The organism is Kitasatospora sp. NPDC058046, assembly GCF_042885595.1.
Taxonomy (GTDB): domain Bacteria; phylum Actinomycetota; class Actinomycetes; order Streptomycetales; family Streptomycetaceae; genus Kitasatospora.
The window spans coordinates 1-112,744 of the sequence record NZ_JBHVRS010000016.1; the positions used below are offsets into that span (position 1 = coordinate 1).

General features: G+C 74.3%; 101 protein-coding genes (1 of these 101 cut by a window edge). 65 read left to right on the forward strand and 36 right to left on the reverse strand.

The annotated features are described in order from the left end of the window. Positions 1-850 (reverse strand): AAA family ATPase (locus tag ACFVU7_RS28160; protein WP_388047824.1); only part of this gene is annotated, 850 nt, incomplete at its 3' end. Next, positions 847-2,016, reverse strand: a complete 1,170-nt coding sequence (locus tag ACFVU7_RS28165; protein ID WP_388047826.1) for an exonuclease SbcCD subunit D — start codon at positions 2,014-2,016, stop codon at positions 847-849. The genes ACFVU7_RS28160 and ACFVU7_RS28165, both read right to left, overlap by 4 nt. Positions 2,017-2,294: 278 nt before the next feature. Between ACFVU7_RS28165 and ACFVU7_RS28170 the strand changes: the two genes are divergently transcribed. From ACFVU7_RS28170 to ACFVU7_RS28180, 3 genes are all read left to right on the forward strand, one after another. After that, positions 2,295-3,470, forward strand: a complete 1,176-nt coding sequence (locus ACFVU7_RS28170) for a hypothetical protein (protein ID WP_388047828.1) — start codon at positions 2,295-2,297, stop codon at positions 3,468-3,470. A 302-nt stretch (positions 3,471-3,772) separates the two neighbouring features. Then, a complete protein-coding gene (locus ACFVU7_RS28175; protein WP_388047830.1) occupies positions 3,773-4,429 on the forward strand; it encodes an NUDIX domain-containing protein in 657 nt (218 codons plus the stop codon). Between the two features lie 553 nt (positions 4,430-4,982). Beyond that, positions 4,983-5,780: an SGNH/GDSL hydrolase family protein gene (locus ACFVU7_RS28180; protein WP_074004280.1), complete on the forward strand. Its 798-nt coding sequence runs from the start codon at positions 4,983-4,985 to the stop codon at positions 5,778-5,780. Positions 5,781-5,968: 188 nt separating this feature from the next. Here ACFVU7_RS28180 and ACFVU7_RS28185 read toward each other — a convergent pair whose 3' ends face one another. After that, on the reverse strand, positions 5,969-6,934 hold the full coding sequence (locus ACFVU7_RS28185) for a nitroreductase/quinone reductase family protein (protein WP_388047832.1): 966 nt from the start codon (positions 6,932-6,934) through the stop codon (positions 5,969-5,971). A gap of 399 nt (positions 6,935-7,333) precedes the next feature. Here ACFVU7_RS28185 and ACFVU7_RS28190 point away from each other — a divergent pair, with 399 nt between their 5' ends. After that, positions 7,334-7,726: a hypothetical protein gene (locus ACFVU7_RS28190; protein WP_388047834.1), complete on the forward strand. Its 393-nt coding sequence runs from the start codon at positions 7,334-7,336 to the stop codon at positions 7,724-7,726. 109 nt (positions 7,727-7,835) lie between these two features. Here the strand turns inward: ACFVU7_RS28190 and ACFVU7_RS28195 are convergent, their stop codons facing one another. Together ACFVU7_RS28195 and ACFVU7_RS28200 are read right to left on the reverse strand one after the other, a co-directional pair. Further along, positions 7,836-9,011: a polysaccharide deacetylase family protein gene (locus tag ACFVU7_RS28195; RefSeq protein WP_388047985.1), complete on the reverse strand. Its 1,176-nt coding sequence runs from the start codon at positions 9,009-9,011 to the stop codon at positions 7,836-7,838. A 211-nt stretch (positions 9,012-9,222) separates the two neighbouring features. Continuing rightward, positions 9,223-11,049 (reverse strand): AMP-dependent synthetase/ligase, encoded by a 1,827-nt coding sequence (locus ACFVU7_RS28200; protein WP_388047835.1) that lies wholly within the window; start codon positions 11,047-11,049, stop codon positions 9,223-9,225. 549 nt (positions 11,050-11,598) lie between these two features. Between ACFVU7_RS28200 and ACFVU7_RS28205 the strand changes: the two genes are divergently transcribed. The 6 genes from ACFVU7_RS28205 (at position 11,599) to ACFVU7_RS28230 (ending at position 18,338) form a co-directional block, all read left to right on the forward strand. Further along, complete coding sequence (locus tag ACFVU7_RS28205; protein WP_388047837.1) at positions 11,599-14,634, forward strand: nitrate- and nitrite sensing domain-containing protein; 3,036 nt, start codon at positions 11,599-11,601, stop codon at positions 14,632-14,634. Continuing rightward, the gene (locus ACFVU7_RS28210) at positions 14,631-15,050 is read left to right on the forward strand and encodes a roadblock/LC7 domain-containing protein (RefSeq protein WP_049652175.1); all 420 of its coding nucleotides are present in this window, start codon (positions 14,631-14,633) and stop codon (positions 15,048-15,050) included. Before ACFVU7_RS28205 ends, ACFVU7_RS28210 begins: the two co-directional genes overlap by 4 nt. Positions 15,051-15,058: 8 nt before the next feature. After that, positions 15,059-15,670: a DUF742 domain-containing protein gene (locus ACFVU7_RS28215; protein WP_388047839.1), complete on the forward strand. Its 612-nt coding sequence runs from the start codon at positions 15,059-15,061 to the stop codon at positions 15,668-15,670. After that, positions 15,651-16,325 (forward strand): ATP/GTP-binding protein, encoded by a 675-nt coding sequence (locus ACFVU7_RS28220; RefSeq protein WP_079272453.1) that lies wholly within the window; start codon positions 15,651-15,653, stop codon positions 16,323-16,325. Before ACFVU7_RS28215 ends, ACFVU7_RS28220 begins: the two co-directional genes overlap by 20 nt. A 387-nt stretch (positions 16,326-16,712) precedes the next feature. Then, the gene (locus tag ACFVU7_RS28225) at positions 16,713-16,898 is read left to right on the forward strand and encodes a hypothetical protein (RefSeq protein ID WP_049652176.1); all 186 of its coding nucleotides are present in this window, start codon (positions 16,713-16,715) and stop codon (positions 16,896-16,898) included. A gap of 504 nt (positions 16,899-17,402) precedes the next feature. Continuing rightward, positions 17,403-18,338 carry a winged helix-turn-helix domain-containing protein gene (locus ACFVU7_RS28230; protein ID WP_369808300.1) on the forward strand — a complete coding sequence of 312 codons (936 nt, stop codon included), beginning with the start codon at positions 17,403-17,405 and terminating at the stop codon, positions 18,336-18,338. Positions 18,339-18,543: 205 nt separating this feature from the next. Here the strand turns inward: ACFVU7_RS28230 and ACFVU7_RS28235 are convergent, their stop codons facing one another. Continuing rightward, positions 18,544-19,326, reverse strand: a complete 783-nt coding sequence (locus tag ACFVU7_RS28235; protein ID WP_049652177.1) for an IclR family transcriptional regulator — start codon at positions 19,324-19,326, stop codon at positions 18,544-18,546. A gap of 431 nt (positions 19,327-19,757) precedes the next feature. Between ACFVU7_RS28235 and ACFVU7_RS28240 the strand changes: the two genes are divergently transcribed. From ACFVU7_RS28240 to ACFVU7_RS28265, 6 genes are all read left to right on the forward strand, one after another. Further along, the gene (locus ACFVU7_RS28240) at positions 19,758-20,861 is read left to right on the forward strand and encodes an ABC transporter substrate-binding protein (protein WP_388047840.1); all 1,104 of its coding nucleotides are present in this window, start codon (positions 19,758-19,760) and stop codon (positions 20,859-20,861) included. Between the two features lie 59 nt (positions 20,862-20,920). Next, entirely contained in the window at positions 20,921-21,961 is a 1,041-nt protein-coding gene (locus ACFVU7_RS28245) for an NrtA/SsuA/CpmA family ABC transporter substrate-binding protein (protein WP_388047841.1), read from the forward strand. Continuing rightward, positions 21,958-22,824: an ABC transporter permease gene (locus tag ACFVU7_RS28250; RefSeq protein ID WP_388047842.1), complete on the forward strand. Its 867-nt coding sequence runs from the start codon at positions 21,958-21,960 to the stop codon at positions 22,822-22,824. The genes ACFVU7_RS28245 and ACFVU7_RS28250 overlap by 4 nt, the downstream gene beginning before the upstream one ends. Beyond that, entirely contained in the window at positions 22,821-23,597 is a 777-nt protein-coding gene (locus ACFVU7_RS28255) for an ABC transporter ATP-binding protein (protein WP_388047844.1), read from the forward strand. The genes ACFVU7_RS28250 and ACFVU7_RS28255 overlap by 4 nt, the downstream gene beginning before the upstream one ends. An 86-nt stretch (positions 23,598-23,683) precedes the next feature. After that, entirely contained in the window at positions 23,684-24,589 is a 906-nt protein-coding gene (locus tag ACFVU7_RS28260; protein WP_388047846.1) for an ABC transporter substrate-binding protein, read from the forward strand. Positions 24,590-24,592: 3 nt separating this feature from the next. Further along, positions 24,593-25,681 (forward strand): LLM class flavin-dependent oxidoreductase, encoded by a 1,089-nt coding sequence (locus tag ACFVU7_RS28265; RefSeq protein WP_049652181.1) that lies wholly within the window; start codon positions 24,593-24,595, stop codon positions 25,679-25,681. A gap of 131 nt (positions 25,682-25,812) precedes the next feature. Here ACFVU7_RS28265 and ACFVU7_RS28270 read toward each other — a convergent pair whose 3' ends face one another. After that, entirely contained in the window at positions 25,813-26,805 is a 993-nt protein-coding gene (locus ACFVU7_RS28270; RefSeq protein WP_388047848.1) for an aldo/keto reductase, read from the reverse strand. Between the two features lie 443 nt (positions 26,806-27,248). On the opposite strand from ACFVU7_RS28270, the gene ACFVU7_RS28275 reads away from it, so the two are divergent. The 6 genes from ACFVU7_RS28275 (at position 27,249) to ACFVU7_RS28300 (ending at position 31,927) form a co-directional block, all read left to right on the forward strand. Next, positions 27,249-28,268 (forward strand): LLM class flavin-dependent oxidoreductase, encoded by a 1,020-nt coding sequence (locus tag ACFVU7_RS28275; RefSeq protein WP_388047849.1) that lies wholly within the window; start codon positions 27,249-27,251, stop codon positions 28,266-28,268. A 269-nt stretch (positions 28,269-28,537) separates the two neighbouring features. Further along, positions 28,538-29,104: a TetR/AcrR family transcriptional regulator gene (locus ACFVU7_RS28280; protein WP_388047851.1), complete on the forward strand. Its 567-nt coding sequence runs from the start codon at positions 28,538-28,540 to the stop codon at positions 29,102-29,104. A gap of 150 nt (positions 29,105-29,254) precedes the next feature. After that, positions 29,255-29,848, forward strand: coding sequence for a DUF4865 family protein (locus tag ACFVU7_RS28285; protein ID WP_388047853.1), 594 nt, complete (start codon positions 29,255-29,257; stop codon positions 29,846-29,848). A gap of 17 nt (positions 29,849-29,865) precedes the next feature. Next, positions 29,866-30,381, forward strand: a complete 516-nt coding sequence (locus ACFVU7_RS28290; protein WP_388047855.1) for a carboxymuconolactone decarboxylase family protein — start codon at positions 29,866-29,868, stop codon at positions 30,379-30,381. Continuing rightward, positions 30,378-31,322, forward strand: coding sequence for a phosphotriesterase (locus tag ACFVU7_RS28295; protein ID WP_388047857.1), 945 nt, complete (start codon positions 30,378-30,380; stop codon positions 31,320-31,322). The genes ACFVU7_RS28290 and ACFVU7_RS28295 overlap by 4 nt, the downstream gene beginning before the upstream one ends. Positions 31,323-31,435: 113 nt before the next feature. Then, positions 31,436-31,927, forward strand: a complete 492-nt coding sequence (locus ACFVU7_RS28300; RefSeq protein WP_388047859.1) for a GNAT family N-acetyltransferase — start codon at positions 31,436-31,438, stop codon at positions 31,925-31,927. 138 nt (positions 31,928-32,065) lie between these two features. On the opposite strand, the gene ACFVU7_RS28305 is transcribed toward ACFVU7_RS28300, so the two are convergent. Beyond that, positions 32,066-32,830 (reverse strand): SDR family NAD(P)-dependent oxidoreductase, encoded by a 765-nt coding sequence (locus ACFVU7_RS28305; protein ID WP_049658184.1) that lies wholly within the window; start codon positions 32,828-32,830, stop codon positions 32,066-32,068. Between the two features lie 137 nt (positions 32,831-32,967). Between ACFVU7_RS28305 and ACFVU7_RS28310 the strand changes: the two genes are divergently transcribed. Together ACFVU7_RS28310 and ACFVU7_RS28315 are read left to right on the forward strand one after the other, a co-directional pair. Beyond that, entirely contained in the window at positions 32,968-33,588 is a 621-nt protein-coding gene (locus tag ACFVU7_RS28310; RefSeq protein ID WP_388047861.1) for a TetR family transcriptional regulator, read from the forward strand. Positions 33,589-33,849: 261 nt separating this feature from the next. Then, a complete protein-coding gene (locus ACFVU7_RS28315) occupies positions 33,850-34,992 on the forward strand; it encodes an esterase family protein (protein ID WP_049658183.1) in 1,143 nt (380 codons plus the stop codon). A gap of 117 nt (positions 34,993-35,109) precedes the next feature. On the opposite strand, the gene ACFVU7_RS28320 is transcribed toward ACFVU7_RS28315, so the two are convergent. After that, positions 35,110-35,439 carry a MoaF N-terminal domain-containing protein gene (locus ACFVU7_RS28320; protein WP_049658181.1) on the reverse strand — a complete coding sequence of 110 codons (330 nt, stop codon included), beginning with the start codon at positions 35,437-35,439 and terminating at the stop codon, positions 35,110-35,112. Between the two features lie 210 nt (positions 35,440-35,649). Here ACFVU7_RS28320 and ACFVU7_RS28325 point away from each other — a divergent pair, with 210 nt between their 5' ends. Further along, positions 35,650-36,948, forward strand: a complete 1,299-nt coding sequence (locus ACFVU7_RS28325; protein WP_388047863.1) for an esterase/lipase family protein — start codon at positions 35,650-35,652, stop codon at positions 36,946-36,948. A gap of 138 nt (positions 36,949-37,086) precedes the next feature. Here the strand turns inward: ACFVU7_RS28325 and ACFVU7_RS28330 are convergent, their stop codons facing one another. After that, entirely contained in the window at positions 37,087-37,692 is a 606-nt protein-coding gene (locus ACFVU7_RS28330; RefSeq protein ID WP_388047865.1) for a hypothetical protein, read from the reverse strand. 339 nt (positions 37,693-38,031) lie between these two features. After that, positions 38,032-38,829: an IclR family transcriptional regulator gene (locus tag ACFVU7_RS28335; RefSeq protein WP_049653741.1), complete on the reverse strand. Its 798-nt coding sequence runs from the start codon at positions 38,827-38,829 to the stop codon at positions 38,032-38,034. 202 nt (positions 38,830-39,031) lie between these two features. On the opposite strand from ACFVU7_RS28335, the gene aceB reads away from it, so the two are divergent. After that, a complete protein-coding gene (gene aceB / locus ACFVU7_RS28340; RefSeq protein ID WP_388047866.1) occupies positions 39,032-40,684 on the forward strand; it encodes a malate synthase A in 1,653 nt (550 codons plus the stop codon). A 133-nt stretch (positions 40,685-40,817) separates the two neighbouring features. Continuing rightward, the gene (locus ACFVU7_RS28345) at positions 40,818-41,219 is read left to right on the forward strand and encodes a gamma-glutamylcyclotransferase (RefSeq protein ID WP_074004300.1); all 402 of its coding nucleotides are present in this window, start codon (positions 40,818-40,820) and stop codon (positions 41,217-41,219) included. Between the two features lie 280 nt (positions 41,220-41,499). Here ACFVU7_RS28345 and ACFVU7_RS28350 read toward each other — a convergent pair whose 3' ends face one another. The 7 genes from ACFVU7_RS28350 to ACFVU7_RS28380 all read right to left on the reverse strand — a co-directional run bounded on the left by ACFVU7_RS28350 (position 41,500) and on the right by ACFVU7_RS28380 (position 47,604). Further along, positions 41,500-42,885, reverse strand: a complete 1,386-nt coding sequence (locus tag ACFVU7_RS28350; protein WP_117492640.1) for an 8-oxoguanine deaminase — start codon at positions 42,883-42,885, stop codon at positions 41,500-41,502. 66 nt (positions 42,886-42,951) lie between these two features. After that, complete coding sequence (locus ACFVU7_RS28355) at positions 42,952-44,493, reverse strand: nucleobase:cation symporter-2 family protein (protein WP_380779479.1); 1,542 nt, start codon at positions 44,491-44,493, stop codon at positions 42,952-42,954. Between the two features lie 333 nt (positions 44,494-44,826). Further along, positions 44,827-45,747, reverse strand: a complete 921-nt coding sequence (pucL, locus tag ACFVU7_RS28360) for a factor-independent urate hydroxylase (protein ID WP_388047867.1) — start codon at positions 45,745-45,747, stop codon at positions 44,827-44,829. A 32-nt stretch (positions 45,748-45,779) separates the two neighbouring features. Continuing rightward, positions 45,780-46,115 (reverse strand): hydroxyisourate hydrolase, encoded by a 336-nt coding sequence (uraH, locus tag ACFVU7_RS28365; protein WP_049653752.1) that lies wholly within the window; start codon positions 46,113-46,115, stop codon positions 45,780-45,782. Between the two features lie 105 nt (positions 46,116-46,220). Next, positions 46,221-46,724: a 2-oxo-4-hydroxy-4-carboxy-5-ureidoimidazoline decarboxylase gene (gene uraD / locus ACFVU7_RS28370; RefSeq protein ID WP_388047869.1), complete on the reverse strand. Its 504-nt coding sequence runs from the start codon at positions 46,722-46,724 to the stop codon at positions 46,221-46,223. A gap of 248 nt (positions 46,725-46,972) precedes the next feature. Further along, positions 46,973-47,353: a helix-turn-helix domain-containing protein gene (locus ACFVU7_RS28375; RefSeq protein WP_049653753.1), complete on the reverse strand. Its 381-nt coding sequence runs from the start codon at positions 47,351-47,353 to the stop codon at positions 46,973-46,975. After that, entirely contained in the window at positions 47,350-47,604 is a 255-nt protein-coding gene (locus tag ACFVU7_RS28380; RefSeq protein WP_388047871.1) for a thiamine-binding protein, read from the reverse strand. Before ACFVU7_RS28380 ends, ACFVU7_RS28375 begins: the two co-directional genes overlap by 4 nt. A 272-nt stretch (positions 47,605-47,876) precedes the next feature. Between ACFVU7_RS28380 and ACFVU7_RS28385 the strand changes: the two genes are divergently transcribed. The 13 genes from ACFVU7_RS28385 to ACFVU7_RS28445 all read left to right on the forward strand — a co-directional run bounded on the left by ACFVU7_RS28385 (position 47,877) and on the right by ACFVU7_RS28445 (position 62,665). Next, positions 47,877-48,722 (forward strand): TIM barrel protein, encoded by an 846-nt coding sequence (locus tag ACFVU7_RS28385; RefSeq protein WP_117492631.1) that lies wholly within the window; start codon positions 47,877-47,879, stop codon positions 48,720-48,722. 107 nt (positions 48,723-48,829) lie between these two features. Continuing rightward, a complete protein-coding gene (locus ACFVU7_RS28390) occupies positions 48,830-49,717 on the forward strand; it encodes a 2-hydroxy-3-oxopropionate reductase (RefSeq protein WP_388047873.1) in 888 nt (295 codons plus the stop codon). Between the two features lie 450 nt (positions 49,718-50,167). Then, entirely contained in the window at positions 50,168-51,310 is a 1,143-nt protein-coding gene (locus tag ACFVU7_RS28395; protein WP_388047875.1) for a glycerate kinase, read from the forward strand. A gap of 148 nt (positions 51,311-51,458) precedes the next feature. Further along, entirely contained in the window at positions 51,459-52,865 is a 1,407-nt protein-coding gene (gene allB / locus ACFVU7_RS28400) for an allantoinase AllB (RefSeq protein WP_388047877.1), read from the forward strand. A 10-nt stretch (positions 52,866-52,875) separates the two neighbouring features. Beyond that, positions 52,876-54,072, forward strand: a complete 1,197-nt coding sequence (alc, locus tag ACFVU7_RS28405) for an allantoicase (protein WP_388047879.1) — start codon at positions 52,876-52,878, stop codon at positions 54,070-54,072. Between the two features lie 116 nt (positions 54,073-54,188). Further along, positions 54,189-55,649: a catalase gene (locus ACFVU7_RS28410; protein ID WP_380738575.1), complete on the forward strand. Its 1,461-nt coding sequence runs from the start codon at positions 54,189-54,191 to the stop codon at positions 55,647-55,649. A 242-nt stretch (positions 55,650-55,891) separates the two neighbouring features. After that, on the forward strand, positions 55,892-56,671 hold the full coding sequence (locus ACFVU7_RS28415; RefSeq protein ID WP_074004310.1) for an IclR family transcriptional regulator: 780 nt from the start codon (positions 55,892-55,894) through the stop codon (positions 56,669-56,671). A 254-nt stretch (positions 56,672-56,925) separates the two neighbouring features. After that, positions 56,926-57,843 (forward strand): metal-dependent hydrolase, encoded by a 918-nt coding sequence (locus ACFVU7_RS28420; protein ID WP_049657802.1) that lies wholly within the window; start codon positions 56,926-56,928, stop codon positions 57,841-57,843. 47 nt (positions 57,844-57,890) lie between these two features. Next, a complete protein-coding gene (locus tag ACFVU7_RS28425) occupies positions 57,891-58,979 on the forward strand; it encodes a PDR/VanB family oxidoreductase (RefSeq protein WP_117492621.1) in 1,089 nt (362 codons plus the stop codon). Between the two features lie 13 nt (positions 58,980-58,992). Next, positions 58,993-59,904, forward strand: coding sequence for a M24 family metallopeptidase (locus tag ACFVU7_RS28430; protein WP_388047881.1), 912 nt, complete (start codon positions 58,993-58,995; stop codon positions 59,902-59,904). Then, a complete protein-coding gene (locus ACFVU7_RS28435; protein ID WP_388047883.1) occupies positions 59,901-61,655 on the forward strand; it encodes an SDR family oxidoreductase in 1,755 nt (584 codons plus the stop codon). Before ACFVU7_RS28430 ends, ACFVU7_RS28435 begins: the two co-directional genes overlap by 4 nt. Before the next feature lie 97 nt (positions 61,656-61,752). Next, the gene (locus tag ACFVU7_RS28440; protein ID WP_049654040.1) at positions 61,753-61,950 is read left to right on the forward strand and encodes a type II toxin-antitoxin system VapB family antitoxin; all 198 of its coding nucleotides are present in this window, start codon (positions 61,753-61,755) and stop codon (positions 61,948-61,950) included. 94 nt (positions 61,951-62,044) lie between these two features. Next, entirely contained in the window at positions 62,045-62,665 is a 621-nt protein-coding gene (locus ACFVU7_RS28445; RefSeq protein ID WP_117492615.1) for a LysE family translocator, read from the forward strand. A 19-nt stretch (positions 62,666-62,684) separates the two neighbouring features. Here ACFVU7_RS28445 and ACFVU7_RS28450 read toward each other — a convergent pair whose 3' ends face one another. The 6 genes from ACFVU7_RS28450 to ACFVU7_RS28475 form a co-directional block, all read right to left on the reverse strand. Beyond that, a complete protein-coding gene (locus ACFVU7_RS28450; protein WP_049654035.1) occupies positions 62,685-62,978 on the reverse strand; it encodes a hypothetical protein in 294 nt (97 codons plus the stop codon). A gap of 100 nt (positions 62,979-63,078) precedes the next feature. Beyond that, on the reverse strand, positions 63,079-64,302 hold the full coding sequence (locus tag ACFVU7_RS28455; RefSeq protein ID WP_388047885.1) for an XdhC family protein: 1,224 nt from the start codon (positions 64,300-64,302) through the stop codon (positions 63,079-63,081). A gap of 134 nt (positions 64,303-64,436) precedes the next feature. After that, on the reverse strand, positions 64,437-65,936 hold the full coding sequence (locus tag ACFVU7_RS28460; protein ID WP_388047887.1) for an NCS2 family permease: 1,500 nt from the start codon (positions 65,934-65,936) through the stop codon (positions 64,437-64,439). Between the two features lie 291 nt (positions 65,937-66,227). Continuing rightward, on the reverse strand, positions 66,228-68,594 hold the full coding sequence (pucD, locus tag ACFVU7_RS28465; protein ID WP_198959433.1) for a xanthine dehydrogenase subunit D: 2,367 nt from the start codon (positions 68,592-68,594) through the stop codon (positions 66,228-66,230). Continuing rightward, entirely contained in the window at positions 68,591-69,079 is a 489-nt protein-coding gene (locus tag ACFVU7_RS28470) for a (2Fe-2S)-binding protein (protein WP_049654030.1), read from the reverse strand. The genes pucD and ACFVU7_RS28470 overlap by 4 nt, the downstream gene beginning before the upstream one ends. Further along, complete coding sequence (locus tag ACFVU7_RS28475) at positions 69,076-69,963, reverse strand: FAD binding domain-containing protein (protein ID WP_388047889.1); 888 nt, start codon at positions 69,961-69,963, stop codon at positions 69,076-69,078. The genes ACFVU7_RS28470 and ACFVU7_RS28475 overlap by 4 nt, the downstream gene beginning before the upstream one ends. 299 nt (positions 69,964-70,262) lie before the next feature. Here ACFVU7_RS28475 and ACFVU7_RS28480 point away from each other — a divergent pair, with 299 nt between their 5' ends. Further along, positions 70,263-71,873 (forward strand): PucR family transcriptional regulator ligand-binding domain-containing protein, encoded by a 1,611-nt coding sequence (locus ACFVU7_RS28480; RefSeq protein WP_074004317.1) that lies wholly within the window; start codon positions 70,263-70,265, stop codon positions 71,871-71,873. Positions 71,874-71,957: 84 nt separating this feature from the next. Here ACFVU7_RS28480 and ACFVU7_RS28485 read toward each other — a convergent pair whose 3' ends face one another. Further along, positions 71,958-73,040 carry an esterase family protein gene (locus tag ACFVU7_RS28485; RefSeq protein ID WP_241853029.1) on the reverse strand — a complete coding sequence of 361 codons (1,083 nt, stop codon included), beginning with the start codon at positions 73,038-73,040 and terminating at the stop codon, positions 71,958-71,960. Between the two features lie 362 nt (positions 73,041-73,402). Between ACFVU7_RS28485 and ACFVU7_RS28490 the strand changes: the two genes are divergently transcribed. The 7 genes from ACFVU7_RS28490 (at position 73,403) to ACFVU7_RS28520 (ending at position 81,203) form a co-directional block, all read left to right on the forward strand. After that, on the forward strand, positions 73,403-74,422 hold the full coding sequence (locus ACFVU7_RS28490) for a sugar ABC transporter substrate-binding protein (RefSeq protein ID WP_049654482.1): 1,020 nt from the start codon (positions 73,403-73,405) through the stop codon (positions 74,420-74,422). Next, complete coding sequence (locus tag ACFVU7_RS28495) at positions 74,419-75,465, forward strand: ABC transporter permease (RefSeq protein WP_049654484.1); 1,047 nt, start codon at positions 74,419-74,421, stop codon at positions 75,463-75,465. The genes ACFVU7_RS28490 and ACFVU7_RS28495 overlap by 4 nt, the downstream gene beginning before the upstream one ends. 38 nt (positions 75,466-75,503) lie before the next feature. Beyond that, the gene (locus ACFVU7_RS28500) at positions 75,504-76,406 is read left to right on the forward strand and encodes an ATP-binding cassette domain-containing protein (RefSeq protein ID WP_234348494.1); all 903 of its coding nucleotides are present in this window, start codon (positions 75,504-75,506) and stop codon (positions 76,404-76,406) included. Beyond that, complete coding sequence (locus ACFVU7_RS28505) at positions 76,403-77,509, forward strand: ROK family glucokinase (RefSeq protein WP_049654486.1); 1,107 nt, start codon at positions 76,403-76,405, stop codon at positions 77,507-77,509. The genes ACFVU7_RS28500 and ACFVU7_RS28505 overlap by 4 nt, the downstream gene beginning before the upstream one ends. Before the next feature lie 139 nt (positions 77,510-77,648). Next, on the forward strand, positions 77,649-79,439 hold the full coding sequence (gene ggt / locus ACFVU7_RS28510; RefSeq protein ID WP_388047891.1) for a gamma-glutamyltransferase: 1,791 nt from the start codon (positions 77,649-77,651) through the stop codon (positions 79,437-79,439). An 87-nt stretch (positions 79,440-79,526) separates the two neighbouring features. Further along, a complete protein-coding gene (locus ACFVU7_RS28515) occupies positions 79,527-80,369 on the forward strand; it encodes an exodeoxyribonuclease III (RefSeq protein ID WP_049654497.1) in 843 nt (280 codons plus the stop codon). A gap of 210 nt (positions 80,370-80,579) precedes the next feature. Further along, the gene (locus tag ACFVU7_RS28520) at positions 80,580-81,203 is read left to right on the forward strand and encodes a hypothetical protein (RefSeq protein WP_049654489.1); all 624 of its coding nucleotides are present in this window, start codon (positions 80,580-80,582) and stop codon (positions 81,201-81,203) included. A 108-nt stretch (positions 81,204-81,311) separates the two neighbouring features. On the opposite strand, the gene ACFVU7_RS28525 is transcribed toward ACFVU7_RS28520, so the two are convergent. Further along, positions 81,312-82,031 (reverse strand): lysoplasmalogenase, encoded by a 720-nt coding sequence (locus tag ACFVU7_RS28525; protein ID WP_049654491.1) that lies wholly within the window; start codon positions 82,029-82,031, stop codon positions 81,312-81,314. A gap of 225 nt (positions 82,032-82,256) precedes the next feature. On the opposite strand from ACFVU7_RS28525, the gene ACFVU7_RS28530 reads away from it, so the two are divergent. Beyond that, entirely contained in the window at positions 82,257-84,017 is a 1,761-nt protein-coding gene (locus ACFVU7_RS28530) for a DUF2398 family protein (RefSeq protein ID WP_387969358.1), read from the forward strand. A gap of 115 nt (positions 84,018-84,132) precedes the next feature. Here ACFVU7_RS28530 and ACFVU7_RS28535 read toward each other — a convergent pair whose 3' ends face one another. The 3 genes from ACFVU7_RS28535 to ACFVU7_RS28545 form a co-directional block, all read right to left on the reverse strand. Next, on the reverse strand, positions 84,133-84,312 hold the full coding sequence (locus ACFVU7_RS28535; RefSeq protein WP_049659792.1) for a hypothetical protein: 180 nt from the start codon (positions 84,310-84,312) through the stop codon (positions 84,133-84,135). A gap of 120 nt (positions 84,313-84,432) precedes the next feature. Then, a complete protein-coding gene (locus tag ACFVU7_RS28540; protein ID WP_049659793.1) occupies positions 84,433-86,064 on the reverse strand; it encodes a BCCT family transporter in 1,632 nt (543 codons plus the stop codon). A gap of 134 nt (positions 86,065-86,198) precedes the next feature. Next, a complete protein-coding gene (locus ACFVU7_RS28545) occupies positions 86,199-86,630 on the reverse strand; it encodes a MerR family transcriptional regulator (RefSeq protein WP_063780401.1) in 432 nt (143 codons plus the stop codon). A 719-nt stretch (positions 86,631-87,349) separates the two neighbouring features. Here ACFVU7_RS28545 and ACFVU7_RS28550 point away from each other — a divergent pair. After that, positions 87,350-88,756 carry a sulfite oxidase gene (locus tag ACFVU7_RS28550; RefSeq protein ID WP_388047893.1) on the forward strand — a complete coding sequence of 469 codons (1,407 nt, stop codon included), beginning with the start codon at positions 87,350-87,352 and terminating at the stop codon, positions 88,754-88,756. 62 nt (positions 88,757-88,818) lie between these two features. Here ACFVU7_RS28550 and ACFVU7_RS28555 read toward each other — a convergent pair whose 3' ends face one another. Together ACFVU7_RS28555 and ACFVU7_RS28560 are read right to left on the reverse strand one after the other, a co-directional pair. Next, positions 88,819-89,469 carry a TetR/AcrR family transcriptional regulator gene (locus ACFVU7_RS28555; RefSeq protein WP_063780393.1) on the reverse strand — a complete coding sequence of 217 codons (651 nt, stop codon included), beginning with the start codon at positions 89,467-89,469 and terminating at the stop codon, positions 88,819-88,821. Positions 89,470-89,581: 112 nt separating this feature from the next. Beyond that, on the reverse strand, positions 89,582-90,490 hold the full coding sequence (locus ACFVU7_RS28560) for an acyl-CoA thioesterase (protein WP_388047895.1): 909 nt from the start codon (positions 90,488-90,490) through the stop codon (positions 89,582-89,584). Positions 90,491-90,719: 229 nt separating this feature from the next. Between ACFVU7_RS28560 and ACFVU7_RS28565 the strand changes: the two genes are divergently transcribed. Both ACFVU7_RS28565 and ACFVU7_RS28570 read left to right on the forward strand, forming a co-directional pair. Next, positions 90,720-92,105, forward strand: a complete 1,386-nt coding sequence (locus tag ACFVU7_RS28565; RefSeq protein ID WP_388047897.1) for an SWIM zinc finger family protein — start codon at positions 90,720-90,722, stop codon at positions 92,103-92,105. Next, entirely contained in the window at positions 92,102-94,822 is a 2,721-nt protein-coding gene (locus tag ACFVU7_RS28570; protein WP_388047899.1) for a DUF6493 family protein, read from the forward strand. The genes ACFVU7_RS28565 and ACFVU7_RS28570 overlap by 4 nt, the downstream gene beginning before the upstream one ends. A gap of 84 nt (positions 94,823-94,906) precedes the next feature. Here the strand turns inward: ACFVU7_RS28570 and ACFVU7_RS28575 are convergent, their stop codons facing one another. The 3 genes from ACFVU7_RS28575 to ACFVU7_RS28585 all read right to left on the reverse strand — a co-directional run bounded on the left by ACFVU7_RS28575 (position 94,907) and on the right by ACFVU7_RS28585 (position 97,511). Further along, entirely contained in the window at positions 94,907-96,115 is a 1,209-nt protein-coding gene (locus tag ACFVU7_RS28575; RefSeq protein ID WP_388047987.1) for an MBL fold metallo-hydrolase, read from the reverse strand. A gap of 352 nt (positions 96,116-96,467) precedes the next feature. After that, positions 96,468-96,920, reverse strand: a complete 453-nt coding sequence (locus ACFVU7_RS28580) for a MaoC family dehydratase (protein ID WP_074004323.1) — start codon at positions 96,918-96,920, stop codon at positions 96,468-96,470. A 75-nt stretch (positions 96,921-96,995) separates the two neighbouring features. After that, entirely contained in the window at positions 96,996-97,511 is a 516-nt protein-coding gene (locus tag ACFVU7_RS28585) for a pyridoxamine 5'-phosphate oxidase family protein (protein WP_388047901.1), read from the reverse strand. A gap of 117 nt (positions 97,512-97,628) precedes the next feature. Between ACFVU7_RS28585 and ACFVU7_RS28590 the strand changes: the two genes are divergently transcribed. The 13 genes from ACFVU7_RS28590 (at position 97,629) to ACFVU7_RS28650 (ending at position 111,965) form a co-directional block, all read left to right on the forward strand. Further along, positions 97,629-98,519, forward strand: a complete 891-nt coding sequence (locus ACFVU7_RS28590) for a hypothetical protein (protein WP_049658838.1) — start codon at positions 97,629-97,631, stop codon at positions 98,517-98,519. A gap of 137 nt (positions 98,520-98,656) precedes the next feature. Further along, on the forward strand, positions 98,657-99,280 hold the full coding sequence (locus ACFVU7_RS28595; RefSeq protein ID WP_147409328.1) for a hypothetical protein: 624 nt from the start codon (positions 98,657-98,659) through the stop codon (positions 99,278-99,280). After that, positions 99,274-100,221: a hypothetical protein gene (locus tag ACFVU7_RS28600; protein WP_049658834.1), complete on the forward strand. Its 948-nt coding sequence runs from the start codon at positions 99,274-99,276 to the stop codon at positions 100,219-100,221. The genes ACFVU7_RS28595 and ACFVU7_RS28600 overlap by 7 nt, the downstream gene beginning before the upstream one ends. A 100-nt stretch (positions 100,222-100,321) precedes the next feature. Then, positions 100,322-101,173: an SAF domain-containing protein gene (locus tag ACFVU7_RS28605; protein ID WP_388047903.1), complete on the forward strand. Its 852-nt coding sequence runs from the start codon at positions 100,322-100,324 to the stop codon at positions 101,171-101,173. After that, positions 101,173-102,597, forward strand: a complete 1,425-nt coding sequence (locus ACFVU7_RS28610) for a hypothetical protein (RefSeq protein ID WP_388047905.1) — start codon at positions 101,173-101,175, stop codon at positions 102,595-102,597. Before ACFVU7_RS28605 ends, ACFVU7_RS28610 begins: the two co-directional genes overlap by 1 nt. Then, positions 102,587-104,227: an ATPase, T2SS/T4P/T4SS family gene (locus ACFVU7_RS28615; RefSeq protein ID WP_388047906.1), complete on the forward strand. Its 1,641-nt coding sequence runs from the start codon at positions 102,587-102,589 to the stop codon at positions 104,225-104,227. The genes ACFVU7_RS28610 and ACFVU7_RS28615 overlap by 11 nt, the downstream gene beginning before the upstream one ends. Then, on the forward strand, positions 104,227-105,192 hold the full coding sequence (locus tag ACFVU7_RS28620) for a type II secretion system F family protein (RefSeq protein WP_375873470.1): 966 nt from the start codon (positions 104,227-104,229) through the stop codon (positions 105,190-105,192). The genes ACFVU7_RS28615 and ACFVU7_RS28620 overlap by 1 nt, the downstream gene beginning before the upstream one ends. Beyond that, positions 105,189-106,067 (forward strand): type II secretion system F family protein, encoded by an 879-nt coding sequence (locus tag ACFVU7_RS28625; protein ID WP_049658133.1) that lies wholly within the window; start codon positions 105,189-105,191, stop codon positions 106,065-106,067. Before ACFVU7_RS28620 ends, ACFVU7_RS28625 begins: the two co-directional genes overlap by 4 nt. Positions 106,068-106,126: 59 nt before the next feature. Next, a complete protein-coding gene (locus ACFVU7_RS28630) occupies positions 106,127-106,426 on the forward strand; it encodes a hypothetical protein (protein WP_049658132.1) in 300 nt (99 codons plus the stop codon). A gap of 38 nt (positions 106,427-106,464) precedes the next feature. Next, positions 106,465-106,839, forward strand: a complete 375-nt coding sequence (locus ACFVU7_RS28635) for a TadE/TadG family type IV pilus assembly protein (protein ID WP_234348625.1) — start codon at positions 106,465-106,467, stop codon at positions 106,837-106,839. 104 nt (positions 106,840-106,943) lie between these two features. Beyond that, on the forward strand, positions 106,944-107,321 hold the full coding sequence (locus ACFVU7_RS28640; RefSeq protein WP_143204636.1) for a pilus assembly protein: 378 nt from the start codon (positions 106,944-106,946) through the stop codon (positions 107,319-107,321). Between the two features lie 160 nt (positions 107,322-107,481). Next, on the forward strand, positions 107,482-107,931 hold the full coding sequence (locus ACFVU7_RS28645; protein WP_380664591.1) for a hypothetical protein: 450 nt from the start codon (positions 107,482-107,484) through the stop codon (positions 107,929-107,931). Then, the gene (locus tag ACFVU7_RS28650; protein ID WP_388047909.1) at positions 107,931-111,965 is read left to right on the forward strand and encodes a LysM peptidoglycan-binding domain-containing protein; all 4,035 of its coding nucleotides are present in this window, start codon (positions 107,931-107,933) and stop codon (positions 111,963-111,965) included. The genes ACFVU7_RS28645 and ACFVU7_RS28650 overlap by 1 nt, the downstream gene beginning before the upstream one ends. 63 nt (positions 111,966-112,028) lie before the next feature. Here ACFVU7_RS28650 and ACFVU7_RS28655 read toward each other — a convergent pair whose 3' ends face one another. Together ACFVU7_RS28655 and ACFVU7_RS28660 are read right to left on the reverse strand one after the other, a co-directional pair. After that, positions 112,029-112,331 (reverse strand): hypothetical protein, encoded by a 303-nt coding sequence (locus ACFVU7_RS28655; RefSeq protein ID WP_388047910.1) that lies wholly within the window; start codon positions 112,329-112,331, stop codon positions 112,029-112,031. Between the two features lie 15 nt (positions 112,332-112,346). After that, on the reverse strand, positions 112,347-112,744 hold the 3' portion of the coding sequence (locus ACFVU7_RS28660; RefSeq protein ID WP_388047912.1) for an HAD domain-containing protein. It continues 151 nt past the right edge of the window; 398 of the gene's 549 nt are visible here — the last part of the coding sequence; its start codon lies beyond the right edge, outside the window — the gene reads right to left on this strand; its stop codon occupies positions 112,347-112,349.

Sequence of the window (112,744 nt, forward strand, 5' to 3'; positions counted from 1 at the left end):
CCTGGGCGGCGCGCTGGGCCGCCCCGGCGCCCGCGAGGGCGGCCTCGGCGACGGCGAGCTGCTCGGCCGCGCCGCTGCGCAGGACCGCCGCCCAGCCCAGCACCCCGGCGGCCAGGCCGGCGGCGTCGTCCTCGGCCGGCACCCAGCCCGCGGCGGGCTCGGCGTCCGGACCGGCCGCCTGCTCGGCCTTGCTGGCGAGGTCCCGCAGCCGCCGCCGGCCGGCCTGGACGGCGGCCTCCTGGCCGCGCCGCTGCTCGGCCAGCCAGGCCTCCACGTACTGGAACCGCTCGGTGTCGAACAGCCGCCGCAGCAGCTTGCCGCGCTCCTCCGAGTCGGCCTTGAGGAAGCGGGCGAAGTCGCCCTGCGGCAGCAGCACCACCTGGCAGAACTGCTCCCGGTTCATGCCGACCAGCCGGTGGATCTCCTCCCCGGCCTCCTGGTGCGACTTGCTGAGCCCCCGCCAGCCGGGCGTGCCGTCGCCCGTGTCGGCGACCCACTCGCGCAGCAGGGTCTGCGCCCGCTCCACGGTGGTGCCGGTGCCGACCTTCTTCGGCCGGCGCTGCTCCGGCAGCCGGGTGACCTGGAGCCGTCGCCCGCCGAGGGTCAGCTCCAGCTCCACCGAGGTCAGCCGCTTCGGGTCGGCGTGGTCGCTGCGCAGCCGGTTGGCCCGGCGCGCGCCCGGCGTCTCGCCGTACAGGGCGAAGCAGACCGCGTCCAGCACGCTGGTCTTGCCCGCGCCCGTGGCGCCGCGCAGCAGGAACAGCCCGCCGGCGGCGAGCGCGTCGAAGTCCACCGTCTCGCTGCCCGCGAACGGGCCGAAGGCGGTGACGGTGAGCTTGTGCAGCCTCATCGGGGCAGGTCCGCCTTCCGGTCGGTGGTCTCCCGGACGTGCTCGAAGCCCTCGCGCAGCCAGCCGAGCTCGTCCGGCTCCGGCTCGGCACCGGGGCGGACGTGCCGCAGGAAGCCCTCCGCGATCTCCAGGTCCCCGCGGCCGCTGACCCGCGCCGCGTACGACTGCGAGGGCTCGGCCTCGCTCCGCTCGGGGTCGAACAGCAGCTGGAGGGTGTGCGGGAAGCGGCGGCGCAACCGCTCCATCGGCTCGCTCGGCCGGGCCGCGTCGGTGAGCGTGGCCTGCACCCAGGACTGCTCGTGCTCGGCGTACCCCTCCTCGGTGAGCAGCGCGTCGAGGGTGCCGCGCAGCGTCGCCAGCCGGCGCGGCTCGGGGCAGGGGACGCGTTCGGCCGTCACCGAGCCGTCGGCGGCCAGGTCGACCAGCCACATGGTCTTGCGCTGCTTCACCTCGGAGAAGGAGTAGGCGAGCGGGGAGCCGCTGTAGCGCAGGTGCGGTGCGAGCGTCTGGCAGCCGTGCAGGTGGCCGAGCGCCGCGTAGTGCACCCCGTCGAAGACCGACGCGGGTACGGAGGCGACGCCGCCGACCGCGATGTCCCGCTCGCTGTCGCTCGGCGCGCCGCCGGTGACGAAGGCGTGCGCCAGCACCACCGCCCGGGTGCCGGACGGGCGCGCCGCGAGATCCGCCCGGACCTGGTCCATCGCGGCGCCGAGCACCGCCGCGTGCCCGCCCTTCGCCAGCCCGAACCGCTCGCGGACCAGCGTCGGCTCCAGGTAGGGGAGCCCGTACACCGCCACCGGGCCGTGCTCGTCCGCCAGCAGGACGGGCTCGGCGCACTCGCCCGGGTCGGTCCGCAGGTGGACGCCGGCCCGCCCGATCAGCCCCGCCCCGACGCCGAGGCGGCGGGCCGAGTCGTGGTTGCCGCTGATGAAGACCGTCGGCACCCCGAGGTCCGCCAGCCGGTGCAGCACGTCGTCGAACAGCGCGACCGCTTCCAGCCCAGGCAGCGCCCGGTCGTACACGTCCCCCGCGACCAGCACGGCGTCCACGCCCTCGGACCGGACCACTTCCACCAGGTGGTCCAGGAAGGCGCGCTGGGCGTCGTGCAGGCTCTCCCGGTGGAACGAGCGCCCGAGATGCCAGTCGGAGGTATGCAGCAGTCGCATGGTCCCCGACCCTAACGCGCAGCACTGACAATCCCGCCCGGCCCGGTGGAAACCACACACCCCGGGGGTCCCGGGGGTCCCGGGGGTCCCGGGGGTCCCGGGAGTCCCGGGGGGACGGCGGGCCGCGGGTGCCGTGCGGTGCCGGTGAGGGTGGCGCTGAGCTTGTTCGATTACTTGGGGTGAATTGTCAGTGGCTCTGTGTATGTTCCTCGGCGTCGGCCACCCCCGGTCGGGGCGGCCGACGAGGTCCGGAGTCGGGCGAGCGAGAAGGAGGAGTCATGACTGTCGTGCGGGAGTCGGTGTGCGAGGCGCTGGGCGCTGCGGCGGGGCGTCCGTCGCGGGGGCGGCGGCGGGTGCTGGTGATGGCCGGGCGGAGGCCGGGCGGCGGTGTCGGCGGGGTGTCGGCCGCCGGGCCCGGCGGGGCGGCGCCGCCCGGGGGCGGCCGGCCGCCGGGGGCCCGTGCGGGAGGGGACGGTGCGCGGGCGGTCGGGCTCGGCGGGCGGGTCCGGGGCGCGCCGCCGCCCCAGCCGGTGGCGGTGGCCCTGGCCGTCGACGCCGGGGACTTCGCCGGGCTGGCGCGGTACGGGCTGTTCGGCGGGCTCGGGCACCAGGCCTACCTGCGGCGGGCGGAGGAGCAGCTCACGGCCCTGCACCGGCAGGGGCTGGAGGTGCACCTGCGGGTCCTGGAGGCGGGCGACTTCGAGGACTACTGCGAGGCGCTCGGCCTCGATCCCCGGATGCCCGCCGCCCGGGTCGCCTACGCGGGCGATCCCGAGCTGGCGGGGGAGCCGTTCGTCTACGCGGGGGAGCGGCTGGCCGAGCTGCTCCCGGTGCTGCTGGACGACCACCGGGCGCGGGTGCGGATGTCCGTGGCCTGCGCGGCCCTGCTGGACGCCGTCGGCGAGGACCCGGACGGGCAGTTCCGGATGGCGGCCGTGATGCGGTACGTGACGTCCGTCTACCTGGCGCTCGCCGAGGGCGCGGGGGAGGGGTGCCACCTGCTGACGCTGCGCTGCCACGGCCCGGAGGACGGCGAGGAGCTCACCTCGGCGGTGGACGTCTGCGTGGAGGAGGGGCGGCTGTACCCGGCCGGGCGGGACGCCGAGGCGTTCTGCGTCACGCTCGCGGCGGGCGTCGCCCTGGGCGGGGAGGGGGCGTTGCTGCTGCACGGCGATCCGTCGGCGGGTGTCCGGGCCGCCGGTCAGGCCGACGGCCGGTCCGCCCCGGCCAGGGGCCCGGCCTCCCCGGCCGACGACGCCGGGCTCCGGCCGCCGGTGCTCGGCTGGGCGTTGACCAGCGGGCGGCTGCGGCCGATGACGGCGCACGAGGTGTTCGACGAGCTGGCCGACGACGCCGCGCGTGGGATGCCGTTCCCGCCCGGGGTGGACCCTCGGCCCGGGTTCCCGCTGCCCGGCTTCCGGGGCGCCGGGGAAGGGGGTGGGCCGCTGGGGTGATCGGGGGGCTCGTCGCCTCCGCGTCCACCGCGTTCACCGCCTCCGCGTCCACCATGCGGCGCTGGGGACTGTTCATCGACCGCCTGTTCGGGGAAGATTCGGAGAAGATCAACAGCAGGAGCGTGCGGTGCCCCACGCCGCCGCTCCGGCCGCTCCGTACCGCGCCCTGCAGGTCCTCCCCGCGCACCGCCGGTCCGGCGAAGCCCGACAGCGAGAGGGGGACGGATGAGCGAGCGGAGCGAGCTCGGTGCCAGGGGGTGCGCAGGGGCGAGCACCCCCGCCGAGCGCCGCGGGGCGAGAGCATGAGCCCGATCGAGTACAGCGCGGAGATCGCCGAACTGCTCGGGAAGGTGCGGCGGCGTCCCACCGCGGGCTGGCCGTGGCGGCCGGGCGAGCAGGTGCCGGAGGGGCTGCCGGTCAAGCAGTCCTGGGGGTGGCTGTTCGCACCGGACGGGCGGGTGCTGACGCTGGTGAACCCCAGGGACGGGATCTGCTCGCTGCCCGGTGGGTCGCTGGAGCCGGAGGACGGCGGTGATCCGGCGGCCGCCCTGGCCCGGGAGGCCGCCGAGGAGGCGCAGGCCGTGATCGGCCGGCCGTACTACCTCGGCTACCTCTACGACCGGGTCGGTTCGGCGAACGGCGGGCACGAGTGTGCGCGGGTCCGGATGGCGGCGGCGCTGCGGGCGGTCGGCCCGAGCGTGGCCGACCCGGCCTCGGGCCGGCACTACCGGCGACTGCTGGTCGCGCCGGGCCTCGCCGTCGAGCTGCTCGGCTGGGGCGCGCCCGGGCTGCGCCAGGCTCGGGCGGCGGTCGCCACCGCCGCGCGTTGGCTCGGCGTGCCCGCGGCTGCGAACGAGGCGATCGAGGAGCTGCCGGTCGAGGGCTGCACGGTCTCCCCGGGCGCCGTCTCCCCGGGTGCCGTGCACCTCGGTGGTGGCCGCCCCGGCGTGCACGGCTGACCACGCGCGTCGCCGTACTCCTGCGCGACCTCCCGGCGGGGTGCTCTGATGCGCCGCCCTGGCGTGGTGTCCCGCCGTGCTGCCTTGACGCGCTGCCACATCGCGCGGCACGTGCGGCAGGCGCGGCCATGGCGGACGTCAACCGTCAGCCGCACGCGTCCGATCAGCCGCACGGGTCCGATCAGGCTCACCGGTGAATTTCACCGGTTCCGCCGATGCCCTGTTCCGCCCACCTTCTGACGTGCCTTGAGGTGTTCCGTCAGCCCCCCCTGTGCCCCTCGGCACCCGCTTCGAATCTGACTCGGCGGTAACCGGGCGGAAGCCCCCCGCTTACCGTGCACAGAACTTCCGCAAGTTGCCGGTCTACGCGCGCTGCGCTACGCGCGTCACCGCGTACCCCCGCTGACCTGGGCGAAATCCCGGATTGTCGGCGGCAATTCATCTCCGGGCTGTCGGACGGCCCGTCAATATCCTTGGCATGACCGCTTCCGGGTTTGGCTACCGCCTGGTATCACTTCTGTGACCCTCGCCACGCCACCCCACTGGAGATGCGATGATCCGCCCTGCCCGTGCCCTGTCCATCGCCGCCGTAGCGGCAGGCCTCACCATGACGACGCTCTTCGCCGCGTCGTCCGCGAACGCCGCCGGTGTCAACTACGTGGCCCTCGGGGACTCGTACTCCTCCGGCGTCGGTGCCGGCAGCTACCTGAGCGACAGCGGCAGCTGCAAGCGCAGCACGAACGCGTACGCGTACCTCTGGAAGAACGCGCACGCGCCGTCCTCCTTCAAGTTCGTGGCCTGTTCGGGCGCCAAGACCGGTGACATCCTCAACAGCCAGATCTCCGCCCTGGACGCCAGCACCACGCTGGTCAGCATCTCGGTCGGCGGCAACGACGCCGGTTTCGCCGACACCATGCAGACCTGTGTCCTCGGTTCGGAGTCCGACTGCGTCAACGCCGTCAACACCGCCAAGAACTACGCCACCACCACCCTGCCCGGCCAGCTGGACAAGGTGTACTCGGCGATCAAGTCGAAGTCCCCCAACGCCCACGTCGTGGTGATGGGCTACCCGCACATCTACAAGATCGGCGGCAGCTGCATCTTCGGCATCGGCGACACGGCGCGCGCCGCCATCAACAGTGCCGCCGACACCCTGGACGGCGTCCTCGCCAAGCGGGCCGCCAACGCCGGCTTCGCCTTCGGCGACGTCCGCAACGTCTTCACCGAGCACGAGATCTGCGGCTCGCTGACCACCTGGCTGAACAGCGCCACCCTGCCGGTCGACGAGAGCTACCACCCGAAGGCGGCCGGCCAGTCCGGCGGCTACCTGCCGGTGTTCTCGGCCTCCTGAGGACGGTAGGCCGTAAGGGCCGTAGGAGCCGGATCGGCCCGCAGTGGTCGTCGTGGCGGACCGCCGTAGCGAACCGCTTTGGCGGACCGTCGTCACGGACGGGCTCCGACGGGCACTGTCCCGTCATGGGGCATGCCGGTGCCGCCGTCCCCTCCCATGCTTCGAGAGGGGGCGGCGGCACCGCCGTTTCAGCGGCCGTTCGGCGCCGATCCGTTCGGCGCGGATCCGTTCGGCGCGGGCCTGCCCGGGGCCGGTCCGGTCGGCGGGAAGGGGATGCCGGCGAGGACCGGCAGGAGTTCCGCCTCCTCGAAGTCGAGGTGCGCCTCCAGTTCGGCGGACATCCGGTCCAGCTCCGTACGGAGCCGCTCCGGTTCGGTGACCGCGATCCCGGCCAGCAGGGCCACCAACTCCTCCTTGATCCGCCCGATGGCCCGGTGCTGCTCGTCGAGCCGCGCCAGGACGTCGGCCAGCTCCGGGTGGCTGCGCGCGAGGGCGGGGAACACGGCGGTGTCCTCGCCGGTGTGGTGGTGCGTCAGCCCGTCGCAGAAGGCCAGGCAGTGCTGGCGCAGCTGCAGCCCGAGCGGGGCCGGTCGGCCCGGGAGGTGGGCGTGCGCTGCCTCCCGTACGTGGCGCAGCTGTGCGCGCAGCCAGGTGTGCGCCTCCAGCAGCTTGTCGGCGAGGCTGCGCACCACCGGGGCGGGGCTGACGGAGGGCGGCTCGGGTCGTTCCAGGGCGATGACCGGCAACTCCCGGTCGGTGTGCGCCCGGTAGTCGCCGTAGCCCGGAGCCTTCCGGACGACGGCGGCGAACAGCCGTTCCCGGCGGTCGCCTTCGGTGGGCACGGCGACGGTGTCGAAGGCCTCGACGCCGAATCCTGCACTGTCGAAGGCTTCGGTGCCGATCTCGACCCGGACCACCGGGTGGGCGAGGAGGTTGCGGTACCACTGGGGGTGTTCCGGCGCCCCGGCGGCCGAGGCGACGACCAGGAGCAACCCCTCCGCCCGGACGTACCCGAGCGGCACGGTGTGCGGCCGCCCGGAGCGTGCCCCGGTGGTGGTCAGCAACAGCAGGTCGCCGCCCTCGAACGGGCCGCCGACCCGCCCGCCGTTGGCGCGGAACTCCTCGATGACGTTCTGGTTGAAGGACATGGGCATGCGTGTGTGGTGGATCTCCAGAGAGGAAAGGGGAAGTCGCGGTCACCTGCTGTGCCGAGTGCCGAGTGCCCAGTGCCGAGGGCCGGGCGCCGAGTTCCGGAGCCGGTGATAACGGCTGGTCGCGCGTCCGGCGACGTCCGCGGACATCCGTCGGCGTCCGTCGACGTCCGTCACGGGGCACGGTTCGCGCACGCGGGCAGCGCGGTGACCGCCCGGCGTCAGATCAGGGAAGCGGAGAGAGTGCTCATCGCGCATCGTCCCTTCGGAAAGGTGCTCGCTCGGCTGTCGGCCGGCCCACTACTCTGTGGCCGACGCCGCGCTGCACGCCCCCATTAGAGCCAGGCCGCGGACACGCTGTCAACGAGGACGATCGCCGCCTGAGAGGAACCGGAAGCTGCCATGGAACGTGTGGTGGACCTCGACGACGCCGCCGCGCGGATCGCCGCCCGGGCCCCGGGGTGGCGTGCGGCCCGGCTGACGGTGGGTCCGCTCACCTGGCGTGATCGGCTCGCCCCGTGGCCGCAGCCGCTGGAGACGGACCGTGCCCGGGTCGTCGATCCGGACTCGGTCGGCCTGCGGCTGGCCGACCCGCTGACCGGTGCGGAACTGGAGGCGGTGCTCTTCCGCGGGGGCTGGGCGGACGTGTCCTACCTGGCCGCCGGCTGGGAGGAGAAGCTGGTCACGGCGGGGGAGCACGAGTCGGGCGGTGCGATCCCGGCCCAGGACATCACCTCCGCGGCCGACTTCGAAGCGCGCCTGACCGGATGGACGGGAGACGTCTTCGGCGGCTGAGCGCCGGAGCGGCTGAGCGCCGGAGCGCGGGAGCGCCCGAGCGAACGGCGACGCGCCGCCGCCCCCCTCGGAGGCGGCGACGCGTCCGTCAGGCCCGGACGGGTGCCCGTCAGCGGAGGTAGTCGACCAGGCCGGCCGGCTTGAGCCCGGCGGCGTCGGCGGCGGCGAGGGCGCGCTGGAGGTCGGAGGCGAGGGTGTCGGTCCAGTGCATCAGGACGACGTCGCCCGGCTGCAGCAGGCCCGGGTGCCAGATGTTGGCGGCGCCCCAGCTGAAGTCCGCGTCGGCGGTGAGCACGGTGCGGATGCCGCAGTTGGCGGCGGCCTGCAGGGTGTCGGCGTTCCAGGTGAAGTACGGCGGGCGGAAGAACGTCGGCGTGGTGCCGAAGACGCGGGTCATGGAGTCACGGGCGTCGCAGATCTCGACCTGCTGCCGTTCCAGCGGGAGCGTGCTGAGGTCGGTGTGGGAGACGCTGTGGTCCTGGACCGAGGAGCCGGGTACGGCGGTGACCCGCCGGAAGAAGTCCGGGTCGGTGGCGGCCGGCATCGGCAGCGGGAAGGCGGTGATCGGCAGCCGGTGGTCGGCGATGAACCGTTCCGCCTCGGGGGTGCGCTGCCAGCCGTCGTCCACGGTGAAGAAGACGACCTTGTCGTTGGTGGGGACGGAGCCGGCGGCGACGGCCGGGGCGGGTGCGGGGCCGTCCACCCGGACGTCGTCCACGGAGAACGGGCCCTGCTGGTACCAGCCGTGGACGTACAGCCGGATGCTGCGCGCGTTCGGGCCGGTGGTGAACCGGGTGCTCAGCCGCTGCCAGCCGCCGCCGGTGGTCTCCGTCCAGGCGGGTGCGACGTCCTTGCCGGTGCCGGTGGCGCCCAGGTAGACGAAGTTGCCGCGCACCCAGGCGGAGGCCGTGTAGGTGGTGTTGGGCTGGACCGCGACGGTCTGCGCGCACTCCCCGGTGGAGTCGGCGTTCGCGGGGGTGACGGTCAGCGCGGAGGCGCCGGTGTGCGGGGCGTTGGCGGTGACGGCCGCTTCGGCCGGTCCGCCGGTGCAGCTCCAGCCGGGGATGCTGCCCCAGTCGGCGAGGTCGGGGGAGGGCAGTTCGAAGCCGGGGTTGGTGGCGAGGTTGACGGTCGGGGCGGCCTGGGCGCTCGGACCGCCGGCCGGGGCGGCGTCGGCCGAGGCCGCCGGTGCGGCGAGGCCGGTGAGCAGGGCGACCGAGGCGGCCAGCGCGGACAGGCGTGTGGACAGGCGTGTGGACGGGCGCGCGGACAGGCGTGTGGACATCGACACGTGAGGACTCCAGCATGTGGGGGTACGCCCGTGGGGAGGGCGTGAGCGGAATCGGACCGTGGAACTCTGGATCGTCGCAACAATGGACTAGACCAATAAGGCCGTCAAGGGAACGGCGAATGAACCAATTCGCCGCTGCGCGGTCATCGTGCCTGTGGCACAAGGGACAAGACGGTACGTCAAGGACCAGACGGACAGCCCCGGTTCAGGGCAGGTACAACTCCTCGATGTCCGTCGCGTAGTGCTCGGCGATCGCCGCCCGCCGCAGCTTGAGCGAGGGCGTCAGCAGCCCCTGCTCCTGGCTGAACTCCCGTGGCAGCAGTCGGAACGCGCGGATCGACTCGGCCCGCGAGACGGCCGTGTTCGCGGCCGCCACCGCACGCTGGACCTCCACGTGCAGCTCCTCGTCCGCGAGCACCGTCCACGGGTCCGCCTGCTCCCGCCCGTGGGTCTTCAGCCAGTGCGCCAGGGCGGCCGGGTCGAGCGTGATCAGTGCGGCCACGTACGGGCGGTCGTCGCCCACCACCAGGCACTGGGAGACCAGCGGGTGCGCCTCGACCCGTTCCTCCAGGGCCGCCGGGGCCAGGTTCTTGCCGCTGCTGGTGACGATCAGGTCCTTCTTGCGGCCGGTGATGCTGAGGTAGCCGTCCTCGTCCAGCCGGCCCAGGTCACCGGTCGCGAACCACCCGTCGACCAGGGACTCGGCGGTGCACCGCGGATGGTTGAGGTAGCCGCCGAAGACCGAGCCGCCGCGCACCCACACCTCGCCGTCGTCGGCGATCGCCACCGAGGCGCCCGGCACCGGCTGTCCGACCGTGCCGAGCTTCTGCCGGCCGGCCGGGTTGGCGGTGATCGCGGCGGTGGTCTCGGTCAGCCCGTAGCCCTCGTACAGCTGGAGGCCGGCGCCGGTGAAGAACAGGCCCAGCTCGCGCCGGAGCGTGGAGCCGCCACACATCACGCTGCGCACCCGGCCGCCGAGCACCGCCCGCAGCCTCGGGTAGACGGTCCGCTCGTACGCGAGGTGGCGCAGCCGCAGGGCCGCGCCCGGTCCGGGGCCGCGGCCGAAGGCCTTCTGCTCCCGGGCGGCGGCCCAGTCGACGGCCACCTGCCGGGCCTGCTCGAAGAGTTCGCCGCGCCCGGCGTCCTCGGCGGCCCGCCGGGCCTGCTGGAAGATCTTCTCGAAGACGTACGGGACGGCGTGCAGGAAGGTCGGGCGGAAGGTCTCCAGCGCGGGCAGCAGCGCGTCGGTGGAGACCTCGGGGATGTGCCCGATCCGGAAGCCGCCGCGGATCGCCGCGATCTGCACGGCCCGCCCGTAGACGTGCGCGAGCGGCAGGAACAGCAGGGTGGCGGGGCGGCCGCCGCCGGTGTCGCGCAGGACGTCCCCCCAGCCGGCGAGCAGGGCGTCCGCCTCGGCGGCCAGGTTGGCGTGGGTGATCAGGCAGCCCTTGGGGCGGCCGGTGGTGCCCGAGGTGTAGACGACGGTGGCGATGTTCCCGGCGGCGACGCCGAGGCGCTGGCGGTGCACCAGGGAGTCGGGCACGCCGAGGCCGTCCTCGGTGATCGCGGCGACGCAGTCGCGGTCCAGCTGCCAGATGCCGGTGAGGTCGGGCAGCGCGTCGCAGACCGCGCCGACGGTCATCGCGGCGTCCTCGTCCTCGACCAGACAGGCCACCGCCTGGGTCTCGGCGAGGATCCAGCGCACCTGCTCGGGGGAGGCGGTGGGGTAGACCGGCACGGTGATCGCGCCGATCGACCAGAGTGCGTAGTCGAACAGCGTCCACTCGTAGCGGGTGCGGGACATCAGGGCGACCCGGTCGCCGTAGCGCACGCCGTGGGTGAGCAGACCCTTGGCCAGGGCGAGCACCTGGTCCCGGAACTCCCGGGCGGTGACGTCCTGCCACTGCCCGTCCTCGGTCCGCCAGGACAGCTGGACCAGGTCGGGGGTGCGCCCGGCGGTGTCGTAGAGGGAGTCGGCGAGTCCTCCGGAGGCCTCGGGCACGGCCGGGGCGGGGGTGGTGAACTCGCGCACAGTCCTCCCCAGTTCGGTGCCGGTAGTACGGGGTGGGCCGAAACTATCGGATCACCCTGTCACTGCCCAGGGTTGTGGCGGTGACACGACGAGATCGGCACCGGCCTCCTCCGGTGGTGTCGTCCCCGGGGAGGTGCGGAGGAGGAACCGCTGAGGGTGCGGGGGCCTCGTGTCAATCCCGCATTTCCGGGCACGGGCGGACATTCCGGACGTGAAGCGGGGGAGGGGGAGGCCGGTTTCTGACGTGTGCGGGACGAGACCGGTCGGTGGACCGGTTCGCCCCTCGAACGAGTGGTGAGGGCGTAGTAGAGTCTCGCAGACCTGTGGCCGGAAACCCCTCCTCCGACCTTGCCCTCGGCACCCTCCATGCCGTCCCGCGCCACCCCCCGTACCAGCCCCGTACCACCACCGACCCGGCTCCGCCTCGGCCCCGATCCGGCCCTGAACCGGCGCCTCGACACCATCCCTCCACCGTTCCCGCCGCTCCCGCCGTTCCTATCGTTCCCACCGCTCCCCGTCCGCGCCTGGCACTTCCCGACCGAGGACTCCATGCGTCTGCGCAGCAGCTCGATCCGCGCGAAGATCATCGCGCTGCTCCTGGTGCCCATCGTCGCGCTCGCCGCGCTGTGGGCCTACGCGACGATCGCCACCACCGGGGACGTCTGGAACCAGCTCGGGATCAGCCGTACGTACAAGGAGTTCGCGGGCCCGGTCGACCAGTACACCGGGGACCTGCAGAACGAGCGCCGCGCCGCCGTCCAGCGCCTGGCCGACCCGCGCTCGCCGGCCGCCAGGGACGGCTACGAGCGGGCCAAGGCCGCCACCGACCGCAGCCTGGACGTGCTGCGGCAGAAGAAGGACACTTCCGCGGGCAAGCTCTCCGCCCCGCAGCGCGGCCGCTTCGTGCAGATCGTCGCCGCCGCCGACCAGCTCGGACCGCTCCGCGCCCAGGTCGGCCGCTCCGCGCTGAACTGGGAGTTCGCGCTGGGCCAGTACAGCGACCTGGTCAAGCCGGTGTTCGGCTTCCGGTCCGCCTACGTCGCCCGGCAGAGCGGCCAACTCCCGCGTCAGGGCACCATCCTGATCGAGCTGGTGCGCGCCCGCGAGTACCTGTCGCAGGAGGACGCGGCGATGGAGGGCCTGCGCACCGGCGTCGCCAAGCCCACCGCCGAGCAGTACCAGGTCGCGCTGGACGCCCTGCACAACCAGCAGGCGCTGTTCACCGTCTACGTCGCCGAGCTCGACCCCGCCGACCAGTCCGACTACGTCGCGCTGCGCGGCGGCGAGGCCTGGGGCGCGCTGGCCCGCGCCGAGGCGGACTTCGTCGGCGCCGGCGGCCCCGAGCGGGTGGTCCAGGCGCTCAACAGCGACTCCTGGCGGGTGACCGCCGACCGGGCGCTCGGCGACCTCGCCTCGATCAACAGCCGGATCTCCGCCGGGCTGGACGAGCGCGCGCGGTCCGCCTCGATGGGACTGCTGTGGCGCGGCGGCATCGCCGGTGCCATCGGCCTGGTCGCCGTGGTGCTGTCGATCATGATCTCGTTCCGGATCGGCCGCGGCCTCGCCCGCCAGCTGATCGGCCTGCGCAACGCGGCCCACGAGCTGGCCGGCACCCGGCTGCCGTCCGTCATGCTGCGGCTGCGCCGCGGCGAGCCGGTGGACGTGGCTACGGAGGCCCCCGAGCTGCACTTCGGGGACGCCGAGATCGGCCAGGTCGGCCAGGCCTTCAACGCGGTGCAACGCGCCGCCGTCGAGGCCGCCGTCGAACAGGCCGAACTGCGGCGCGGGGTCTCGGCGGTGTTCGTCAACCTGGCCCGGCGCAGCCAGGTGCTACTGCACCGCCAGCTCACCCTGCTCGACACCATGGAGCGCCGCACCGAGGACCCGGCGGAGCTGGAGGACCTCTTCAAGGTCGACCACCTCACCACCCGCATGCGCCGGCACGCCGAGGGCCTGATCATCCTGGCCGGCGGCTCGCCCGGGCGCGCCTGGCGCAAGCCGGTCCGGATGGTGGACGTGGTCCGGGCGGCGGTCGGCGAGGTCGAGGACTACGCCCGGGTGATCGTCCGGCCGTTCCCCGGCACCGGCCTGCTCGGCAGCGCCGTCGCGGACGTCACCCACCTGGTCGCCGAACTCGTCGAGAACGCCGCCGTGTTCTCCCCGCCGAGCACCCAGGTCACCGTCCAGGGCGAGGTGGTGGCGCACGGCTTCGCGCTGGAGATCGACGACCGCGGCCTCGGGCTGAGCGAGCAGCTGCTCGCCGAGATCAACGAACGCCTCGCCGTGGAGCAGGAGTTCGACCTCGCCGACACCGACCGGCTGGGCCTGTTCGTGGTCAGCCGGCTGGCCCGCCGGCACGGCATCCGGGTGCACCTGCGGCCGTCCCCGTACGGCGGGACGACGGCGGTGGTGCTGATCCCGCGCGAGCTGCTCGCGGAGGCGCCGGACGGGCGGCCGGAGCCGGGCACGGCCGGGCAGCGGCCCGTGGCGGGCGGCCGGCGCGGGCCGCGGGACCTGGTCGCGGTGCCCGGGTCGGGTGGTGCTTCCCCGTCGGCACGCCCGTCGGCTCCCTCGTCGGCGTCCGCGGTCGGTTCCGCCGGTGCCGGTGGTGACGCGGACGGCAGGCACCGCGGGGCGACGGGAGGGCCGCGCCCCTCCGCGCCGGACGCGGGCCGGACGGCGGGCGGACTGCCGCGCCGGGTCTCGCGCGGCAAGGGCGGGCCGGTGCTGGTCCCCGCGCCCGCGGCGGACCCCGAGGACGCGCCGGGGCCGGGGCGGCACCGGCGGGAGGACGTCGTGGTGGCCGCGGCCGAGGCGGCCGTCGCGGCTGCCGAGGCCGGCGGAGCTACCGGGGTCATCGGAGCTGCCGGGGCCAGTGGAGTCGGCGGCTCCGTCGGGCGGACCGACCCGGTCGCGGTTCCGCCCGCGGGTGCCGCTCCCCGGACGGCGGGCGGCCTGCCCCGGCGGGTCCGGCAGGCGAACCTGGCGCCGCAGCTCAGGGAACAGCTCACGGAACAGCTGAAGGAACGGTTCCGCAACGGAGCCGGTACCGGAGCCGACGGCGGGGCCGGAGGCGCGTCGGCCGGCGACGGATCGGCCGGAGGCACCCAGGACGGCGGGGAGGCCCGGGAGGTCCGGGAACGCTCGCCCGAGGAGGCCAGGGCCACCTTCGCCTCCTTCCAGCGCGGCTTCACCCGGGGGCGAGGGGCCACGGCCCCGGCGGACCGTACGGTCGGCTCCCCGGGCCGCCCCGGTGCGCCGACGGACCGGACCGGCGCTCCGTTGACGGATCGTCCCGGCACACCCGACGATCGTGCCGTGCGGGGGACCGGACGGCCCACCGCCGTACCGGCCTGGCAGCCGCCCGACCGGTCCCGGCGGGCGATCGCCCCGGCGCCCGCCCCGGCGGCGCTGCCCGCGCCGCGGGACACCGGCCGGGCGCCGCTCGTCCGGCGGGTACCGCCCGGGCAGCCGGTCCGCCGGACCCCGGACACCGCCGTACCCGCACCACCCGCTTCATCCGCACCACCTGCACCACCCGCTCCACACGCACCACCCGCTCCAGCGGAAGGAACTGATTCATGACCACGTCGATGCAGTCGTCAGGGGACCTCAACTGGCTCCTGGACGACCTGGTGGGGCGCGTCGCGGCCCTGCGGCACGCGGTGATCCTCTCCAACGACGGCCTGGCCACCGGCGCCTCCCGCGACCTCGACCGCGAGGACGCCGAGCACCTGGCCGCCGTCGCCGCCGGGTTCCACAGCCTGGCGAAGGGCGCCGGCGGGCACTTCAAGGTCGGCGGCGTCCGGCAGACCATGGTGGAGCTGGACGAGGCCTTCCTGTTCATCACGGCCGCCGGCGACGGCAGCTGCCTGGCCGTGCTGAGCGAGGCCGAGGCGGACATCGGCCAGATCGCGTACGAGATGGCGCTGCTGGTCAAGCGGGTCGGCGAGCACATGGCCGCCGAGCCGCGCACCGAAACCGCCCCGCCGGTGAGATGAGCGGTCCGATGGCGGATCCGAAGGCGGATGAGCCGGACGGCCCGGAGACGCCGGACGGCCCCCAGGTGCCGGTGGGTACGGCCGGGCCGTCCGGCAGCGGCGGTTCCTCCGGTGCCGGTGGTCCGTCCGGCAGTGGCGGTTCGAACGCCGTCGACCGCCCGGACGGCCATGACGGCCAGGACGGCGAGGTCGACCCGGACGGGCCCGACGTCGACCTGTTCCGGCCGCGCACCCCGGTCGACGACCGCTGGTTCGACGACGAGGCCGGCCCGGTGGTGCGGCTCTACTCGATGACCCGCGGCCGCACCCGGCCGGTCGAGGAGGGGCTGTTCGACCTGATCTCGCTGGTCACCGCCGTCGATCCCGGGCCGGTCGCGGGGGCCGTGCCCGCGCACGTCCTCGACCCGGAGCACCAGACGCTGCTCACCCTGTGCCGCCGCGAGCCGCTCTCCGTCGCCGAGCTCGGCTCCTACACCGACCTGCCGGTCAGCGTGGTGCGGGTGCTGCTCGGCGACCTCTACGACGCCGAGCTGATCAGCGTCACCCGACCCGTTCCGCTCGCCGAGCTGCCGGACGAGCGCCTGCTGCGAGACGTGATCAATGGACTCCGTGCGCTCTGACCCCCGCCCCCGCCCGGAGGGCACCGTGCCCGATCCGGACGGCACCGCGTCCCACCCGGCGAACGCCAACGACCCGCGCTGGCGCGGCGGTCCGGCCGTCGCGGTGAAGATCCTGGTCGCGGGCGGCTTCGGCGCGGGCAAGACCACGCTGGTCGGATCGGTCAGCGAGATCCGGCCGTTGCGGACCGAGGAGGAGCTCAGCGAGCTGGGCCGCCCGGTCGACGACACCTCGGGGGTGGAGGCGAAGCGCACCACCACCGTCGCGATGGACTTCGGCCGGATCGATCTGCGGCCGGGCCTCGCGCTCTACCTGTTCGGCACGCCCGGGCAGGACCGGTTCTGGTTCGTCTGGGACGAGTTGGCCCGCGGCGCGCTCGGCGCCCTGGTGCTCGCGGACACCCGGCGGCTGGCCGACTGCTTCCCGTCGGTGGACTTCTTCGAGCAGCGCGGCATCCCGTTCCTGGTCGCGGTGAACTGCTTCGAGGGCACCGAGCGGTTCTCTCCGGACGAGGTCCGCGAGGCACTCGACCTCGACCCGGACATCCCGGTGGTGCTCTGCGACGCGCGGCTGCGGCAGGACGGCAAGGACCTGCTCGTCGCGCTGGTCGAGCACGCCGCCGCCGGCCGGCACCGCCGCGCCCCGGTCGGCGCCTGAGGGCGGCTCGGCCCCGGCCGGACCCGGCTCGGTCCGGTCGGAGCAGGTCCAGCTCCGGCCGGGGTAGGCCCGCGCTCCGGCTCGACAACGGGTGAAGGACGGCTGGGCGACCGCCGTACGACGGGTGTGCGAAGAGTCGGCAGGTCAGCGCGCCGACCTGCCCCTTCCGCCCGGCGTCTCATTCCACCGTCCGTATCGTGGACGATCACTGCGCCGAAGGTTGCCTAGACCGGCCCGGCCGTGGAAGGCTCTGTGGACGAAGGCCGCCCGGCCATGCCGTCGGGGGCGCCGGAAACGCCCCGTTCGTACGGGCGTTGCAACCGGCGGACGGCCTTCGACGAACCGGCGAGGCATCGTCGGCGGGCACCGTCAACGGTGCGCCGCCGTGTGGAGAACGAGGGGGAGGGCAGCAGGATGACCGTCGGCCGACGACGCATCACCACCGCCGTGCCCGGCTCCCCGCTGCCCGGTGCCCCCATGCCCGGCGTCGCCGTGACCGGTGCCGCCGATCCGGCGCTCACCGTCCGCCGCTACATCGACCACGCGCTGATCTGCAGCGCGTGTTGTCGCTGACCGGCCTGACCTTCCCGACCTTCCCGGTACGTCCTCGGAGCTGACGGCCCACCCGGCCCTCTCGGTCCACCGTCCGACGCACCGCCGAAACCCGTCGACCAGGCCGTAGCGGACCGCCCGTCCGGCGTGCCCGCGGCCGACCAACCGGACCCGCCCAGCGGAGAGACCACCAGTGAACATCGTCTGCCCCAGCACCACCCCCGGCATCGTCAGCCGTACCCGAACGGCCGGGTCGGCCCCCGCGATGCGCGCGGGTGGACGGACCGGACGGTGGAACCGGTGCGGGAGCCGCGCCGTGGACAGCCGGCGGGGTCGCCTCGACCTCGAGCCGTTCTGGCCGTCCCGGCAGCCGCACCTGTTCGATCAAACGTGTCCCGGCTCGCCCAGCGCGTCCCGGCCCTCCGCCCGCTGATCCGGTTCGTTCCGGTCCAGCCCAGGCAGTACGCCCGGTCGACGCGCAGACGACTCCACCCCGTCCGTCACGCGCGAAATGAGCGGCACACCATGTCTTCTTCCTCCACGGCCACCCTGCCCCTGCCCACCGCGACCCCGCACCTGCGCGCGGTCCGCTCCGTCCCGCCGGTCTCCTCCGTCCCCGCCACCGCGCCGGTCGGTCCCGGCGCGTCCGGGGCCGCGGGACCGTCCGTCCCCCCGGCGTCGCTGTCCGACCGATGGCCCGGGGTGGCGGCCCGTCCGCCCTATGCCGGACCGACCCACGCCGGAACGGCCAACGTCGGCCCGGCCCATGTCGGACCGACCCGTCCGGCGACCGTTCCGGCACCCGCAGCCGCGCAGCCGGGAGTGACCGTCCCGCAGGTGCCCCAGTCGCTGCTCGCCGCGCTGCCGGAGGGGGCGGCCGTCGTCGCCACCCTGCCGCAGGGCGCGCTGCCGCAGGGTCTGCTCGCCCAGTACGGAATCCAGTTCGGCGGCGTGAACGGCGGCGCGATGGTCGGGTACCTGGTGCTGGTGCCGACCGAGGGCCCGGCGGCGCAGGTCGTCGGCCTGCCGGGGGCTCCGGCCGGCGTCGGGGCCGCCGCCCAGCCCGGAACCCACACGCTCCCCGGGGCCCACCCGGCCCACGGGGCGCAGCCGACGACCGGCGGGCCCGCCGGCCAGACCGTGGCGGGGGTCCGTCCGGTCCGCCCGGCCGGGCGCGGCATCGCCGTCGACACCGAGCGGCGCAACGCCTACGTCGACGGGCGGCTGCTCGACCTCACCTACCTGGAGTTCGAGCTGCTGGCGCACCTCACCGAGCACCCGCAGCGGGTGCACACCCGGGACCACCTGGTCTCCGCGGTCTGGGGCTACGGCCATGTCGGGGACGGGCGGACGGTCGACGTGCACGTCGCCCGGCTGCGCCGCAAGCTCGGACCGGCCTACCGGGACACCATCGTGACGGTCCGCCGGGTCGGCTACAAGTACACCCCGGCCGCGGTCTGACGGCTGGTTCCGGCCTGACGGCGGATCTGACGGCGGATCTGGACGGCCGGTCCGGCGCCCGATCTGGCAGCCGGTCGCCAACGGCCTCTTGCCGCCGGTCGGTTGAGCGTCGGCCGGTCGAAGCAGCGGACCACTCGTCCTGGACACGGACGGGCGGCCCGCTGCTTCGTCGCGTCCCTGTGGAGTGGAAGGCGTGCCGGGAGCGTCAGCCGCGCTGGTCCGGCGGGAGCAGGAGGACGGCGAGGGCGTCGGCGCAGCCGCGGGCGTGGCCGAGGAACCAGTCCAGCCGGTCGTCGGTGAGGTGCGCGGGCGTCGAACGGACCGCCAGGGCGAACCGCGCCTGCCCGGCGCCGTCCAGGACGGGCACGGCCACCGTCCGCACCCCGGCGGTCGACTCGCCGTCGTTGAGCGCGTACCCGGCCGTCCGGACCTTCGCCAACTCCTCCTCCAGGAGCGCCGGTTCGGTGATCGTGCGGTCGGTGAAGGAGGCCAGCGGGCCGAGTGTTGACGGTGTCGTCTCGCCCGGGCGGGGCCAGGCCAGCAGGACCTTGCCGAGCGCCGTGGAGTGCAGTGGGCGGCGCAGGCCCAGTCCGGTGTCCGGGCGGACCGATCCGCCGACCAGGATCACCGCGTGCGCGCCGCTGCGGATCGCCAGGTCGGCGGTGGCCTTGGTGCGCCGGGACAGCAGCTCCAGCTCGGGCCCGGCGAGGTGCAACCCGCGCTGGTGGAAGGTGAGCTGGCCGAGTTCGGCGACGGCCGGACCGAGCCGGTAGCGGGCGGTCTGCTCGTCCTGCTCCAGGAACCCGGCGCTGACCAGCGTGCGGGCCAGCCGGTGCGCGGTGGAGACCGACAGGCCCATCCGGCGGGCCAGGTCCGAGGCGCTCAGGTCGGGGCCGTTGTCATGGAAGCAGTGCAGCAGTCCGAGCGCGCGCTGGACGGCCTGCGCACCGGCCGGCGGACTCTGGACGGCGGTGGCGGCCCCGGGCATGGCACCTCGCGTTTCGGTTCGGAACTCCGGCCCGGCGGCCGGAGGCGGTCTCAGCGTAGGGCAGCCGGTGCTGCGGGAATGTGTCGACGGCGTTGCAATGGAATGGCGTTGATGAACAACCGATCCCATCATGTGGCAAAGACTTGCCTCGGGCTCGTCCGCCGTGGAACGCTCCTGGCATCGCGCCGGACGGCCACTCGGTCCAGGCGGCGCCTGCCCCGACTCTGCGGAAGGAGAAGCACCGTGACGTCCCACCGGTGTCTCCCCTCCCGTGCGTGTTGTCGCTGACCGACGCCTCCCGCGCCACCTGCCTTCCTCCCTGCATCGTGGCGTACAACTTCCTTGCGCACCAGGCTTCCTGTGCCTTCGTGCGGTAATCGATCCCGAGCTCCTCCGGCTGTCGTCGGAGCCCCCGTAGAGGACCAACTCCGTTGTCCAGTCGCATCCAGAACGCCTCCCCGCTTCCCGACACCCTCTGGTTCACCCGCTGCCCGGTGCCCACCGCGACCGGGATCGCCGCCGACCAGGGGTGGCTCGCCCGGGAGTTCGCCGCCGACGGCATCGCCGTCCGCTCCTTGCAGGACGCTCCGCCGGAGGTGGCGGCGGACCACCACTACACCCACGCGCTGACCGGACTGTTCCGGGAGGGCGGCAACGTCCCCGCACTGTGGGCCCGTTCGCGCGGCGAGGCGACCAGGCTGATCGGCCTCACCTGGATCGAGGAGCGCCAGGTGGTGCTGGTGCGGGCCGGCAGCGGCGTGACCGAACCGGCGCAGCTGCGCGGACTGCGGCTGGCGGTGCCGCATCATGACATCGGCATCGACTTCTGGCGGGCGATGGCGCTGGCCGGCCTCCGCGGCGCCCTCGGGCTCGCGGGCCTCACCCTGGCGGACGCCGAACTGGTGGACGTCCCCGGCGTCCCGGGCGGCGGGCAGTGGTCCGCGGAGCTGGCCGCCCTGCGGGACGGGGTGGTGGACGCGGTGTACGTGAAGGGGGCGCTCGCCGTCGAGGCGGCCCGCCGGATCGGTGCGGAGGTGGCCGTGGAGCTGGACGCGGCGCCGGACCGCCGGGCCCGGGTGAACAACGGCACCCCGCGGCCGATCACCGTCCACCAGCGGCTGCTGGACGAGCAGCCCGAGCTGGTCGCGCGGTTCCTCGCGGTGCTGCTGGAGGCCGCCGACTGGGCGGCGGAGCACCCGGAGGAGGTGGTCCGGATCCTGCGGGCCGAGACCGGTGCCGGGGCCGAGGGCGTCGCCGGGGCCTATGCGCCGGGCAGTCACCGCACCCTGCACCTGGACCTGTCGGCGGAGCGGCTGGAGCTGCTGGCGCTGCAGGAACGGTTCCTCAGGGAGCAGGGCTTCCTCGCCGCGCCGGTGGACGTCCAGGCGTGGGCCGACCCGGAGCCGCTCCGTGCGGCCCGCGAGCTGCTGCGTGTGCGGCGTGCGGGTGAGGGTGCGGGTGTCGCTGCCGGCACCGACACGAGCGGCGCCGCAGGTGCGGGCGCCGACAGCGTTCGGATCACAGACTTCAGGTAACAGCGTTCAGCTAACAGATTTCAAAAGTTGTCAGCTGTCGGCTGTCATCTGTCACTCACATGGAGACCCCCGTGAAGACCCCCCGCCTCGCCCTCGCCGCCACCGCGCTGCTCGCCTCCACCGCCCTGGCCGCCTGCGGCTCGTCCGCCGACGGGGCCAAGGCCTCCGCCGCCGGCGGGGCCGGTGGCAAGGCCGACGTGGTGCTCCGCCTGCCCGACCCCGGCAACAACGGCTTCCTCGCCCGCGGCAAGAAGGACGGTTCGCTGGACCGGGCCCTGGCGGCCGTCCACGCCAAGGTCGCCTGGACCGGCAGCGCCGGCCCCTTCGCCCCCGCCGCCCAGGCCCTCTCCGCCGACCAGCTGGACGTCGCCCAGGGCTCGATCACCTCGGCCGTCGCCGCGCTCGCCCAGAAGCCCGGCTTCAAGCTGTTCGCCCAGACCGCGCCCGACGGCGTCGGCGAGGGGATCCTGGTGAAGAACGACTCGCCCGTCAAGTCCGTCCAGGACCTGGTCGGCCGGAAGGTCGCCGTCTCCCAGGGCGGCACCAGCGAGTACCTGCTGCTCAAGGCGCTGGCGAAGAACGGGGTCCCGGCCGACAAGGTGGAGCGGGTCTACCTGCGCGCCGACCAGACCTCCGGGGTCTTCAACTCCGGCCAGGTGGACGCCTGGGCGACCTGGAACACCTTCTCGACGCCCGCCATCGCCAACGCCGGCGCGCACTTCCTGGTCAACGGCCAGGAGGTCGGCTCCGACAACTACGCCGTCTGGGCGGTGCGCAACGGCTTCGCCGACAAGCACCCCGGGGTGGTCAAGGCGTTCTACACCTACCTGCGCGAGAACGGCGAGAAGGAGAAGGCCGACCCGGCCGGCTACCTCAACGTGTTCACCGACGCCGGCCCGACCGCCGTCACCCCCGCCGAGAAGGACGTCGCGGTGAACGTCAGCAGGCAGGGGACCCCGGCCGACGCCATCTCCGACGCCGACACCGCCCGGTTCGGGACGGTCGCCCAGTTCTTCGCCGACCAGAAGGTCACCAAGCAGCTGGTGGACGTCAAGCCCTACCTGATCGACGTCAACAGGCTCGGGGACGGTGCCAAGTGACCACCGCGACCGAGAAGTTCACCCCCGAGGACACCCGGGCCGCCCTCGACGCCGGCCTGGTCGCCCCGCAGAGCCGGCGGAACCGGCCCCGCCCCCGCGCGCTGGCCGTGACCCTGCGCACCGTCGGTCCGCTCGCCCTGCTCGGTGGCTGGGCGCTCGCGTCCGCCACCGGCGCGCTGACCCAGGACGTGCTCGCCTCGCCCGCCCAGGTCGCCCAGGCCGTGGGGGAGTTGTGGGGCAACGGTCAGCTGACCGACGCCCTGTCCGTCTCCCTCACCCGGGCCGGGCTCGGCCTGTTCTTCGGCGCGACCACCGGCCTGGTGCTCGGCGTGGTCACCGGATTCACCCGGCTCGGCGAGGAGTTGCTCGACTCCGCGATCCAGATCCTGCGGACCGTCCCGTTCCTGGCCCTCGTCCCGCTGTTCATGGTGTGGTTCGGTATCACGGAGACCGCGAAGGTGGCCCTGATCGGGGTCGCCACCAGCTTCCCGATGTACGTGTCCGCCTCGGGCGGGGTCCGCAGCACCGACCGCAAACTGGTCGAGGCGATGCGCAGCTTCGGCCTCGGCCGCTGGGCGATCGTGCGCACCGTCGTGCTGCCCGGTGCGCTGCCCTCGCTGCTGTCCGGACTGCGCCTGTCGATGACGCTCAGCGTGATCGCCCTGATCGCCGCCGAGGAGATCAACTCCACCGAGGGCATCGGGTACTTGATGGCCCAGGCGCAGAACTACTCGCGCACCGACGTCCTCGCCGTCTGCATCCTGATCTACGGGCTGCTCGGCCTCGCCGCCGACGGCATCGTCCGAGTCCTGGAGCGCGTGCTGATGCCGTGGCGCCAGGCCGTCCAGGGAGCGGCCCGATGACCGCCGACACGACCACCGCCGCCGCCCTCGCCCCCTCCTCGCCCCGTTCGCCCGCTCCTCCCTCGGTGACCGAGCGGACGGCCCCGGCCGTCCACCTGCGCGGCCTGCGCCGGGTGTTCGGCACCCGGGCGGTCCTCGACGGGGTCGACCTCGACATTGCCCGCGGCGAGTTCGTCGCCCTGCTCGGCGCCAGCGGTACCGGCAAGACCACGCTGCTGCGCATCCTCGGGGCGCTCGACCAGGCCGACGAGGGCACCGTGCTCGTCCCTCCGGTCCGTACCGTGGTGTTCCAGGAGCCCCGGCTGGTGCTGTCCAAGCGGGTGCTGGCCAATGTCACGGTCGGCCTCCCGCGCGGCGCCGCGACCCGGGAGACCGGGCTGAAGGCACTCGCCGAGGTCGGCCTGGAGCGGCACGCCGAGGTCTGGCCGGCCACCCTCTCCGGCGGTGAGGCGCAGCGCGTCGCGCTCGCCCGGGCACTCGTCCGCGAGCCGCAACTCCTGCTGCTGGACGAACCGTTCGCCGCCCTGGACGCGCTCACCCGGCTGCGCATGCAGGACCTCGTCGGCGACCTGGTGCGCCGCCACCGCCCGGCGGTCCTGCTGGTCACCCACGACGTGGACGAGGCCGTACGGCTCGCCGACCGGGTCGTGGTCCTGCGCGACGGCCTGCTCGCCCGGGACGAGGCCGTCACCGTCGAGAGCCCGCGCGATCCGGCCGACCCCGCCTTCGCCGACCTGCGGCGCCGTCTGCTCGCCGACCTCGGCGTCCACTGACGTCCGCGACCCCCCGCTTTCCCCGACCTTCCCCCGATCCCGCCTGCCTTCCCACAAGCCAGGCCCGCACCACCGGAGTTGACCAGATGACCGTCACCCTCGGCGTCCACGCCAGCAACCCCTCGCTCTACTACCTCGCCCGACTCCCGTACCTGGACGAGGAGCTGGCCCCGCTCGGCGAGACCGGCGCCTTCCACCACTACGCGGATGGCACCCGCACCGGCGCCCTGCTCGCCGAGGGCGTCATCGACTTCGGCGGCACCGGTTCCACCCCGCCGATCACCGCCCAGGCAGCCGGCCACGACCTGGTCTACGCGGCGGTCTCGGCGCCCCGACCGGACCACGGCGCCCTGCTGGTGCTGGACTCCGGTCCGGTGCGGACGGTCGCGGACCTCAAGGGCGGCACCGTCGTCCTCTCCGTCGGTTCCTGGCAGACCCACCTGCTCGCCAAGGCCCTGCACGCCCAGGGGCTCTCGTACGGCGAGGACGTCACCCCGGCGCGCCCGGCGGCCGGTGAGGACCAGGCCCGGCGGCTGCGCGACGGCGAGATCGCCGGCTGGATCGCCCAGGGCGCCGAACTCGCCGCGGCCCGCCGCACCGGGGAGTTCCGTGAACTGGTCCGCACCGGTGACGTCATCACCGACCGCTCGGTGTTCTTCACCCGTCGGGACTTCGCGACCGGGCGCCCCGAGGTGGTCGCCGCGATCGCGACCGCGCTGCGCCGGGCGGACGCCTGGGTGGCCGCCAACCCGGCCGAGGCCGCCGCGATCGCCGCCGAGAACCTGGGCGGCACGGCCGCCGACTGGCAGGCCGCGCTGGTCGCACTGCCCTGGCGACTGGAGCCTGCCACGGCCGGGTTCGTCGCCGAGCAGCAGGAGGCCGCGGACATCTTCCACGGTGTGGGCTTCATCGACCGGGCGCTGACCGTCGCCGACGCCCACCTCCCCGGTCTGGAGGCCCCGGTGGCCGCCGCGCTCGCGAAGGCGGTCTGACCCATGGCCTCCGAAGTCCTCTGGTACATCATCCCGCGCGAGGGCCACTACCCCTGGGAGCCGGCCGGGCGCCGCCCCGTGGACCTCCGCTACCTCCAGCAACTGGCGGGCAGCGTCGAGCGGTTGGGCTACACCGGTGCCCTGCTCGCGACTGACCTGTACGACGTCTGGACGCTCGGCAGCGCGCTCGCCGCCGCCACCACCCCGGCCTTCAAGCCGCTGCTGGCCGTCCACCCGGGGCTGGTCTCGCCCACCCTGCTGGCCAAGATGGCGCTCAGCTTCGACCACCTGCACGGCGGCCGACTGCGCTTCAATGTGGTGAACGGCTCGACCGCGCAGCTGCGCGAGTACGGCCTGGACGTCGAGCACGACGACCGCTACCGGCTCAGCGGCGAGTACTGGTCGATCGTCAAGCGCCTCACGGCGGGCGAAGTCTTCGACCACAAGGGCGAGTTCTACGAGCTGAAGAACGCGGGCGCGAGCCTGCGCGAGCTGGCCCCGGCGCAGCCCGGCGGCATTCCGCTCTGGTTCGGCGGCAGTTCGGCGGCCGGCATCGAGATGGCGGCCGAGCACGTGGACGTCTACCTGACCTGGGGCGAGCCACCGCACCTGCTCAAGGAGAAGCTGGACCTGGTCCGCGAGCGCGCCGCCGCCCACGGCCGGAGCCTGCGGATCGGACTGCGGCTGCACCTGATCGTCCGGGACACCGAGGACGAGGCCTGGGCGGCCGCCGACCGGCTGCTGGACGTCACCAGCGAGGCCACCTACGCGCGCCAGCTGGGCGGGGCGAAGGGGGAGGACGGGGTCGGCTGGCAGCGGCAGTTCCGCCAGCACGGGGGCAAGGTGCCGGCCCGGGCCCGCGAGCTGGAGGCCTACCCCAACCTCTGGCCGGGGATGAGCCTGTTCCGCCCCGGCCCCGGCACCGCGGTGGTCGGCTCGACGGCCCAGGTGATCGAGCGCCTGCAGGAGTTCGAGGCGCTGGGTGTCGACACCTTCATCCTGTCGGGCAACCCGCTGCTGGAGGAGGCCCACCGGGTTGCAGAAACGGTTCTGCCCGCTCTGGGCATCAAGCGGCCGGCAGCGAACAGGTGACGGCTGACAAGTAACAGATATCAGCGAACAGATAACAGATGACAGCTGACAGATTTCGAAATCTGTCAGCTGTCATCCGTCGATCGTCAGCCGTCAGCCAACGCCTCCCGCTCCGCCGGAGGCGCCTCGGCTCAGCGGCTCAGCCGGTCGATCTCCGCCAGCTCCTCAGCCGTCAGCGGGCCGCCCGCCAGCGCGTCGAGGTTCTGGTCCAGCTGGGCCACGCTGCTCGCGCCGATGATCACCGAGACCACCCGCGGGTCCCGCAGCACCCAGCACAGCGCCAGCTGCGCCAGCGTCTGCCCGCGCCCCTCGGCGACCTTGGCCAGCGCCCGCAGCCGGTCCAGCTTCGGCCCGGCCAGCGCCTCCTCGGTGAGGAACTTCCCGACCGACATCCGCGAGCCCGCCGGCACCTCCCCGGTCAGGTAGCGGTCGGTCAGCAGCCCCTGGGCCAGCGGCGAGTAGGCGATGAGGCTGGTCCGGGTGTCGCCCACCGCGTCCAGCACGCCGTGGTCCTCCACGTACCGGTTGAGGATCGAGTACGCCGACTGGTTCATCAGCACCGGCGTCCCCAGCTCGCGCAGGATCGCCACCGCCTCCCGGTGCCGCTCCGCCGGGTAGTTGGAGATCGCGGCGTACAGCGCCTTGCCCGAGCGCACCGCGCTGTCGAGCGCCCCCATCGTCTCCTCGATCGGGGTGTCCGGGTCGTACCGGTGCGAGTAGAAGACGTCGACGTAGTCCAGGCCCATCCGGTCCAGCGACTGGTCGAGGCTGGCCAGCAGGTACTTGCGGCTGCCGCCGTTGCCGTACGGGCCGGGCCACATGTCCCAGCCGGCCTTGGTGGCGATGAACAGCTCGTCCCGGTACGGCCGGAAGTCCTGGGCGAACAGGTAGCCGAAGTTGCGCTCGGCGCTGCCGTACGGCGGGCCGTAGTTGTTCGCCAGGTCGAAGTGGGTGACACCCCGGTCGAAGGCCCGGCGGAGCACCGCCCGTTGCACCTCCAGCGGCTGGGCGTCACCGAAGTTGTGCCAGAGCCCGAGCGATACGGCGGGCAGCTGGACGCCGCTGTGGCCGGCCTTCCGATAGGTCATCGAGTCATAGCGGTCATCCGCGGCGAGGTAGCTCATGCCGGACATCTTGCCAGTCGGCCGTGGCGGATCAAGCCCTTGCCCCGTCCCCGGCCGGTGCCTATGCTCGCGGAGGATCGTGCGCGTGCGAGGCGAGGGGGAGGCGAGATGGCAGTCCGGACCGTGACCGCCGCCGCAGCCCGCTGTTGTTGTCGCCGCCACCGCAGCACCGTCCGCTGACACCACCCGCGTGCCCTGCCGCCCGAGCGGCGCGCCGCCCGTCCCGTCAGCCGCTCCGCGGGTGCCCGCCCTTGGGAGTGCGACGCCGGACCACGTACCGGCTCCCCGTGCTCCGCGCGGCCCGTCGGCTCCCGGGGCTCCACCGGCCCCGTCAAGCCCGGCCCGGTCTGCGCCGAACCCCTTCCCGAGGGCTCCTCCTCGAGCCCCTCCGATTCCGTCCCGAGCCCCTCCCGTGCCCCTCCCGAGCGTTCAAGGAGACCGCCGTGCGGTTCACCGTCTCGTCCCTCGTCGCCAACGCCCCCGATCCGGTCACCGGTGTCCGGCGCACCCCGGAGCAGAAGCTCCACAACGTCATCGACCAGGCGGTCCTCGCCGAGCGGCTCGGCTACGACGGCTACGGGGTGGGGGAGCGGCACGGCGAGCCGTTCCTCTCCCCGGCCCCGCCCCTGCTGCTCAGCGCGATCGCCGCCCGCACCTCCACCATCCGGCTGTTCACCACGGTGACGGTGCTCAGCATCCTCGACCCGGTCCGGGTCGCCGAGGACTACGCGATGCTCGACCAACTCTCCGGTGGCCGAATTGAGTTGATCGTCGGCAAGGGCAACGACCCGCGCCACTTCGGGCTGTTCGGCCTTCCCGAGGAGCGTCAGTGGGAGGCGCTCGCCGAGAACTACGCTCTGCTGCGCAGGCTCTGGCGGGAGGAGAAGGTGACCTGGGAGGGCTCGACCCGCCCGCCGCTCCGGGACGCCACCGTCTGGCCGCGCCCGCTCCAGGACCCGATCCCGGTGTGGCACGGCAGCGCGACCAGCACGCGGTCCACCGACCTCGCTGCCCGCCACGGCGACCCGCTCTTCTCCGCCAACTCCTTCCACCCGCTGGAGAAGTACCGGGCGCTGGTCGACCACTACCGCGAGCGCTGGGAGTACTACGGGCACGACCCGGAGCGGGCCAGGGTGGGCGCGAGCTTCGGCGGACTGTACGTCGCCAAGCGCTCGCAGGACGCGGTAGAGGGCTTCCGCCCGTACTGGAATGCCCTGTTCGACTCGGCCGCCGGCCGGCACAACAACTCGCCGTTCACGTCGCTGGAGGACGCGCTGGAGCGCGGTTCGGCCCTGGTCGGCAGTCCGCAGCAGGTGATCGAGAAGATCCACCGCTACCACGAGGCCTTCGGCAACGAGGTGGTCGGCATCGGGGTGGACGCACTCACCGAGGGGGCGCAGCGCGAGCAACTGGAGCTGTTCGCGAGCGAGGTGGCCCCGGAGGTCCGCCGCGCGCTGCCGTAGTCGCCCGCGTCCGGCGCCCGCCCGCGCAGTGCGCCGTGCACCCCCTACGCGGCGTGACGCCGGCCACCGTCCGTGACGTGACGCGCGCCACCAGGCGCGCCGGAATGCCGCTCGGCGGTGCGGGGGATGACGAACGGTCGAGGGGCCGTGGCCGCCGGGGGGCGGCGCACGGCCCTCAACCGTTCCGCGAGGAGGATCCGGGCGCCCCGGGGCGCCCGGGCGGAGTCAGCCCTGGCGCTCTGTACCTACTGGTATGTACAGTGGCTCGCATGAGCACCCAGGACCGTCTCATCGAGAGCACCCAGGCCCTCCTCTGGGAGCGCGGCTACGTCGGCACCAGCCCCAAGGCCATCCAGCAGCGCTCCGGGGTCGGCCAGGGCAGCATGTACCACCACTTCACGGGCAAGCCCGACCTCGCGGCCGCCGCCCTGCGCCGCAGCGCCGAGCAGATGCGGGGCGTCGCCGAGGCCGACCTCGCCGCCCCCGGCACCGCCTACGACCGGATCGCCGCCTACCTGCACCGCGACCGCGACGTCCTGCGCGGCTGCCGGATCGGCCGGATGGCCCAGGACCCCGACGTCGTCGCCGACCCGCAGCTGCGCGCGCCCGTCGAGGAGACCTTCGACTGGCTGCGCGGCCGGATCGCCGAACTGGTCGCCCAGGGCCAGGCGGACGGCGAGTTCACCCCCGGCCTCGACCCGGCCGACACGGCCGCCGCCGTGGTCGCCGTCGTCCAGGGTGGCTACGTCCTGGCCCGCGCCGCCGACGGCGCCGAGCCGTTCGACCGGGCCGTCCGCGGCGCCCTCGGCCTGCTCGCGGCACACCGCACGGCCTGACCCGCACGGCCTGACCCGCACGACCCCGGGCGCGCCGCCGCACCCGTACGGCCGAACCCTCGCGGCCGAACCCGTACGACCAGAGCCGACGCGCCCGCCGAAAACCAGGACGCCCGCCGTCAGACTGGCCAGAACCCGAGGAGCCCCGCCGTGCACGCCATGCAGTACGAGATCACCCTCCCCGCCGACTACGACATGGGCGTCATCCGCAAGCGCGTCGCCGACAAGGGCCACCTGCTCGACGCGCACCCGGGCCTCGGCCTCAAGGCCTACCTGGTCCGCGAGCGCGGTCGGCAGGGCTCGCCCGTCAACCAGTACGCGCCGTTCTACCTCTGGCGCACCGCCGAGGGCATGAACGGCTTCCTCTGGGGCCCGGGCTTCCGCGGCCTGAGCGCCGACTTCGGCCGCCCCGCCGTCCGGCACTGGCTCGGCGCGGGCCTGACCCGCGGCGCGTCGCCAGTAGCGGGGGAGAGGACCGAGCAGCCCAGCACCGCCACCCGGGCGACCGTACGGCTGCCGGAAGGCGCCGACCCGGCCGAGGCCGTCGAGCGGGCGCTCGCGGACCTGCCCACGCACCCGGACCTGCACACCGCCGCCGTGGCCGTCGACCCGAGCCGCTGGGAGCTGCTCCGCTTCGCCCTCTGGAACGGCCCGGCCCCCGAGGACGCGCCCGGCGTCCGGTACCAGGTGCTGCACCTGTCCCGCCCCGAACTGGACCGGCTGCCCGCCGGCCGCCACTGGTGAAAGGACCCACCGCCCCGATGTCCCCCGCGACCGCTCCCGCCGGCCCCGACCTCACCCCGGCCCCGCTCGACCGCGCGGCCGGCCACGCCCTGCTCGCCGACCTGGCCGGTCCGGGCGCCGCCGCCACCCTCGGCGGCCTGGACGCCCTCGCCCCCGGCTTCCCCGACTGGATCGTCACCAGCCTCTTCGGCGGCACCTACCAGCGCCCCGGCCTCGCCCTGCGCGACCGCCAGATCGCCAACCTGGCCGCCCTCACCGCCCTCGGCGGCGTCGAGCCGCAGCTCGCCGACCACGTCCGCTACAGCCGGCGGATCGGCCTGACGGAGGCGGAGATCACCGAGGTCATGGTCCACCTCGCCCCGTACGTCGGCCTCCCCAAGGCGCTGGCCGGCCTGCGGGTCGCCACCGCGACCTTCGCCGAGAGCACCGAGAGCACCGAGAGCACCGAGAGCACCGAGAGCGCCGAGAGCGCCGAGGCCACCAAGGCCGCCGAGAGCGCCGCCGGGACCGTCACCGAGGAGGCCGGGGCATGAGCCGCACCGTCCGCACCGTCCTCGGCGACCTGGACCCCGCCGCCCTCGGCGTCACCGACGCCCACGACCACCTCTTCATCCGCAGCCCGCTGCTTCCCGGCCAGGAACTGGACGACCCGGCCGCCGCCGAGGACGTCCTGCGCGCCTACGCGGCCGCCGGCGGCCGCACCCTCGTCCAGTGGACCCCGCTCGGCCTGGGCCGGGGCGCGGACTCGCTCGCCGCGCTCTCCCGGACGACCGGCGTGCGGATCGTCGCCGCCACCGGCGCGCACCAGGCGGTCCACTACGCGCCGGGCTCCTTCTCCGCCACCGGCGCCGGGGCGGAGGACCGCCCCGGCCCGTACGCCGACCTGGCGGAACGTTTCGTCGCCGAGCTCACCACCGGTCTGCCCGGCGCGCCCGAGGGGGTCCGGGCCGGGCTGATCAAGGTCGCGGCCGACGCGGGGCCCGACAGTCGCCACACCCGGTGGACGCTGGCTGCCGCCGCCGAGGCCCACCATGCCACCGGCGCCCCGATCGCCGTCCACCTCGAAGCCGACGGCGCCCCGCCCGGGGTCGTGCACCGGCTGTGCCACCGGCACGGCGTCCGGCCCGACCGGGTCATCCTCGGCCACCTCACCCGGCTCCCCGACCGTGCGCTGCACCGCCGACTGGCCGCCGAGGGCGTGTACCTCGCGCTGGACAGCCCCTCCCGGGCCGGCCACGCAGGCGACCACCAGGCCTTCGAGGTCATCGCCGACCTGGTCGAGGCGGGCCACGCCGCCCAGCTGCTGCTCGGCGCCGACACCACGACCCGGAACGCCCGCGCGGCCGGCGGCCCGGTCCGGCTGCTCACCGAGCTCGCCCCGCGCCTCGCCCGCAGCCACGGCCCCGAACTGCCCGAGCTGCTCCTCACCGCCAATCCGGCCGCCGCCTTCGCCGCCGACTGGCGCACGCCGTAGGGCGCTCGCCGGGCCGTCGGACCCCGCCGAACCGCCGGGGCCGGTGGCGCGCGGGCCCGCAGGTACGGGAAACGGACTGACGGCCGCCGGTCGGGCCCTCTACGGTGCCGGACATGGTGACGCTGACGCTCCGAACCCTCACGACCGCCGACTGGCAGCTCTGGCGGGACCTCCGCCTCGCCGCCCTGACCGACGCACCGGAGGCCTTCAAGGCCGGCCTCGCCGACTGGCACCGGGGTGGCGAGGAGCGCTGGCGCGACCGGCTCGGCATCCCGGGCGCCCACCACGTCGCGGCCCTGCTGGACGAGGACCCGGTCGGGCTCGTCGGCGGCCTGCTCGGATCGCCGGACGGGGTACGGGAGTTGCGCTCGCTCTGGGTCGCCCCGCGGGCGCGCGGCCGGGGCGTCGCCGACCGGCTCGTCGAGGAGGTCGAGCGCTGGGCCCGCGCCACCGGCGGGACCACGCTGCGCCTCGCCGTGCTCCCCGGCAACGAAGCGGCGCTCGCCCTCTACCGCCGGCACGGCTTCGCCCCGCTCGCGGAGCCGGGCGACCTGCTCGCCGACGGGGTCACCCGGGAACTCCTGCTCGGGAAGCCCCTGCGGTGACCTGACCGACCGCCGCCGCACCCGGCTCCGGCTCCGGCTCCGACAGCGATAGCGACAGCGACGCGAAGGCGGGGCCTGCGCCGTACGGGGGACGGCACAGGCCCCGCCTTCGACCGGACCGAGGGGGCGATCAGCCGGTCACATGTGGGTGCCGCCGTCGATGCGCAGCTCGGTACCGGTGACGAAGGCGCCGTCGTCGGAGGCGAGCATGGCGATCACGCCGGCCACCGTCTCCGGGCCGGCGAAGCCCTGGCCGAGGGCGGGGGAGAGCTTGGCCAGCAGGCTGAAGTCGGCGTCGGCGGGCAGGCCCGGGTTGTGGGTCATGCCGCTGTCGATGCTGCCCGGCGCGACGCAGACCGCGCGCAGGCCCTGCTTCGAGTACTCCGAGGCGATGGCGTGGGTGAAGGACTGGATGCCGCCCTTGGTCGCGGCGTACGCGGCCATGTACGGGTGGGCGAAGCTCGCGGAGGTGGAGCTGAAGTTGACCACCACGCCCCTGCCACCCGCGAGCAGCGCGGGGAGCGCCTCGCGGGTCATCAGGAAGGTGCCGGTCAGGTTCACCGCGAGGAGCTTGTTCCAGAACTCCAGGCTGGTCTCGTGGGTGTGCGAGGAGCGGAGGATGCCGGCCGCGTTGACCAGCACGTCCAGGCCGCCCAGGCCGGTGGTCGCCTCGGCGACGCCCGCGACGACGGCCGCCTCGTCCGAGATGTCCAGAACCTGAATGGTCAGGCGGTCCGCGGTGCCCTCGGCGGTGGCGCGGTCCAGGGTCTTCTTCAGGCCGTCCTCGTTGACGTCGACGGCGACGACCTTCCCGCCCTCGGCGAGGATCCGGTGCACGGTGGCCTGGCCGATGCCCGAGCCGCCGCCGGTGATCAGGACGTTCCGTCCGCTGAAGCGCTCCATGGTGGTACTCCGTTCGTTCGTGGTCTCTCGACCTCGGGAACCACGGTACGCCTGAGTGGCACGTTGTGCCAAAAAGGCTGGATGTGCCAGATCGTCGTGACGTGCCACCTTGGCATGCGTCCGCGTAGGCTGGCCCTGTGACCGGACGCCCGACCCTGACCCAGCGCCGCCGTGAGGCCACCCGACTGGAGATCGCCCGTACCGCCGCCGCGCTCTTCGCCGAGCGCGGAGCCGAGGCGACCACCGCCGAGGAGATCGCCCTCGCCGCGGGCATCTCGCTGCGCACCTTCTACCGGTACTTCTCCGTCAAGGAGGACGCCGTCGCCCCGCTGCTCGCGTCGGGCGGGCAGGAGTGGGTGGAGCTGTTCGCGGCGAGCCCGGCCGACCTGCCGCTGCGCGAGGCGCTGGAGCGTGCGGCGGTCGCGTCGCTGACCCCGGCCGACGAGGCGCGGGCGGAGATGATGCGGTGGGCCCGCGGCCTGCTGCGCGACCCGAAGCTGAACGCCACCTGGCAGCGGGTCCACGCCGACTCGGAGGCGCGGCTGCGGGTCGCCCTCACCGAGCGCTGCCCGGACGGCACCGATCCGCTGGAGATCCGGCTGGCCGCCGCCGCCGCGACCGCGGCGATCCGGGTGGCCCTGGAGCAGTGGGCCTCCTCCGAGGCGCCCCTCGCAGGTCTGGGCTCCCCGCAGGACCTCGGCGCGCGCTGCATGCGCGAGCTCACGGCGGGGCTGCGGCTCTGGGAGCGGGTGGGCTGAGCCCGGGCGCAGCCCACCCCGCCCGCTCCGGCTGGCGGGAGACAGCCGACCGCTGACAGATTTCAGATGACAACTTTCGAAATCTGTTATCTGAACGTTGTCATCTGTCAGCCCGGCTCCCCGTCACCTCCCAGCCGCGGTCAGCTTCCTCCCAGCTGGCGTTAGGGTTGGTCCTCGCGCCCCGGCGGGGGAACCGGGGTGACCTCCTCGGATGTCCCCAGCGGAGGGGACTGGAGTTCGAGGCGTGGGAGCAAGCGGGACATGGGTCTGACGAGCCACAAGGTGCTGGCGCTGACCGCACTGATCGCGGTCGTGATGATGGTCGGCACGGTCTGGCTGTGGCCCAGACTCGCGAAGAAGACCTGGCAGTCGGTGCTCGGCCGGATCGGCGCACTGCTCGCCACCCAGCTCGCGGTGCTCGCCGCACTCGGCCTGGTCGCGAACAACTACTTCGCCTTCTACAGCAGTTGGGACGACCTGCTGGGCACCGGCGACACCGGCCCGGTGGTCATCCACAACAAGGCGGACGCCTCCGGTCGGCTGATGGTGGAGACGATGGGCCAGGCCGCGGTCAAGGGCGGCGGCGCGATGGGCCGCGAGCCCGCCCAGTCCGGCGAGATCCGCAAGGTCCGGATAGACGGCGCGGCCAGCCGGCTGTCCACCGAGGGCTACGTCTACCTGCCCCCGCAGTACTTCCAGCCGGAGTACGCCCAGAAGCAGTTCCCGGCCGTGATCGTCAGCACCGGATTCCCAGGAATCGCCGAGAACCTGATCACCCGCTTCAACTACCCGGGCGCCGCGCTCAAGCTGCTGCAGGAGGGGCGGATGCAGCCGACCGTCATGGTCCTGGTGCGCCCCTCGCCCGCGCTGCCCCAGGACACCGAGTGCGAGGACGTCCCGAACGGCCCGCAGTCCGACACCTACTTCACCAAGGACGTGCCCTCGGCGATCCAGGCCAGCTACCGGGTCTCCACCGACCCGCAGGCCTGGGCCTTCATGGGCAACTCGACCGGCGGCTACTGCGCGCTCAAGCTGGCCATGCGCCACCCGGACGTCTTCCCGACCGCCGTCGCCCTCTCCGCCTACTACGACGCCGCCGACGACCCGACGACGGGCGACCTCTTCGGCGGCAGCAAGCAGCGCCGCGACGAGGCCAACCTGCTGTGGCGGCTGAAGAACCTGCCGCAGCCGAAGGTGTCCGTGCTGCTGGCCGGCACCAAGAAGGGCGACGGCGACTACCGGCAGCAGACCGAGGCCTTCGTCGACGGGGTGCAGAGCCCGATGAAGGTCTCGTACAGCATGCTGGAGAACGGCGGCCACAACTTCGAGACCTGGAGCGCCCTGCTGCCCTCCTCGCTGGAGTGGCTGTCCCAGCACCTCAAGGTGCCGAACCAGTCCGCATGAGCCTGACCGGCCGGGCCTGACCGACCGATCCTGGACGACCGAGCATGAACGACCGAACCCCCGGAGCCATGGCACCGGGGGTTCGGTCATTCAGGAGCCGTACGGCGGTTCCGCCGCTCAGGCCACCCGCTCCAGCGTCCCGGTGTGCAGCTGGCCGACCCGGCCGCCCTCGCCCTCGAAGGTCCAGAAGGCCCGCACGGTCAGCCTGCCGAGGTCCATCACGTGGCTGACGGTGATCCCGCTCTGCTCGGTCCAGCTGACGAAGTAGATCGAGGGCGCGACCTCGGCGACGTGCAGGCGCACGTCCTCCCACTGGCCCGCGGACTCGCCGAGGCCCTCCCAGCGCAGCCGCGTGCCGTCGGCCGAGTAGGTGTTGCGGAAGGCCGCGCCGTTGTCGACCCGGAAGAGGTAGGTGCGGCCGGCGAAGGCGGGCAGGGGCGCGGTCATGGTGGGGCGGGTCCTCGTCTCTGTCAGGTCGTGGCGAGCACCCGGTCGGGCTCGCCGCTCTTGTGCACGGCGGATGATGTCAGGCTTCCAATTTATCCGACCGGGCGCACTCGGTCAGGCAAAGGCCACGGTACGGTCCGCCACCACGCGGCGGCCCGGGTGTGCGACCGGCACATGGGCAGGGCCGCGCGCCGGCCCTAGCGTCCGGCCATGAGACGTACCCCCACACGCCCCGGCCCCGCGAGACGCGTCCCCACCGCCCTCGCCGCCGTGCTCCTGACCCTCGCCGCCGCCCTGCTCGGCACCCCCACCGCCGCGCAGGCGGGTACGGCCCGGGCCGCGGCCGCCGCCCCCCTCACCCTGGAAGCGACCTTCCCCGCCCCCGGCAACGGCTGGGCCAAGGTCGAGCGCTACCTCGACACCACCCCCGGCTTCGGCGCCGAGCAGTTCCCCGCCGACGGGCGCGGCGACCAGGACGGCGCCCGCCGGACGTACTTCGGCACCGGTCGGCCCTCCTCCGCCCGGTTCCTGCTCTACTCCGCCGCGGGCTGGGACACCGGCGCCCAGGCCACCCCCGTCCTGCTGGTCCACGGCGCCAACGACAACGCCGACCGGGCCTGGGCGAACCCGGGGGAGAGCGGCGCCTGCGGTGCCGCGAACTGCCCGTCCACCGGGCTCGCCCAGTACCTGGCCGGCACCGGCCGCCGGGTCTTCGCGATCGGCTTCGCCCACAAGCACGGCGACAACCTGCTCCAGGCCCAGGCGGTCGGCGACGCGGTCGCGCTGATCCGGGCCCGACTCGGGGTCCCCCAGGTCGACGTGGTGGCCTGGAGCAAGGGCGAGGTCGCCGCCCGGGCGTACGTGTCCTCGGTGAAGCCCTCCTGGGGGAGGGCGTACGCGGGCGACGTGCGCCGGCTGGTCACGCTGGGCGGGCCGCACGGCGGGCTCGACTACGTGTACGCGCACGGCTGGGACTTCGACCTGGTGACCTGGCCCGCCTGTGGCGGCACCGCCAACGCGCCGTCCCCGCACCTCTCCATGACCTGCTACGGCACGTACACCGCGCAGCCCTGCCTCGGGGTGCTGCCGAGCGGCGGCTACGACTGCTACCCGGGCCAGCGCCAGCTGCTCGCCCGCTGGGACGGCACCTACGGGGTGGACAGCAGTGCGCAGGACTGGTGGACCACCTACTACGGCGGCCAGGGCTTCTACACCTCCGGCCAGGGCATCCAGGCGGCGATCGACGCGGGCTCGCTGATCGCCCCGCTCCGGCAGGCCGGCATCCCGGCCGCGGTGCGCACCTACCTGCTGGCGGGCGGGTCCGCCGACATCCCGGGCGTGCTCAACGAGGGTCGCGGGCCGAGCGACGGCCTGGTCTTCACCGCGAGCGCGCTGGACACCACCGGCATCGCGACGGTCGGCGGCACCCGGCTGCTCGGCGGCCTGAACCATCTGGAGCTCGCCTGGGCGCCGGACGCGGCGAGCCAGGTCAACGCCTGGCTGAGCTGAGCCTCAAGCCGGTCAACTCGACTGCCGTGCGGGGCCGTTGGTCGGCACCTCGGCGGGTGCGGCGCCCCGCCCGCCGCCGGCAGGACGGTCCCGTCGGCAGGGCCGACCCCGCCGACGGGACCGCGCGGCCCACACGGCTCAGGAACCGGCGGCCGTCCCGGCCACCGTGATGTCGAACGGCTGCCGGTTGTTGCCCTCGTACCGGTCGTCCGCGCTGCGCACCGCGACCGAGCCGCCGCTCAGCCTGCCCTCCGGCAGGTCCGGGGCGAGCCGGACCGGGATGAGGGCGGTCGCGCTGCGCCCCTCCCGCAGCCCGGGCGCGAACACGCACCGCACGACGCGGCCGCGGCTCACCACCTGGCAGGTGGACGGGAAGAACGGGCCCTCCGGGCTGACGCCCTCCGGCAGGGTGATCGCGACCGTGAACGGGGAGGCGGTGGTCTCCGGGCCGCCGTTGCCGACGAAGGCGTGGATGGTGGTGGTGCCGCCGGGCGCGGCCGCGTCCGGGTCGATCCGGACCACCTCCAGGTCGGAGTCGGACGGTCGCGCGGCGGCCTCGGCCGTCCCGGGCCCGGCCCCGGACCCGGCTCCGGGCTTGGCCGGGGCCGGCAGGGTCGAGGCGGTGGGCGTCGCCGGTGCGGGCAGGGTGGACGGCGAGGGCGCACCGGCCGCGACGACCTCCACGGCGGGCCGGGGCTCGGGCCGCCGCAGCGCCCAGACCGGGTCGGTGGCCAGTACCGTCACCGCGCACCCCGCCGCCACGGCCGCGACCAGCCCGGCCCCGCCGAACCCCCGGCCCCTCGCGGCGCGCCGTACGCCACCGGCCCGTACGCCATCGCTCCGGACCTCACCTCCCCGGACCCCACCGCCCCGCGCGCCCTCCCATGCGTCCCGGTGCTGCTGCTCCATCCCCGCTCACCCTGCCCTCGCGTCCCGGCCGCCCGCGCCGTTGCGGGCCGCGTCGGCACCAGGGTGGCGGAGCCACCGCCGGAGCCGGGCGGCAACCCGCCCGTCGTCCGCCCGAACGGATGACGCGGCACGCCGTGCCAACCGGGTCGGCGGGCAAGGGAGGTTGACGTTCCGTCAGGGAGCGAGGACCTGGCCCAGCCGGGTCGCGATCTGGTGCATCACCGGCACCAGCGAGGCGGCTCCGGCCTGCTCCTCCAGGGCCCGGATGCGGGCCTCCGGGCCGGAGACCGAGAGCGCGGTGGGCGTCGGCGCGCCCGGGACGGCGAGCGCGATGCAGCGGACGCCGATCTCCTGCTCCTGGTCGTCGACCACGTAGCCGCGCTCGCGCGCCTCGGCGAGCTGGCGCATCAGCTCCTGCGGGTCGGTGACCGTGTACTCGGTGTGCGCGGGCAGCGGGTTGGGGCCGAGCACGGCGCGGGCCTCGTCCTCCGGCAGCTGGGCGAGCAGCGCCTTGCCGACGCCGGTGCAGTGCGGCTGCACCCGTCGGCCGACCTCGGTGAACATCCGCATCGAGCGGCGCGACTGCACCTGGCCGACGTACACCACCTCGCCGCCCTCCAGCACCGCCAGGTTGGCGGTCTCGCCGGTGGCCTCCATGAGCTCGGCCAGGTACGGGCGGGCCCAGCTGCCGAGCAGCCGGCCGGCCGTCTCGCCGAGCCGGATCAGCCGGGGGCCGAGGGTGTAGCGGCGCGCGGTGTCCTGGCGGACATAGCCCTGCTGCACGAGGGTACGAACCAACCGGTGGATGGTCGGCATCGGGAGGCCGGACGTGGTGGAGAGCTCGCTGAGGGTGGCCACGCCGCCGGAGTCGGCCAGCGCCTCCAGGAGTTGGAAGGCGCGTTCGACGGACTGCACGCCGCCGCCCGCGCGGTCGGCGCCTGTCGTCGATGCTGGGTCGGGGGTCGCAACCACCGGCGTTTCCTTCACTGTCGGGGAGGAGTAGAGTCCCGGCGATCTCTTCAACAAACCGTTGAAATTCTGTATCGCGGAAACTAGTCTCCACCTTACAGAATCGAACTCGCCGACAGGCGGGTACCGATCGAGGAAGTTCCCTGAGGAAGTTCCCACCGGAGCTCCCTCCGCCAGGCTCAACCGTCTTAGGAGTGTCCTGCTCATGGCTGCAGATCAGGGGCCCGTCGGCGCCTCGCCCGCCGCTCCGGTCGTCACTGTCGCCGGTCCTCGCGTCCCCCGGGCGGAGGAGGTGCTCACTCCGGAGGCGCTCGCCTTCGTCGCCGGGCTCCATCAGGCCTTCGAGGGGCGCCGACAGGAGCTGCTGGCCGGGCGGAAGGCCCGCCGCGCCGAGATCGCCGCCACCGGCACGCTGGACTTCCGCCCCGACACCGCCGACATCCGGGCCGGGGACTGGAAGGTCGCCGAGGCGCCCCGCGCCCTCCAGGACCGCCGGGTCGAGATCACCGGGCCGACCGACCGCAAGATGGTCGTCAACGCGCTCAACTCCGGGGCGCGGATCTGGCTCGCGGACTTCGAGGACGCCACCTCCCCGACCTGGGAGAACGTGGTCGGCGGCCAGGCCAACCTGACCGACGCCTTCGAGGGCCGGATCGACTTCACCGGCGCGGCCGGCAAGGCGTACACCCTCAAGCCCGCCGCCGAACTCGCCACCGTCGTGGTCCGCCCCCGCGGCTGGCACCTGGACGAGAACCACCTGCGGGTCGACGGCACCCCGGTGGCCGGCGCGTTCGTCGACTTCGGCCTCTACTTCTTCCACAACGCCGCCCGGCTGCTGGCCAAGGGTGCCGAGGACCCCAACTCCGGCCCGTACTTCTACCTGCCGAAGACCGAGAGCCACCTCGAGGCCCGGCTGTGGAACGACGTGTTCACCCACGCCCAGGCCGAACTCGGCATCCCGCACGGCACGATCCGGGCGACCGTGCTGATCGAGACCATCACCGCCGCGTTCGAGATGGACGAGATCCTCTACGAGCTGCGCGACCACGCGGCCGGCCTCAACGCCGGGCGCTGGGACTACCTGTTCTCGATCGTCAAGAACTTCCGCGACGCGGGCGAGCACTACATCCTGCCGGACCGCAACACCGTCACCATGGCCTCGCCGTTCATGGCCGCCTACACCCGGCTGCTGGTACGGACCTGCCACCGGCGCGGCGCCCACGCGATCGGCGGCATGGCCGCGTTCATCCCGAGCCGCCGCGACCCGGAGGTCAACGCGGCCGCGCTGGAGAAGGTCAAGGCGGACAAGGACCGCGAGGCCGGGAACGGCTTCGACGGCTCCTGGGTCGCCCACCCCGACCTGGTGCCGGTCGCCCGGGCCTCCTTCGACGCGGTGCTCGGCGAGCGGCCCCACCAGAAGGACAACCCCGGCCCGGCCGAGCCGGTGACCGCCGCCCAGCTCCTCGACATCGCCGGAGCCGGCGGCACCTGCACCCGAGCGGGGCTGCACAACGCCGTCCAGGTCGGCGTCCGCTACATCGAGGCCTGGCTGCGCGGGCTCGGGGCCGTCGGCATCTTCAACATGATGGAGGACGCCGCCACCGCCGAGATCTCCCGCTCGCAGATCTGGCAGTGGATCCACAACGGGGTCGTGCTCTCCGACACCGGCGAGAAGGCCACCGCCGACCTGGTCCGTTCCCTGGTCGCCGCGGAGCTGGCCGAACTCCTCGCCGAGCTGGGCGAGGAGGCCTATGGCGCCGGCCGCTGGCCGGAGGCCGCCCGGCTCTTCGAACAGGTCGCCCTGGCCGAGGAGTTCGTGGACTTCCTGACCCTCCCCGCGCTCCCGCTGCTGGGCTGATCCCGACCTGCCCGCCGGAGCCCGCCCGGCTGCGGTGCGCCGGCGGTCCACCACTCCGTTCCGTACGGCGACGAATCCCACCTGTCCTCTCGTCGCTGTACGGAACGGTATTGTCCACGTAAGGAGTTCACCCATGGCGCGCATGTTCTTCAACGGCCAGGCAATGGTCGGCGGTCCCTTTCACGCGAAGGTCGCCGACTCGCTGATCGGGCCGGCCAGGACCGCCCCCGGCTACCGCTTCTTCTCCATCGACCACAGCGGCGGCACGGACGTCTGCCCGGGACTGCTGGCCGACCCGGAGGCGGACACCGCCATCGAGGGCGAGCTGTACGACATCCCCCTGGAGCGGTTGCGGGACGTCATCCTGCCGGGGGAGCCGCGGGAGCTGGAACTGGGCGTCATCGAGCTGGAGGACGGCTCCGCGTGCCTGTCCATGCTGCTCTCCCGGGGCGAGCTGGAGCGCGGCGTCCACCGGGAGATCACCCACCACGGCGGCTGGCGCGCCTACCTGGCGTCGATCGGGCGTACGGCCTGACGGCTGCCGCCGGGTGCGCCGGCAGCCCCGGACCCTCGCCGTGGGTCCGGGGCTGCGGTCCGCGCACCGGTGACGGCGAACAGACGACAGAGAACAGCTGACAGATAACAGATAACAGATGACGAAAGTTGTCAGCTGTCATCCGTCCGCCGCTGTCGTCCGTCCGTCGCCCCGAGGTGCGCGGAGCCCGGGGGCGCACCGTCCCTGGGCGCCCCCGGAGTACGGGGTGGGCGTCGGACCGGCCCCGGACCGGACCGAACCGGCCCAGACCGGACCGGCCCTAGACCGGACGCGCCGCCAGCTCGCGGGCGGCGCGGGCGCAGTCGCGTGCGATCCGGTCCTCGTTGACGGTGGTCAGCTGCCCCTTCTCGACCACCGCGTTGCCGTTGACGAACAGCACCGACAACGGCGGCAGCGCGCCGAAGGTGAGCGCGGCGACGGGGTCGGCGATGGACGAGTGCATGACCCCGTCGATCTTCCACAGCGCCAGGTCGGCGAGCTTGCCGACCTCGATCGAGCCGATCTCGTCCTGCCGGCCGAGCACCCGGGCGCCGCCCATGGTGCCCAGGCGCAGCGCCTGCCGCCCGGTCAGCGCGGCGGGGGAGCCGTGCAACCGGTTGATCAGCAGGGCGTTGCGCAGCTCCGTACCGAGCTCGCCGGACTCGTTGGAGGCGGTGCCGTCCACCCCGAGCCCGACCGGGACGCCGGCCCGGAGCATGTCGGGCACCCGCGCGATCCCGGCCGCCAGGCGGGCGTTGGAGGACGGGCAGTGGGCGACGCCGGTGCCGGTCTCGGCGAACTTGGCGATGTCGGAGTCGTTCATGTGCACGCAATGCGCCATCCAGACGTCCTCGCCGAGCCAGCCCACCGACTCGAAGTAGTCGGTCGGCCCCATGCCGAACAGCTCCTTGCAGAACGCCTCCTCCTCGGCCGTCTCCGAGCCGTGGGTGTGCAGCCGGACGCCCTTGCGGCGGGCGAGTTCGGCGGACTGCCGGAGCAGGTCGGTGGAGACGGAGAAGGGGGAGCAGGGCGCGAGGGCGATGTGCAGCATCGAGCCGAAGGAGGAGTCGTGGTAGCGGTCCACGGCCGTCTCGGAGGCGGCCAGGATGTCGTCCAGCTCCTCGACCGCGTGGTCCGGCGGCAGCCCGCCGTCCTTCTTCGAGCGGTCCATCGAGCCGCGCAGCGCGGTGAAGCGCAGGCCGAGCTCCTGGACGGCCTCGATGGAGGCGCCGAGGATGTCGCCGCCGTCCTTCGGGAAGACGTAGTGGTGGTCCGAGGCGGTGGTGCAGCCGGACTTGAGCAGCGCGGCGGCGGAGCCCTGGCCGGCGGCGTGCACGAGCCGCTCGTCGATCCGCGCCCAGGTCGGGTAGAGGGCGACCAGCCAGTCGAACAGGATGTCGTCCTGGGCCAGGCCGCGGGTGATCCACTGGTAGAAGTGGTGGTGGGTGTTGACCAGGCCGGGGGTGGCCAGGTGGCCCTCGCCGTTGATCCGGCGCACCACGTTGTCCAGCCACGCGGGGGCGGGGCCGTCGCCCACCGCCTCGATGGTGTTGCCGAGGAGGACCACGTGGCCGCGGGCGTACTCGGTGTCGTTCGCGTCCACGGTGGCGATCGCGACGTTCTCGATCACGGTCCGCTGGTCGGTGGGCGGGGGCTGGACTGCCATGGTGTGACTCCTAGGGGGAGGGTCGGGAGGGGCGCGCACCGTGGCGCACGCCCCTCCCGGGGCCGGTCAGGACGGCGTCGCCGTCGGAACCGTGGGACCTGTCGGCATCGACGGCACCGCGGGAGCGGTCGGAGCCGCCGGCACCGTCGCGTCGGAGCCCTGGCCGGGCCTGGAGCGACGGGCGGCCCCGACGTGGTGGAAGAGCAGGTTGAGCAGGACGGCCACCACGCAGCCGGCCGATATCCCCGAGTGCAGCAGGGTCCGGGCGGCCTCCGGGAAGGAGTCGTAGAACGTCGGCGCGGCGATCGGGACGATGCCGACCCCGAGCGAGACGGACACCAGGATGGTGTTCGACCCGGACTCCATGCCGGCCTCCGCGAGGGTGCGGATGCCGCTGGCCGCGACCGTGCCGAAGAGCACGATCCCGGCGCCGCCGAGGACGGGCTGCGGCACCAGGGAGACGACCGAGCCCAGCACGGGGAACAGCCCCAGCAGGACCAGGATGCCTCCGCCGGCCGCGACCACGAAGCGGCTGCGGATCTTCGTCAGCGCCACCAGCCCGATGTTCTGGGCGAAGGCGCTGGCGGCGAAGCCGTTGAAGACGGGGCTGAGCGCGGTGGCCAGGCCGTCGGCCCGCAGGCCGGCGGCGAGGGTGGGTTCGTCCGCCTCGCGGTCGACGATCCTGCCGAGGGCGAGCATGTCGGCGGTGGACTCGGTCATCGCGACCACCATGACGATGCACATCGAGACGATCGCGGCGGCGTCGAACACGGGCGCGCCGAAGTGGAACGGGGAGGGGAGCGAGAAGACCTTCGCGTCCTTGACCGCGCCGAAGTCGGCGAGCCCCAGCGGGAAGGCGATCAGGGTGCCGAACGCCAGGCCGATGAGCAGGGACAGCTGCTGCCAGAACCCGCGCAGCAGCCGGTTGCAGAGCACCACCGCGACGAGGGTGATCGCGGCGAGGCCGACGGCCCGCATGGAGCCGTACCCGGGGGCGCCCGGCGAACCGCCGCGCGCCCAGTTGACCGCCACCGGGAGCAGGGACACCCCGATGAGGGTGATCACGGTGCCCTGGACGACCGGGGGGAAGAACCGGATGAGCTTGCAGAAGTACGGTGCCGCGAGGAAGCACAGGAGCCCCGCGACGATCACCGCTCCGAAGATCACCGGGAGGGCCTCCTTCGGTCCTCCCGTCTTCTCGATGGAGCCCTTGGCGATGGCGATCATGGGCGCGACCCCCGCGAAGGAGACGCCGTTCACGAACGGCAGCCGCGCGCCGATCTTCCAGATGCCGAGGGTCTGGAGGAGGGTGGCCAGTCCGGCGGTGAACAGGCTGGCCGAGATGAGCAGGGCGAGTTCGGCGGGGGAGAGCCCGACGCCGGCGCCGACGATGAGCGGGGGTGCGACGACCCCCGCGTACATCGCGGCGACGTGCTGGAGTCCGGTGGAGAACAGCTTCACCGGGGGCAGCAACTCGTCCACGGGATGGGTTCCGGGCCGGGGCGGCTTGCCGGTGCGGTGCGCCGGCGTGCCGTCCGTGCCGTCCGGGTCCTGCGTTCTCTCCGGGGTGGAACCGCCGTCTGTACTGGTGGTGTTGCTGGGTGCCATGTCGAGCCCCTCTTGTGCCCGTGGCTCCCGGCGCGCCCGTGGCGCTGGAGTGCGGCTGGTGCTGGTGCTGGTACGACCGGGGGCGGGACGGCGGTGCAAGGATCCCTCGGCCGGGCTCTCCAGTGCCCCGGGCCGGCCGCCGCGAGGCAGACACGAACTCCGGTGGGTGGGGGTGGAGGTGGAGAAGAACTAACTGGTGCGGGTGGTGCCTGGTGATGGGGCCGGTGGGGCGGCCCGCCCGGCCGTCCGGCCCGTGGGGACCGGGGGATGCGGCGATTCCGGGCGGCGTCCACCTGGTGGTGCGGGTGCTGAGGGTGCCGAGGGTGGGGGAGGTCAGGCGACCGGGATGACCGGGACGACGCCCTCGCGGTGCACGGTGCCCTCGATCAGGCCGTACATGCGGTCCGCGGCGAAGTAGACCTCGTTCTCGTTCTTGAGGCCGAACGGCTCCAGGTCGACCAGGAAGTGGTGCTTGTTCGGCAGTTCGAGGCGGACCTCGTCCACCTCGGCGCGGTTGTTGAGAACCCGGGTGCCCATCGCGTGCAGGGTCTGCTGCAGCGAGTAGGAGTAGGTCTCGGCGAACGCCTCCAGCATGTGCCGCTTCACGTGGGTGTAGGAGCGGTTCCAGTTGGGCTGGGCCTCGCCGTTTCGGCCGCTGTAGCCGAACTTCCAGCGGGCGGTGACCTGGGTGGCGAGGATGCGGTCGTACGCTTCCTGGAGGGTGGTGTAGCCGTCCTTGATGTAGCCCCAGAACTCCGAGTTGGTGGAGTTCATGACGACCAGGTCCTTCAGGCCGGATATGACCTGGACGGACTCCCCGTCGTAGACGATCTCGCTGGTGCGGACCTCCTGGCCGTTGCGGACGAAGGAGTGGCCGACCTCCTCCGAGCCGATGAAGCGGGCCGAGCTGTCCGGCGTCCGGATCCGGTCCCAGGAGTACTCCTCGATCCGGATCCGGGCGCTGTGCACGACGCCGCGTTCGGTGTCGTCGACGAAGTGGCGGGCCAGGAGGATGCCGAACGCCTCGGCCGACTCGATGCCGTGCTCCTTGGCGAAGGCGTAGACGGTGTTCTTGGTGGTGTCGGTGGGAAGGCAGTTGGCGTTGGACCCGGTGAGGTGGACGTCCTCGAACTCGCCGCGGAGCGAGACCGAGACGTTCAGGTCCTTGATCTCGTGCCGGGTGGAGTCGCGGTGGATCCGGACGATGCGGTTCTCCGCCTTGCCGTACTGGTTCTGACCGAGCACGTGGGCCATGACGTGGCTCCTAAGCTTTCCAGGTCGGTCCACTAGCTTCCGCGGTAGACCGAGTATCCGAACGGGTTGAGCAGCAACGGCACGTGGTAGTGGTGCTGTTCGGGCGCGACCGTGAAGACGATCGAGACCTCGGGGAAGAACGGCGGCTCGGCGGACGTGGACGCGGAGTACGCGCCGGTGTCGAAGAGCAGCCGGACGACCGAGCCCGCCTCCACGGCCGGCAGGTCCTTGACCCGGCCGTCGGAGTCCGTGGCGGAGGTGCCGAGCACCTGCCAGCCACCCTCGGTGTGCAGTGCGAGCTCGACCGGGACGCCCTCGGCCGGTCGGCCGAGGCTGGTGTCGAGCACGTGGGTGGAGATGCCAGTCATGGGTGAAGTGACCTTACTGATGGCAGAAGTGATGGTGCGTCAGCATCAGTGGATGCCGGAAGTGTCTGGCAAGGAGGATGGGAGAAAGCGCGATATGACGATGTGTCAGTAAGCGTCGAGCAGGCGGTCGAGCCGGATGTCGTTGATCTTGCGCAGCTCCCCGCGGACGATCTCCGCCTCGGTGGCGGCGTCGTTGGGGTGGCGTTCGCGCAGGGCGGCGAGCATGCCGACCGCGGTGCGGCCGGTCGCGCAGATCAGGAACACGTGGCCGAACTTGGCCTCGTAGGCGGCGTTGGCCTCGTGCAGCGCGTCGAGGACCGCCTGGTCCACGCCCTGGATTCCGGCCTGTTCGCGCTCGGAGACGGCGTCGCCGGCTGTCGGCCTGCCGATCCGGGCGTGGCCGGCCATCGCGTCGCGCAGGTCCTCGGTCGTCAGTGACGCCATGGCCGCCGCGTTGGCGGCGAGCAGGGTGTCGCGGTCGGACCAGGGCCGGGCCGCGGCGACCGCGGCGGCCCAGCGGGGGCTGGAGCAGACCTCCAGCAGGATCCGTTCCAGCGCCGCGGCATCGGTCGCGGCCAGGACGTCAAGGGTGTGGGGGTGGTTGGTCACGGGTGGACCTCCTGAAGAGTGGTGCCACCCGGAAAAGCTAGATCGGCCCCACCCGGCCGTCAACACTTTGTTGAACGGTTGGTGGTTACGTTTTGAACCGGGCCCCGATGCCGGGCCCTTTCGTGTGCGATTCGCCAAGTGTGCCCCGCCGCAGGCCGATCCGGTCCTGTCGTGTCGGCGGGGTCACCCGTTCGGAAGCCCCCGGGGCGGGGGCGCGCACGTGCCCCGGAGGGCGTCGAGCCGGAGTGTCAGGACGACTTCGCGCCGTCCTGGCGGTTCAGGTAGTTGTACACGGTGAAGCGGCTGACGCCCAGGGCGGAGGCGACGGTCTCCACGCCGTGGCGGACGGTGAAGGCGCCGCGCTCCTCCAGCAGGGCGACGACCCGCTGCTTCTCCAAGCGGTCGAGCTCGGCCAGCGGGCGGCCGTCGAACTGCCGGGTCATCTCGGCGAGCAGCCGGTCCAACGCGCTGCTCAGGTGCGGCAGTCGGACGGCCAGGGCCGGGGTGCCCTCCCACTCCAGGACCACGTCGTCGGGCTTCGCCTCGTCCAGCGGGACGTGCGTCGCGCCGACCGCGGCCAGCAGCGGCTTCACCGCCGCGGCGAGCGGGTGTTCCACGTTCTCGGTCACGGCGTACCGTCCTCCTCGCCCAGCACGCTGACCTGGACCGAGATCCGGGTCGCCCCGGCGTCCAGGGTCTCCTTGAGCAGCTTGGCCACCGCGGCGAGGACCTGCTCGGCCCCGCCCTCGGCACCGGTGCCGAAGGGGCCGACCGAGACGTCCAGGCCGGCGTCGTCGACCACCCGGCGAGCCGCCGCGGCGTGCTCCGGGAACGTGTCCAGTTCGAACGGTTCTGTCGTGAACTCCACCATCAATCGCACGGGGTCACTGTAGCGAGCGGGGGTGCGGGCGGGCAGGGGTCGGGGGATCGAACGGTCCGGCCCCCGCGGACGGCGCGCCGCCGGTGTGGCCTCGGGGTGCCCTCGGGGCTGCCCCGGTGTGCCCTCGGGGTACCCGGCAGGGCCCCTCGGGACTGCTTCAACAAAATGTTGCGACTCCCTTGACACCCGCTCGGCGGGCCGGAGATGCTTCCACCACACAGAATCCCTCTTCCGGATCGTGGAAGTTGCGGATGAAGGAAGAGAGATGAGAGGTGAGCGACGTGACGGCGGCTGCCAAGCACGGCTTCACGGTCAACCTGTCGATCCTGTTCGGCGAACTGCCGCTCCTGGAGCGCCCCGCCGCGGCCGCCGCGGCCGGCTTCACCGCCGCCGAACTGTGGTGGCCCTTCGGTGCGGAGCACGACCCCTCGCAGGCCGAACTGGACGCGCTGCGCAAGGCGTTCACCGACGCCGGCGTGCGGCTCACCGGCCTCAACCTCCTGGACGACCTGAGCAAGGGCGCCCGCGGAACCGTCTCGGTGCCCGCCGAGCGGGACCGCTTCCGCGCCAACCTCCCGGTCGCCGCCGAACTCGCCGCCTCGCTCGGCGCCACCGCGCTCAACGCGCTGTACGGCAACCGGGTCGAGGGCGTCGACCCGGCCGAGCAGGACGCGCTCGCACTGGAGAACCTGGTGCTCGCCGCGCGGGCCGCGCACGGGATCGGCGCCGTCCTGCTGATCGAGGCCCTGAACAGGGCCGAGTCGCCGGACTACCCGCTGGTCTCGGCCGCCGCCGCGGTCGAGGTGGTCGACCGGGTCAACGCCGCCACCGGCCTGGGGAACGCCAGGTTCCTCTGCGACCTGTACCACCTGGCCAGGAACGGCGAGGACCTGGCGGCGGTCATCGACACCCACGCCGACCGCATCGGCCACGTGCAGATCGCCGACACCCCGGGCCGCAACGAGCCCGGCACCGGCGAGCTGGACTTCGAGGACCTGTTCGCCCGGCTCACGGCCGCGGGCTACGCGGGCTCCATCGGTCTGGAGTACCGCCCCTCCGGCGGCGTCAGCGCCGACAGCTTCGGGTGGCTGCCGCGCGAGCTGCGCGCCGCCCAGTAGCGGAGCCGCCCGGCGGCGCGCTGCCGGGCAGTGCCCGGTTCGAGCGGCGGGCAGCGCACCGCCGACCCACCCGACCTCCCACCCGCACACGTAAGGAACTCGACGCGATGAGCCGCAAGATCGCCTTCATCGGCCTCGGCATCATGGGCAGCCCGATGGCCGCCAACCTGGTCAAGGCCGGCCACCACGTCACCGGCTTCAACCTCACCCGGCCGCCGATCGACGCCCTGGTCGCGGTCGGCGGCCACGGCGCCGGCAGCATCGCGGAGGCGGTCAGGGACGCCGAGGTGGTCATCACCATGGTCCCGGCCGACCCGCAGGTCGAGCAGGTCGTCCTGGGGGAGGGCGGCGTGCTGGAGAACGCCAGGCCCGGCACCCTGGTGATCGACATGTCCTCGATCACCCCGCAGACCTCGATCAGGGTCGAGGCCGCCGCCAGGGAGAAGGGCGTCCGCACCCTGGACGCCCCGGTCTCCGGCGGTGAGGCCGGCGCCGTCGAGGCCGTCCTGTCGATCATGGTCGGCGGTGCGGCCGAGGACTTCGCCGAGGCCAGGCCGCTGTTCGACGCGCTGGGCACCACGGTCGTCCACGTCGGCCCGGCCGGCGCCGGCCAGACCGTCAAGGCCGCCAATCAGCTGATCGTCGCGGTCAACATCCAGGTGCTCGCCGAGGCCGTGGTGTTCCTGGAGAACGCCGGCGTCGACCTCGCGGCCGCGCTGGACGTGCTCGGCGGCGGCCTGGCCGGCTCCACCGTGCTCAACCGCAAGCGGGCGAACATGCTGAACCGCGAGTTCGCCCCCGGCTTCCGGATCGACCTGCACCACAAGGACATGGGCATCGTCACCGACGCCGCCCGCGCCGTGGGCGCCGCGCTGCCGGTCGGCGCCGTGGTGGCCCAGCTGGTCGCCTCCGCCCGGGCCAACGGCGACGGCTCGCTCGACCACTCGGCGCTGCTGCGCGGCGTCGAGCGGCTCTCCGGGCGCGAGGTCGCGTGACCGCCGGGGGCTCCCGCGCGGAGCCCCCGGCCCCGAACTCCTCCTGGTGGCGTGTACCTATCCGGTCGTGCCCGCGCCGCCAGGAGGCCGGACCCGACCGGCGTGCGGGCCGGGGCTCATCCGCCCGCCCGTCGGTCGATCCAGGCCGGTGACGCGTACGTCCCCCTGGGGGCACTTCGGTCGTGCCTGGTACGCGTCGCCAGGGCCCCTCCCCGCCGCGGGGAGCTCCTCGTACGTCGGAAGCGGGACGAGGGGAACGGCGGGGAGGGGCGCACCCTCCTGGAGCGGGCCGCTCCGGACACCACGGTCACCCCCGACCGCCCCGACCGCTCCGGCCTCCCCGGCCGAGGCGCTGGCCACCCGGAGCACCCGGGCCCATGCTGGACGCACGTCAGCCGGACGCACGTCCCGGAACCACCGCCAGACCCGTACGGAAGCGAGGAGCGCGCCATGCCCCCCACCCCCCACCAGGGCCATGTGGTCGTCGCCCCCGACAAGTTCAAGGGCAGCCTGGAGGGTGCCGAGGCGGCGGCCCGGATCGCGGCCGGCATCCGGCGCGCCGCGCCCGGCACCGAGGTGCGCGAACTGCCCGTCGCCGACGGCGGCGAGGGCACCCTGGCCGCCGCGCTCGCGGCCGGCTTCAGCCGGGTCCCGGCCAAGGTGGCCGGCCCGACCGGCCTGCCGGTGGACGCCGCGCTGGCCGTCCGGGACGACACCGCCGTGGTCGAGCTGGCGCAGGCCTCCGGCCTCGCCCGGCTGCCCGGCGGCCGCACCGCCCCGCTCGCGGCCGGGTCCTACGGAGTCGGCCAGTTGATCGCCAAGGCGGTCTCGCTCGGCGCCAAGCGGATCGTGCTGGGCCTCGGCGGCAGTGCCTGTACGGACGGCGGCGCCGGCATGGTGCAGGCGCTCGGGGCACGGCTGCGCGATGCCGGCGGGGCCGAACTGCCGCCCGGCGGTGCCGCGTTGCGCCGGCTCGCGGAGATCGACCCCGGCCCGCTGGCCGAGGCCCTGGGCGGGGTCGAGGTCGTGGTGGCCTGCGACGTGGACAACCCGCTGCTCGGGCCGCGCGGCGCCGCCGCCGTCTACGGCCCGCAGAAGGGCGCCGACGGCGGGGACCTGGTGGTGCTGGAGGCGGGGCTGACCCGGTTCGCCGACCTGGTCGCCGAGGCCACCGGGCGGGACGTCCGGGAGGCGCCCGGCGCCGGCGCCGCGGGCGGCGTGGGCTTCGCCGCCCTGGCCCTGCTCGGCGCGACCATGCGCCCCGGCATCGAGCTGCTGCTCGACCTGCTGGGCTTCGACGGGGCCGTGCGCGGGGCACGCCTCGTCGTGACCGGGGAGGGGTGTCTGGACGCCCAGACGCTCCACGGCAAGGCCCCGGCCGGAGTCGCCGCGGCGGCCGCCCGGGCGGGGGTCCGGGTGGCCGCGGTGGCGGGCCGGCTGGAGCTCTCCGAGCCCGAGTGGCGGGCCGCCGGCTTCACCGCCGCGATCGCCCTGACCGACCTGGCCGAGCGGCCGGGGGAGAGCATGACCAGGGCCGCCGAGCTGGCCGAACTCGCGGGGGAGCGGCTGGCCGAGGAGCTCCTGTCGCACTGAACCCCGGTGCGTGCGCGACCTTCCCGCGCGGTGATCCCTCGGACGTTCCTCCATTGACGTTTTGTTGAAGGCGGGCCTAGGCTCCCGGCAATCCCTCGCCTCCCCCCGTGTTCCGTCACCCTCAACTCCCAGGTTCCGGAGGTCCCCCATGCCTTTCAGCCAGCCGACGGTGATCCGCTCCCGGCGGGCGGTCCTGCCCGACGGCGAGCGCCCCGCGGACGTGCTGATCCAGGACGGGAGGATCGCCCGGACAGCCCCGCACGGCTCGCTCGCGGCTCGCGAGGGCGAGCTCGTCGACCTCGGCGACACCGCCCTGCTGCCCGGCCTGGTCGACACCCACGTGCACGTCAACGAGCCCGGCCGCACCGAGTGGGAGGGCTTCGCCACCGCCACCCGGGCCGCCGCGGCCGGCGGCGTCACCACCATCGTCGACATGCCGCTCAACTCGATCCCGCCCACCACCACGGTGGCGGGGCTGGCGCTCAAGCGGAAGGCCGCCGACGGCCAGGCCTGGGTGGACCTCGGCTTCTGGGGCGGCGCCGTCCCCGGCAACCTGGCCGACCTCGAACCGCTGCACCAGGCAGGGGTGTTCGGCTTCAAGAGCTTCCTCGCCCCCTCCGGGGTGGACGAGTTCCCGCACGTCGAGGCCGCCGACCTGGAGGCGGCGCTGGCCGAGCAGGCCAGGATCGGGGCGTTGGCGATCATCCACGCCGAGGACCCGGCCGTGCTCGCCGCCGCCCCGCAGCAACCCGGCGTCCACTACCGGGACTTCCTGGCCTCCCGGCCCGCCGACGCGGAGACCGCGGCCGTCGCCCGGCTGCTCGACGCGGCCCGGCGCACCGGTGCCCGGGTGCACGTCCTGCACGTCTCCTCGGCCGCGGTGCTGCCGCTGCTGCGGCAGGCCCGCGAGGACGGCGTACGGGTGACCGCCGAGACCTGTCCGCACTACCTGACCCTCGCGGCCGAGCAGGTGCCGGACGGCGACACCGCCTTCAAGTGCTGCCCGCCGATCCGCGACGAGTCCAACCGGGACGCGCTCTGGGAGGCCCTGGGCCGCGGCGAGTTCATCGCCGTCGTCTCCGACCACTCGCCGTCCACCCCCGACCTCAAGCTGCTGCCCGAGTACGGCGGTAGCGGCGACTTCGCGGCCGCCTGGGGCGGGATCGCCTCGCTCCAGCTGGGCCTGCCGGCCGTCTGGACCGAGGCCCGCCGCCGCGGCCACACCCTGGCCGACGTGGTGCGCTGGATGTCCGCCGGACCGGCCGAACTGGTCGGCCTGACCGGCACCAAGGGCGCCATCGCCGCCGGCCACGACGCGGACCTGGTCGCCTTCGACCCGGACGGCGGGTTCGCCGTCCGTGCGAGCGGGCTGCACCACCGCAACCCGGTGACCCCGTACGCGGGCCGGACCCTCACCGGCGCGGTGCGTGCCACCTGGCTGCGCGGCCGCGAGGTGGACCCGGCGGCCCGCCCCTTCGGCCGGCAGCTCGCCCGGCCGCAGGCCGACCCCACCCGCTTCACCACCGCCACCCCCATCCCGTCCGAACGCGCCTAAAGGAGAGTCAGTGACCACTGCCGACACCCCGAGTGCTCCCTTCACCGAGCTGGTCGACCTGGCCTCCCGACTGCTCGGGGCGGGCGTCGTCGCCACCAACGAGGACACCTTCGCGGACGCCGAGAACCTGCTGGTCGCCAAGCCGGCCGAGTTCCGCCCGCACACCTTCGGCCACAAGGGCCAGATCATGGACGGCTGGGAGTCCAAGCGCCGCCGCGGCGTCTCCGCCGACCAGCCGCACCCCACCGACGAGGACCACGACTGGGCGATCGTCCGGCTCGGCGCCGCCGGGGTGGTCCGCGGCGTGATCGTGGACACCGCCCACTTCACGGGCAACTACCCGGAGACCGCCTCGGTCGAGGCCGCGTCCGTCCCCGGCCACCCCTCGCCCGAGGAGCTCCAGGACGCCGAGTGGACCACGATCGTGCCGCGTACCGCGCTCAACGGCGACACCGCCCACGAGTTCGCCGTCGCGGACGGCACCCGCTACACCCACGTACGGCTGAACATCTTCCCGGACGGCGGGGTCGCCCGGCTGCGGGTGCACGGCGAGGTGCTGCCCGATCCGCGCGAACTGGACGGCCTCACCTTCGACCTGGCCGCCCAGGAGTACGGCGGCGTGGCCGAGGCGGCCTCCGACCGCTACTTCTCCTCCCCGCACAACCTGAACGCTCCCGGCCGCGCCTCCGTCATGGGCGACGGTTGGGAGACCCGGCGTCGGCGCGACAAGGCCAACGACTGGGTGCAGATCGCCCTGGCCGGGGGCGGTGAGGTCCTGGCCGCCGAAGTGGACACCTCCTACTTCGTCGCCAATGCCCCCGGCTGGGCCGACCTGATCGGCTTCGACGCCTCGACCGGGGTCGACCCGGCCGACGGCGAGTGGTTCGAACTCCTGCCCCGCACCCGGCTCCAGCCCGACACCCGGCACCGCTTCCGGCTCGCCGCCGGCCGCCCGGTGACCCACGTGCGCATCAACGTCCACCCGGACGGCGGCCTCGCCCGCCTCCGGCTCACCGGCCGCCTCACCGGGGCCGGCCGCGCGGCCCTCGCGCTGCGCTGGTTCAACGCCCTCCCGGCCGCCGAGGCCGTCGCGGCCCTCACCGGGGCCGGTCTCACCGCCGACGAGGCCGCCGCGCTGACCGCCGCCCGCCCGGCCGCCGACCTGGCCGCGGCCGCGACCGTCGTCCGGAGCCTGCTCGGAAACTGACGACCCGTCGGATCCGCTCGTCGGGAGCCCCAGGGAACCTTTTCCGGCGAACGGATCTGACGATCCGTCACCTCACTCTCCACGCACCGCGCTTATCGACACCTGAAGGACCCTCCATGCCCAAGATCCTGACCACGGAGTCCGGCGCCCCGGTCGCCGACAACCAGAACTCGGCCTCGGCCGGCGAGTACGGTCCGCTGCTGATCCAGGACCAGCACCTGCTGGAGAAGCTGGCCCGGTTCAACCGCGAGCGCATCCCGGAGCGCGTGGTGCACGCCCGCGGCTCCGGCGCGTACGGCTACTTCGAGGTCACCGACGAGGTCGCGCGGTACACCCGGGCGGGCTTCCTCTCCGAGGTCGGCAAGCGCACCGAGGTCTTCCTGCGCTTCTCCACCGTGGCCGGCAACCTGGGCGCCAGCGACGCGGTGCGCGACCCGCGCGGCTTCGCGCTCAAGTTCTATACCGAGGAGGGCAATTACGACCTCGTCGGCAACAACACCCCGGTGTTCTTCATCAAGGACCCGATCAAGTTCCCCGACTTCATCCACTCGCAGAAGCGCGACCCGTACACCGGCGTGCAGGAGGCGGACAACGTCTGGGACTTCTGGGCCCACTCGCCGGCCTCGACCCACCAGATCACCTGGCTGTTCGGCGACCGCGGCATCCCGGCCTCCTACCGCCACATGAACGGCTACGGCTCGCACACCTACCAGTGGGTCAACGCCGACGGCGACGCCTACTGGGTGAAGTACCACTTCAAGACCAACCAGGGCATCCGCTGCCTGGACGGCGACCAGGCAGCCGAGGTGGTCGGCGGCGACGCCGACTCGCACCAGCGCGACCTCCACCAGGCCATCGAGCGCGGGGTGTTCCCGTCCTGGACCCTCTACGTCCAGCTGATGCCGGTCGCCGAGGCCGCGGACTACCGCTTCAACCCCTTCGACCTCACCAAGGTGTGGCCGCACGCCGACTACCCGCTGGTCAAGGTCGGCCGCCTGGTGCTCAACCGGAACCCGGAGAACGTCTTCGCCGAGGTCGAGCAGGCCGCGTTCTCGCCGAACAACTTCGTGCCCGGCATCGGCCCGTCCCCGGACAAGATGCTCCAGGGCCGCCTGTTCGCCTACGCGGACGCCCAGCGCTACCGCCTCGGCGTCAACCACACCCAGCTTCCGGTGAACGCCCCGCGCGCCACCGAGGCCGCCAACTACGGCCGGGACGGCCAGATGGCCGCCAACAGCGCCGGCCGCGGCAGGAACTACGAGCCCAACTCGTACGACGGTCCGGTCCAGACCGGCGACGCGACGGCCGCGCCGGTCAAGGTGAGCGGCCACACCGGCACCTACACCACCCCGGCGCACACCAAGGACGACGACTTCTTCCAGGCCGGCGAGCTGTACCGGCTGATGTCGGAGGGCGAGAAGACCCGCCTGGTCGGCAACATCGCGGGCTTCCTGGCGCAGGTCTCGCGCGACGACGTGGTGGAGCGGAACCTCGCCCACTTCCACGCCGCCGACGAGGAGTACGGCGCCCGACTGGCCGCCGCCGTCGCCAAGTTGCGCGCGGGCGACGAGGGCTGACCCGTCCGCACCATCCTCCGCACCGCCACCCTCGCGGCCGCCGGGCCCGTACCCGGCGGCCGCGGAACGGGCCCCTCCTCCCGGGCAGTGGGGGAGGGGCCCGTCGCGTCCGCCCAGGTCGGCCGGTGGGCCTGCACGGATTGTCCACGGATATGTACGGACGGCAGTCGTCGGAGCCGCCGGGTCGATAGGCTGGTGTGCGCCCGCGGTCGCTCCGTGGGGGGACATCGGAAGGGGACGACATGTCGACACCAGCCCCGGGTCGTCACGCCGCGCTTGACCAGGGTCCGACGGGCCCGTTCACCTCCCTGCAGCACGCCCTCAGACTGCTGGAGGCGGTCGACCGCCACTCCGACGGAGCCACCCTGGTGGCCCTCGCCCGGGAGACCTCGCTCGGGCTGCCGACCGTGCGCCGGCTCGCCGAGATCCTGGAGGTCGAGGGCTACCTCCAGTGCCAGGACGGCGGTTGGCTGCTGGGCGGCACCTTCGCCCTGCTCGGCCAGCACAACCGGGAGCAGCTGGTGAAGGCCCGGCTCAACCGCAAGCTCGCCGAACTCCGGGACGAGTTGGGCGCCGCCGTGTACTTCACCCGGTACCACGACGGGGAGTTGTCGGTGGAGGCGGTCTCGGCCGCCGACTACGCCCCGGCCGTGCAGGAGTGGGTGGACTTCCGGGCCACCGCGCACGCCAGTGCGATCGGCAAGTGCCTGCTCGGCCAGCTGGACGCGGACGCCCGGCGCGACCACCTCTCCCGACACCCGGTCGCCCGGCTCACCTCCCGCACCGTCGTCGACGCCGACCAGCTGATGCACCGGCTGGAGCGGCAGCCGGCCACGGTGCCGGTGCTGGACATCCAGGAGTACGCGCTGGGCACGGTGTGCGCGGCCGTGCCGATCACGGCGGGCAGCACGGTCGGCTGCCTGGCCACCTCGATGCCGGCGGACAACATCCACAAGCTGAAGGCCGCCGCCGAGCTGCTGGCGGCCCGGGCGGCGCCGCTGATGCTGGCGATGGCGGTCTGACGGCGGGGCGGCCGTCGCGCGCGTGACGTCGGGGAGGCCCTGCCGGGAGACCGGTGGGGCCTCCCGCGTTTCCCGCGTTTCCCCACGGTGTCCGGTGTCGTCCGGCGGCGTCCGGCCGTGCGCGTCGCCCGACGGCGCGCGTCACTTATTAGACTCGATGTCGATAAGGGGCGCCGAACCCCTTGTCCCGATGGCTACCCGCGAGTACGTTTCCCTGGAGCCGAGCCGCCGCCCCCAGGTCAGGAGGGCCTGCCATGCCCCGTTCCACCCCCGTCCCCGCCCTCGCCGCGCCCGCCGCACGCGTGCACGAGAGCCTCGTGCTGGAGCCCCGGGACGTCCGCTTCGACTGGTCCCGGCTGCCGCTGCACTGGATCCCGGACGAGCCGATGGCCACCCACGTCATCAACGTGCTGCACCTGCTGCTGCCCGAGGGCGAGCGGTGGTTCGTCAAGGTGTTCAAGGAGGCGCTGCCGCTCATCCGGGATGAGCAACTGCGCGAGGAGGTCCTCGGGTTCATCGGCCAGGAGGCCATCCACGCCGAGGCGCACCAGGAGGTCCTGGACCACCTGCTCGGCCAGGGGCTCGACCCGCGGCCGTACGTCCGGCAGATCTCCTGGCTGTTCCAGCGCGTCCTCGGCGACAAGCCGGGGCTGTCGCCGGCCCGGCAGCGCGAGAACGTCATCGAGCGGGTCGCCTTCATCGCGGCGATCGAGCACTTCACCGCCTTCCTCGGCAACTGGGCGCTCAACTCCCCGGGCCTGGACCGCGCCAAGGCGGACCCGACGATGCTGGACCTGCTGCGCTGGCACGGCGCGGAGGAGGTTGAGCACCGCAGCGTCGCCTACGACCTGATGGTCCACCTGGATCCGGGCTACCTCCGCCGGGTGCGCGGAATGGCCGTCTCCGGGCCGCTGCTGGTCCACCTCTGGGTGCGCGGCGCCCGGTTCCTGCTCGCCGCCGACCCCACCCTGGCGGGGCGGCTCAAGCCCACCTGGCGGGAGGCCGGCCGGATCGCCAAGCGCGGACTGCTGCCGGACCCGGTCAAGTCGGTCCGCTCCGGGCTGCGCTACCTGCGGCCGGGCTACCACCCGACCCAGGAGGGCTCGTCCAGCCAGGCGCTGGGCTACCTCGCCGCCTCCCCGGCCGCCCGCGCGGCCGCCGGGCGCGGCTGACGCGGGCGACAGCCCCCTCTCCCCCCTCACCCCAAGGACCCCGCCGGATGGACCCGCTCGCCCCGCCCCCCGACCTCTACGGCCGCCCCCGCGCCGACGGCTTCATGCGCCGGCTCACCGCCTTCGGCGACCGCTACTCCCCGGCCCTCGGCAGCCCCCTGCTGCGCCGCAACCCCCGGCGCCCGCTCAGCCGCCCCACCCCGCCGCTCCAGTTGGTCGTCGCCGAACGCCGCCGACCGGCCGCCGACGTCGTCGAGTTGCGACTCGCCGACCCCTCCGGCGGCCCGCTGCCCGGCTGGCAGCCCGGCGCCCACCTGCGCCTCGTCCTGCCCTCCGGCCGCGAGCGCCACTACTCCCTCAGCGGCGACCCGGCCGACCGCGCCGCCTACCGCATCGCCGTCCGGCGGCTGCCCGAGGGCGGCGGCGGGTCCGTCGAGGTCCACGACGCCCTGCACCCCGGCACCCGGCTCACCGCCCGCCGCCCGCGCAACGGCTTCGCCTTCTGCGCCGAGCCCGCCGTCCTCCTGCTGGCCGGCGGCATCGGCATCACCCCGCTGCTCCCGATGGCCCGCGAGGCGCAGCGGCACGGCCTGGACTGGCGCCTGGTGCACGTCGGCCGCAGCGCCGACACCCTCCCGTACACGGACGAGCTGCGCGCCCTCGACCCGCACCGGGTGGTGCTGCGCACCGACGACGAGCACGGCGGCGTCCCCACCGGCGCCGAACTGCTCGCCCACGCCCCGCGCGGCGCCGCCGTCTACTGCTGCGGCCCGGCCCCGATGCTCTCCGCCGTGCAGCGCGCCCTGGACGGCTCCCCGGCCGCCTCCCTGCACTTCGAGCGCTTCGGCGCCGCCCCGGTCACCGACGGCGAACCGTTCGCCGTCCGACTCGGCACCGACGGTCCGACCCTCGACGTCCCCGCCGACCGCTCCGCCCTGGACGTGCTGCGCGAGGCCCGTCCGGACCTCCCGTACTCCTGCCACCAGGGCTTCTGCGGCACCTGCGAGGTCCGCCTGCTGGCCGGCTCGCCCGACCACCGGGACCGCAGGCTCACCCCCGAGCAGCGCGCCGCCGGCGCCCTGCTGCCCTGCGTCTCCCGGGCCGCCGAGGGTGAGACCCTCGTGCTCGACCTCTAGAAGGAGCTCCGCCATGGCGAAAGCGACCCCCGCCTTCCGCTACACCGAGCGCGACCTCGCCCGCTTCCGCGAGACCCAGCAACTCGCCTACCACTGCGCCGAACAGGTCGCCGCGTGGATCGAACCCGGCGTCACCGAGCGGCAGACCACCGCCGAGCTGCGCCGCCGCCTGGTCGCAGCCGGGGTGCAGGACTTCTTCCACGTCCCCTTCGCCTGGTTCGGCGACCGGACGGCGTTCCGGCACTTCCACACCCCGCTCCAGTTCTTCGCCGGCAACCGCCGGCTGGAGGAGGGCATGCCGTACGTGCTGGACTGCGCACCCGTGGTGGACGGCTACACCGCCGACATCGGCTACGGCGGCAAGGTCGGCGAGAACCGGGTCTGGGACCGCCTGGCCGCCGACCTGAAGGTCTACCGCGAGCTGATCCTCGCCGAGGTGCGGGCCCGCAGGCCGCTCGCCGAGGTGTACGCCGCGGTGGACGCCCAGATCGCCGCGCACGGCTACGACAACCGCCACCAGGTCTACCCGGGCCGGGTGATCGGCCACCAGGTCACCCGCAACACCGCGCGCGGCCCGGCCGGGGTGAACGTCTTCGGCTTCGGCGTGCGCACCCTCCAGACCCTCGGCCGCGAGCTCGTCACCGAGCGGCTGCACGGCCGTTCGCCGCTCTGGGCCGACGGGCGGTCGTCGCGGCACGCGCCCACCCCGGGGCTGTGGGCGGTCGAGCCGCACATCGGCTTCCGGGGCGTGGGCATCAAGTTCGAGGAACTGCTGGTGGTCACCGAGGACGACGCCTACTGGCTCGACGACGACCTGCCGCACGTCCGCCGCTGGACCGCCGCCGCCACCGAGCCGGCCACCACGGAGCCGACCGACACGGAGCCGACCGCCGCCGAGCCGACCACCCTGGAGGCCACCCGATGACGTTCCCGACGAAGCCCCAGGCGCAGGCGAAGCCCCCGGTCCGCCGCCGGACCGTCCACTCCGGCGGCCTCCCGCTCGCCGTCTTCGAGCAGGGCGACCCGGCCGCCCCCACCGTCCTCCTCGTGCACGGCTACCCCGACACCCACACCGTCTGGGACGACATCGCCGCCGACCTCGCCCGCGACCACCACGTGGTCCGCTACGACGTGCGAGGCGCCGGGGAGTCGGCCGCCCCCGCCGACCGGTCCGGCTACCGCCTGGAGCACCTCGCCGAGGACCTGTTCGCCGTCGCCGAAGCCGTCAGCCCCGACCGCCCGGTGCACCTGCTCGCCCACGACTGGGGCTCGATCCAGTCCTGGGAGGCCGTCACCGCACCCGGCGCCGAGCGCCGGATCGCCTCGTACACCACCCTGTCCGGCCCCAGCCTGGACCACATGGGCCACTGGCTGCGCCACCGGCTGCGCCGCCCCACCCCCCGCCACCTGGGGCAACTGCTCCACCAGGGCCTGCACTCCTGGTACATCACCGCCTTCCACCTGCCCTACCTCGCCCCCGGCGTCTGGCGCCTCGGCCTGGCCCGGGCCTGGCCGAGGGTGCTGCGCGACCTGGAGCACGTCACCCCGCGCGCCGACCACCCGCAGCCCACCCTGCGGCGCGACGCGGTCCGCGGCATCGAGCTGTACCGGGCCAACTTCCGCCCCACCCTGGGCAGTCCGCGCGAGCGGCCGACCGAGGTGCCGGTCCAGCTGATCACCCTCACCCGGGACCGGTACGTCGGCACCTACCTCTCCGAGGGGCTGGAGCGCTGGGCGCCGAACCTGACCCGCAGGACGCTGCACGCCGGCCACTGGTCGGCGCTGCTGGAGAAGGGAGCCACCGTGGCCGGACTGGTCCGCGAGTTCACCACCCGCACCGACGAGGGCCGGGCCCGCCCCGAGGAGGGCGACGGCCGGCTGGTCGTGGTCACCGGCGGCGGCAGCGGCATCGGCCGGGCCACCGCGCTCGCCTTCGCCGAGGACGGCGCCCGGGTGGTGGTCTGCGACCTCGACCTCGCGGCCGCCGAGCGCACCGCCGAACTGGCCTCGCTGATCGGCCCGCAGGCGCACGCCTACCGGGTGGACGTCTCCGACGGCGCCGCGGTGGACGCCTTCGCGCAGACCGTCGCGGCCGAGCACGGGGTGCCCGACGTCATGGTCAACAACGCGGGCATCGGCCACTCCGGGACGTTCCTGCAGACCACCGAGAAGGAGTGGCAGCGGGTCCTGGACGTCAACCTCTGGGGCGTGATCCACGGCTGCCGCGCCTTCGGCACCCTGATGGCCGACCGCGGCCGGGGCGGCCACATCGTCAACGTCTCCTCCGCCGCCGCCTACCTGCCGTCCAAGGCGCTCACCGCCTACGCCACCAGCAAGGCCGCGGTGTTCATGCTCTCCGACTGCCTGCGCGCCGAGTTCGTCGGCCACGGCATCGGCGTCTCCACCATCTGCCCCGGCATCGTCAACACCAACATCACCCGCACCTCCACCTTCTCCGCCACCACCTCCACCGAGCAGGCCGCCAAGCAGGCCCGCGCCGCGAAGCTCTACGCCCGCCGCGGCTTCCCCCCGGAGAAGGTCGCCACCGCCATCGTGACCGCCGTCCGCACCGGCAGGCCCGTCGTCCCCGTCACCCCCGAGGCCAAGGCCGCCCGCTTCCTCTCCCGCCTCAGCCCCGGCCTGCTGCGCCTCGCCGCCCGCCTCAACATCACCTGACCGGGTGAACAACGGCCGATCGGGCCCCGTGGGGCCTGCGATATCGGATACGGTCGAACCCGATATCGCAGACCCCGCTTCGCTCGGGAGGTTGGTCATGGCCCGTACCGTGATGGACATCAACGACGACCTGCTGGCCGAGGCTGCGGAGATCTTCGGTACGACGACCAAGACCGCCACCGTCAACGCCGCTCTCGAGGATGCGGTGAAGCGTCGCAAGCGCCAGGTCTTCACGACCTGGCTCGAGGACGGTGGGCTGCCCGATCTCACCGGGCCGGTGGAAAAGGGTGAGTGAGCGCTCCACCGAGTGGGTCGTCCCGCCGGGGTCGGCGGACTGAGCGACGGCCGCTTGACGAGGTCCCTCCGGGGCTGTGAGAGCATCGAGGCCCATGGAGATGACAACGGCCCTGTGGTCCTTCGCCCTCGTCGTGGGGCTGCTCACGCTCACGCCCGGGCTCGACACGGCGCTGGTCCTGCGGACCTCCGCGTTGGGGCGGCGCCGGCAGGCGTGGGGCGTCGTGCTGGGGATCCAGACCGGGACGCTGATCTGGGGGACGCTGACCTCGGCCGGGGTGACGGCGCTGCTCACCGCCTCGCAGGTGGCGTACGAGGTCCTGCGGTGGGCGGGCGCGGCGTACCTGGTGTGGATGGGCATCGGGATGCTGCGCAACCGGGGCGGTGAGGCGGCGGCCGAGGAGGAGCCGGAGGACGGCGGGTTCGCGCACGGCTGGCGGCGGGGCACGCTGACCAATCTGCTGAACCCCAAGGTCGGGGTCTTCTACGTGGCCGTGCTGCCGCAGTTCATCCCGGTCGGCGTCCCGCACTTCGCCGCCGGTGTGGCGCTGACCTGCGTGCACGTCGTGGAGGGCCTGCTCTGGTCGACCGTCCTGGTGGGTTTCGCCCGGGTGCTGCGCGGCTGGCTGCGCCGGCCGGCCGCCCGGCGGCTGATGGACCGGGTGACCGGCGCCGTGGTGGTGGGCTTCGGCGTGAAGCTGGCGCTGACCGACTGAGGCGGGACGGCCCGGCCGCTCAGCGGCCGAGACGCTTCAGTCCTTCCATGAGTTCGTCCGCGTTCATGCAGATGTGCAGGTCGACGGTGGCGTTCAGCTGGGTCCAGAACGGCTCGGCGATGGACGGCAGCGAGGCCTCGTCCGGGACGTCGACGACCATGACCATGCCGCGGCTCCCGTTGCGGTTGAGGAAGTAGGCCGCCTCCGGCTTCAGTTGGGCCAGTATGCGCTGGACCCCTTCGGCCATCGTTCCGTCGCTGATCAGCTTGTTCGAGGCCGCGGTGTCGATTTCGACCTCCAGCAGGGCGCGCATGGTGCCCGCTCCTTCCCCGGGCTCGGGGCGAGTCCGCAACTCCAGCCTCCCGCCGCGCCGGTGGCCACGCAACGTGAGCGGTGCCGGAGCCGCTCCCGGCTCAGGCCGCGTGGGTGCGGGGTGCCGGGCCGCCGGCCGCGCCGCCCCCGTCACCCTCCGTCTCCGTGCGCGACAGGTCGTGGTGGATCGGCCCGTCCGAGGCGCTCAGTGGCAGGCAGCTGCCGCCGCGCCGGTGGGCGACGATCTCGGCGGCGACCGAGACCGCCGTCTCCTCCGGGGTGCGGGAGCCGAGGTCCAGGCCGATCGGGGAGCGCAGCCGGGCCAGTTCGGCCTCGGTGAGCCCCGCCTCGCGGAGCCGGGCGGCGCGGTCCCGGTGGGTGCGGCGCGATCCCATCGCGCCGACGTAGCCGACCGGCAGTCGCAGGGCGCGTTCCAGCAGCGGGATGTCGAACTTGGCGTCGTGGGTGAGCACGCAGAGCACGGTGCGTCCGTCGATCCGGCCGAGTTGGGAGTCCAGGTAGCGGTGCGGCCAGTCGACCACCACCTCGTCGGCCTCCGGGAAGCGGCGGGCGGTGGCGAAGACCGGCCGGGCGTCGCAGACGGTCACGTGGTAGCCGAGGAACTTGCCGATCCGCACCACCGCGGCCGCGAAGTCGATCGCCCCGAACACCAGCATCCGCGGCGCGGGCACGTACGACTCGACGAAGCAGGTGACGGTGCCCCGGCCGTGTTCGTCGCAGGGGCGGCCGTCCAGGCCGAGCACCAGCCGACCGGTGCGTCCGGCCTCCAGCATCGCCCGGGCCCGCACGACGATCGCCCGCTCGAGGGCGCCGACCGTCGAGGGGGTGGGTGAGAGCGCGCCGGCCACGCCGTCCGCGGTGACCGCCAGGGTGGCCCCGACCAGCCCGCCCGGTCCGCCCGCCCCGCCCGGTCCGGCGATCACCCGGACCAGGGCCACCGGTGTGCCGGCCGCGATGTGCGCGATCCCGGTGTCCAGCCCGGCGTCGGCCCCCGGCACCACCGGCTGGACGAACACGTCCAGGACGCCGCCGCAGGTCAGACCCACCGCGAAGGCGTCCTCGTCGCTGTACCCGAAGCGTTCCAGCACCGGCTCGCCGCTCGCCAGGGCGGCCCGGCACAGCTCGTACACCGCGCCCTCGACGCACCCGCCGGAGACGCTGCCGACCGCCTCGCCGTCCGCGTCCACGGCCAGCGCCGCCCCGGGGTCGCGCGGAGCGCTGCCGGAGACGCCGACCACGGTGGCCACGGCGAAGGAGCGCCCGGACGCGTGCCAGGCCCGCAGCTGCTCGGCGATGTCCTGCATGGGGGAGGCTCCTTACACGGTTTCGACAGTAGCGGGAGACGCCGCCGTACGGGAAACGATCCCGTACGGCGGCGGTGGCACCCGAGGCGGTCCTGCCCGACGCGGGCGCGAACAGGGCGAAGGCGCCCGGGTGCCTAGTGCACGCCCAGCCAGGACTTGACCGGGGTGATCGCGAAGTACACCACGAACACCGCGGTGAGGATCCACATCAGCACCCCGGGCTCGCGCCAGCGCCCCAGCCCGGCCTTGATGACGGTGTACGAGATGACGCCGGCCGCGACGCCCGCGGTGATGCTGTACGTGAACGGCATCAGCACGCAGGTGAGGAAGGCCGGGACGGCCACCTCGCGGTCGGACCAGTCGATGTGCCGGGCCTGGCTCATCATCATCGAGCCGATCACGACCAGGGCGGCCGAGGCGACCTCGACCGGGACGATCCCGGCGATCGGCGAGAAGAACAGCATCAGCGCGAACAGGGCGCCGGTGACGGTGGAGGCGAGTCCGGTGCGGGCGCCGTCGCCGACGCCGGTGGCGGACTCGACGAAGACGGTCTGCCCGGAGGCGCCCGCCAGGCCGCCGACCGCGCCGCCCGCGCCGTCGATGAACAGCGCCTTGGACAGTCCGGGCATCCGGCCGTGCCGGTCGGCCAGTCCGGCCTCGGTGCCGACGCCGATGATGGTGGCCATCGCGTCGAAGAAGCCGGCCAGCACCAGGGTGAACACGGCGACCGAGGCGCTGATCGCGCCCATGCCGTGGCCGCCGAACGCGCCGAACAGGTCGACGTGGCCGAACAGGCCGAAGTCCGGTGCGGAGACGGGGCTGCCGGGCCAGACCGGCACCGAGTTCCGCCAGGCCCCGGCGGGCACGTGGGCGGCCCGGTTGACGATCACCGCGAGCACGGTGCCGCCGGCGATGCCGAGCAGGATCGCGCCGCGGACGCCGCGCGCCATCAGCACGAAGATCGCCAGCAGGGTGACGCAGAAGACCAGCACCGGCCAGCCGGACAGCTCGCCGGTCGGGCCGAGCGAGAGCGGGGTGGGGCCGCCGGTGTGCATGAACCCGGCCTTGTAGAGGCCGATCACCGTGACGAACAGGCCGATGCCGATGGTGATGGCGTGCTTGAGCGGCAGCGGGATGCCGTTCATGATCCGCTCGCGCAGCCCGGAGACGACCAGCAGCACGATCAGCAGGCCGTAGATCACGCACAGGCCCATGGCCTGCGCCCAGGTGGTGTGCGGGACGACCAGCGCGGAGACCGCGCCGGAGACGGAGAGCCCGGCGGCGAGGGCGAGCGGCACGTTGCCGACCAGGCCCATCAGGACGGTGGTGACGGCGGCGGCCAGCGCGGTGGCGGTGGTCAGCGCGGCGGGGTCCAGTTTGGCGCCGGTGGCGTCCGCGCCGCTCAGGATGAGCGGGTTGAGCAGGATGATGTACGCCATCGCCATGAAGGTGGTGACCCCACCGCGGAGTTCGTTGGCGAGGGTCGATCCCCGGGCCGAGATCTTGAAGTAGGCGTCCAGTGCGCCGGTGGGGCGCGGGGCTTCCTGGGGCGACGTGCCGGGTTCGTTCCCGGCGGGTCCGTCCTCGGCGGGTCTGTCTTCGGTGGTGCCGGGCTCCGTGGGGATTCTGGTCATGTCCATCCCAAGTGTCAAAGGGGGTTGGGGTGGGCGAGCCGACCTGACCGCCGGTCAACGAAGCGGCGTAGGGGGACGTATCGACTCACGGGGGCACTCATGAGCAGCGGGGGAGTGCCCGCGGTGCATCAGAGGGTGTGGTGCATCAGAGGGTGGTGCGCACCGCTGCGGGCCCCGGCGTGGGCAGGGCAGCGGGTGTACGGGGACGCCTCCGGGGTGGCGGGGACGCCCTAGGGTCCCCGGGGCGGCGGGGAAGACGGTCGCCGCCCCGGGGAGGACGAACTCGGGCCGTCAGAGCGGCCGTTCGGTGGTCAGGTGCTCCGGCCGGACCGGGATCCGGTTGAGCGCCAGCCCGGTGGCGTTGCGGATGGCGGCCACGATGGACGGCGTCGCCGAGACGGTCGGCGCCTCGCCGACCCCGCGCAGCCCGTACGGGGCGTTGGGGTCGGGCAGTTCGAGCACCTCCACCGGGATCGGCGGGGTGTCCAGGATGGTGGGGATCAGGTAGTCGGTGAAGGAGGCGTTGCGCACCTTGCCCTCCCGCACGATGATCTCCTCCATCACCGCGAGGCCCAGCGCCTGGGTGCAGCCGCCCTGGATCTGGCCGACCACGGAGAGCGGGTTGAGCGCCTTGCCGACGTCCTGGACGGCGGTGAGCTCGACCACCTTGACCAGGCCCAGCTCCACGTCCACGTCCACCACCGCGCGGTTGGCGCAGAAGGTGTACTGGACGTGGCCGAAGCCCTGGCCGGTCTCCTTGTCGAAGGCCTGGGTGGGCCGGTGGTGGTGCTCGCGGGTCTGCTCGACGGCCTCGTCGCCGAGCAGGTCGACGATGGAGACCAGCGCGCCGGCGCTCTTCGACACCACCTTGCCGTCGGCCAGCACCAGGTCGTCGTGGGTCCAGCCGTAGCGCCGGCGCCCCTTGTCGAACAGCTCCCGGCGGACCGCCTCGGCGGCCAGCTTCACCGCCCCGCCGGTCATGTACGTCTGGCGCGAGGCGGAGGTCGAACCGGCCGACCCCACCTCGGTGTTGGCCGGGTGGATGGTGACCTGCTCGACGCCCAGCTCGGTGCGGGCGATCTGGGCGTGCACGGTGACGCCGCCCTGGCCGACCTCGGCCGCCGCGGTGTGCACCATGGCGACCGGCTCGCCGCCGATCACCTCCAGCCGCACCCGGGCGGTGGAGTAGTCGTCGAAGCCCTCGGAGAAGCCGACGTTCTTGATGCCGACCGAGTAGCCGACGCCGCGGACGATCCCCTCGCCGTGCGAGGTGTTGGACAGCGCGCCGGGCAGCCGGCGCACGTCCAGGTGCTCGGTGTCCAGCGGCGGCGGCAGCGGCATCTCCTTGGCCCGCCGCAGTAGTTCGGCCACCGGCGCGGGGGAGTCGATCTGCTGGCCGGTGGGCATGAAGTCGCCCTCGGACATCGCGTTGAGCTGCCGCAGTTCCACCGGGTCCATGCCCAGTGCGGCGGCCAGCTTGTCCATCTGCGACTCGTAGCCGAACGCCGCCTGCACCGCGCCGAAGCCGCGCATCGCCCCGCAGGACGGGTTGTTGCTGTACAGCGCGATGGCGTGCATCCGCACGTTGGGGATCACGTACGGGCCGTGCCCGAGCGAGGCCGCGTTGCCGACCACGGCGGGGGAGGCGGAGGCGTACGCGCCGCCGTCCAGCACGATCCGGCAGTCGGCGTAGACCAGCCGGCCGTCCCGGGTGGCGCCGTGCTCGTAGTGCATCCGCGCCGGGTGGCGGTGGACGTGGCCGAAGAAGGACTCGTCCCGGGAGTAGACGATCTTGACCGGCTTGCCGGTGTGCTGGGCCAGCAGGCAGGCGTGGATCTGCATCGACAGGTCCTCACGGCCGCCGAACGCGCCGCCCACGCCGGCCAGGGTCAGCCGGACCTTCTCCTCCGGCAGGTCCAGCACCGGCGCCATCTGCTGGCGGTCGACGTGCAGCCACTGGGTGGCGATGTAGAGGTCGATGCCGCCGTCCTCGGCGGGCACCGCGAGGCCGGACTCCGGGCCGAGGAAGGCCTGGTCCTGCATGCCGACCTCGTAGTCGCCGCTGACGACCACGTCCGCCAGCGCCCGCACCTCGTCGGTCACGCCGCGGCCGGAGACCAGCCGCTGCTCGTGGCAGATGTTGCCGTACGCGTGGGACTTGTACTCGTGCGGCTCGTGCACGTACCCGTACGTCTCCGGGTCGAGGCACTGCTCCTCGGTGACGATCGGGGTGAGCACCTCGTACTCGACCGCGATCTTCTTCACCGCCCGGCGGGCCGTCTCCGGGTGGTCGGCGGCGACCAGCGCGATCGCCTCGCCGTGGTAGCGGATCCGGTCGATGGCCAGGACCGGCTGGTCCTGGATCTCCAGGCCGTAGTACTTCGAGCCGGGGATGTCCTCGTGCGTCAGCACCGCGTACACCCCGGGCACCTTGAGCGCCTCGGAGACGTCCACCGAGAGGATGTTCGCCCGGGGGTGCGGCGAGCGCAGCGCCGTGCCCCAGAGCATGTCCTCGTGCCACAGGTCGGAGGAGTAGGCGAACTCGCCCCGGACCTTCAGGTTGCCGTCCGGGCGCAGCGGCGAGCCGCCGATGCCGTCCTTGGCCGCCTGGTTGATGTTCTGCAGGTTCTTCTGCCCCTGGATGGTCCGCGCGCTCATGCCGCGCCCTCCGTCCCCGCGCACGTGCGGGCCGAGGCCAGCCGCACCGCGTCCATGATCTTCTCGTAGCCGGTGCAGCGGCACAGGTTGCCGGACAGCGCCTCGCGGATGTCGTCGTCGCTCGGCTGCGGGTCCTCGGCCAGCAGCGCGTCGGTCTGCACCAGCAGGCCGGGGGTGCAGAAGCCGCACTGGACGGCGCCGGCGTCGACGAACGCCTGCTGGACCAGGCCCAGTTCGCCGTCCTCCGTGCCCAGGCCCTCGACCGTGCGCACCTCGCGGTCCTGCACCTGGCCGGCCGCGACCAGGCAGGAGCAGACCGGGAGGCCGTCCAGGTAGACGGTGCAGGAGCCGCACTCGCCCTGCTCGCAGGCGTTCTTCGAGCCGGGCAGGCCGACCCGCTCGCGCAGCACGTACAGCAGGCTCTCGCCCTCCCACACGTCGTCGGCCTCGACGGGCCTGCCGTTGGCGGTGAAAGTGACCTTCATGCCGCGCTCCTGATCTGCTTGCCGTAGTCGTTCCAGGTCCAGGTGAGGGTGCGGCGGGCCATCACGGCGAGCGCGTGCCGGCGGTAGTCGGCGGTGCCGCGGACGTCGTCGATCGGCGAGGCCGCGGCCTTCACCAGCTCGCCGAAGCGCTGGACCACCTCGGCTCCCAGCAGCTCCCCGGACTCCCACAGCCCGCGCTCGGCGAGCACGCCCTGGAGGTACTCCTCGGCCTCGACGGCGCGGCGCGGTGTGGGGGCGGCCGAACCGATGCCGGTGCCGACGGTCCCGTTCCGCGGGTGCAGGGCGAAGCCGAACGCGCAGACCGCGATCACCATGGCGTTGCGGGTCCCGATCTTCGAGAACTGCTGCGGCCCGTCCGCCACCGGGATGAGCACGGCCCGGATCAGCTCGTCGGCCTCCAGCAGGTTGCGCTTCACCCCGACGTAGAAGTCGTCGATCGGGATCAGCCGGGTGCCGCGCACCGAGGCCGCCTCGACGAACACGTCCCGCCCGGCCGCGAGCAGCGCCGGGTGCGAGTCGCCGGCCGGGGAGGCCGCGCCGAGGTTGCCGCCGACGCTGCCGCGGTTGCGGATCTGCGGCGAGCCGACGGTGTGGGCCGCCAGGGCCAGCCCGGGCAGCGGACCGGACAGCTCCGAGATGATCCGGGCGTACGGGACCGCGGCGCCGAGCCTCACCACCTCGCCGTCGTTCGACCATTCGGCGAGTTCGGTGATGCGGTTCAGGTCGAGAATCGCGGATGGCCGGTGCACGTCGAAGTTCAGCTCGACCATGACGTCCGTGCCGCCCGAAACGGGCAGCGCGGTCGGGTACTCGGCCTTCGCCGCGAGTGCCTCGTCCCAGGTGGCGGGCCGAAGGAACTCCATGCGGGTGTCTCCTCAAGTCGTCGCCCGCCGGGTGCCCGGCGGCGTGTCGCCCAGTGAACCGCCGCGACGCGGCCCGCTGGCAGTCACCGATGGCATGAAGCCCCGGCTGTGAGCCCGCCCGGCATCCTGTACGTTCCTCTAAGGAGGAGAACCTCGCAGCCCAGGTGTCCGCCGGGTGCTACCTACGACCGTAATCCGGCCGTGACGCGCGGGCTACGGACCCGGGCGGACGCCCGGCCGGACAGGCCCTATCGTTACCCCTTCACCCTCCCCCCAAGCCCCCGTTAAGGAGTCCGCGGATGCGCGTCCGTGACCTGCTCGCCCCCGGCGCCCCGCGACTGCGCCTGCTCGCGGCCGAGGAAGAGCTGGACCGGCAGGTCAGCGGTGTGATGACGACGGACCTCCAGGACCCGGGCCGCTACCTGCACGGCGGCGAACTGGTGCTCACCGGCATGCTCTGGCGCACCGTCCCGGCCGACTCCGAGCGCTTCGTCCGCACCCTCGCGGCCGGCGGCGCGGTGGCCCTGGCGGCCGGCGAGGCCGAGGTCGGCCCGGTGCCCGAGGACCTGGTCGAGGCCTGCCGCCGGCACCGGATGCCGCTGCTCGCCGTCCCCGACGACATCGCCTTCGGCACCGTCACCGAGTTCATCGGCCGCCAGGTCTCCGCCGACCGCGCCGCCGACCTCGCCGCCCTGGTCGACCGGCACCGCCTGCTGGTCTCGGCGGCCGGCGGCGGCGGACTGGACGCGGTGCTCGACCTGCTCGGCGGCGACCTCGACCTGGACTGCTGGGTGCTCACCCCGACCGGCGCGGTGATCGCCGGCCCCGCCGACCGGCTCTCCGCCCAGGACCGCGACCAGCTGGTCCGCGCCCACCTCGCCGCCCAGCGCCAGCGCCGCCGCCCGCCGCACCGGGCCCGGCTGGCCGCCGGCTCCTTCTCGCTGCTGCCCGCCCCGGCCTCCGCCGAGCACGACGAGCCGCCGGCCGGCGGCGGCCTGCTGGCCGACTGGGTGCTGGCGGTGGCCGGCGACGTCACCGAGTGGACCACCAAGCGCCAGCAGCTCGCCGAGAACCTGGCCCGGCTGGTCGCCGCCGAGCGCCACCGCCGCGACGAGGGCCGCCGGCTGCGCCGCCGCCTCGCCGACGAACTGCTCGCCCTGCTGCGCCGCGACGCCGACCCGGCCGAGGTCGGCCGCGCCCTGTACGCCTCCTCGGCGATGGCCGCCCGCTACGAGGGCCCCGGGGCCAAGTCCCAGGCGGAGGACGGCTCCTGGCTGGTGCTCAGCGCCGAGGGCACCGGCCTGCCGGAGGGCGCCGTACGGGCGGTGCTGGAGGAGGCGCTCGGCGGCGCCTCCGACCGCGCCCTGGTCGCCGGGACGGGCACCGGCGCCGTGGTGGTGCTGCCCGTCCTGGACGCCCCGGTGCCCGCCGACGCCCTGCGCGAACTGCTCGCCCCGCTGGAGGCCGGGCTCGGCTCGGAGGGCCGGATCACCCTCGGCGTCTCCGCCCCCGCGGCCGGGGCCGGCGGCCTGCGCGGCGCCCTGGAGGAGGCCCGGCACGCCCGCCGGATCGCCGCCTCCCGGGTCGGCCGGGTCTGTGTCGCGGGCCCCGAGGAGCTCGCCTCGCACGTCCTGCTGCTGGCCGCCGTCCCGGACGAGGTGCGCCGCGCCTTCCGCAGCCGGCTGCTGGACACGGTGATCGCGTACGACATCGAGCACCAGGCGGACCTGGTCCGCACCCTGGAGGCCTTCCTGCGCTCGGACGGCTCCTGGACCCGCTGCGCCGCCCAACTGCACGTCCACGTGAACACCCTGCGGTACCGGATCGGCCGGATCGAGGAGCTGACCGGGCGTGACCTCTCCCGGCTGGAGGACCGGGTGGACTTCTACCTGGCGCTGGAGCTGGCCTGACGCCGCGTCCGGACAAGCGGAAGGGCCCGCCGCGACCTCGGTCGCGGCGGGCCCTTCCCGTACGGTTCGCTGTCGCCGGCCGGCCTACTGGACCGGGATGACCGAGGTCAGCCACTGGAAGGCGGCGGGGACCATCTTCTTCCACTGCTCGGTGGTGTGCGGGCCGGTGCCCTCCTCGACCTGGACGGTGGTCGGGGCCTTGGCCGCGGCGCGGATCGCCTCGCCGTCCTCGTAGCCGTCGCCCTTGGAGCCGCTGACCAGCAGGGCGACCTTCGGCGGCTGCGGGGCGGTCTTCAGGATGTTGACCGGGTTGTTGGCCTCGCGCAGCTTGGCGTCCTTGCCGACCAGGGAGTCCGGCTCCTGGGCCGGGTCGTTGTAGCCGGACATCGCGATGGCGGCCCGGTACCGGTTGGGGTGGGCCAGCGACAGCTTGGCCGCGCAGTGCGCGCCGGCCGAGTAGCCGGCGATCGCCCAGCGGTCCGCGGACGGGTCCGCGCGGAAGTTGTCCAGCACCATCTGCGGGACGTCGCGGGTGACCCAGGCGTCGGCGTTGATCTTGCCGGGGATGTCGGTGCAGCCGGCGTCCTGGTTGTTCAGCAGCTTCGTGCGGGGCGAGACCAGGATGAACGGGGCGACCTTGCCCTGCTGCATCAGCGGCTTGAGCTGCTCGGAGACCTTGAGGGTGCCGTACCAGGTGGAGGAGGAGCCGGGGTAGCCCGGGATCAGCTCGACCACGGGGAACTTCTTGTCCTTGAACGCCGGGTCGTTGTACTGCGGCGGCAGCCAGACCAGCACCTCGCCGTCGACCCCGGACACCTGGCCCTTGAGCTCGGTCCGCTGCACGTCGTTCGGGACGAGCGGGTCGTTCACGCCGCCGAAGCTCTGCTTGACCTTCTGCGGCTCCTTGGCGGGCTCGGCGCCCTGGCCGCCGGCGGCGGCCGCGGCCGGGTCGACCGGCGCCACCACGGGCACCGCGCGGACGTGGTTGCCGGTGCCGAGCAGGTCGTCCCAGTTGCCGTAGATCAGGTTGGCGTTGTTGACCATCACGAAGACCATCAGGACGGCGGTGACCTGGCAGAACATGATCATGACGATCCGGGTGAGGTAGCGTACCGGCTGCGGGCCGCCGACCTTCCCCCAGAACAGCAACGCCACTGTGATGGACACCGGCACCAGGATGACGGTGAGGAGGAAGAATGGCGTACCTGTCAGTTCCATCGAGTTCTCGTATCCGGGTCGCACGCCGCCCGGGGCCCACTCGCCCGAACGCACGTCAATGGCATCAGACGGCGATGGACCGGTGATCGGTTGCCGTCCGAATCTGTGCGGAACCTGAGAGGAACATCACTTTCTTGTGATGAACCGCCTTCGGATCGGCGCCTAGTCTGCCACCCGAACGGACGTCGTCCGGACCAGATGTTCAGCGAACTACCAGGAAAGGTCCCCCGGGGCACCTTACCTCCCAGGCCGTTCGCGCTGCCGGGCGAGGCGGTGCGATACCGCGCGGCACGGGCAGGGAGACTATGGGGATGAGCATCACCCGCTTTCGCCCGTCCCACCGCCTCTGGCCCGCGTGTGCCGTCCTGGCACTCGCGGTCGCCGTGGCCGGTTGCAGCAGTACTGGAGGCAGACGCGCCGAGGAGGCCCGCGCCAAGGCCGCGGCCACCGGCGGCGGCGCCGTCTCGACTCCGCGCTGGAAGGTCGCCATGGTGACCCACGCCGGAGCCGGCGACGCCTTCTGGGACACTGTGCGCAAGGGCGCCGAGCAGGCCGCCGCCAAGGACAACATCACCTTCCTGTACTCCAACGACGCGCAGACCCAGAACCAGGTCCAGCTCGTCCAGGCCGCCATCGACCAGAAGGTCGACGGCCTGCTGGTCACCCTCGCCAAGGGCGACGCGATGGCGGACGTCCTCGGCAAGGCCAAGGCCGCCGGCATCCCCGTGATCACGATCAACTCCGGCCAGGAGTACTCGCAGAAGTTCGGCGCGCTGACCCACATCGGTCAGGACGAGTCCACCGCCGGCCAGGCGGCCGGTACCGAGCTGGCCTCGCGCGGCCGCAAGAACGTGCTCTGCGTGATCCACGAGCAGGGCAACGTCGGCCAGGAGCAGCGCTGCTCCGGCGCCCAGTCCAAGTCCGGCGGAGCCTTCCAGGTGCTCTACGTCAACGGCGTCGACATGCCCGACGCCCGCGCCGCGATCTCCGCCAAGCTGCAGGCCGACCCGTCCATCGACACCGTGCTGACCCTCTCCGGCCCGATGGCCGCCACCGGCCTCCAGGCCGTCCAGGACGCTCACCGCACCGTCGAACTGGACACCTTCGACCTGGGCACGCAGGTGGTGTCCGGGCTCAAGTCCGGCAGCGTCGGCTTCGCCGTCGACCAGCAGCCCTACCTCCAGGGCTACACCGGCGTCGACCTGGTCTGGCTGTACAAGTACAACCTGAACATGCTCGGCGGCGGCAAGCCCGTCGAGACCGGTCCGCAGATCCTGACCAAGGACAACGCCGACGCGCTCGCCGAGTACGTCGCGAGGGGGACCAGGTGAGCACCCCCGACCTCCTCGCCCACGACGGCCTGGTCGACGGCCGTCCACCGGCCCTGCGGCGGCTTCTCGCCCGCCCCGAGCTGGGCTCGCTGATCGCCGCCGTCGCGGTCTTCACGGTCTTCGCCGTCGTCGCCGAACCGTTCCTGCGGGTCTCCTCGCTGGGCACCGTGCTGTACGCGGCCTCCACCATCGGGATCATGGCGGTGCCGGTCTCGCTGCTGATGATCGGCGGCGAGTTCGACCTGTCGGCCGGCGTGCTGGTCACCACCGCCGCGCTGACCTCCTCGATGGTCTCGTACCAGTTCACTGCGGTGACCTGGGTCGGCGTGCTGGTCTCGCTGGCGACCACGCTGGCCATCGGCGGGTTCAACGGCTGGATGCTCGGCCGCACCAGGCTGCCCAGCTTCATCGTCACGCTCGGCACCTTCCTGATGCTGACCGGCGCCAACCTGGGCGTCACCAAGGCGATCTCCGGCACCGTCTCCACCAAGTCGATCTCCGACATGGAGGGCTTCGCCGCTTGCCGCTGGCTGTTCGCCTCCGAGGTGACCGTCGGCGGGCTGACCGTCAAGGCCACCGTCTGGTGGTGGCTCGGCCTGCTCGTGGTCGGCAGCTGGGTGCTGCTGCGCACCCGCTTCGGCAACTGGATCTTCGCGGTCGGCGGCGACGCGGACGCGGCCCGCGCGGTCGGCGTGCCGGTCGCCCGGACGAAGACCCTGCTGTACCTGGGTGTCGGCTTCGGCGCCTGGGTGCTCGGCCAGCACCTGCTGTTCTCCTTCGACACCGTGCAGTCCGGCGAGGGCGTCGGCAACGAGCTGATCTACATCGTCGCGGCGGTCATCGGCGGCTGCCTGATCACCGGCGGCTACGGCTCGGTGGTCGGCTCCGCGCTCGGCGCGCTGATCTTCGGCATGGCCAGCAAGGGGATCATCTACGCCCAGTGGAACCCGGACTGGTTCAAGTTCTTCCTCGGCGCGATGCTGCTGCTGGCCGCGCTGCTGAACGCCTACGTCAAGCGCCGGGCCGAGCGGGGGCCGCGATGAACACGGACCTCACGGGGGCCGCGACGAACACGGAAGCCATGGGTACCGAACTGCTCTCCCTCGACGGCGTCGGCAAGAGCTACGGCACCGTCCGGGCGCTCCAGGACGTCTCGCTGACCCTGCGGGCCGGCGAGATCAGCTGCGTGCTCGGCGACAACGGGGCCGGCAAGTCCACCCTGATCAAGATCATCTCCGGGCTGCACCAGCACGACGAGGGCACCGTCACCGTCGGCGGCGAGGCGGTCCGCTTCGACTCCCCGCGCCAGGCCCTGGACCGCGGCATCGCCACCGTCTACCAGGACCTCGCGGTCGTCCCGCTGATGCCGGTCTGGCGCAACTTCTTCCTCGGCTCCGAGCAGGGCATGCGCCGCTGGGGCGGCCTGCGGCTGGACGCCGAGGGGATGCGCGCCACCACCCGCGACGCGCTCGCGCGGATGGGCATCGACCTGTACGACGTCGACCGGCCGATCGGCACCCTCTCCGGCGGGCAGCGCCAGTGCGTGGCGATCGCCCGCGCGGTGCACTTCGGCGCCAAGGTGCTGATCCTGGACGAGCCCACCGCCGCGCTCGGCGTCAAGCAGTCCGGGGTGGTGCTCAAGTACGTCACCGCCGCCCGCGACGCCGGGCTCGGGGTCGTGCTGATCACCCACAACCCGCACCACGCGTACCTGGTCGGCGACCACTTCACCCTGCTCCGGCGGGGCCGGATGGCGGGCAGCCATCCGCGTGCCGAGATCAGCCTCGAACAGCTCACCACCGAGATGGCCGGCGGCTCCGACCTCGCCGAGCTCTCGCACGAGCTGGCCCGACCGTCGCTCTCCGACCCCCGCGGCTCCGCCCCCGGCGGCTCCGGCACCGGGCTCCCCGGTGGCGGAGAATCGGCTTCCGGAGAATCCGACCCCCGAGAACCCGACACCCGTGAGGAGCGTCCGCAGCCGTGACCGGCTCCCAAGGCAGCACCCGGCCACCCGTCCTGCCGACCCTGCTCGGCCTCGGCCCGCGCGCCGAGCGCCGCCGCCGCGCCCTGCCCGCCGGGATACTGCGGCTGCCCACGATCGGTGTCGACATCGGCGGCACCAAGGTGGTCGCCGGGGTGGTGGACGGCGAGGGCAAGGTGCTGGAGAAGCTGCGCACGGACACGCCGCACAAGAGCAAGAGCCCCAAGGTGGTCGAGGACGTCATCGTCGAGCTGGTGCTCCAGCTCGCCGACCGGCACGACGTCCACGCCGTGGGCATCGGCGCGGCCGGCTGGGTCGACGCCGACCGCTCCAAGGTGCTGTTCGCCCCGCACCTCAACTGGCGCAACGAGCCGCTCCGGGAGGCGCTCAGCGAGCGGCTGCGGTTCCCGGTGATCGTGGAGAACGACGCCAACGCGGCCGCCTGGGCCGAGTGGCGCTTCGGCGCCGGGCGCGGCGAGGACCACATGGTGATGCTCACCCTGGGCACCGGCATCGGCGGCGCGGTGGTCCGGGACGGCTACGTGGACCGCGGCAAGTACGGCCTGGCGGGCGAGTTCGGGCACATGCAGGTGCTGCCCGGCGGCCACCGCTGCCCGTGCGGCAACCGGGGCTGCTGGGAGCAGTACTCCTCCGGCAACGCCCTGGTGCGCGACGCGCGCGAGCTGGTCGCCGAGGAGTCGCCGGTGGTGCAGCCGCTGCTGGCCCGGGCGGGCGGCACGGTCGAGGGCATCACCGGGCCGCTGGTCACCGAGGCCGCCCAGGAGGGCGACCCGGTCGCGACCGAGCTGCTCTACGAGGTCGGCACCTGGCTCGGCGTCGGCATCGCCAACCTGGCCGCCGCGCTGGACCCGGGCCGCTTCGTGATCGGCGGCGGGGTCTCCGAGGCCGGTGACCTGCTGCTCGGTCCGGCCCGGGACACCTTCCGCCGCACCCTCACCGGGCGCGGTTTCCGCCCGGAGGCCGCCATCGTGCACGCCGCCCTCGGCAACGAGGCCGGCCTGGTCGGCGCGGCCGACCTGGCCCGGCAGGTGGCGCGGCGCTTCCGCACGATCAAGCGGCGGCGGGTGGAGCGCAGCGCGCTGTAGCGGGGTGGGGGCGCCTGCCGGCTGTTCTCCTGGCGCCCCCGCCCGCCCCGCCAACTACCCGTTGGTAGCGGCGCGGTGTGGTTGTCGGATCATCCCTCCTGTGGAACAACTGAGTTGACGCAGACTCAGGAGGATTCGGATGAGGGCTCTGACCCGTCTCGCACCACCACTGCTGCTCGCCACCGCGCTGGTCTGGTCCGGTGTCGGACCGGCCGGCGCCGCGACCCCGCCGACGAAGGTGCCCGAGGCGGTGGGCCGGGGCGGAGCGGTCGCCACCGTCGACGCCGACGCCACCGCCGCCGGCATCGAGGTGCTGCGCAAGGGCGGCAACGCGGTGGACGCGGCCGTCGCCGCCGCCGCGGCCCTCGGGGTCACCGAGCCGTACTCCTCCGGCATCGGCGGCGGCGGGTACTTCGTCTACTACGACCACGCCACCGGCCGGGTGCACACCATCGACGGCCGGGAGACGGCCGGGCGCACCGCCGACAGCGGCCTGTTCCTGGAGGACGGCAAACCGCTGCCCTTCGCCGACGCCGTCACCAGCGGCCTGTCCGTCGGAGTCCCCGGCACCCCCGCCACCTGGGACGCCGCACTGCGCAAGTGGGGCACCCGCTCGCTCGCCCAGAACCTCGAACCGGCCGAGCGGATCGCCGACCACGGCTTCGTCGTCGACGACACCTTCCGCGGCCAGACCGCCGACAACTACGCCCGGTTCAAGGACTTCCCGGCCACCGCCGCGCTCTACCTGCCGAACGGCAAGCCCCCCGAGACCGGCAGCGTGCTGCGCAACCCCGACCTCGCCGCCACCTACCGGCTGCTCGCCAAGGACGGCGTCAAGGCCTTCTACCAGGGCGAGTTGGCCAAGGACATCGCCAACACCGTGCAGCACCCGCCGGTCGACCCGGCGTCCGGCCGCACCGCCCGCCCCGGCAGGGTCGACACCACCGACCTCGCCGACTACCGGGTCCGCGACCAGGCGCCCACCCACGTCTCCCACGGCGCCTACGACGTCTACGCGATGGCCCCCTCCAGCTCCGGCGGCACCACCGTCGGCGAGGCGCTCAACATCCTGGAGGACGGCGGCGACGTCTCCACGTACAGCGGCACCCAGTACTACCACCACTTCCTGGAGGCCTCCCGGATCTCCTTCGCCGACCGCAACCGCTGGGTCGGCGACCCGGCCTTCAGCGACGTCCCCACCAGGGAACTGCTCTCCGAGCGCTACGCCGCCTCCCGGGCCTGCCTGATCAGCCCGGACCACGCGCTGACCAGCCCGCTCGCCCCCGGCGACCCGCGCCACCCGGCCGCCTGCGCCGACACCGGCCAGGCCGTCCCCGAGCCGTACGAGGGCCCCAACACCACCCACCTGACGGTCGCCGACCGCTGGGGCAACATCGTCTCCTACACGCTCACCATCGAGCAGACCGGCGGCAGCGGCATCACCGTCCCCGGCCGGGGCTTCCTGCTCAACAACGAGCTGACCGACTTCGACTTCACCCCGCTCGCCCCGGGCGTCCCCGACCCCAACCTGCCGGGCCCGGGCAAGCGGCCGCGCTCCTCGATGTCCCCGACGGTCGTGCTGCGCGACGGCGAGCCGCTGCTGGCCACCGGCAGCCCCGGCGGCGCGACCATCATCACCACCACCCTCCAGGTGCTGCTCGGCCGGCTCGACCGGGGCCTGAGCCTGGAGCAGGCCATCGCCGCCCCGCGCGCCAGCCAGCGCAACAGCGCCACCACCCAGGCCGAGCCCGCCTTCCTGGCGCTGCCCGAGCGGGCCGCGCTGGAGGGCCTCGGACACAGTTTCGTCAACGGCGGCGAGATCGGTGCCGCCACCGGCGTGGAACGGCTGCCGGACGGCCGCTGGGTGGCCGCCGCCGAGCCGGTGCGGCGCGGCGGCGGCTCGGCCGCGGTGGTCCGGCCCGCGGGCTGACCGGGCCGGCCTGTCGGTGCCGGGCGGTATGTTCGGGGTGGGCCTCCCTCACGAGGGGCGGCCCACCCCGTCCGTATGCCCGACTGCATGTCCGTCCGCACCGAACCACCGGGAAGGCCGCCCGCCGTGACCGTCCGCATCGCCACCTGGAACATCAACTCCGTCACCGCGCGGCTGCCCAAGCTCCTGGAGTGGCTGGAGAGCGCCAAGCCCGACGTGCTCTGCCTCCAGGAGCTCAAGTGCGCGGCCGACGCCTTCCCGTACGAGGCGGTCCGCGAGCTCGGCTACGAGACGGCCGCGCACGGCAACGGCCGCTGGAACGGCGTCGCGATCGTCTCCCGGATCGGCCTGGACGACGTCGTGCGCGGCCTCCCCGACCAGCCCGGCTACTTCGCCGACGGCGCCCTGCTGCCCGAGGTCGAGCCGCGCGCCATCGCCGCCACCTGCGGCCCGGTCCGGGTCTGGTCGGTCTACGTGCCGAACGGCCGCGAGGTCGGCCACGCGCACTACCAGTACAAGCTGGAGTGGCTGGAGGCGCTGCGCAAGGCCGCCACCGAGGACGCCGCCGGCCCCCGCCCGTTCGCCGTCCTCGGGGACTTCAACATCGCCCCGACCGACGACGACGTCTTCGACGCCGCCGCCTTCGAGGGCCTCACCCACGTCACCCCGGTCGAGCGCGCCGCACTGGCGGCCCTCGACGGGATCGGCCTCCAGGACGTGCTGCCCCGCCCGCTCAAGTACGACCACCCGTACACCTACTGGGACTACCGCCAGCTGGCCTTCCCCAAGAACCGGGGCATGCGGATCGACCTCACCTACGCCAACAAGCCCTTCGTCGAGGCCGTCACCGACAGCTACGTGGACCGCGAGGCCCGCAAGGGCAAGGGCACCTCGGACCACGCGCCGGTCGTGGTGGACCTCGACCTCTGAGCCGCACCGCGTGAGCGCCACTCCGGGTGAGCGCCACGGCTGAGCCCCGCCGCGGGCGTCACGACGGGTCACGGGTCGTAACCCGAACGGTCGTGAGCGCTGGCCGAGCGTGGGGCGCGTCCCTACCGTCGGTGAATGACCGGGTGCAGTTGCTCGACCACGTGGACATGGGAGTCCCCGGCTGCGCCCGAGAATCCCGGAGGTTCCGGTATGCGCCCCATGCGTACGGCCGCCGCCGCCCTGATCGGCGCGACGGCGCTGACCGGCCTGACGGCCCCCCTCGCATCCGCCAGGGACGGTTCCGCGTCGGTCAGCCCGTCCCAGGCCGCACCGGGCCAGACCGTGACGGTCACGGTCTCCTGCGAGAAGTCGGACAAGCCCGACGCCAAGACCATCACCGCCCGCTCCGCCGCCTTCGAGGGCGGGCCGGCGACCCTCACCCTGGGCCCCGACGGCAAGCACAGCGGCTCCGCCCGGCTGGCCGGCCAGCACGCCGGGGACAGCAAGGTCGACGGCACCTGCCCGGACGGCGGGGCCTTCGCCACCAGCGTCACGGTCACCACCGTGGCCGTGCCCGACAGGGGCGGCGACAAGGGCGGCGACAAGAACCCCCAGAAGAACCCGGGTCTCGGCGAGTGGGGCGAGGCCGCGGGGGAGTGGGCCGGTTCGCTCGGGCAGTCCGGCGCCGGCAACCAGCAGGTCGCCCCGCACGGTGCCGTGCAGACCGGCCTCGGCGGTTCGGTCGCGGCGAACCCGGGGGAGCTGGCCGGCGGCCTCGCGCTGGTCGCGGGCGGTGTCGGCGGCTTCTGGCTGCTGCGGAGGCGCGGTGCCTGAAGGCCTCGCGCCCCACTGCGCCCCTGCGCCGCGCCGCTGGATCCCGACGGGATCGGCGGCGCGGCGGCGTGTCGGGACGGCGTGCCGGTTCTCCGGAGCGCCGGTGCGTCAGGCGGTCCGCGGTTCGGCGCCCTCGCGGTGCAGTCGGTCCTGGTGGCGGAGGGTGCCGTCGGCCAGCAGGTACTGGGCCAGCACATAGGTCGCCATGATCCAGAACTGATGGCCCGGCAGCTCCCGCCACTTCGCCAGCTGGGTGGCGATCAGCGTGTCGGAGAGCAGGAACAGCGCCCCGCCCAGCCCGGTCCGCCAGCCCAGCCCGGCCGAGGTGACGGCCGTCGACGCGAGCAGCAGGCTGTAGCCGGCCACCGGGACGCGCAGGTCCCCGAGGTCCGGCCAGAGCTGCCCGACCAGGGCCACCCAGGCCGTCGCGTACGCGGCCGCGACCACCAGGGCCCGGCGGCGGTCGGTGAGCGCGCCGCGCTGGACGAACATCGTCACGTAGCAGACGTGCGCCGCCGCGAACGAGCCCATGCCCGCGAGGAACGCGGGGTCGTTCTTCAGCTGGAGCAGCACGTCGCCGCCCGCGCTCAGCAGCAGCGCCGGTGCCAGCAGCTTCGGCGCCTCCCGCCCGGCCTTCGCGGCCGCCGCCACGCTGTGCGCGGCCAGCAGCGGCATCAGGGCCGGCTTGGTGGCGTTCTGGAGCACCGAGGCGCCGGAGGCGATCGCGCCCAGGTGCGCCGCCGAGGTGGCCGCGAAGCCGCCCAGCAGGCCGGTGGCCGAGCGCAGGCGCGCCCCGAGGCCGACGCGGGTGGTGGTACGGACGGTCATGCGTGCGCCTCTCGGTGATCCGCTGCTTCGGACCGACCCTAGAGGAGCCGGACCGGCGGTGGAAGGGTCGGTTACCGGTGCGTAACCCGGGCGGGGTGCGGCGGATGACGGGGCGGCCGGTGAGCGGAGCGCGGGCGGCCGCTTCGAGGGCTCTTGCGGAGAGTTCCTCAGGAGGGCGGTTGCTGCGGTCGGGTGGCCCGGGCACCGTCTAGTCTGGACCCCGACATGGATCAGCAGGACTACGCGGTCGGCGCCACCCGGGTGGCCGCCGGCAGGCCGGACGGACGCACGGGCGGGGCAGGGCGGGGAACCGCCGCCGCCGTCCTCGCCGTACGCGAAGCCGGTCCCGAGGCTGGTCCCGACGCCGGTGGTGCCTCCGGGTCCGACGCGGGCCGCTCCTCCGGTCCCGCTGACAGGACGCCGGGGGCGGCCATGGGGAGCGGTGCTGACGGCCCGCAGGCGTCGGCCGCTCCGGCCGTCGACACGACGCTCTCGCCCGACCCGGGGCTGCTGCGCCTGGCCCACTGGTTCGCCGCCGCCACCCCCGGCACCGCCGACGACCTCTGCACCGCCTCCTTCGGCCTCTACCCCGCCCGCCACCTCGGCACCGCCGCCGAGCCCGCCGCCGATCCCGGCGTCAGCTGGTGGCACGGCCCCACCGCGCACTTGGCCACGCCCGTACGCCCCCGCGAGGACCGCACCGAGGGCGGACTGCGCCGCGCCCGGCGCGACGACGCCGCCCTGCCCGTCGTCCGGTCGGGTGCCAAGACGGGCCGGCCGGGCCGGCACCGCAGGCCCGAACGCACGCGGGTGGCACCGCCCACCGTCGTGGCGCAGGATCGTTCCGGCGAGGAGCTCCCGGCGGCCGAACGCCGGATCGCCGCCCGGCTGTTGCTCGCCCACCCGCTGGTCACCGCCTCCGGCCCGCACGCCGACGGCTTCCCGCTGATCCGCCGTCACCGCGACTGGCTCGCCGAGCGCTTCGACACCCTGCTCGGCTACCGCCTCGTGGTCGGCCCCTGGCACGCCCGGCTCTGCAAGGCCGGCCTGGGCCCCGGCGCCGCGCGCCGCCTCGAACACCCCGTCACCGGCACTCCGTTCACCCCGGCCGGGTACGCCCAACTCGCCCTCGCGCTCGCCCTGTTGGTCGACGCCCCGGAGGAGCTCGGCTACCGGCGGCTGCTCGACGCGATGAACACCGCCGCCCCCGAACTCACCGCCGAACCGACCGACCTCGCCATGGCGCTGGCCGCGCTGGCCGGCTGGCAGGTGCTCGGCGAGCTGCCGGCCGAGGGCCCGGCCGACGACTCCTTCGTGCTGACCGTGGACCGCGAACTCGCCCGGGCCGTCCCGGCCGGCCCGCCCGCCCTCGCCGACGACGCCGCCGACCTGATCCGCCGCGCCGCCGAGGCCGAGCCCGCCACCGCCGTCCGCCGCCTGCTCGCCGAGACGCCCGCCGTCCTGGCCGCCGACCTCCCCGAGGACCACCGCGCCTGGCTGGACGAGCACCGGCTGAGCGGACCGGCGGCGCTCGCCGAGTTCCTCGGACTGGAGGCCGAACTGCGGGCCGAGGGCGTCGCGCTGCTCGACCCGGCCGCCGAACTCACCGACCTCGCCCTCCCCGGCGGGGGCACCCTCACCCAGGCCGCCCTGCTGCTGGTCGAGCGCCTGGTCGAGGAGGTCCGCCCGCTGCCCGACGAGCCGGTGGCCGGCGACGTCCCGATCCCGGACGCGCTGATAGACGGCGTCCTCGGCGACATCGCGGACGAGTTCGGCCTCCCCGCCCGCTACCTCGCCGACCGCACCGCCCTGCGGCGGGACGCCCTCGACGTGCTCCACCGCCTCGCCCTGATCACCCCCACCCCCCACCCCACCCGCCCCCCGGCCTGGCGCCTGCGCCCCCCGGCCGCGCGCTACGCCCCGGCCCCCGACCTCCACCCCACCCCCGGCACCGGCCGCCACTCCCGCCCCGGACAGCCGGCGTAGCGGACCGCCGCCGTGGCGGCGGCGCCCACCGTGCCGCCCCGGCTCCGCCGCCGGGGAGCGGAAAGCAAGAAGCACCGGGCCCGGAACGGGACCGCGGTGCTGGGTGGAGCAGGGGCTACTTGCTGGCGGAGGCGCTGGCGAGGGGGCCGTGTTCGACGGTCTCCACGGTGGCGCCGACGCCCAGGGTGCCGAGGGCGATGGAGGTGAGTACGGCGGTGACGGCGAGCAGCCGGCGGTGCCGTTGGGGCAGGGGGAAGCGCGGTTCCTGGTAGGGCGCCTGAGGGCTGGCGTTCATGACAGGGAGGTTTCCAGGGCGGCGTGAACGGTCGGTACGTGCGGGTGAAGTCCGGACGGGGGTTGGGCGTCGGTTGGCCGCGTACGCCCCACCCGTCACCGGGCGGGGCGTACGCGCAGGTCAGCGGCGTGTGCCCGACTCGCCGACGACCTCCCGGACGGCGTCCCGCAGGCCGTGCGGAGGGTGGAAGCGGGCGGGGGCGGCGGCCGGGTCCTCGCGGAGCTCCTTCACCAGCGAGACGCACAGCAGCAGCATCACGACCACGAACGGCAGCGCGACCAGGATCGTCGCGTTCTGGAGCGCGGTGAGCCCGCCGGCCAGCAGCAGGGCCGCCGCGACCCCGCCCATCAGCACGCCCCAGACCACCACCAGCCAGGTGCGCGGGTGCAGCGAGCCCCGGCTGGAGAGCGAGCCCAGCACCAGCGAGGCCGAGTCGGCGCTGGTGATGAAGAAGGTCATCACCAGCAGCACCGCGACCACGCTGGTCACCGAGCCGAGCGGCAGCGCGCGCAGCATCTCGAACAGCGAGGCCTCCGGGCCCTGCGGGATGGTCGCGACCAGGTCGGCCGCGCCGGTGGTGGACAGCCGGATCGCGGTGCCGCCCATCACGCAGAACCAGATGACCGTCGCCCCGCTGGGCACCAGCAGCACGCCGAGCAGGAACTGCCGGATGGTGCGGCCGCGCGAGATCCGCGCGATGAAGGTGCCGACGAAGGGCGCCCAGGAGAGCCACCAGGCCCAGTAGAAGATCGTCCAGGAGCCGAGCCAGCTCTCGTCGGTGAAGGCGCCGGTCTGGGTGGACATCCCGAGCAGGTCGGAGAGGTAGCCGCCGACCGAGGAGGGGATCGCGTCCAGGGCGAACACCGTCGGGCCGACCACGAAGACGAAGACCATGATCAGCGAGGCCAGCACGACGTTCGCCGTGGAGAGCCACTTCACGCCCTTGTGTACCCCGGAGAACGCGGAGACAACGAACGCGGCGGTCAGCGAGCCGATGATGATCAGCTGGGCGTTCTGGGTGTTGCGGACGGAGGTGATGTAGCCGAGCCCGTCGGCGACCTGGAGCGCGCCGAGGCCGAGGCTGGTCGCGGAGCCGAAGACGGTGGCGAACACGGCCAGCAGGTCGATCGTCCGCCCGGCCCAGCCGTCCGCGCCGCGCTGGCCGATCAGCGGGACGAAGGCGGCGGAGACCCGGTTGCCCCGGCCCTTGCGGAAGGTGGTGTAGGCGAGGGCCAGGCCGCCGACCGCGTAGATCGCCCACGGGTGCAGGGTCCAGTGGAAGAGCGAGAACTCCAGGGCCTGCTGGGCGGCGGCCGCGCTCTGCGGCTCCAGGCCGGAGCCCGGCTGCGGGGTGGCGAAGAGCTGGAGCGGCTCGCCGACGCCGTAGAACATCAGGCCGATGCCCATCCCGGCGCTGAACATCATGGCGATCCAGGCGAGGGTGGAGAACTCGGGCTCGTCGTCGTCGCGGCCGAGCCGGATCCGGCCGAAGCGGCTGAACGCGAGCAGCACGCTGAGCGCCAGGAAGACGTCGGCGGCCACCACGAACAGCCAGCCGAAGTTGTGCAGCACCCAGCCGAGCGCGGTGTCGGAGGTGCGGCCGAGCGAGTCCTCGGCGAAGACGCCCCAGGCGACCACCGCCAGGACCAGGACGGCGCCGATGCCGAACACCGCCCGGTCGGCCGGAAGGGTCGCGGCGGGTTCGTCGGGCTCCTCCACGGGCTGGTCGGACTGGGGCGGCTGGCTGCTCATCGGATGGACCCCTCGACATACTCGGCGTGCGTCGGCACGCTCGGATTCAAGCTGTATGTCGCACTATGTCCAGTCCGCTCCGTGAGCGGAGGGACGGCGCGCCGGGGAAGCGCGGGGTCGGGACCTACGTCCCGTCAGGCCGCCTGCTCCTCGCCGTAGTCGTGCCCGTCGTCGTGCCGGTGCCCGGGCCCGTGCTGCCGTCCGTGGTCGGGCCCGGAGTCGCGCGCGGTGGCGAGGTAGTGGGAGAGCGCCCGGCGGCTGCGGCTGAGGTCCTCGATCCGGGAGTCCAGGTCGGCGAGTTCGCCGCGCAGGATGGCGAGCAGCTCCGGGCAGGCCTCCAGGACGGGGACCGGACCGGTGGCGCAGGGCAGCAGCTCGGCGATCACCCGGGTACTCAGACCGGCCGCGAGCAGGCTGCGGACCTGCCACACCCGGACGGTGTCCTCCTCGCCGTACTCGCGGTAGCCGGCCGCCGTGCGGTCCGGCCGGAGCAGGCCCTGTTCCTCGTAGTAGCGGAGCAGGCGGGTGGACACCCCGGTCAGGCGGGCGAGTTCTCCGATGCGCATGACCGGGCGAACGCCGCCGCCTGCCGGGGTGTTCCCCCGGGAGGCTCGGCTCCTGAGGAACTCCGGCGGCACGTCGCGCAGTTCGGGCGGCGTCCCGGCCACCGGCAGGCGCCCGCAGGGGAGTTCGGCCAGGCGTGTGCCGGGGATCAGCCCGGCCGGCGACCAGGGCGGGGACGGCTGTCGCGGCCGGTTCGGCGCGGACGTCGGTCCGGGCGGCGGGCCGGAACCGCTGCCGGAAGCCGTCCGGTGCCGGGGACTTGGGATGTTCCCGCAGCGGGGCGAGCTCGTCCGGCCGGTCGGCCAGGTCGATGAACAGCTCGGAGAGCGTCCGCCACCGGGCCGGGCCCCGGCCACGCCGGCGAGCAGTGGCAGCGAGCGGACCCGCCCGGGGCGGCGGGTGGCGATCCGGACGGCGACGGCGGCGCCGAGCGGGTATCCGGCCAGATCGAAGGTGTCCGGGCGCCGGCCCCGGCCCCGTGGGCGAGCGGCGGTTCCGGGCCGGGACCCCGGAGGATCCGGGCGGGCGGGGTGGCTGACATGGGGTGCTCCGCTGCGGGGCGGGGTTTCGCCGACACAATGGGAACGGTAGGAGTCCACACCGGTGAGTAGGTCAGACCGGGGAGCGGAAGCCCGTCCAGGACGGCCCGCGGGCCCCGGCGGCGGCCGCGGTCGCGCGCGGCGCCGAAACCGACCACGCTGAAACGGAAGGAACGCCGTTCATGGACGACGAGGTCCGCACCCCGAACGAAGCAGTCCCGACACCGGCCGATCCGACGCCCGCCGACCGGAGGCAGACCGACCGGAGGCAGACCGATCGGAGCCGGGCCGACCGGAGGCGGGCCGAGCCGACGCGGGCCGCCCGGGACGGCGCGCGTGCCGACGGCGTGGACCGCCGGACGCTGCTGCGGGCGGCCTCCGCCGCCGGGGCGCTCGCCGCGCCGGTCCCGGCCGCGCCCCTGGTCACCGCGGGCCGGGCGGCCGCCGAGGGGGTGTCCGGGGCCTCGTCCGGGCCCGTGCCCGGGATCGTCAAACCGCTGCCCGCCGAGTGGTTCGTGCCGCACGGCACCAACGCCGAGACGCGCTGGGACACCTTCCGCGGCGCCGACGGCGGCGCCGCCATCGGCCGCCACGTGCCGGTGGAGCGGTTCTTCGTCCGCAACCACACCAGCACCCCGCTGATCGACCCGGACACCTGGAGCCTCAGGCTCTTCGGCAGCGGCCTGCGCGGCGCCCCGACGGCCGGGCGCCCGGTCGAGTTCGGCCTGGACGACCTGCGGGAGCTGCCGTCCACCCGGATCAGCGCGCTGATCGAGTGCGCCGGCAACGGCCGCAGCTACTACTCCGGCCAGCAGGGCCAGCCCGTCCCGGGCACGCCGTGGACGCTCGGCGGCGTCGGCTCGGCGAGCTGGCGGGGCGTCCGGCTGGCCGAGGTGCTGCGGGCCGCCGGGCTGACCGGGGCGGCGGTGGACGTGCTGCCCACCGGCCTGGACCCGGACTTCGTCGCGGGCGGCACCAACTACGGCCCGGTGCGCCGCCCGCTGCCGATCGCCAAGGCGCTGGACGACGTGCTGCTCGCGTACGAGATGAACGGCGAGCCGCTGACCCCGGACCACGGCGCCCCGGCCCGGCTGGTGGTGCCCGGCTGGGTGGGCATCGCCTCGATCAAGTGGGTGGGCAGCGTGGAGGTCGCCGACCACCCGCTGTACTCGCCGTGGAACACCGACTTCTACCGGATGTTCGGCCCGGACTACCCGCCCGGCGGGGGCGACCCGCTCACCGTCCAGGTGGTCAAGAGCGCCTTCGAGCTGGCCGCGGGAGCGCGGCTGGCGGCGGACCGCGAGCACCGGCTGCACGGGCGCTCGTGGTCCGGCGTGGCGGCGGTGCGCCGGGTCGAGGTCAGCACGGACGGCGGCCGGACCTGGCGGCGCGCCGAGCTGCGCGACGAGCCGCGGGCCGACGGCTGGACGCGCTGGAGCTTCGACTGGCGCCCCGGGCGGCCCGGCCCGTACGAGCTGCGCGCCCGCGCGACGGACCGCCGGGGGAACACCCAGCCCGAGCGGGCGCTGTTCAACCGGGAGGGCTACCTGTTCGGTGCCGTGGTGGCCCACCCGGTGACGGTGGTCTGAGCCGAGCGCCGGTCCGCGCCGCGCCAGGAGCCCCGGCGGCGGGGCCCGTGGCGTGGCGCGGCTCAGCCGGTGGACTGGACCTCGTACGGGGCCGGGTAGCGCGTCTCGTACGGGGTCAGCACCAGCCGCACCACGTCCTCCAGGCGCCGCCGGGCGTCCCCGAGGGTGGTGCGGCCGGTCACCCAGGCGGTCAGCTCGCCCTGCCAGGCGTGGGCCACGATGTGCCGCACCAGGTCGCTCGCGGCGGCCGGCACCTCGGCCGTCACTGCTTGCAGGGCGGTGCTGTCGGCCCGGGCCATGCCCTGCAGGGCCTCGCTGGCGAAGGGGTCGGTGGAGGCGGCCACGGCCACCCGTAGCCGGGCGAGTTCGGGCTGCCGCTGGTAGGCCCGCATCCCGCCCCGGACGAACCGGACGGCCCGGTCGGTGGCCCCGAGCCCGGCCCTCGGTCCGCGCAGCTCGGCCACCAGGTCGGCCAGCAGCAGGCGGTGCCATTCGGCGATCGCCGCAGCCAGGAGGTGGTCCTTGGAGGAGAAGTAGCGGTACGCCGTCCCCAGGGCGACTCCGGACCGCTCGCAGACTTGTTTCATCTGCATACGCTCGACGCCGATCTCGTTCACCAGGGCGAGCGCGGCCGCGATCAGGCTTTCGCGGCGTTCGAGCTGACGCGGAGACATCGCCTCCACCGGCCGTGGTGACAGGTCAACCTTGGTCACCCGCACCATGATACGGGCCGGGGCCGCTCAGGAGTATGACGCCGTCCGGCCCCCTTCCGTTCGTCCGGCGGTCACCGGGGTGCCGGGGGTGTGACGAGGGGGCCCTCGGGCGTCACGACGGGTCGCGGACCAGCGCCTCCTGGACGGCGGAGGCGACCAGCCGGCCGTCCAGGTCGTAGAACTCGCCGAGCGCCAGGCCCCGGCCGTCCGAGGAGGACGGGCTGCGCTGGGCGAACAGCAGCCACTCGTCGGCCCGGAAGGGGCGGTGGAACCACATCGCGTGGTCCAGCGAGGCCATCAGCAGCCGGGGCGGCTCGGTGCGCTGGAAGAAGTTCGACTGCACGTCCAGCCCGACGGTGGAGGCCAGGGTGAGGTCGGACAGGTAGGTGAGCGCGCCGGCGTGCAGCAGCGGGTCGCCGTCCGGCAGCGGGGAGGCGGTGCGCATCCAGACGAACTGCTGGAGCAGCCCGGGGGCGGACGGCGGCAGCCCCGGGGTGTCCGCCGGGACGAACCGCAGGTCGAGGTCGCGGAAGCCGCCGGACGCGGCGAAGCCCCGGCGGACCTCCTCGGGCAGGAGGGCGACGGCGTTCGGCAGCGACTCCGGGTGCGGTAGCGGCGGGATCCGGCGCTGGCGGTCGGCGGCCGGCTCGGGGTGCTTGAAGGAGACCGAGAGGGTGAAGATCTCGTTCCCCCGCTGGAGCGCCGTCACCCGGCGGGTGGTGTACGAGAGGCCCTCGCGGACCCGCTCGACCAGGTAGTCGATCGGGTGGCCCGGGGTGCCCGGCAGCAGGAAGTAGCCGTGCAGCGAGTGCACCGGGCGCTCGTCCTCGCAGGTGCGCCCGGCGGCGACGAGCGCCTGCGCGGCGACATGGCCGCCGAAGGCGCGCATCGGGGCGCCGGCGTGGCAGCAGCCCCGGAACGTGTTCTCGTCCAGCCGCTCGATCTCCAGCAGCTCGGCGAACGGGGCGGTCGGCACGGCGCGCCGTTCGGCCCGGACGTGCGGTTCGGTGAGGTCGGTCACGAGGCCATAGTGGCAGAAGCCAACCGGGTGGTGGTGTGACCTGGGTAACGCCGTCCGCGGGCTCGCCTAATGACATAGAACACGTTCCAGTCCGATCCCCGGTTCCGGCCCCGCGCCCGGCCGGGGCGGGGCCCTCCCAGTGCCCTCCCAGCGCCCTCGCGAGGCCGCCCCGAGGCCGTCCCGAGGCCGTCCCGACGGATTGTCAGTGCCCTCACCTAGCGTGCTCGGCATGACGCAATCCGCACACGCGTACGCCTATCTGCGCCCGTCGGCCGTCCTGGACGGCGCCGACGGCCGGCACCTCGACCTGGCCACCTCCGGCGGCGCCACCCCGCTCGGCGCCGCCGCCAACCCGCGCTTCTTCGCGGGTTTCCTGGCCGATCCGGCGCCGGCCGCCGCCGCGCTGCTCGCGGTCGCGGACGTCGCCGCCGCGCGCTACTACCAGCCGCGGCTGCGCGCCTCGCTCGACCCGGTGGTCACCGCGAACGGGGACCGGCTGCGCTTCGAGTCCTTCTCGGGCTGCTGCGGCGTCTACGCCCGGCTCGACGTGCTCGGGGCCGGGCTCGACGGGGACGAGATCGGCCACGGCACCACCAACGTGGACGTCAACAACCCGCTGCGCGAGGCGCTGACCAGGATCGGCCCGGCCGACCCGCTGCACCTCGCGGTCGGGCCGGACGCGCTGGAGGTCACCACCTTCGACGGCCCGCTGGTCGAGAAGAAGGTGCCGCTGCCGGAGCGCTGGCTGCGCGGCTTCGCCGAGACCCAGGTGGTCGCCGCCGGTTTCGAACCGCGCGCCGAGCTGCCCGCCGCCGAGGCGGTGCGGTTCCTGCGCTCGCTGCCGCGCGGCGGGCGGGCCGGCGTCGGCTGGGTCGTCCCGGCCGGGAAGACGCTGCGGCCGACCACCCGGCCGGTGCCCGGCGCGGTCTGCCTGCCCGGGCCCGACCGGCTGGTGGCGCTCCAGCGGGTGCTGCGGCACGCGCTCGCCCTGCGGGTCTACGGGCCGGTCGCGGCCGGGGAGCCGACCGCCTCCGCCTGGGAGGCGGTGCTGCCCGGCATGCGGCTGACCCTGACGCTGTCGCCCAACGCCGCCCGGGGCTTCTCCGGCGAGGGCGGGGTGCTCGACGCGCTCGCCACCGGCACGGCCGAACGGGACGCTGAACTGATCGCGGTGCTGCTCGCCTGGGAGCCCCGGATCGAGGTCGGGGACCTCGCTGCCCAGTCCGGGCTGAGCCCCGAGCGGGTCCGCGCCGCGCTCACCCGGCTGGGCACCGCCGGGCAGATCGGCTACGACACCGCCGAGGCCGCGTACTTCCACCGGCAGCTCCCGTACGACGCCGGGCGGGCCGAGGCGGCCAACCCCCGGCTGCGGGCCGCCCGGGCACTGGTCGAGGCGGGCGCCGTGCGGCTGGAGGAGGGCGGGGCGACGGCCGTCGTCACGGTGGACGAGCACATCCAGCGGGTGCGGACGGACGAGTCGGGGCGGCTGAGCTGCACCTGCCTGTGGTGGGGCAAGTACCGGGGCGGACGTGGGCCGTGCAAGCACGCGCTCGCGGTCGGGATGGTACGGGAGACGGCCGCCGGGGCGGCGGGGACGAAGGGGGCCGGAGCGTGAGCACGGTGGAGGGGGCCGACCGGCAGGGGCCGGTCGGCGAACTGCTGACGACCGTCCGGTCCGGGCGGCTGGCACGGATACCGGAGCTGCTGGCCGGGCTGGACACGGCCCAGCGGCGGGCCGCCCTGACCGCGCTCAAGGCGCTGCGCAAGGAGCTGCGCCAGGAGTGGTCCCGGGAGGCGACCGAGACCAGGGGCCGCCTGCTGGTGGCCGGGGCCGGCTGCCACGCCGGCCCGGCCGCCGCCGCCACCTGGCTGGCCGGCAGCGACTTCGGCGTCCGCGACTGGGCCCGGAACTCCGTGCTGCACCAGGTCGTCGAGGCGCAGCCGGTGGAGTGGCAGGTCGAGGTGGTCACCCGGCTCGCCGTCCGGCCGGTGCGCAACCAGGGCTGGTCGATGTACCCGGTGATGGAGGCCGTGGTCCGGCGCACCGGCTGCGAGGTGCCGCGCGGCGAGACCTTCGTCCGGGGCTGGACGGACCGCGTGAGCGACTTCGGCAGCCGCGGCGCGCGTCCCACGCTGGCCGAGAAGCTGCGCCAGGACGCCTTCACCCCGGTGCTGCTGCCCGAGCTGCTCGAACTCGCGGACATCGGCTGGCAGCTGACGCACCGGCACAGCCCGCGCTCCGGCGACGTCTGGACCGAGGCGATCGGCGAACTGGCCGCGGCCGGCCTGGTCGACCGGGCCGAGCTGCTCGACCGCTGCCTGGCCCGGCTGCTGCGCGGTGGCAAGTCGGCCGACCAGCGGGCCCTCCTGGAGGTGCTGCGGGCGCTCGGCCCGACACCGGCCGAGTACGCGGCCCGGGTGCGCGACCTGGTGGCGCTGCTGGACGGCCAGTCGGTGCTCGCCGGGCACGCCCAGGAGGTGCTCGCCGGGTTGGACGAGGCCGGCCTGATCGAGCCCGAGGTGCTCGCCGAGGCCTCGGCGGTGGTGCTGTTCCGGACCGAGAAGAAGCTGGTCCGCGCCCAGCTGGCCTGGCTGGACAAGGCCGCCCGGCACGCGCCCGGGCGCTCCGGCCCGGTGGTGCTGGCCGCGGCCGAGGCCTTCGGGCACCCCGACGCGGCCCTCCAGGAACGGGCGCTGAACGTGGTGGCCCGGCACCTGAAGGCGGCGGGGGAGGCGGTGGTGGCGGAGCTGCGGACCGCCGCCGAGGGGCTGAACCCGGCCCACCACCAGCGCGCGGGCGACCTGCTCGGCGCGCCGGTCGGCGGCGACGGGGACGACCCGGACACCGGGTGGAACGCCCTCCTCCCGCTGGCCCCCGAACCGCGCCCGCTCGGCGCCCCGATCGGCTCGGCGGTGGAACTCGCGGAGGAGCTGTCCGCCCTGCTCGCCTCGCAGGAGCCCGCCGTGGCGGACTTCGAGCGGGTGCTGGACGGGCTGGTCCGGCTCACCCGCCTGGACCGGAAGGCGCTGGCCGAGGCGGTGGAGCCGGTCCGCCGGGTGCACCCGTGGCGCGGCACCAACAGCGTGGGCGACTGCACGCCCCGGGAGATCCTCTACGTGGTGGCCGCGGTGGCCGGGGAGACGCCGCCGTGGAAGGTCTGGGACTACCTCGGCCGCAAGGGCCGCTCCGTGCTGCGCGGAGCGCACACCACCGTGCCCGGGGCCGTCCTCGCCGCCCGCCTGGAGGAGGCCGCCTGGCAGGTCCACCACGCCGGGCTGCCGTACCTGCTCGCCACCCCGACCGACGCCACCGGCGCACTGGACGCGGCCGAACTGGTCGAGCGGCTCGCCGGGTACGAGGCGGCGGGCGTCAAACCGGGGAAGGCCGACCTGTCCCAGGCCCTGCTGCGGGTCGACGTGCGGGCGAAGGAGGCGGTGCTGAAGGCCGCCGAGGCGCTCACCTCCCCGGCCGGGCGGTGGCTGGCGCACTGGCTGCGCACCGGAGGCCTGCCCGGGCAGCCCTCCGAGCGGGTGGTGTTCGCGCCCGGCAAGGGGGTGCGGCACACCAACGTGCACGGGGACCGCTGGTGGGAGGAGGTCGAGCGGATCGCCGTCGCCCAGCCGGGCATCGGCGCCGGACCGAAGGGGCCGGGCGGCGAGCGGCTCCCGGCCGAGCCGCGGGCCCTGCTGGACGGCACCGAGCCCAGCGTCGCCCGGGCCCGCACGGTGTACGGCTGGACGTGGCGGCCCGTCGCGCACTGGTTCGCGATGCTCCCCTGGCACCGGGAGGAGCTGGCCGCGCGCTGGCTCGACCCCTTCGCCGGGGGCGCCGACCAGGACGAGCGCGGCGCCGCCCGCTACCTCCCGCTGCTCGCCGAGGCCGGCGGCCCGGCCGGGCTCGCGCTGCACCTCGCGCTGGCTTACGGCCTGGGCTCCCGGCACGCCGAGGACCGGACGGCGGCGGTGGACGCCCTGCTGGTGCTCGCCGCGCGCGGCGAGCTGGACGGCGCGCTGCTCGGCCGCGAGCTCGGCGCCCTGGTGGCCTGCGGCACGGTGATGGCCGGCCGGCTGGGGGCGGCGCTCACCACGGCGGCGGAGACCGGCGCCCGGGCGACGGTCTGGTCGGTGCTCGGGGCGGCCCTGCCGGTCCTGCTGGGCGAGGCCGACCAGTCGGCGCGCGGGCTGGGCGACCTGATCGCGCTGGCCACCGACTGCGCCCGGCGCACCGGGGCCCGCGGGCCGGTCGCCGAGGTGACGGCGGCGGCCGAACGCGGAGGCTCGGGCCGGGTGGTCAAGGAGGCCCGGGCGCTGCGGGACGTCCTCGCGGGCTGAGGGGGCGGCGCGGGCCGGGTGGCGGCTTGCGGCTGACAGCTCTCAGTCGACGGTTTTCGGCGAACAGCTTTCAGAAGACAACTTTCAGCGAACAGATTTTGAAATCTGTTCGCTGAAGGTCGTCGCCTGTTCGCGCGCCCCGGCCGCCCCCGGGCCGGCCACCGCCTCCTCCGGCCGCTCGCCGACCAGCGGCGGGACGCCGTGCGGGCCGGCGGCGACGGCGCGCCACCACAGCCGCAGGGCGGGCGGGGCGGCCGGTTCGAAGGGCTTGCCGGGGCGGGGCACCGCGAGCCGGGCGCCGAGCGTCTGGGCGGCGGTGACCACCCGCTCGGCGGGCTCCTCCCAGGGGTGCGGCGCGAGGTTGAAGGTGCACCAGTGGATCGGCAGCAGCAGCTCGCCGCCCAGGTCCAGGTGCGCCCGTACACCCTCCTCGGGGGTCATGTGCACTTCGGGCCAGAAGTCGCTGTACGCGCCGACCTGCATCATCGTCGCGTCGAACGGGCCGAGCCGGCGGCCGATCTCGGCGAAGCCGGGGAAGTAGCCGGTGTCCCCGCTGTGGAAGATCCGCCGTCCGCCGCCGGCCACCACCCAGGACGCCCACAGGAACAGCGTGCTGGTGCGCGGCCCGCGGCTGCAGTAGTGGCGGGCCGGCGTGGCGGTCAGGGTCAGCCCGGCGACCTCGGCCGACTCCCACCAGTCCAGTTCGACGATCCGCTCGGCCGGTACGCCCCAGTGCTCCAGGTGCGCCCCGACCCCGAGCGGGACGGCGAACGCCGCGCCCGTCCCGATCAGCGCCCGGACGGTGCCCATGTCGAGGTGGTCGTAGTGGTCGTGGGAGATCACGACCACGTCCACCGGCCCGAGTTCGGACAGCGGCAGCGGCACCGGGTGCAGCCGCTTGGGGCCGGTCCAGGAGAAGGGGGAGCAGCGCTCTCCCCAGACCGGGTCGAGCAGCACCCGCCGTCCGTCGATCTCGGCCAGGACCGTGGCGTGTCCCAGCCAGGTCAGCCGCAGCCCGGACCGGGGCGTCGCGGCCAGGTCGACGGGGAGCAGCCGGTGCACCGGGACGGCGGCGGTCGGCGTCCGGCGGGTCTTGTCCCCGGTCAGCTGGGCCCGGGGGATCTCCAGCGGGCTGCGCTCGTACACCAGGCGGCGGGTCGGCACCGGGTTGCGGAAGGCGCCGTCGGCGAAGTGCGGGGAGCGGCGGATGCGGGCCAGCCGTTCGCCCCGGGGTTCGGCGCCGAAGGCGTCGGTCCGGATCCGGTGCCAGGCGGACCGGGGCAGTCCGGCCAGCCCGGGGGCGGCGCGCTCGGCCGCGGGGCCGGCGGACGGCGGGGCGAGCTGCGACGTCAGACCGGCGAGGCGGGAGAACCACGGGGCGGGGCGGGGCACGGCTCCTCCAGGGACGGTCACGGCTACCGGGCGTGCCGGGGCGCGCAGCACAGCGGCGGGTGGGGCTGCTGCGATACGACAACCATCTCGTCGGAGATTACTCGCCGTGGGCCGTCCGGACCTGGTGGAGAGCCCCGCGCGGTCCAATCGGCGTACCCGGGGGAGGGTGGCCCGGGCCGGTGCCCGGGTTCGGCACGGCGCGGGTCCGCGCCGAGTGGAGCGCGGGCCCGAGCGCCCGTCGGTCCGCCCTCCGTCAGGCGTAGAAGCGGGTGATCGTCTCCGCGACGCAGTGCGGCTTGGCGCTCCGCTCACTGGTCACGGTGAACCGCACCACCGCCTGGACCCCGCCCGGCACCTCGGTGGCCGAGAGCAGCTCGGCGGTGGCCCGGACCGCCGTGCCCACCGGCACCGGCGCCGGGAAGCGCACCTTGTCGGAGCCGTAGTTCAGCGCCATCCGCACGCCTTCGACGGCGTAGCACTCCTTCGCGAGCACCGGGATCATCGACTGGGTCAGGTAGCCGTGCGCGATGGTCGAGCCGAACTGGCTCTCCTTGGCCCGCTCCGGGTCCACGTGGATCCACTGGTGGTCACCGGTCGCCTCGGCGAACAGGTCGATCTGCCGCTGCTCGATGGTGTGCCACTGGCTGGTGCCCAGCTCGGTGCCGACGGCGGCGGTCAGCTCGGCGAGGGAGGCGAAGGTCGTCACGGTGCGCTCCTGGTGGGGGACGGACCCGGGGAGGGATCAGGACGCCGGAAGCGTATGCCTACCCATCGGTATCTGTCAGGAGCCGAGCGGGAAACCGGTGTTCACGGGGCCGGTCCTCACGGGCCCCGCGCTCGTCGGCCCCGCGCCCGTCGGCCGTCGCGTCTGGAGTCCCGGGGCGCCCGGTCCGGTCGGGAACAGCCGGCGGCCGCTCACCAGCTCCGGCACCAGCGCCACGAACAGCGGCTCCGGATCGCCCACCCACGGCCGCAGGCCGGAGCGCAGCACCCGCCTGACCTGCTCGGGGTCGCTCACCACGTCGGCCCGCCCGTGCACCAGTACGCTCCACCCGGTGCGGGTGACCGGGTCCAGCAGATCAGCCTGGAAGGCCACCACCGTGCCGTCCAGCCCGCGCGCGGTGGCACTTCCCCGGCGTACGGCGAGCACCAGCCGCCCGTCCAGGACCTCGAAGGAGACCGGCAGGACGGCCGGCAGCGCGTGCTCGGTGTACACCACGCGCCCGACGGGCACGGTGCTGAGCAGCCGCAGGCACTCGGCCTCGCTCAGGGTCTCCACACGGTCCTCACGCTCCATGCGTCCGATCGTCCTCGGTCGGTGCCCGCATCGATAGGGCCCATGGTCCCTGAGCGGACGGGCCGGGAGCCCCGTCGGCGGCCGTCCGGGGCGGTAGCCTGCCCGGCGGGTGGAGAAATGGTGCAGGAGGGGGACGGCCGGATGGCGGGCGGGGTCGATCTGGTGGTGATCGGGGCGGACGGCGGGCCCGACCGGGCCTTCGGGGGTGCGGCGCTCGCGCCGGACGGTGCCCGGCTGCTCGCCGAGGTGCTGCCCGGGATGTGCTTCGACACCGGCGCGGCCGGCTGCCGGGTCACCACGGTGCCGCCGGACGCGGACGCCAACGCGATGCTCACCGCCGTCCGGGACGCCGCCCTGCACCCCGGCCGCTGGCTGCTGGTCTGCCTGGTCGGCCAGCTGGTGGCCGATCCGCGCGGCCGCCGGCTCGCCCTGGTCACCGCCGGCAGCACCGCCGACAACGCCTACCGCCGGGGCCTGGCCTGGGACTGGGTGGTCAGCGCGATGGTGCACGGGGACCAGGAGGAGGCGCTGCTGCTGGTCGACGCGGCGGTCGACCGGGACGCCTGGGCGGCGCTGGAGCGCGGCGAGGACGGCGCGGGCGAACTGCTGAGCTACTCGCGGGTCCCGCTGTGGGGCCGGATCGGCCGTTACAGCCCGGGCAGCCGCTACGCCCCGGGCAGACGCGGCCGGGACGCCGTCCTGCCGGGCGGGGAGGGTTCGTTCAGCCGGGCCCTGACCACCGTCCTGCGCGAGGGCGTCCCGGGTGCCCCCGCGGCCGTCTCCCCGCTCGATCTCCAGCCGGCCGTGGCCGCGCTGACGGACGGCGGGGAACCGGCCGGTAGTTCGGGTGCGCCTGGCGCGCGCCTGCTCGTTCCGCCGCACGCCGGGCGGCTCCTGATGCGCAATCGGGCCGCGGTTCGGGGCGCATTGGCCGGATTGTCGCTTTCCGAAGAACTGTTGGCCGTTCTGTGGCGGGAAAGTGCCCCGACGGAACCGCCTTCCGCGTAAGGTCAGGGGGCCTGAGGTGTTGCCGTGATGGGGTGGGTTGGCGAAGAATCGATCCCCAGCGGAAACACCGGTGGGACGGCGGAATTCTCCTGGCGGCCGTGGATCACGGATCAGGTCGGTCGCAATGAGGTGGGGCCATGCGGCAGCGCGGAAATGTGTTGCGCCCTGGGGCGGTTGGGGTCGGTGGGGCGGTTCTGGTGTTGCTGCTCGGTGCTTGTGCGGGCGGTGGTGCGGGCGGTTCCGTCGATCGCATCGGGTCGGCCGCGCCCACCGTCGCGGGAGTGAACCCGCTAACTCCTTCGAGTGGTTCGGCAAACGATTCGATCGCGCCGACCAGCGGTCCGGAAGGGGCCATGGCACGGCTGGCCCTGAAGGCGTATCAGGACTGGTGGCAGGCCCAGGCCGAGGTGTTCGGGCGGTCGGATTCGGACGGTTACGGACTGGAGCAGTACTCCTCCGGTCGGGCGCTCTCCGACAGCCTGGTCAGCCTCCGGCAACTGCGCGACGCCAAAGTGGTGATGACCGGAACGCCGCGCAATTCCGCGGTGGTCAAGACCGTCGACCTGAAAGCCGATCCGCAGACCGCCGTGATCGAGGACTGCGTCGACCTGTCCGGCTGGCACCGCGTCGATGCCGTCACCGGGGCCGCCAAGGATCCCGGAGCACGCCTGAACCGGTACGTCGGAACCGCTTCCCTGCGCTGGTTCCAAGCACATTGGTTGATCTACGACTTCAAGCGGGAGGTGGATCGGACATGCTGAACGCGCGGAAACCGGCCCGGCGAATCTCGGTCGTCGCGTCGATGTCGGCCGGGTTGCTGCTGTCCTCGGCGGTGGGTGCGACCGCGGACGAACCGCCGAGCGGCGGGGCCGAGCAGTGCTACCCGAACGTGATCTGCGTGGACGTCAATTCCGGGGGGACGACCACGACGCCCGGCGGATCGAAGCCCGGCGGTGGCGGCGGTTCGGGCACCGGTCCGCAGCTGTGCAGCTACCACGACGTCCCCTGGGCCTGCCACGACCCCCAGCTGGGCTGGTTCAGCAGCGACAAGGGCTGCTACTTCCGCCCGCTGGACAACCCGCCGGCCGCCGGCGACCCGGCCTGGGGCGGCCACGACCCGAAGGACGGCTCGCTCTACACGAAGGTCTGCCCGCAGACCGACGGGGGCCTGGGCGGCGCCGAGGTCGTCTTCGAGCCCACCTCGCCGGACGGGCAGAACGTCAACGCGGAGGCCACGGCCATCCAGACCGCCTACGACCGGGTCCGCTTCCGGCCCCCGGTGGGCCGGGCCGCGCCCCAGAAAACGGCGGTGGTCAACGCCCCGGTCTGGCTCTGGGCGGACGACGCCGCGCTGCCCGCACCGGGCAACGCGTCGGTCGCGGGCATCTCGGTCACCGTCACGCCCCGGCTGGTGAAGGCGGACTGGAGCTTCGGCGACCACCTCCAGACCTCCTGCACCACGCCCGGCACGCCGTACGTCCCCGCGTACGGCGACGCGAAGTCCCCGGACTGCGGCTACGAGTTCAGGACCAGCTCGGCCCGTGAGAAGAACGGCGTCTTCAGCGCCACGGTGACGATGCACTGGGAGGCCGCCGTGGTGGTCACCGGCGGGCCGAACCCGCGGAAGTTCACCATCCCGGGCATCAACCAGAGCAGCAAGCCCTTCGAGCTCAAGGTCGCCGAGATGCAGGTGCTCAACTGAGCGCGCCGGCGCGGCGATCCGCGCACTGACCAGCCAGAAGAGCCAGACCGGCCGGACGAGCCGGACGAGCCAGAGACGAACGAGGGAAGGGCGGAACCCGGTGGAGAACCGTACGTTCGCGACGCCGGGATCCGGCACCTCCGCGGGCGCGGCGGCGTCCGTGGCACTCCCGGAGCAGCCGGAGCAGGGCGGCCCGGGCAAGGGCCGGGGTCTGCCGCACGCGCCCGGGCGGACCATGCGGGCGCGGCGGCGGCGCCCGGCGGTGCTGGCGATGGCGGTCGCGCTGATCGCGGCCGGCGGGCTGGGCGGGGCCGTCCTCTACAACAGCACCGGCCAGCGGGTCGCGGTGCTGGCGCTGGCCCGGGACGTGCCGTGGGGGCAGGTGATCACCGAGGACGACCTGGTGGTCGCCCGGATCGCGGGGGACCCGGCGCTGCACCCGCTGGCGGCCCAGGACCGGACGAAGGCGATCGGCATGCGGGCCGCCACCGACCTCAAGCGCGGCGCGATGCTCACCGGGGCCGACCTCGCGCAGGGACTGTCGGTGCAGCCCGGGCAGATCGTGGTCGGGGTGTCGGCCAAGCGCAGCCAGCTGCCCGCCAGCCGGCTCCAGCCCGGCGTGCAGCTGGTCGTCGTCTTCACCCCCGACAACGGCCGGGCCGACTCGCTGCCCGCCACGGTGATCACCGTCGGCCGGGTGGACACCGACGGCAGCCAGGTGATCGACGTGGCGGTCGGCACCGCGGACGGGCCCCGGCTGGCGCAGTGGGTGGCGAGCGGGCGGATCCAGGTGCTGCTCGCGCCGCGCGGCGGGGCGGCGGGCGGCGCCGCGCCGAACCCGGCGCCGAGCGGTGCGCCCTCGGCCGCCCCCGCCCCCGCCGCTCCTACCCCCGGGGCGACCACGCCGGGTGCCGCCACGTCCGGGGGACCGGCCGCGACGGGCGGCGCCTGATGGCCGTGATCGCGGTGGTCGGCGGCCCGGGCGCACCGGGAGCAACCACCACCGCCCTGGCACTGCTGCTGTCCTGGCCGCTGCCGCCCGGCCGGCGGATCCTGCTGGTCGAGGCCGACCCGGACGGCGGCGCGGTGCTCGCCGGCGCCCTGGAGGGCCGGGTCGAGGCGGTGTACGGGTTGCGCAACCTGGCCGTCGCCGACCGGCGCGGGCTGCTCGCGCAGACCATCTGGGAGCAGCTGATCGACCTCTCGCCCGAGGGCAACGCCGAACGGCTGCTGCTGCCCGGGCTGACCGACCCCACCCAGGCGCCCGGCCTCGCCTACACCTGGGAGCCGCTCGCCGAACTGCTGCACGGCGTGGAACAGCAGGGCTACGACGTCATCGTGGACCTCGGCCGCTCCGGCGCCACCGGCCACAGCGCGGTGCTGGCCCGCCGCGCCGACGCGGTGGTGGCGACCGTGCGCACCACGCTGCGCGGGCTGAGCGCGGTCCGGCCCCGGCTCGCCGCCCTGACCGAGGACCTGGCCGCCGCCGGCACCGGCGCGGACGCGCTCGGGCTGCTGCTGGTCGCCGAGGGGCCGTACGCCCGGGCGGAGGTGACCCGGGAGCTCGGGCTGCCGGTGCTCGGGGTGCTGCCGCACGCCCCCCGGACGGCGAAGGTGCTCTCCGACGGCGGGGACACCACCGACCGGCGGTTCATCCGCTCGGAGCTGATGCGCACGGCGCGCTCGGCGGCGGACGAGGTGCAGCTGCTGGTCCGCCGCCGGCGCCAACGGCTCGCGCCGGGCGCGGCGCCCGCCCAGCTGACGGCGGGCGGCCCGGTCGCGGGCCCGGTCGCGGCGGCGGTGCCGACGCCGCCGGTCCCGGCCGCTCCGATGCCGGCGGCCCAGGCCCCGGCCCCGCCGATACCGGCCCCGCCCGTGCCGATGGCGCCGCAGCCGTCGATGCCCGCGCCCGCGCCGGGCCCGTACGGGCAGTCGGCGTACGGTCCGGGCGGCCGGCCGGGGTACGGGCAGGGCGGTCACGGCCAGACCCCGTACGCGCCGGGCCCGCAGGCCCAGGGCCCGTACCCGCAGACCCCGCATGGGCAGGGACCGTACCCGCCGGGCCCGTACGGTGCGGCGGCCCACGGCCGCTCCGGGCCCGGCCGCTCCGGCTACGGGACGGCCGAGGGCGAGCAGCCCTCGTACGCCCCGCCGCAGCCCGTCCCGCCGGTGATCACCACCGGACCGGTGGCGCCGCTGGCCGGGCTGGCGCCGCAGCCGGCCGCGCCGGCGCCGTTCCCGGCGCACGTCCAGTCCGCCCCGTACGGCGATCCGGACGACCAGTACCCGCTCCAGCAGCCGTTTGTGACAGACAGTCAGGACAACGTGAACGGGCCGTACCCGCACGACCCCGGGGAGGTGCTCCGTGCGCGGTAGCCCCCTGCACCAGCGTCCCACCGCCGATCCGGCCGCGCTGCCCTGGGCGGGGCCGGTGCCCGGGCCCGCGCCGGTGACCGGTCCGGTCGCCCCGGCGCACGGGTACCAGCCCGGCCCGGTCGCGCCGCAGCCCGGTACGGCGCAGCCCGTCGCGCCGCAGCCCGTCCCGCCCGGTGCGGCCGCCGGGCCCACCGCCGTGCCCTCCCAGCTGCCCTCGCTGGACCTGCGCGGCTCCGCCACCCGGCCCGTCGTGGACCCGCAGGTCGCCCGCGAGCTCAAGCGCCAGGTCGCGGCCGAACTGCACCAGCAGATCACCCGGTTGACGCTCTCCTCCGGCTCCGAGCCGGACCGCGCCACCCGCCGCCAGCGCGGCCGGGCGCTGATCGAGGAGGCCGTCGCCCGGTGGTCCGACGCGTACGCCCAGACCCACGGCATCCCGCCCACCCGGGATCAGGACCGCGCCCTTGCCGAGGCCGTCTTCGACCTGCTGTTCCGGGCCGGCCGGCTCCAGCCCTACCTGGACGACCCGGAGATCGAGAACATCCTGATCAACGGCTGTGACGACGTCTGGGTCTCCAAGGTGCACCAACCCCTGCGCCAGGTACCGCCGGTGGCCGACAGTGACGCCGAACTCGTCGAACTGCTCCAGGACCTGGCCCGCCAGCACGGCGGCGGCGAGCGCAGCCTGTCCACCGCCAGCCCGACCCTCGCGCTGCGGCTGGAGGGCGGCATGCGCCTCCAGGCGCTCACCGAGGTGACGCCCCGCCCGTACGTGGCGATCCGGCGCCACCGGGTGGCCTCCGCGACGCTCCCCGAGATGGTCGAACTCGGCACCCTGGACGCCACCTTGGCCGCCTTCCTGGCCGCCGCGATCCGGGCCCGGAAGAACGTGATGATCACCGGCACCCAGGGCGTCGGCAAGACCAGCCTGCTGCGCGCGATGGCCGCCGAGATCCCGCCGGACGAGCGGATCGGCACCCTGGAGTCGGAGTTCGAACTCTGGCTGCACACCCTCGGCCACCTGCGCCAGGTCGTCCCGATGGAGGCCCGCGAGGGCAACGGCGAGCGCGTCGAGGGGCGCCTGGCCGGGGAGTTGACCCTCGGCGACCTCATCCCGGCCGCGCTGCGGATGACGCTCTCCCGGATCATCGTCGGGGAGGTCCGCTCCGGCGAGGTCGTCCCGATGCTGCGGGTGATGACCAACGGCGAGGGCGGCTCGATGTGCACCCTGCACGCCCGCGGCCCGCACATGGTCGTCGACCGCATCGCCGAACTCTGCCTGGAGTACGGCTCGCACATGACCGACTCACTCGCCTACCGGCTCACCGCCAACGCCCTGGACCTCATCGTGCACGTCACCATGGTCGACGAGACCGCCGTCGGCGGCCGCCGGCACCGCTTCGTCTCCCACGTCCTGGAGGTCACCGGCCTCGGGGAGAGCGGCCGGCCCGCGCTGAACACCGTCTTCGGCCCCCGGCCGGACCTCGGCGAGCCGCGGGCCGTCCCGCACACCCCGCCGCAGTGCCTGGACGACCTGCGCCGGGCCGGCTTCGACGCCTCGCTGCTCGGCTCCCGGTACGGGAGTTGGGCCACCCCGCTACAGCTGCGGATCGGCGGTGGCACCCGGTGATGCTGCTCTTCGCCCTGTGCGGGCTGGCGGTCGCGGGCGGCATGGTCGCCCTGGCGCTCTGGGCCCGCGGCAGCGAGCCCGTCGAGGAGGACGAGGCCGAGCGGGCGGTCAACCCGCTGGCCGGCCGGCTCCACGTGTTCTGGTACGGCGCCCCCGGGACGGCCGGGCACCGGATGGTGCGGCTGCGCCGCGTCCAGCTGCCGCTGGCGCTCGCCGGCGCGCCGCTGGCCTGGCTGTTCACCGGCATCCCGCTGACCGCGCTGCTGGTGCCGCTGGCCGTCTTCGGCCTGCCCTGGCTGTTCGACACCACCCGCCCGGACACCCACCGGATCGAGCGGCTGGAGGCGCTCTCCGAGTGGACCCAGCGGATCGCCGACGTGCTGCTGCTCGGGGTCGGCCTCAACCAGGCCATCGTCACCAGCCGGCGCACCGCCCCGGCCGCCTTGGAGGACGAGATCGGCGAGCTGGCCGCCCGGCTGCAGGCCCGCTGGCGGCCCGAGGAGGCGCTGCGCGCCTTCGCCGACAGCCTCGCCGACGCCACCGCCGACAAGGTGCTCGCCGCGCTCGTGCTGCGGGCCGGGGACAGCGGCCCAGGCCTGGCCCGCACGCTCTCCGACATGGCCGACTCGGTGCGCGAGGAGGTCCGCCAGCGCCGCGCCATCGAGGCCGACCGGGCCAAGCACCGGACCACCATCCGCTGGCTGGTCGGCATCATCGTGCTGGTCGTCACCGTCGGCTCCTTCAACACCGAGTACACCCGGCCGTACGGGACCTTCCTCGGCCAGGTGGTGCTCGCCGTGGTCGCCGCCCTGTTCGTGGCGATCATCGCCTGGATGCGGGCGCTGGCCTCCCACCCGCCGGTGCCCCGGCTGCTGACGCCCGACCGGCGCAGCAGGAGCGGACGGCGGACCAGCGCCGCGCCGACCGGGCCGGAGCCGGCCGAGCAGCTCGGGGAGGTCCGATGATCTCCCCCTGGTCCGTGCTGGCCGGCGCCGCCGCGGCCGGCGGCCTCGCCCTCCTGGTCGCCGAACTGCGGCCGGCGCCACCGGACCTGCGCCAGGCGCTGGACCGGCTGCACGCCACCCCCGCCGACCGCGAGCAGGACCCGGACGAGCGGCCCCGCTGGTACGACCGGATCGGCGAGCGGTCCGTCCACCTGCGCGGGGTCTCCGTCCCGCGCCGCGAGCTCGCCCTGATCGGCCGCACCCCGGCCCGGTTCATGGTGCACAAGCTGCTGTTCTCCGCGCTCGGCCTGCTGCTGCCCGCCTACCTGGGCGCGATGGCCGTGCTGATGGGCGTCGGCCTGCCGTTCGCCCTGCCGCTGGTCGCCGGGCCGCTGCTGGCCGGACTGCTCTGGTTCGTCCCGGACGCCGTCGTGCGCGGCGAGGCCAAGGAGGCGCGCACCGAGTACCTGCACGGCATCGCCGCCTACCTGGAGCTCGTCGCGATGGAGCGGGCCGCCGACTGCGGCCCCGCCGAGGCGCTGCGCCGGGCCGCCGCGGTCGGGCGGGGCGCGGTGTTCCGGCGGATCCGCGACGCGCTGGAGCGCGCGGCCACCGACCGGCTCCCGCCGTGGGCCGGACTCGACGCGCTGGCCGAGGAGTTGGGGCTCAGCCCGCTCCAGGACGTGGCCGACATCATGCGGCTGTCCGGCAACGACGGCGCCGCCGTGTACGACACCCTGCGGGCCCGGGCCAAGGGCCTGCGCGGGGAACTGCTCGCCGAGGACCTCGCCCGCGCGAACGCCGACAGCGAGCGGATGGTCGCGCCCGGGGCCGCCCTGACCCTGCTGATGACCGTCCTGATCGTCTTCCCCGCGCTGCACCAGATGCTCAACTGACAGCCGTCCCAGAGCAGTCGACACCACACCACACCGCCACGTCCCTCCGGAGAGACCCGATGACCGTACGACTCGTCCAACTGGCAGACCGGGTGCTGCGCCCCGTCCTGCTACCGGTCCAGTTCGCACTCCTGCTGTTCACCCTGCGGCTCGGCCGGCTGCGGGCCGCCCGCGCGCGCGGCGACCGCGGTGCGATCAGCATCGAACTCGCCCTCGCCATCATCGCGTTGGTCTTCGTCGCGGGTGCCGTGGCGACCGCGCTCTACCTGCTGAAGGACAAGGTCGTCAAGAAGGTCGAGCAGGACCCGAACATGCCGGGTGCGGGCGGAGCGGGCGGCGCGGGCGGCGCCACCCCGTGATGCGTGCCGCTCTCCGCCGCAGGGGCGACCGGGGGTCGATGAGCGTGAGCCTCGCCATCGTCTTCCCGGTCGTCCTGCTGCTCGTCCTGCTCGTCGTCCAGGCCGCGCTGTGGTGGTACGACCGGCAGGTCGCGCTCACGGCCGCCCGCGAGGGCGTGGACGCCGGACGGGTGCAGGGCAGCGCGACGGACGGCGAGAAGAACGAGGCGGCCCAGCGGCAGGCCCGCGACTTCCTCGACCGGCAGGGCGTGCACGGGTACACGGTGCGGACCGACGGCAGCACGGCGCAGACCATCCGGGTCACCGTGCGGCTGACCCCGCCGCTGCTGATACCCGGGCTCAAGGCGCCCGACATCACCCAGTTCGCCGAGGCGCCCCGCGAGCGCTTCGTACCACCGGCGGTGACACCGTGACGGACGCGCTGCGGACACCGGGCCCACGGCGGCGGTGGTCGGGGCTCCGGTCGCGACCGCGCAGGCCGGACCAGGGCGGGATCGCGATCGAGGCGGCGATCGTCGTGCCGGGGGTGGTCGGGCTGGTCCTGCTGGCCGTCGCCGCCGGACGGGTGCAGACCACGGCCGGCACCGTGGAGGCCGCCGCGCGGGCCGGGGCCCGGACCGCCTCCCTGCAGCGCAGCGTGGACGGGATGGACCAGCCGGCCAGGGACTCCGCCCTCGCGACGCTGCGCCAGCAGGGCGTGTGGTGCCGCGACGGGGACGTGCGGGTCGGCAAGGGGGAGCTGAACCTGCCCGGCGGACCGGTCACGACCGTCACCGTCACGGTGGTCTGCGACGTGGAGCTGGCCGACCTGCTCGGCGGACCGTCCGGGATACCCGTGACGAAGCACCTCGTCGGCGAGTTCACCTCGGTGGTGGACCGTTACCGGGGCACATGACAGCGCGCGGCGCCGTCACCGGGAAGACAGGGGATTGGAGACGGCCCGTGCGGGGGAGACGCAAGCGGAGAGCGCTCGGGGGATGGCGGAACGGTACCGAGCGGCGCCCGGTGGGGGCCGGTGGGGAGAGCGTCGTGCGAAGTGGGGGGAGGGGACGGAAGTGGTGAGCCGTCTGCGGCGACGGCTGTCGGCGCGCCGGTCCGACCGGGGCGCGGTGGCCCTCTTCGTGGCGATCTGCGCGGCCTACGTCGTGCTCGTCATCGCCCTGGTGATCGACGCCGGCGGCCGGCTGCGGGTCGCCGAGCGGACCGACGCCTACGCCCTGGAGGCCGCGCGGGTCGGCGGCCAGCAGCTCGACCGGGCGGCCGTCCTCCAGGGCAAGGGCTTCAAGGTCCAGGAGAAGTACGTGCGGGACGCCGCCGACGCCTACCTGGGCCTGTACGGCCTGCGGGCGGGCGGCATCGAGTTCTCCGGTGACGGCAAGGTCGTCACCGTCACCGTGCAGGCCGACTACCGCCCGGTCCTGCTGGGCGCCCTCGGGGAGCGGAAGGTTACGGGCAAGGGCAGTGCGACCCTCGTCCACGGAGTAGAGAAAGCGGAGACCGACTGATGGCCGCGCCACGTGCCAAGGACCAGGCCCGTACCGCCCAGGCCCGAAACGGCCAGGCCCCCAACGGCCGGGCCGGGACGTCCCATCGGGCCGGCGGTGCCCGAAGGCCCGCCGCCCCGGCGCCCCGACCACCCCGCGGCCGCGGCCGCGCCGTGATCACCGCGCTCGGCGCGCTGGTCGCCCTGCTCGCGCTGCTGTTCGGCGTCCCCGCGCTGCTGCTGTACGGCACCGACGCGGTCGCCGGGATGGGCGAGGTCGCCTCGGGCGGGGTGGGCGAGGCGCTCACCAGTCCGGACGACGGAAGCCTGTTCCTCTGGGCGCTGGTGGTGGTCGGCTGGATCGCCTGGGCCTGCTTCGCGCTCTCCGTCCTGCTGGAGATCCCGGCCCAGCTGCGCGGCCGGATCGCCCGCCGCATCCCGGCCTTCGGCTGGAGCCAGCGGCTCGCCGCCGGGCTGGTCGGCTCGGTGCTCGCCCTGCTCCCGGTGGCCGGCTCGGCCTTCGCGGCCGTCCCCGAGCCGAACCACAGTCCGGTCGTCCAGGCGCAGTTGACGCCGGGCGTGCAGCGCGCCGCACTGCCCGCGGCGCAGGCCGCGCCGGCCCTGACCCCGGCCGCCGAGCAGCAGAGCACGTACACCGTCCGGGACGCCCGGCCGGCCGACAGCCTGTGGTCCATCGCCGAGCGCCAACTGGGCTCGGGGGAGCGGTGGGTGGAGATCGCCAAGCTCAACGACGGCCGGATGATGGGCGATTCGGGCATCCGCTTCGACGCCGACCGGCCGATCCAGCCCGGCTGGGAGCTGCTGATGCCGGCGGACGCCAAGCCGGACGAGGCGAGGACGCCGGCGCCGCCCGCCCCGGCCCCCTCGGGTGACCCGGCGCAGGGTGCGCCGCAGGAGACGCCGCAGAGCGCTCCGCAGTCCGGGACGGAGGCCGGCGGGCCCGGTGGCGCGGGCGGCGCGGCCGGCTCCGGCGGCCAGCGGACCGTCACCGTCCAGACCGGGGAGAGCCTGTCGGCCATCGCCCAGCGGGAGCTGGGGGACGGGGAGCAGTGGCCGAAGCTGTTCGAGGCGAACAAGGGGGCGCAGGCCCCGGACGGGACGCAGCTGACCGACCCGGACGTGGTGGTGCCGGGGATGGTGCTCACCGTTCCGGGGGCGGGGGCTGCCGCACCGGTGCCCGCACCGGCTCCCGCTGATCAGGCCCCGGCCGACCAGGCCCCGGCCCCCGCGCCGGCCCCCGCCGACCAGGCTCCGGCGCCGGGTGCTCCCGCGCCGGGCGCGCCGCAGTCGGCCCCGGCGCCCGCGCCCACGCACGCGCCGGCCCACGCGCCCGCCCCCGCCGCGCACGCCGACCCGGCCCCCAGCGACGACTACACCGTCGCCCTCTCGGCCTCCACCGTCGGCGTCCTGCTCGCGGCCGTCATGGTCGGCGCCGTCGCCCACAAGCGCGGCACCCAGCAGCGCGCCCGCCGGCCCCGGCACCGCATCGCGATGCCCGAGGCCGAGGCCGCCGCCTTCGAGAACGAGCTGATGGCCCGGCAGGACCAGGCCGGACTGGACCTGCTGGACCGCTCCCTGCGCACCCTGGCCCGCAACACCGTGCGCGGCGGCAAGCGGCTGCCCGCCATCGTCGCCGCCCGGATCACCCTGGGCCGGACCATCGAACTGCACCTGTCCGGACCGGCCACCCCGATCGCGCCGTTCCGCGCCGCGCACGCCGCCAACGTGTGGTGGTGCAGCGCCGACTCGGGTGACCTGCTCAGCCCCGGCCAGGCCCGGAAGACCGCCGCGCCCTACCCCGCGCTGGTCACCCTCGGCACCTCGCCGGACGGCTCGGTGGTCCTCGCCGACCTGGAGGCCGTCCGGCTGCTCCACCTGTCCGGCCACCCGGACGACGCCCGCGACGTGCTGCGCACCCTCGCCGTCGAACTGGCCCACAGCCCGCTCGCCGACCGGCTCCACCTGCACCTGGTGGACCTCGCCGAGGAGGTGCCGATCAGCGGTCCGGCCGCCGAACGCGTGCACCGCCACCCCACCCTGGAGGCCGCGCTCGCCGCCCTCGGCCCGCGCACCGCCAAGGCCCGCGCCACCCTCGTCGCCGCCGAGGCCACCAGCCCGCGCGAGGCCCGCAGCCGGGGCCAGGCCGACGAGTCCTGGACGCCCGAGATCGTGCTCTGCGCCCACCAGCCCGGCGGGGACGTCCCGGCCGAGCTCGGACGCCTGCTCGACGCCCGTCCGCGCACCTGCGTCGCCGTCATCACCCGTGCCCCCGAGCGCGGCACCGGCCCGGTCGCCCGCTGGACCCTGCCGGCCTCCGGCCAGGCCGCGATCCCGGGCCTGCACCTCACGGTCGAGCTGCAGCGGCTCAGCGACCGGCAGTACGACCAGGTCGCCGAGCTGCTCCGGGTCGCCGACGACACCACCCAGCACCCGGCCCCGGCCTGGACGCTGGACGGGCCGGAGGACGACACCGACACCACCGAACTGCCCGCCGCCGTCCCGGTGCTGGCCGCCGTCGGGGCCTCGGCCGCCGTGGCGGTCCCGGCCATCGGAGGTCCGGCTGCCGCGGCTCCGGTCGGCGGGGCTTCGACCGGCGGGGCCTCCGTCGGTGGGGCTTCCGCCGGCAGGACTTCCGTCGGCGGGGCTTCGGCAGGCGGAGCGGAGGAGGGCGCGGCCGCCGGTCCCCGGCTGCTGGCCCGGGTCATCGGCACCGGTGCCAGCCCGTTCGCGGGCACCGATCCGGTGGCGCCCGCTCCGACCCCTGCCGCGCTGCCGCCCGCGGCGTCGAGCCCGGCTCCGGCGCCTGCCCCGGCCCCGGCCGGCCCGGCGCGGTTCGCCGTCAACGGGCAGGGACGGCAGGCGGCGACCGACGAGACCACCCGCGACCTGCGGCGGCCGGGCCTGGCGGAGGACGACGGGACGGCCGGGCCGGGGGACACCGGCTCGGAGTCCACGGCGACGGTCGTGCTCGCCGTCCAGCCGGTCGTGCCGCAGCCCGTCGTGGCGGAGCCGACCGCGTCGAAGACGGCCGAGGGCCTTGTGCCGTCGACCGAGCCCGTTCCCGCTGCCGCTGCCGCTCCCGAGGCCGCCGTCGCCCTCGGGACCGGACCGGCCGGGACGGCGGAGACCGCGGAGGCCGTCGAAGCCGCCGAGGCCGTCGGTACGGAGCAGCCCGGCCCCGCCGCCGTCGCCCCGGTCGCCCGGACGACGCCCGGCCGCAGCGACAGCGACGACCTGCTCGCCATCCTCCGCTCCCCGGAGGCGCACGCCCCCCGCAACGCCCCCCGGATCCGGCTGCTCGGCCCGGTGGACGTCGCGGGAGTCCTCGGCGCCGCCGCACCCGGCGCGCTGCCCCGGCTCACCGAACTGGCCGTCTACCTGGCGCTGCGCCCCGGCTCCGACCGCCACGCGCTCGACCACGACCTGCACCCCGGCGCGGCGCACCTCGACCCGCACCCCACCGCGGCCGGCTCCGAGAGCCCGCTGCCGGCCAAACTCGCCGACCTGGCCGCCTGGTTCGGCACCTCGCCGGAGGGCCGCGTCTTCCTGCCCACCGAGGGCACCGAGGGCTACTCCTTCGCCCCGGCGGTCACCTGCGACTGGGACGAGTTCCGCGGCCTCTACCGGCGCGGCATGCGCAGCACCAGCGCCACCGCCGACGCGGCCCTCGCCCACGCCCTGGCCCTGGTCCGCGGCGCGCCGTTCGCCGAGGCCCCGCCGGCCTCGTACGGCTGGGCCGAGGCCGAGCGGCAGGACATGATCGCGGCGATCGTCGACACGGCCCACGAACTGGCCGCCCGCCGCCTGCAGTACGGCGACCACCGCAGCGCCGAGGCCGCCGTTTTCCGCGGCCTCGCCGTCGCCCCGGACGTCGAACTGCTGCACCGGGACCTCTTCTACGCCTACGCCTCGGCCGGCGCCCGGGACCAACTCCTGCGCGCTGTCAACCGGTTGGACGCCCTCAGCCGCCGGACCGGCCGGGACCTGGACGCCGACACCGTCGCCCTGCTGCGGGACCTGCTCGCGGGCTCCTGACGCCGCGACCGCGCGCCCGGCCACTCCTGTTCCAGGGGTGGCCGGACGGGTTTCCGGGAGCGGTCACTCCTCCCAGGAGAAGGGCCGGCAGGCACAGGTGCCGTCGCGCGCCGGCTCGGCGGCCGAGTGGACGTCCTGGACGACGGCCTCCTGAACCCGTGCCACGGCCACCAGGACCCGCCGGTCGTCCGCCGGGGTCCGCGCGACCACCTCGACCTGCTCCTGCTCCTCCGCCGTCGCCCGGACGAGCGAGCTGAACACGTACGTCCCGCCCTCGACGCCGTACCCGTCCGCCCACAGCTCGACCAATGCCCCGCCGTGCAGGGCCAGATGCCAGCGGGACGGTGTTCCGGCGAGGGGTTCCATGGCGGGGCAGTGCAGTCAGGCCGTCCGCAGCCAGGCGTCCAGCGCGGCGAAGTCCGCGTCGGTGAGCCCGCGTCGGGGATCGACCCGGTGGAGCAGGGCGCGGGCGGGGGAGTGGGCGGCGACCCAGCGGCGGTCGGCCCCGGTGATCTCGTCGTCCACCCAGGCGAACGGCCGCCCGCCCGCCCGGGCGACCAGCGTGCGGGTCTTCCAGTGCAGGCCCTGCGGCGGGTACGTGGCGTCCGCGGTGTCCGCGTCCTCCGCGTCGTCGGAGTCGTCCACCGGCCAGTCCACGACGGGCAGTCGGGGCAGACCGAGCCAGGGCGCGAGGCACTCGTTGGCGTCCTCCAGCCAGGTGGTGGCCCACACCGGCTCGGCCGGCAGGCGGAGCAGCCGAGGGCCCAACTCCGGGTCCA

What these genes read in the sequence shown, in the direction of transcription:
- ACFVU7_RS28535 (WP_049659792.1), bottom strand. Translation starts at nt 84,312, where the DNA reads ATGAACGCCAGCCCTCAGGCGCCCTACCAGGAACCGCGCTTCCCCCTG.
- ACFVU7_RS28320 (WP_049658181.1), bottom strand. Translation starts at nt 35,439, where the DNA reads ATGACCGCGCCCCTGCCCGCCTTCGCCGGCCGCACCTACCTCTTCCGG.
- ACFVU7_RS28165 (WP_388047826.1), bottom strand. Translation starts at nt 2,016, where the DNA reads ATGCGACTGCTGCATACCTCCGACTGGCATCTCGGGCGCTCGTTCCAC.
- pucL (WP_388047867.1), bottom strand. Translation starts at nt 45,747, where the DNA reads ATGGCCCACGTGCTCGGTCAGAACCAGTACGGCAAGGCGGAGAACCGC.
- ACFVU7_RS28440 (WP_049654040.1), top strand. Translation starts at nt 61,753, where the DNA reads ATGGCCCGTACCGTGATGGACATCAACGACGACCTGCTGGCCGAGGCT.
- ACFVU7_RS28545 (WP_063780401.1), bottom strand. Translation starts at nt 86,630, where the DNA reads ATGCGCATCGGAGAACTCGCCCGCCTGACCGGGGTGTCCACCCGCCTG.
- ACFVU7_RS28490 (WP_049654482.1), top strand. Translation starts at nt 73,403, where the DNA reads ATGAGCATCACCCGCTTTCGCCCGTCCCACCGCCTCTGGCCCGCGTGT.
- ACFVU7_RS28270 (WP_388047848.1), bottom strand. Translation starts at nt 26,805, where the DNA reads ATGAGCTACCTCGCCGCGGATGACCGCTATGACTCGATGACCTATCGG.
- ACFVU7_RS28610 (WP_388047905.1), top strand. Translation starts at nt 101,173, where the DNA reads ATGGCCGTGATCGCGGTGGTCGGCGGCCCGGGCGCACCGGGAGCAACC.
- ACFVU7_RS28395 (WP_388047875.1), top strand. Translation starts at nt 50,168, where the DNA reads ATGCCCCCCACCCCCCACCAGGGCCATGTGGTCGTCGCCCCCGACAAG.
- ACFVU7_RS28500 (WP_234348494.1), top strand. Translation starts at nt 75,504, where the DNA reads ATGGGTACCGAACTGCTCTCCCTCGACGGCGTCGGCAAGAGCTACGGC.
- ACFVU7_RS28530 (WP_387969358.1), top strand. Translation starts at nt 82,257, where the DNA reads ATGGATCAGCAGGACTACGCGGTCGGCGCCACCCGGGTGGCCGCCGGC.
- ACFVU7_RS28315 (WP_049658183.1), top strand. Translation starts at nt 33,850, where the DNA reads ATGGGTCTGACGAGCCACAAGGTGCTGGCGCTGACCGCACTGATCGCG.
- ACFVU7_RS28420 (WP_049657802.1), top strand. Translation starts at nt 56,926, where the DNA reads ATGCCCCGTTCCACCCCCGTCCCCGCCCTCGCCGCGCCCGCCGCACGC.
- ACFVU7_RS28635 (WP_234348625.1), top strand. Translation starts at nt 106,465, where the DNA reads ATGAGCGTGAGCCTCGCCATCGTCTTCCCGGTCGTCCTGCTGCTCGTC.
- ACFVU7_RS28295 (WP_388047857.1), top strand. Translation starts at nt 30,378, where the DNA reads ATGAGCCGCACCGTCCGCACCGTCCTCGGCGACCTGGACCCCGCCGCC.
- ACFVU7_RS28430 (WP_388047881.1), top strand. Translation starts at nt 58,993, where the DNA reads ATGGCGAAAGCGACCCCCGCCTTCCGCTACACCGAGCGCGACCTCGCC.
- ACFVU7_RS28565 (WP_388047897.1), top strand. Translation starts at nt 90,720, where the DNA reads ATGACGCAATCCGCACACGCGTACGCCTATCTGCGCCCGTCGGCCGTC.
- ACFVU7_RS28525 (WP_049654491.1), bottom strand. Translation starts at nt 82,031, where the DNA reads ATGACCGTCCGTACCACCACCCGCGTCGGCCTCGGGGCGCGCCTGCGC.
- ACFVU7_RS28220 (WP_079272453.1), top strand. Translation starts at nt 15,651, where the DNA reads ATGGACTCCGTGCGCTCTGACCCCCGCCCCCGCCCGGAGGGCACCGTG.
- ACFVU7_RS28230 (WP_369808300.1), top strand. Translation starts at nt 17,403, where the DNA reads ATGTCTTCTTCCTCCACGGCCACCCTGCCCCTGCCCACCGCGACCCCG.
- ACFVU7_RS28585 (WP_388047901.1), bottom strand. Translation starts at nt 97,511, where the DNA reads ATGGAGCGTGAGGACCGTGTGGAGACCCTGAGCGAGGCCGAGTGCCTG.
- ACFVU7_RS28475 (WP_388047889.1), bottom strand. Translation starts at nt 69,963, where the DNA reads ATGGAGTTCCTTCGGCCCGCCACCTGGGACGAGGCACTCGCGGCGAAG.
- ACFVU7_RS28265 (WP_049652181.1), top strand. Translation starts at nt 24,593, where the DNA reads ATGGCCTCCGAAGTCCTCTGGTACATCATCCCGCGCGAGGGCCACTAC.
- ACFVU7_RS28260 (WP_388047846.1), top strand. Translation starts at nt 23,684, where the DNA reads ATGACCGTCACCCTCGGCGTCCACGCCAGCAACCCCTCGCTCTACTAC.
- pucD (WP_198959433.1), bottom strand. Translation starts at nt 68,594, where the DNA reads ATGAGCGCGCGGACCATCCAGGGGCAGAAGAACCTGCAGAACATCAAC.
- ACFVU7_RS28390 (WP_388047873.1), top strand. Translation starts at nt 48,830, where the DNA reads ATGAGCCGCAAGATCGCCTTCATCGGCCTCGGCATCATGGGCAGCCCG.
- ACFVU7_RS28425 (WP_117492621.1), top strand. Translation starts at nt 57,891, where the DNA reads ATGGACCCGCTCGCCCCGCCCCCCGACCTCTACGGCCGCCCCCGCGCC.
- ACFVU7_RS28630 (WP_049658132.1), top strand. Translation starts at nt 106,127, where the DNA reads ATGACCGTACGACTCGTCCAACTGGCAGACCGGGTGCTGCGCCCCGTC.
- ACFVU7_RS28300 (WP_388047859.1), top strand. Translation starts at nt 31,436, where the DNA reads ATGGTGACGCTGACGCTCCGAACCCTCACGACCGCCGACTGGCAGCTC.
- ACFVU7_RS28235 (WP_049652177.1), bottom strand. Translation starts at nt 19,326, where the DNA reads ATGCCCGGGGCCGCCACCGCCGTCCAGAGTCCGCCGGCCGGTGCGCAG.
- ACFVU7_RS28345 (WP_074004300.1), top strand. Translation starts at nt 40,818, where the DNA reads ATGGCGCGCATGTTCTTCAACGGCCAGGCAATGGTCGGCGGTCCCTTT.
- aceB (WP_388047866.1), top strand. Translation starts at nt 39,032, where the DNA reads ATGGCTGCAGATCAGGGGCCCGTCGGCGCCTCGCCCGCCGCTCCGGTC.
- ACFVU7_RS28470 (WP_049654030.1), bottom strand. Translation starts at nt 69,079, where the DNA reads ATGAAGGTCACTTTCACCGCCAACGGCAGGCCCGTCGAGGCCGACGAC.
- ACFVU7_RS28625 (WP_049658133.1), top strand. Translation starts at nt 105,189, where the DNA reads ATGATCTCCCCCTGGTCCGTGCTGGCCGGCGCCGCCGCGGCCGGCGGC.
- ACFVU7_RS28460 (WP_388047887.1), bottom strand. Translation starts at nt 65,936, where the DNA reads ATGACCAGAATCCCCACGGAGCCCGGCACCACCGAAGACAGACCCGCC.
- ACFVU7_RS28540 (WP_049659793.1), bottom strand. Translation starts at nt 86,064, where the DNA reads ATGAGCAGCCAGCCGCCCCAGTCCGACCAGCCCGTGGAGGAGCCCGAC.
- uraH (WP_049653752.1), bottom strand. Translation starts at nt 46,115, where the DNA reads ATGACTGGCATCTCCACCCACGTGCTCGACACCAGCCTCGGCCGACCG.
- ACFVU7_RS28255 (WP_388047844.1), top strand. Translation starts at nt 22,821, where the DNA reads ATGACCGCCGACACGACCACCGCCGCCGCCCTCGCCCCCTCCTCGCCC.
- ACFVU7_RS28550 (WP_388047893.1), top strand. Translation starts at nt 87,350, where the DNA reads ATGGACGACGAGGTCCGCACCCCGAACGAAGCAGTCCCGACACCGGCC.
- ACFVU7_RS28455 (WP_388047885.1), bottom strand. Translation starts at nt 64,302, where the DNA reads ATGCAGGACATCGCCGAGCAGCTGCGGGCCTGGCACGCGTCCGGGCGC.
- ACFVU7_RS28205 (WP_388047837.1), top strand. Translation starts at nt 11,599, where the DNA reads ATGCGTCTGCGCAGCAGCTCGATCCGCGCGAAGATCATCGCGCTGCTC.
- ACFVU7_RS28305 (WP_049658184.1), bottom strand. Translation starts at nt 32,830, where the DNA reads ATGGAGCGCTTCAGCGGACGGAACGTCCTGATCACCGGCGGCGGCTCG.
- allB (WP_388047877.1), top strand. Translation starts at nt 51,459, where the DNA reads ATGCCTTTCAGCCAGCCGACGGTGATCCGCTCCCGGCGGGCGGTCCTG.
- ACFVU7_RS28350 (WP_117492640.1), bottom strand. Translation starts at nt 42,885, where the DNA reads ATGGCAGTCCAGCCCCCGCCCACCGACCAGCGGACCGTGATCGAGAAC.
- ACFVU7_RS28195 (WP_388047985.1), bottom strand. Translation starts at nt 9,011, where the DNA reads ATGTCCACACGCCTGTCCGCGCGCCCGTCCACACGCCTGTCCACACGC.
- ACFVU7_RS28520 (WP_049654489.1), top strand. Translation starts at nt 80,580, where the DNA reads ATGCGCCCCATGCGTACGGCCGCCGCCGCCCTGATCGGCGCGACGGCG.
- ACFVU7_RS28180 (WP_074004280.1), top strand. Translation starts at nt 4,983, where the DNA reads ATGATCCGCCCTGCCCGTGCCCTGTCCATCGCCGCCGTAGCGGCAGGC.
- ACFVU7_RS28620 (WP_375873470.1), top strand. Translation starts at nt 104,227, where the DNA reads ATGCTGCTCTTCGCCCTGTGCGGGCTGGCGGTCGCGGGCGGCATGGTC.
- ACFVU7_RS28655 (WP_388047910.1), bottom strand. Translation starts at nt 112,331, where the DNA reads ATGGAACCCCTCGCCGGAACACCGTCCCGCTGGCATCTGGCCCTGCAC.
- ACFVU7_RS28435 (WP_388047883.1), top strand. Translation starts at nt 59,901, where the DNA reads ATGACGTTCCCGACGAAGCCCCAGGCGCAGGCGAAGCCCCCGGTCCGC.
- ACFVU7_RS28650 (WP_388047909.1), top strand. Translation starts at nt 107,931, where the DNA reads ATGGCCGCGCCACGTGCCAAGGACCAGGCCCGTACCGCCCAGGCCCGA.
- ACFVU7_RS28215 (WP_388047839.1), top strand. Translation starts at nt 15,059, where the DNA reads ATGGCGGATCCGAAGGCGGATGAGCCGGACGGCCCGGAGACGCCGGAC.
- ggt (WP_388047891.1), top strand. Translation starts at nt 77,649, where the DNA reads ATGAGGGCTCTGACCCGTCTCGCACCACCACTGCTGCTCGCCACCGCG.
- ACFVU7_RS28445 (WP_117492615.1), top strand. Translation starts at nt 62,045, where the DNA reads ATGGAGATGACAACGGCCCTGTGGTCCTTCGCCCTCGTCGTGGGGCTG.
- ACFVU7_RS28190 (WP_388047834.1), top strand. Translation starts at nt 7,334, where the DNA reads ATGGAACGTGTGGTGGACCTCGACGACGCCGCCGCGCGGATCGCCGCC.
- ACFVU7_RS28450 (WP_049654035.1), bottom strand. Translation starts at nt 62,978, where the DNA reads ATGCGCGCCCTGCTGGAGGTCGAAATCGACACCGCGGCCTCGAACAAG.
- ACFVU7_RS28290 (WP_388047855.1), top strand. Translation starts at nt 29,866, where the DNA reads ATGTCCCCCGCGACCGCTCCCGCCGGCCCCGACCTCACCCCGGCCCCG.
- ACFVU7_RS28185 (WP_388047832.1), bottom strand. Translation starts at nt 6,934, where the DNA reads ATGCCCATGTCCTTCAACCAGAACGTCATCGAGGAGTTCCGCGCCAAC.
- ACFVU7_RS28170 (WP_388047828.1), top strand. Translation starts at nt 2,295, where the DNA reads ATGACTGTCGTGCGGGAGTCGGTGTGCGAGGCGCTGGGCGCTGCGGCG.
- ACFVU7_RS28415 (WP_074004310.1), top strand. Translation starts at nt 55,892, where the DNA reads ATGTCGACACCAGCCCCGGGTCGTCACGCCGCGCTTGACCAGGGTCCG.
- ACFVU7_RS28355 (WP_380779479.1), bottom strand. Translation starts at nt 44,493, where the DNA reads ATGGCACCCAGCAACACCACCAGTACAGACGGCGGTTCCACCCCGGAG.
- ACFVU7_RS28280 (WP_388047851.1), top strand. Translation starts at nt 28,538, where the DNA reads ATGAGCACCCAGGACCGTCTCATCGAGAGCACCCAGGCCCTCCTCTGG.
- ACFVU7_RS28590 (WP_049658838.1), top strand. Translation starts at nt 97,629, where the DNA reads ATGGTGCAGGAGGGGGACGGCCGGATGGCGGGCGGGGTCGATCTGGTG.
- ACFVU7_RS28595 (WP_147409328.1), top strand. Translation starts at nt 98,657, where the DNA reads ATGCGGCAGCGCGGAAATGTGTTGCGCCCTGGGGCGGTTGGGGTCGGT.
- ACFVU7_RS28515 (WP_049654497.1), top strand. Translation starts at nt 79,527, where the DNA reads ATGTCCGTCCGCACCGAACCACCGGGAAGGCCGCCCGCCGTGACCGTC.
- ACFVU7_RS28600 (WP_049658834.1), top strand. Translation starts at nt 99,274, where the DNA reads ATGCTGAACGCGCGGAAACCGGCCCGGCGAATCTCGGTCGTCGCGTCG.
- ACFVU7_RS28410 (WP_380738575.1), top strand. Translation starts at nt 54,189, where the DNA reads ATGCCCAAGATCCTGACCACGGAGTCCGGCGCCCCGGTCGCCGACAAC.
- ACFVU7_RS28210 (WP_049652175.1), top strand. Translation starts at nt 14,631, where the DNA reads ATGACCACGTCGATGCAGTCGTCAGGGGACCTCAACTGGCTCCTGGAC.
- ACFVU7_RS28480 (WP_074004317.1), top strand. Translation starts at nt 70,263, where the DNA reads ATGCGCGTCCGTGACCTGCTCGCCCCCGGCGCCCCGCGACTGCGCCTG.
- ACFVU7_RS28175 (WP_388047830.1), top strand. Translation starts at nt 3,773, where the DNA reads ATGAGCCCGATCGAGTACAGCGCGGAGATCGCCGAACTGCTCGGGAAG.
- ACFVU7_RS28245 (WP_388047841.1), top strand. Translation starts at nt 20,921, where the DNA reads ATGGAGACCCCCGTGAAGACCCCCCGCCTCGCCCTCGCCGCCACCGCG.
- ACFVU7_RS28325 (WP_388047863.1), top strand. Translation starts at nt 35,650, where the DNA reads ATGAGACGTACCCCCACACGCCCCGGCCCCGCGAGACGCGTCCCCACC.